This is a genomic window from Marinilactibacillus psychrotolerans, assembly GCF_900101525.1.
GTDB classification, from domain to species: Bacteria; Bacillota; Bacilli; order Lactobacillales; family Carnobacteriaceae_A; genus Marinilactibacillus; species Marinilactibacillus psychrotolerans.
Map to the genome: position 1 here is coordinate 1 of NZ_FMZD01000005.1, position 115343 is coordinate 115343.

Here is a 115343-nt window from a genome sequence, read left to right on the forward strand (position 1 = left end):
TCTACGTGAAAATTCAACGGTCCCAAAGGTAAATTGCATCGTACGCTTTCTTACACTATCTATCTCGTACCCTTGATCTTTGTATGATTGAATACACTTTTTATCTAAACGCTCCATGCATTCTTGAAAGCATTCCTCCGCTTTTTGTCTGAAAAGCTCCTCAAATAAGATTTCTGCCTCTAAAAGTGTATTCGACTCTTCTAATATTCCCATCATTTGTGCTATAATTTCCATCGTAAAGAAGACCTCTTTCTCTCTAGTTTCCGCAAATTCTAGATTAAGGGTCTTCTTTCTTTTTGTCTACCCTATTTTTTTCCATTTCCTACATAAACTTTACACATAGATAGAGCAACTAGTTTTAAAAATATACTTTAGTATAGGGAAGGCATTTATATTTATGAAAGATGGACTAATTTATGGTTTTTTCATGTTACTTAGTATTTTAATTATGTTGTGGAAAGTATCGACTGAAGCTTCTCTTAAAGCTAGACCCACAACTAAGTTAATACTTATGGTCTTTCTAACTATTATGATATTTATTGCAGTATTTTCTACTCTGATGTTGGTCATTTAGTTATAGTAAAATTAATGAATGATATTCCTTCAAAATAAGATTGTCTAATAGCATTATGAAACAACTTCCCACATGAATTATTACAGTACAAGTATAAATTTGTATATTCTATCTATTCATACTTCTTCTGATGTTCCTTCTTCAGCTTCAGATAGTCTTCATCTTCTCGTACAATTTTCCATTTTTCTTCAAAGATCTCAGCTGATTCTGCTTTTTCTTTATTGATGTCTCTTTCTTTTACTTCTCCATTATGGTTATATTTCTTTCCGCCTTTATAGTTCGCATACCGGCGAGCTCTGGTATAACCCATCTGCAGAAACTTTCTTGCCATATCCATCCCTACAAAGTCATTATTTTCTTTATAGTCCAGATACATCTGATAGATTTTATCTGATGATTTTTTTGCGATCTCAGGCGTTTTAAAGCGCCAATACTGGAGAATTTCACTCTTGTAGGGTTCAACCAACAACACGCCCTGCTCACCTCTGCCGACTCTGTAAAGTTCTGGGTTTTCACGAAAGTTTATATTGTCAAAGTCTAAATCATAATCGAAAGCCATTAGTATCACCTCTCTTATTCCTATGCTGAGTTACCATTATTCTTGTACATCCATCTTTTTCCAAATTTGACTTCCTTTTATCGAATCAATCTAAAATTACCCTTAAAATAGTCATTAAGCATATCTTCGTGCTGCTTATTTACGATTGGTATTTTCTTCAGTTCTTGGAAGCTAAAAAACTTCAGCTCTAGCGTTTCATCATTCGTATATTCAAGATTGATGCCTTCTGAGGAAAGTTCAACTAAATAGAGAATTGTAATCGTCTGTGCTATATCTCCATTTGGATATGAATCTATATAATTTGTATAAACACCTAATAGTTCTTTAGGATTTATATCAATATTGGCTTCTTCTTTAAATTCTCTTATCAGACTTTCAGAAGCAGATTCTCCTAACTCCATCGCTCCACCAAGTAGTCCCCATGTTTTTTTATCTCCTCTTTTTTGTAAGAGGATTTCCTGTTGCTTATTCACAAGAATCCCACCGACAAAGTTCAACAATATTTTCTCATGTCCCACCTTTGTTCTTAATCATTTTATATAGTCCTTCATACTTAATTCTCCCTATAATAATTTTTCATTCCTTAAAAGACTGATAGGACTAATTCTTTACAAGGGAGGATTCAAGTCTTCCATCTTTTCAGTTTGCAAATCATACCTTTTCAGTTTTAAAGTTCCATAATCAGAGACTTGGAAAATAATTGAATCGCCAACTTTTGCATATCCGCTTATAGCGTCACCAGAAAGTAATTTTTCACTTTCCTTTCCTTCAAGATTTGCTTTGTACAATCTATCTGAAGGATCAGCTGTTGGATTATCATATTCAAACAGACCGTAGAAAATGCCTTGATCTGTGATGGTATACTGTGTTACTTCTTCCTTAATCAAAAGCTCTGGTATGGAAGGTTCTTCAGCTTTCATTCTATATAGATACTGGTTCTCACCAATATAGTAATAGTCGTCTTTCCACTTCATTATATTAGAAGCTTCTATATCGAATTCCTGATGAGTTTCGCTGCTATCTAAGTTCATTTGATCTACACTGTCTTTTCCGCTTTCTGTATAACTGATCAGTAAATCACTGTCATATAGGGCAATATCATTTACTTCTTTATCTAGTACTCTTTGTAGCTTTCCTCCATTTAGATTCATTTTATATAAATTATCGTTATCTTCAAAGTTTATAAAATAAATCCAGTCCTTTGTAATATGAACTTTCCCCATATAGCCTAGTTCATAAATGGTCTCCTGATTTGTACCATCTTGTTTTACACGGTTTAAGCTTTCTTCTTCTGTGTAGTATAACCAGTCACCGACAATATTTAAGTCTTCAATTATGTCCAGCGAATCACTTTCAATCACATTGGTTTTATTTTCAAATTTTTTATCTGTTTTAACGATATTTTCGTTGTCGTCTATGTAAAATATATTTTTATCATTTTCGACTGCATAGCCAAGGTTATGAATGTTTTCAATAGAATTCCCTAATACACGCCCGTTCATTGGAGTGACAACTTCGTTTGAGTCAGGAAAAGCATTATGATAGATTACTTTCATTTCCCAATATGCTCCACTTTCTAGCAAGAATGGTAGTAAGATAAAGAAGAGATAAGCAACTATACGGAATTTATTTTTCAGGATTATTTTTCTATCTGTTTCATCGCTGAATTCGCTCTGAATTTCTTCAACGAATTCATTAATATAATGTCCAGGTCCAGAAATTTCAGCTTTGTTGTTTCCATAATGAATCTCGACTTTATCGCTCAATATAATATTGAAAGGAAAATCAAATTTTGGTCTAACGATTATTTTATTTCGTTCGTGTAGGAGAATTTCCCATCTTCTTTGACTAATTTCCCTTTCAAATTCGTTCAGTCCTTCTACTTTCACTTCAGTGGTTTTATGTTCATATCTTTTGATCATCCAATGCAAAAAAGGAAACAAGAAAACAAGAAGAGGTTCCCAGTGCAAATTCATTTCAACCTTAAAAATTGCTTCGTAAAAATTATTAAATATTAAGAGGCCTGGTAAAAATAGTAAGATTATTGCCCTTAAGCTAATACTTAGCCAATTCCAATATCTCTTCATTTCTTACTCCTATCTTCCCAATCATTTTTTTAGTTTTTATTATTTTATCAGAAATACTTATGATATAGTAACCGCTTATTATAAAGTTTATCTATAAGTCGAATAGGATATATAATGTTGTTTTCTTAAGGTCTCTTGCTTTGTTTTATTTTGGACTCTATACTTTTGGATAAGGACTAAAATTATTGAACGATTCATAAAAGTCTACTACCAATTTCAAGGAGGTGAGCGATTTACAAATGACTTTAATCAAAAAATACGATTTGCTCGGTAATAAGCTGCTATTATTTAGTTTAAATCTCATTAGCCTGCTACTTTTTATTCTTTTTTTGTTTTTATTTACCCTTCTGGCTACTCGTATTTCAGAAATCAATGCATTCAGTTTTTCTTTAAGTGCTAATGACCTAATTTATCTTATTCCTTTTCTGTTAACATTTTTTGTTATTCTTTCTATTCACGAACTCATTCATGGACTTTTCAGTAAACTATTTAATAAAGAGGCAATCATAAAATACGGGTTCAAAAAAGGATGTCTATATGCGACGGCTCCTGGTGCTCGTTACTCTAGATCCAAGTTTACCTGGATCTGTCTTGCTCCATTTATATTGATTACTTTGTTATTAACGCTTTTATTTTCTTTTAATTTGATTAATCTTTTTTCTTTTATTTTACTAGCTTCAATGCACGCAGCCGGATGTACTGGAGATTTTTTCTTTGTATTAATCCCTTTTAAGCATCCTGGTAAGATCTTAATAGAAGACTCCCATAATATTCTAATGATTTATTCTAACAACTAATTCATCGCCTATTTCTTACGGTATTTAAAAAGAGGGAAAAGTTAAGTTGACTGCAAGGGCAGATTTCCCAGTACAACTAGTCCGTATTCGTTTTATTCTTTCCACACTCATTACTTTATATTCATATCTTCTGTGTCTTTAGATTTTGTAACGGTATATATTCAGTTACTAAGGCTTTTTAATTGGTACAATTTATGTTGGGGATTTTTGTTGAGTATGTTTACTTTTCAGAATGTCTGAAAAGTTTCTAGCAGAAGATACGATGATGGTAATGACCGTATACTTGAATAATTACTGAATGCCTTGATCAATCCGTTTAAGAATTAAAATGATCCCTTAAAAGACATCAAGGATATTAAACTAGCGCAACGCAAGCAATGAGAACTCAAAAAGCTGACTTCGGTATGGTACCGAGGTCAGCTTTTTTACGAACCGTTTACAGAAAGTAGGCTTTTTCCTATACTTTAAATAAAAGGTTCTGTTGAGTAGAAGCTTTCTTAATAGAAAAGATAAATTTATGAGATACTTTTTCTTTTATTTTATTCCTTTCACAGATTTGCTACTTTGTATCCTGTAATTTAGAGAGGCTAATTTCTCTACAAAAGTAAGTTCTTATATTTTCCTTCTATTCTCTATTTCTTTTGCTCCTTCTGATTTTTGCCTCTTTCTCTAACTCTTTTCTCGCCTTTTTAGATCCTCGCTCAAGATCTCTTGCTCTTTTTCTTGTTTGAAAATCGATAAACAAACTATCTAAGTCATATCCTTCTGGATAAAGCAAACCTGCAGAAGCTTGTAATCGAGTTCTTTTCCTTAATATTTCTTTTATCTCTTCGTTTACAAATACTTGAATTGTATCCATCCCTTCGTCAGTAAATACTAAGCCCACTTCTTTTGTTTCAGTTAATGAAATTCTATCTCCCTTTTTATATCGATCCTCTTTCGCTACTATTGATGATCTGTTTTTTTGCCTTTCTAGATGCACAAATTCTTTTTTCACTGTCGGATAGGTCTTTTCTCTAATAAAAACCGCCGCTTGTTTGATTAAGGATTGAGACATATTCATTTTTTTTGCAATATACAAAGCTTGACTATCTCCCGTTTTCCCAACTTGTAGAAGATACTGCGGCGCTAGCGTATCTTCATCAAAAGCCATCGCAGCTGGAGTAAAATCCTCATGCTCTTCCGAAAATCTTTTTATTTCGCCGTAGTGTGTGGTCGCTACTACTAACGAACCGTTTTGGTAGAGGGTTTCTAATATAGCGATGGCTAAACCTGCCCCCTCATTCGGTTCCGTTCCACTTCCAATTTCGTCTAAGCATACTAACGTGTGCCGACCAACTTTATTTAAAATTTCTGCAATATTTTTCATATGACCAGAAAACGTACTCAAGGCATTTTCAATATTTTGCTGATCTCCGATATCTACGTAGAATTGATCAAGCACTGCAATTTCTGTTCCTTCTTCAGCTGGTATCTGTAAACCAAACATTGTCATTAATGTAAGCAATCCAATCGTTTTCAAAACGACTGTTTTTCCACCAGCATTTGCTCCAGTAATCACTAGCCCTCTATAATTCATACCCAATGAAAAATCAAGTGGCACAGCCTCTTCAAAGAGTAAGGGATGCTTTCCTTGAACAACTTTTATTCGCTCTTCTTTATTTACCAATGGCGTAATACCATTTATTGCTTTACTATATTTCGCTCGTGCAAAAATCACATCAAAGAAAGTAACCATTTCAATAGCCTGATTGATGCTTTCTTCTTTCTCATTAATATATCCTGTTAGTTCAGCCAATATCTGATATTCTTCTGCTTGTTCCTCAGCTTTTAGCATCATTAACTGTTCATTTAACTTTGTTACGGCAGATGGTTCAACATACACCGTTGTTCCTTTATTTGATTGTTCTACAATATTTCCTTGGATCGTATTTTTATAAGAAGACTTAACTGGAATAGTGTAACGCTCTTCCTTTTTAATAACTAGAGACTCTTGAATTTTCTTTTTATTTTGCGGGTGTCTAATAAACTTCCACAGCTTGGCCTCTATCTCTTGCTCCTTCTCTTTCAATTGCTTCCTCACTTTACGCAAAATATTAGAAGCATCATCTATAATTTTCGAATGCCTGATTTTACTATAAATGGATTCCTCAATGTCAGAAAAATCAGATAAATTTTTGCTATATCCATAAAGTAAAAGTGTTTGATGCCGATTTTTTTCAAAAAACTTTTTTATCATTCGATTACTTCGTAAAAAGTCTGCAACCTCTACTAGTTCATTCGGTTGCAATAGTAATCCTTTTTCAACTTGCTGCATTAAAGAATGAATATGAGGCAAGCCCATAAAAGGAACGTATTGCCCACTGTCCACAATGATACGCGCTTCTGCCGTTTCTTGTTGTTTCGTTTCTACAGCCATAAGGTTTGATTCAAGTTCTGCTTTTTTGATTATTTCTTTGCTATATTCACCAATCGCATACGATTGAACTTCTTTTATAATGACGTCAAATTGCACTTTCCCTATTGATTCTTGGGTAATCATTTTTCTCTTTCCCTTCTTTGAAAAGAGATACCTGTGCTAAATAAACCTTGCACCTAATAATAATATGCACAAAAAAAGACGATAGTCATACATACTATCGTCTAAGAATACAAAAATTGTATATGTTCGACAGGTATCACTTATAAGCATGCTAAATAAACCCCAAAAAGGCCTACTAGCTATTCAACTTATGATTTAGATACCTATTACACTCACAAATTCGTCCCCCAAAAATTAGGTGCTTGATTTATTTCACTTGTAATATAACAGCTTCGCTGCAGCATGTCAATTTAAATCCTGCTGAATGATCATACGAAATGCTATTGTCTTGATTCTATCTCTTCTATTTTTATATTCATATTAATATCTATCTTTTCTGTTCTCTGTATTAACCAGTAAAATAAGGTCTTAAAGAAATTTATCCAAAGCTTCTATCCGATACTCAACATCTTTCAAAACATTTTCCAAATCGTTATCTGTCAAATAGGGCACACGTCCATAAAAGATATGGTCTATAACTTCTGTATCGTTCGCATTGAATATCCAGCCGGAAGTAGTCGTCTTAATCGCTTGCGTCAATACTGTATCCGGTTCATTTTTCGGTGTTTGCGGTTGACCGGTTGTACTGAAAAATAAGGCTTTTTTCCCAGAAAACTGTTTGCTGACCGTTGCATCTTCAAAACTATAAGCAAATCCATAAGCAAAGACTCGATCGATATATCCTTTCAAAATGGCTGGGAAACTATTCCACCAAATAGGAAAAATATAGATCAAAAAGTCATTTTCCAAAATATACTGTTGCTCTATTTCCACATCTTTTGGATAAGTCTCTTTCTCTCTGACGAAATGACCTTCTTCAATATGAATCGTATCCTCACCTGACAAAACAGGATCAAAGTTCATTCTATATAAATCACGAACCGTTACTTCATGGCCCTGTTTTTCCAATGTTTTCACCACAGTTTCCAATATCCCTTTATTCAGTCCCTCTTCTCTTGGATGAGCATAAACAATTAATGCTTTCATTAAAAAAACTCCTTTACAGTTTATTTTATTACACTATACAGCGGAGGTTAGAATAACTATTTTAAATTCTAACCATCATAAGTCTTACATTCTATAACGTTTAATAATTATTTGTTTTGTTTCTTCTTTTTAAATATAAATATAATCCAAATAATCATTCCGATTACAAATATAAATGGTAAAACATAAACAATCCAAACTACCATATTTTGCAGGAAGTAGAAGAATGTATAAGCTGAATTAATAAAGGCTTCTTTTATTCTTTCAAGGAAAGGTCTGTCTTCTCCTCGATTATTTGCAATAGTAGAGCGCTCTGTCAAAGTAATATTAACCATAGTATAATCGATTAAACTGTCATAATTTTCTATAATAGATTGAAGAGATTCACGTTCAGCGATTGTCTCACTTAAGCTATCTTCAATTTGAATAATTACTTCTACAGATTCTGCTTCTTCCAGCAAAGCATTCAACCGCTCTTCTTTATTGCTCAATACTTTTATCCTAGCTTCTGTGTCGCGGTACGACTGAGTGACATCTTCACTGCTAATCATTTCGTTTTCCTTATATGCGTCCATTCCTTCTAGTTCATCGAGGAATGCGTCCATTGATTCTGTAGGGACACGCAGCGTATAGTCCTTACTTCGAGACTGCTGATCAGCTGAATCGTTCCATTCATTTGAATATTCAATATAAGCGCCATGATTTTCGATAGTTTTTTCAATATAGTCAATGCTCTCTTGGAAATCCGTCGTCTCATATCCTACATCAACTGACTTGATAACCTTTTCGCCAATCAATGGTTCGTTTTGCTCTACACTAGCAGCACCTTCTTCTGTCTCGATGTCGATGTCCATATCCTCACTTAATTGCTCATCAGAAACTTCCATTGAATCATCTGACGATTCGTTCCCCTGATTTGAACACGCTACCATTAACAAACTCAAAGATAACCCTAGACTTAACCAGTACTTCTTTGACATAGTTTACCTCCCTACTTATTTGACTAAGCTTTATTTACCCCTATCTTATCAAATTACAAAGTTGATAAGTAGTACAAGTTTAATTTTCATTTATTTATAGAAATTTCACTGTACAAAATGATTCAAATTTCACTTTTATTAGTCTTGCTTAGCTATAGGCTCTTTTGTACAATGAGGGTACAACTATCATACATAAAAAGGAGCTGTAGCTATGAATACACATAATATTGAATTACAGAATAGTCATTTAGATTTAGAAGATGAAACAGTTCAGAAAGTTTTGTCTCTATATGATCAGCATGATGAAGCTCCTTATATTTCACCAGACCGAGATCTAGAAGAATGGCTGAAAGCTGTTAAGATCGGATCAGAATCTCTCGTTCCTAAACGTAATATGAAACGTCTAGAAGAAGGTATTCTTCCGGGACATTTAATCCTGCTTTGGCGAATCAGTTTTTCGACATTTACCAATGAAACAGTGTTTCCTAAATATTTTGAATATACTTATGGCATTAATGCTGAACAAGCTTTACAAGAAGTGCAGGAAAAGCATTATGCAATAGAATTATCAGCTTTTGCCTCCCTCACACATTTGAATGCTGCTCATTTGAGGGCTCTGTTAAAAGATAAGAATGTTAAAGGGTATACTCAATTAACTAAAGGTCAGTTAATGAAAAGAGTACAAGGCGTTTATTTAGAAGACGAATTGGCAAAAATGTTTAATATCAGAGGATACAAATTAACCCCGATAGGACTTGAATTATTGGAAAAATATTCTGATATTATTGATAGACATCCCCAGAAGAAGTTTTAATCCTTAAAAGACACTTTTCAAATGAAAAGTGTCTTTTATAATATTGACTGTTATTAAACATATGCTATTGTTAAACTGAATACTATATAAACACAAATACACCATATAGGAGTTATTATAATGGATATTATCAATGTTTTGATTGCAGATGACGACCAGGGAATAGCCGATTTACTTGCAATTCATTTAAAAAAAGAAGGATATACTATATATAAAGCTGCAAACGGAAAAGAAGCTCTGCATCTAATTAAAACAAACTCGATTGACCTGCTGATTCTTGATATTATGATGCCAGAAATGGATGGATATGAAGCAATCAATCGAATACGAAAAAATTATAATATGCCAATTATTTTCTTAAGTGCAAAAACATCCGATTTTGATAAAGTGCACGGACTTGCAATCGGTGCGGACGATTATATGACGAAGCCTTTTACACCAATTGAACTAGTGGCCCGTGTGAATGCACAGTTGCGCCGATACACAAAGCTGAATTATCCAATAGAAAATGCTTCTACTGAAATCGAACATAGAGGCTTGATTATTTCTCAAGACTACAGAACAGTCACTTTGTATGATACATCTATCAACCTTACTCCGAAAGAATTTGATATTTTGTATTTACTTGCCAGCCATCCTAAAAAAGTATTTAGTGTTGAGAACATCTTTAAGCATGTATGGAAAGAAGCGTACTTTGACGATGCGAACACAGTAATGGTGCACATTAGAACGCTTAGAAAAAAACTTAAAGAAGATCAACAGAAAGATAAATGGATCAAAACAGTCTGGGGTGTGGGCTATGCCTTCAATGGATGAAAAACTACTCAGCTTTCGGGTAAAATTAATACTAACTTTTTTATTAAGTATGACCCTTTCTAGTATCGTTACGTATTTAGCTTATTTTTTACTGAAATTATACTATCAAAATAATGCTCTATATGGAAGTTTCTCAAGTTATTTTCGTCAAATTCTACGAAATATAGGAGACTTCAATGTCTTTTTCATTTTTTTTATCACCCTTTCTTTTATATTTTTCTATATTTTGACTAAACCGTACTCTCGTTATTTCTCTGAGATCTCAAGTGGCCTACACTCTCTTGCCCGCGGTGAATTCACACATGAGGTTCAGATTAATTCGAATGATGAGTTTAAAAGCATCGCTACAGACATTAATTCAGCGAGTAAGAAATTAGAAAAAGCAATTGAACAAAGCAAAGTTTCCGAAAACAGTCGAAACCAACTCATTGTGAACTTAGCGCATGATTTGCGTACTCCTCTTACCTCTGTTATAGGGTACTTGGATTTGATTATAAAAGACGAAGATCTAACAGACGAAGAGGTACAACATTATCTATCAATTGCCCATAATAAATCTAAGCGCTTAGAAAGACTTATCGATGAACTATTTGAAGTGACACGTATGAATTACGGTATGTTCGAAGTCAAAAAAACGGCGCTAGACTTATCAGATCTGCTCAATCAACTCAAAGAAGAACTTTATCCTTTGTTTGAGGAAAGTGAATTAACTGCCAGAATTACTGGGCAAAGCCCGATAAAGATTTTAGGAGAAGGTGATTTACTTGCTCGCGTATTTGAAAATCTATTAACCAATGCAATTCGTTACGGTGCAGATGGGCAATATGTCGATATTCATCATTTCATTGATCAGGATGAAGCTGTCGTTCGTATCACTAACTATGGTGCGACTATACCAGATGATTATCTACCTTATTTATTTGATATGTTTTCTAAAGGGGACCATTCTAGAACACAGCAAGAAAATAGTACTGGGTTGGGGCTTTTCATTGCTAAAAATATCGTCAAGCAGCACGAAGGGCAAATTTCGGCTGAAAGTGATGTAATCAAAACAGTTTTCGAAGTCCGCTTACCCTTAAATCTTGATCAGAAAGAACCGATTTAAGAGTTATTTAAGGTTTATACTAAGTTTTTTTTAAGCATCTTTATCTACGATAATATTTAAGACGATTATTCTTAAATTGAAAGGTAGAGATGTATGAAAAAGATCAAAAGATTTATACAGGCTTGTTTATTAGGCGCTATAATTGTTGTGCCCATTATTTTTATGATCGGTGACAAACATGATACAAAAATACATGAAGGGGAATATGTCAGCCCACACATCTATATGATGAATAGAAAAACGAATACTATAATGTATAAAAAAGCAGCCGATACTTTGGCATACCCCGCTTCTCTTACTAAAATCATGACAGCCATTATAGCTATTGAGCAAATTGATTCACTTTCTGACTTAACAAAAATTGACGAAAATACTTATTCTGCAATGATTGAAGCCAACTCGTCTATGGCAGGGTTCTCACCAAGTGAAGAAGTGACTTATGCAGACCTTCTTTATGGGACCATTTTAAGTTCAGGTGGTGAAGCAGCTAAATCTTTAGCTGTTAGTATAAGTGGTAATGTTGATCACTTTGTACAACTGATGAATATAAAAGCAGCTGAATTAAAGCTGAAAAATACTCATTTTATGAATCCTGAAGGTCTTCATCACGAAAATCAGTATACAACTGCTTCAGATATGGCTAAGCTTTTGGATTATGCACTAGACAATGAGCAGTTCAAAAAAATCTTTACAACCGAAACATATATAACCACTTCTACCTCATCACATCCTAACGGCATTTACTTAAGTTCAACGGTTCTCGAACAGGTTAAAGAGGCTTTTCTGGGTAACTTCAGTATCATTGGTGGGAAGTCTGGTACTACTTATCAGGCCGGCCAGAACTGGGCTACTCTTGGGGTAATAGACGGAGAAGAATATATCTCCATCGTAATGGGCGCACCGCTTAACGATCTCAGTCATCCAGATCGCGCACAAATAGAAGATACAGTGAAATTATATGAAAATACTTGGTCTTCTTTAGAATAGTTAACTTATTCTAAATTAAATAAAGTAGTTTGCTGTGTGAACCTTTGACAAATTCCTCATAGAAGAATTGGAGTAGATTTTATAGTTCTCACTACTTCTTAACATATTTCATTTTATCTTATAATTCTCTTAAATTGTTTTCTCTATCATATGCATATAGCACTTCATTGTAAAAAAGAAAGGTAGAGATGCATGACAAAATTTCGGAGCTTTATTGAGGGTTTATTAGTTGGGATAATTGTATTGATTCCCGCTGTTATAATTGTTGGGAACAGAATTGATATTCAACTGTATGCGCACGATTACACTAGCCCACATATTTATATAATGAATAGAGAAAAACAGAGTACTACTTACCAGAAATCAATGGACAGCAAAATCTCTCCTGGATCTTTAACGCAGATTATGACAGCAATTGTTGCCCTTGAAGAGAGTGATGATTTAACCGAACCTGTTTCTATCGATAATAAAACCTATAATGCAATGGCGGCAGCTGATTTCCCTATGGCAGGATTCACTCCAGATGAAGTGGTTACTTATGAAGATCTTTTATACGGAATGATGTTCAGTTCAGGTGGAGAAACAGCTAATTCTATAGCTATTCATACAAGTGGTGATGTAAATAGCTTTGTTCAATTGATGAATCAAAAAGCGACCGAACTTCATTTAAAGGATACACATTTTACAAATCCAGAAGGTCGGCATCATCAAGAACAGTATACAACAGCTTCAGACGTAGCAGCACTTTTAGATTATGCTTTAGAAAATCCGCAGTTCAAAACGATTTTCACAGCCGAAACATACAAAAGTTCTTCAACTGTAGAACATCCAAATGGTATTGAGCTCTACTCACCAGTTTTTAAACAACTAGAAAGTGAAGTTCAAGAAGGATTCAAGATAATCGGAGGGAAGTCAAGCATTACTGGTAAAGCAGGGCAAAGTTGGGTAACAGTTGGACTGATAAAAAATCAAGAATATCTAACTATCACAATGGGTGCACCTATAAAGGAACATGAAGACCTTAATAAAGGTCAGCTAAATGATACCTTACACCTTTATAAAGTCACTCAGAGTATTACAGAAGAATGATATAGATAGATTTAATAAAAAGATTTTTTTGAAAAGAATTACCTGATAATTTTGAATGATCTAAAGTAGAGCTTATCTACTCTTATTATCCCCGGTACATATAACATCCTTCGTAAATTTTAAGTATTTGATTTGCAGGCATAAAAAAAAGTTATCTCATTAAATATTTTGAGATAACTTTATGATTTTCTAATGGTTTCTACAGATTTACAAATTCTTTAGTTGAATTCAAGCACCTTTAACAGCTTGATTGCTTTGATAACTCGTTATTTATTAAATCAATCTCTATATCTTAGTGCCAATCCTTTTAGAAAGTTTCTGGCATATCTGTCGCCACATTCTTTATAGTTTCGTTGGCCTTCTTTGCGCAGTACGGCACTTAATTCACTATTTGAAATAAATACGCCGGCCTCATCCAATATATCCAACATGTCTTCGCTGGTCAGTGATAGCGCGATTTTTACTTTTTTGAGTAAAACATTATTAATACTTCTATCATTTTTTATCATACTTTTATGTTTTTTAGTTTCCCCTGGCTTAGCTTCTTGTCTGCCTCGTTTATAGATAATCAGTCCATTCAAAAAAGCTTCCAGTGTAGCATTATCACATTTTTTCATATACTCATTTTCTTTATAAGCCTCTTCATCTGTCTCCGACTGACTATAGTTACTTTTCGCGAGCATCTGCTGAACCTCTTCGATAGTTACTTTCTTATCGCCTAATGTAAGGATCTCCACCATATCTGCATCTTTAATATCCAGGGCATACCTTAATCTAACTAACCGGTCATTATTATTCATTATTTTCCTCCAGTAATTCTTTTCTTCCTTATTATCTATCTCAAGTTTAAAATAAGTTTCTTATTAATCAGTATAACCTGTTTTAATAGAGTAAGAAAGACGTATAAAATGTTGTTAAAAATTATAACTCTATTTAGTCAAATGTTTCATATAAAAAGGATCAATCAATAACCAACTAAAAGACTTTATTCAGTGGGTATTAATGGATCTTCTTTGATGAGTGTATTGAAATATTAAATAATTATATCTTAATAACGCGCTCGCTGATCACAGCAGAAACACTGGTGAAAACCGCCACGATAACCACACTGACGCCTGCTAATTGAATAGCAGACATAGTTGAGATGGTATCTAAAAACCCATTACTAGTAAGCCAACTGATGAATCCTGTCTTCTGAGCTAAAAATCCTCCTCCAAATATAGTCCCCATCAGGATAAGAACAACCAGACGCGCTTGTTCACTTCCGAATTTCAAATACAATGGCGTTAATATACTTCCCGTCAAACAGCCAAACAACAAAGCCACAGACGAGAGCAAAATAAGCTTTTCACCACTTATGGTAAAGTTATCTTGAGATAGAACCATAACCCCCACAAAAAACAGGGACATAATAATAGATGTTAAGATCAAAAAGATAATCAGTAATTCCTTTTGAATGACATATTTCATTTTTTTGATTGGTAGAGTAAACAAATAGGTAAATCCCTGATTTTCTTGATCATAAAGAATGGTTGTGGTTGCTACCGTGACAAAGAAGAAACTCATTAGCATAAATACGATATCAACTGATTGATTGGCATATCCATTAAACACTGTAATCAGCATGAATAAAGCAAATAATTTCCACTGTTTTTTAAGCATTAATAGATCTTTAATCCATAATCCTTTCATATCTCTTCTCCTCCCATGACCATCAATAGAATTTGATCAATTGATGGTTTCTCGATAATTAAATTCGGGTAATTTTCTTTGTAAAAGGACATTTGGTTTGTTAAGTAATCATAACCATAAGTCGTTCGTTTACGGTATAACAGAAAACTCTGATCGATTTTATCCGTCATTGTTTCTTCTACTTTCAAAATTCCATACGTATCCAACAAGACGTCTGTATCTTCATGTAAAAGTACTTTCCCCTGTTTCAAGTAATAGATATCATCGCAGATTCTTTCCAAATCAGTGGATATATGAGAACTAATCAGTACACAGCTTTCTGGATATTTATCTAGGTATTCTTGCAATATGTCTAAAATCTCATATCGAGCACTCACATCGAGTCCACTTGTCGGTTCATCCAATATTAAGATCTGTGCTTTATGTGACAATGCGGTTAAAGTTTTTAATTTCCCTTGCATACCTGTTGAAAATTCTTTAATTTTTTGGTTCAAAGGTAAGTTAAATTCCTGACATTTAGTTAGAAAATAACTTTCATCATACTCTTGATAAAAATTTTTCAATAATCTATTTATATCCTTGATTGTAAAAGCTGGGCTAAAGAAGGAATCGGAGAGAACTGTTCCAATCTTTTCTTTATTTTCTGATGTTAGCTGATCTACAGAAATGCCATCTATCTTTGTTGTACCAGAATCAACTGGGATCAAACCAAGCAAGGCTTTAAAAGCAGTCGTTTTCCCTGCCCCATTTTCCCCAACCAGTCCTGTAATCATTCCTTTATTGACCTGTAAAGAGCAATTCAATTTGAATTTAGTATAGTCTACAACTACATTTTCCATGACGATCATTAGCTATTCATCCTCCAATATCATTAATACTAGTTTCTGAAACTCTTCTTTAGAAATACCCGAGTGTTTGGCTTTTTGTATGACTTGTTCTAACTCTTCTTGTATCGTCACTAGCATCTCTTCTTTTTTAACATTTTTATTGACGGGCAAAACAAAGCTACCTTTTCCATGAATAGTTGTAATAAACCCTTCTTTTTCAAGTTGATCATAAGCTTTTTTCACCGTCAACGCACTGATTTTCAAGTCTTTTGCTAGCATACGAACAGACGGGAGTGATTCTTGCTCTTTCATTTCATTTTCTATAATCATTGTCTTTATTTTATTTGCTAGCTGTTCATAAATTGGAATCATTGAGTTATGCTGGATAATAACTTTCATGTTGCCTTATACACCCTCTCTATTCATAAACAGTATATAACAGTAGTTAACAGTTGTAAATAGTTTATAAAAAAAATCATACACTAGTTAAGATAGATGAATAAATTCACCTATCTTAACTAGTGTATGAGTGATTATTAACGATTCGCTACTTAAAATGAGATAATGCCCAAATAAGCAAGTAAGTTTGTAATAGCTAAAAGTATGGGAATGGAAATAATAGTTCTGAAAAGAAAAACTTTCAATACATCCCAGAAATTCAACCCTATTTTTGTCTTAACGAGTATCATACCCGTTTCAGACATGAAAACAAGTTGAGTAAATGCCAGTACGCCAATAAAGAATCTTGAAGCTTCTGAAGCTGATTCTGTAATGAACAATGCCGGCAGATACATATCCGCAAATCCCGCTACAGATGCTGGCGCCATTTGTCTGGCTACCTCAGTGCTAAACCCGATAAAGTCATAAACATAGACAAGGGGGGCACTAATAAAAGCAAAGAACGGCGTATATTCTGCAATAATCAGTGAAATGGTTCCAATCGCCATAATGACAGGTAAAAAACTAACGTAGATATTGACGATGTTTTTGAAGGCTTCCTTGAATGCTTCTCCAACTGAAGTTGAATCTGCTTGTTCAATCGCTGAATCATACGCATGTTTCCAGATAGATTTCCCTTCTGGTATTTCTGTTTCTTTAGGCGTTTTTCCTTCATAATATGTCTGTGGAAATTTCTTAAGCGGTAATCGCGCTGTTATGAAAGCCAGTAGCAAAGTAACTACAATGATAGAACCATAAAAGATAGGGAAAATCGAACTGAATCCTAACTCTTGTGCTACCGCAGCTGCGAAAGCAATCCCTACTACTGAAAAACTTGTTGCAATGACATAAGCCTCTCTTTTACTATAGTAACCTCTTTGATATTGCGTATCTGTTACCACGATACCAATCGTTCCGTCTCCTACAAACGAAGCAATCGCATCAATTGTAGAGTAACCGGGTACCTTAAATACCTTTACCACAACTGGACCAAGCAATACTCCAAGAAACTCTACAACACCAAAGTGAGTGAGCAGCGGCAATGCAAGAATTCCAACGAAGAAGGTAATGTATAAGGTGGTAAGTAGACCGCCTTCTCCAGCCATCAAGCCACCCGTATCGCCATCCAATATCACTTGAGCGATTCCTGCTTGTTCAAACCAGCCATTAACAACCATCAAATATAAAAATGAACCCGCTACTCTTAGAAATATATTGAATGGAGAAGTTTTGAATACAGAATTAAGATATTTGTTCTGCGATGTATAGAAAGTGAAGATGACCGTTCCAATCATAACGATCCATGCACAAAGACGAGTGAAAAGAATGAATAAATCAAAAAAATTCCCCGTAACAAAATTAACAGTATGAGAAATCATAATACTACTCTCTCCCGCAATTTCAAACGGAACTAGAAAAAATACGAATCCTAAAAAAGATAAAAAGATGAATTTAAACTTATTTACCATGTAGACTATCCTCCAATTTTAACGGTTATCAGAGTAACATGTATTTAAAAAGAATACAATTATTTACCATTACCAGATACGTAGTAAAAATACTAAATTCAACTTTTACTACGTATCTTTTCTAATAGGATTCATTAATCACAAGGAAGAAAGTTTATTCATTATTTTTACGAAACTCATCTAAATCTTATTTATTTAAAATTTCTTTTCCAACATTATGACTAACCGTATCTTTTATTGATTTGCAGGGTGATATTGACAGCTCACTATATGATCATTGATCATACCAACTGCTTGCATATACGAATACATGGTTACCGGTCCTACAAAGCTAAAACCTCTCTTTTTGAGATCCTTACTTAATTTAACGGATAGTTCATTTTGAGCAGGAATGCTAGAAATAGATTCCCATTGATTCACGATAGGTTCATTATCTACATAACTCCATAAATAAGTAGCAAAACTACCATATTCTTGCTGGATTTTTTGAATGGCTTGAGCATTTTTACGAACTGATTGAATTTTATTCATATGTTTGATGACTTGTGCATTTTCTTTAATTTCTAACAGTTCTTCATCCGAAAGCTGGGCACACTTATCAATATCGAATTGGTGAAACGCTTTTTGATACCCTTCACGCTTATTCAATACAATACTCCATGACAATCCAGATTGCGCTCCTTCTAAAGTAATCAATTCAAATAAATATGAATCATCTTTGGTTGGAACACCCCACTCTTCATCATGATAAGCAATCATACGTGGATCCTGACCAGGCCAGGAACAATTTTCTGTCATCTAACTTACCTCCTTTATTCTTCTACATAAAATATACCATGCAAAACCTAATTATGTTTTCATATTATAAAAGATTCTATAGTATCTTTTTACTTCAAATATTGTTAAATTAATAGTGTTAAGTACTAAACATAAATATAGGAGGAAAAATATGTCTGAATCCATATTAGCAATCACGGGACCAACTTCTGGAATCGGCCGTGAAACAGTAAAAGTCTTGGCAACTCAATTCAGCAGTATTTTGTTACTATGTCGAAATTTGGTAAAAGCAACTAAATTAAAACAAGAATTACTAGAATCAAATATAAAATTAAATATAACCATTATAGAATGTGACTTAAGTGATTTATCTTCTGTCAGAAAAGCTGCGAAGACAATTCAAAATGAATTTGATCATATTGATTGCTTGATCAACAATGCCGGTATGGTTGCAACTTCTAGACAAGATAGTACTGATGGTTATGAGTTAATGATGGCAACAAATTACATTGGTCCATTTTTATTAACTCATGAATTACTGCCATTAGTAATGAATAGTGAACAAAAACAGATCGTTGTTGTTTCCTCTGGAGCATATAAATTCGCCCCAATGAAACGGCCGTTTTTCAATCCCAAACATTTTAATCCGATCACTGGCTATGGTCGTTCCAAATTAGGTACGCTTTACTTAGCTCAAGAGCTTCATGAAATGTACTCTGATAAAGGACTAAAAACAACAGCTGTCCATCCAGGAATGGTTTCAACCAACATTGGGAAAAATAACGTCAGCAAAAAAATAGGAAATCTCGTTTTCAAGTTGCTGGATCCGTTATTTGTAACAGCTGAGGAAGGTGCTCAACCAGTCATTTCAGCTGTAGAACATCCAGAAATCTATGGAGGGTTTTACTCCCACGAAGGAAAAATTATCGCCGTTAAAAAGCACGGTAGTGATTTCTTCATGCGTAGAGAATTCATCGACGCCACACTAAAAGAATTGAATTTAGAATCCTTATAATTCTTTCTCTACTAGTTTCCTTAACTCTGGTACTACCTCTTTTTCAAACCACGGATTTCGTTTTAACCACCCGTAATTTAGTGGCGAAGGATGAACCAGTGGTAAATATTCTGGTGCATATTGTTGATAATTACGAACAGTTTCGGTCAGATTTTTCTCTCGACGTTTACCCAGATAATATTTTTGAGCATAGCTTCCAATCAGGATGATGGTTTTAAGATTAGGCATTTCTTTTAACAATTGAGGATGCCATTTCTCTGCAAATCCTTTGCGAGGAGGAATGTCTCCAGATTTTGCTTTGCCTGGATAATAGAAATCCATCGGGAGATGCGCAATTTGATCGATACTGTAAAACTGCTCTCGAGAGACACCCATCCATTCCCGTAAGCGGTCACCGCTAGCATCATTCCAGAACATATTAGTCTCTTCAGCTTTACGTCCAGGTGCTTGTCCGACTATAGCAATTCGTGCTTCTTTGGATGCTTTAAATAGTGGCGGCACTCCTCTATTCGTATAGAGTTCGTTCATCGGATCTGACATAATTTCTTGAGTTATTTCTTCAAATATCGTCATACTCTATAAATAGCTCCTTATATTGTGATTTAGTTATAGTAGATTTCACTATCAATTAATTTATTCTCATTGTAACAAATTTTCAATCTATACACTAAACGGTTAACATTAAGCTATTTTACATAATTCTTTCTAAAATTGTGATTCTTTCTTAGTTCCTGATTCCTTTAATTTTAGAATATTTAAAATTATCTTATTTTTTATAATTGAAATAGAAACTATGATACACTTAAGGCACTTAGATACACTACATAGTTCAACAATGATTTAGATCATACTTATCATAAGGAGACATAAACATGCAGCAAGTAAAAAGATTTAGTATCATGCTTATTTCTATGGTCTTTGTGGCATTTGCAGCTTCTTTAACCATTAAAGCAGCTATTGGCTTAGCTGCATGGGATGCTATAGCACAGTCAATTTCTCATATTTCTACAATTCAAGTGGGTACGATAGGAATGATACTGAATATATCCTGTGTAATTGGCCAGATGATTCTTTTAAAAAGAGCTTTCCCTCCTAGGCAGTTATTGCAGATTCCTATTAGTATCCTATTGGGTACACTGATTAATTACTTTTACTACACTTTTTTTGCTTCTTTGAATTTAAACAACTATTTTTTTACGTTAGTGATATTTTTAATCGGTACCGTATTAGCCTCTTTTGCAGTTAGTACAGTTATGGTCCTCAATATCATTACATTTCCTTTGGAAGGGTTCTGTATGGCTTTAGCCAAAAGAACAAACTATCGATTTGCCGTTATTCGTCAAATGGTCGATATTCTGGCTGTCCTCTTTACTTTGCTTTTAACCTTTTCTTTAGACGTACCAATGACAGCGAGAGAAGGAACGGTAATTGGTATGCTCATATTCGCCCCCTTGATGGGATTCTTCATCAAAAGACTTCAACCAATAATCAACCTTAAAACAGAAAAAAACTAAATGATACAATTACACCAGAATCATTCTATCCCTGTTTTATAGAATATTCTGGTATTTTTACTATCTATTCTCTTACAATCCTCTAGTGATTCTTGCTTCTTTTATCCATTTCCTCAAATTAAAACAGAGTTTCTGTCTTCTTGTTTCAGGCTGAATTTCCCTCATATAAAAAAATTAGAATAATTTTTAGGTTACCCTTATTTTTTCTTTAGATCATCCTTAATTAGGTGTATGATAAAGACAAAGATAAAAAAGGGGTGATGACCTTGAGTCATAATCACAATAACTCGGATAAACAAAAAATTTTTCAACATTCCAACGGTCTGTCATTAGAGGAAGTAAACGGGTCTGTCGCAATTCCTAAAGGTAAAGGATTTTGGAAAACTTTATTTGCATACTCCGGTCCTGGTGCTTTAGTAGCTGTTGGGTATATGGACCCGGGTAATTGGTCGACTTCCATTACTGGAGGACAAAATTTCCAGTATTTACTCATGTCCGTCATTTTAATGTCTAGTCTAATCGCTATGTTATTACAATATATGGCGGCTAAGCTAGGGATTGTTACCCAAATGGATCTCGCACAAGCTATTCGAGCCCGGACAAGTAAGAAATTGGGTATCGTATTGTGGATTTTGACAGAATTAGCCATCATGGCTACAGATATCGCAGAAGTTATTGGTGCAGCTATAGCATTGTACTTGCTGTTCAACATTCCATTGGTATTCGCTGTTTTTATTACTGTCTTTGATGTATTGCTTTTACTTTTATTGACTAAAATTGGTTTCAGAAAGATTGAAGCTCTGGTTGTTTGTTTAATTCTTGTTATTCTTTTTGTATTCATCTATCAAGTCGCTTTATCAGATCCTTCTTGGGCCGAAGCCTTCAAAGGATTGATTCCTACTTCAAAAACATTCGCTACGGAACCAGCAATCGGTGGACAGACTCCTTTAACTGGCGCCTTAGGCATTATCGGTGCAACTGTGATGCCTCATAATCTGTACTTACACTCTGCTGTATCTCAAACTCGTAAAATAGATCATAGTGATAATGAAAATGTAGCACAGGCTGTTCGGTTTTCAACTTGGGATTCAAATATTCAATTAACGATGGCTTTCTTTGTCAATGCACTGCTTTTAGTTATGGGCGTTGCTGTTTTTAAAACCGGCGCCGTAAAAGATCCTTCATTTTTTGGACTTTATCAGGCGCTCTCTGACCCTTCTACTCTGAGCAATGGATTTTTGATTACGGTAGCTAAATCTGGACTATTATCTACTTTATTTGCGATTGCCCTTCTAGCTTCCGGACAGAATTCAACGATCACCGGGACACTTACCGGCCAAGTTATTATGGAAGGATTTATCCATATGCGTATGCCTATTTGGTTGAGAAGGTTAGTTACCCGTTTAATATCTGTCGTTCCGGTACTGATTTGCGTCTTGATAACCAGTGGTAAAGGAACACTTGAAGAACACGAAGCTTTAAATACTCTGATGAATGATTCTCAGGTATTTCTAGCTTTTGCATTACCTTTTTCTATGATTCCACTACTCATGATGACAAATAGCCAAGCAGAAATGGGGAAACAATTTAAAAACACTATACTCGTTAAATTATTTGGTTGGATTTCTGTTATTAGTTTAACAAGCTTAGATTTAATTGGGCTTCCAGGACAAATCGAAGGATTCTTTGGAGATACTGCATCTTCCTTCGATATTCTCCTAGCAGATTCCATAGCATATGTAGTTGTTTTTCTAGTCTTATTACTATTAGCCTGGACAATTTTTGACTTATATAAAGGAAACAAACGAGTTGCAGCTTTGAAAAATAAGTGAATACTGTTTTGAATCGAGTAGGAGACAAGCCATTAATTGACTTGTCGACCTCTCACACCACCGTACGTACGGTTCCGTATACGGCGGTTCAATATCTTTTGTAAGCAGACTCCCCTAGGTGGCTTAGTGAAACTAAGCCCCACTGGTGGAGTCTTTCGTTTGTAAGTGCCCAATGAACTTCAGGCGTTTTGGATAGTCGCCAGTATTTCTTTCTTGAAAATCCAATCCGTTTTGCGCTATCCTCATCTAAACCGTACTCTAATAACTTCGTTATCTTTGTTTTCGGTCGTTTCCATCTTTTTAAGATAAGCTGTCTGAGTCTGTGATGTAACCATGGTTCTATCTCGTTTGATATGAATCTTTTGATAAATCCTAATCCAAAGTAGCCAATCCAACCTCTTGTGACTTGGTTGATTTCCTTTATAACAGTAATGAAGTTTCCTGGACGTTTACGACTCGTTAGCCGTTTTAATGTACGCTTAAACTTCTTCTTGGCTTCTTTTGTAGGAATAAAACGACAGGTTCCATTTACTTTCATCATCAGACAGCTCAAGAACTTTAAACGAGTGGGAGACCCCACTTTACTCTTTTCGTCATTAACGATAAGTTTGAGGTCCTTTTCAATAAAACGAGTCACACTTTTCATGACTCGTTCCCCTGCTCGTTTCGATTTCACATAAATGACAAAGTCATCTGCGTATCGAACGAATCGGTGTCCTCGTTTTTCAATCTCTTTATCCAGTTCATGTAAGTATACATTGCTGAGAAGGGGTGACAATACACCACCTTGCGGTGCGCCTGTATGAGTTTCTACGAATTCGCCAGACAGGTCTGTTACACCACTCATCAAGAACTTACGGATAATCTTGAGTATCATCTTATCTTTGATGAACTGCTCAAGATGGTACATGAGTTTGTCGTGATTCAACGTGTCAAAGCATTGCTTTAAATCACAATCCACAACCACTTTATATCCTTCTTCATAGAACTTGGCACATTGTTTCAGCGCTGTATGTGTTCCTTTATTTGGTCGGAACCCATGACTTTGCGGAAGGAAATAGGGGTCGATATAGGGTTCAATGATTTGTTTGATTGCTTGTTGTACCACACGATCACGTGCACATGGTATGCCCAGCTTGCGCTTCGCACCGTTTGCTTTCGGGATTTCAACCCGTTTAACAGGTTGAGGTTTGTATGTCCCATCAAGCAGCTTCTGCCTTAAGGGCAGATAATACTTCTCAATATGGCCTTCAACCTCAAAAACTGTCATGCCATCTACTCCAGCAGCGCCCTTATTTCGTCTAACGACTTGGACTGCTTCGAGTAAATTTTCTTTTCTTACAACGAGCTCCATCAGTGATGGAGACTTACCATACATTTCTTTCATTTAACCTAGAAGAAAGCTCTACACATCTACATACTCTTTCGGTTCCACCTTATCCCTCCGCAGATTGCCAATGTTTCCATTGTTTTCTGTAGTCTTCGCTTCCTCTAACCTCCAGTCTTTACTTTGTATTTGATATTGTTCGGTCCTTCGGTACGTTTTCCCTACTATGACCTCTGTTCCTGCGATTACTCGTCACAAATAAATTGGCTGACTTCTGTCTATTCGTTGTTACTACGATACATCTGTATCGCTAGACAGATCTCCCCAGGTAAGGTGCGATAACCTTCCACTCATGTCACTGCCTCATTTACTGTATGGGATTCGTGCAGTATTGGACTTTGTCTTGTTAGGCAGACTCATCCGTCCCTCTTCAGCCTTCATATAAGGTTTCTGTTCGTCAGTGCGAGTGTTTGCCTCCAGCTTCCTTTAGATTCCACCTCACGATGGACACCCTTGCTTTCAGCTAACAGTTCCTACTGCAAAGTCTGTAGTGGACTTTCACCACCAAGTTATCGCCCATGCTGGGCGCACCTAAAACAAAGATACTTCCAGAATTTGGAAGTATCTTTGTTTAGTATTACCAACTTATCAAGTTATAGATTTTTTCTATCTCTTTGCCCTTTCAAGTCTGAAATTCCAATGGGTACACTATTCCTTCTATACCTCTTAAATCACCTTTAAAAATAAATTCTCTAGTATTTTTCTTTTCAACAAAATACCTAGACGAGAACACTAAACTTCCATCATTTACGAATATCTCTATAGTTGAGCCATCTAAATAGATTCGAATATTTTTAAGCTCGCCTTCATATTTTCCTATTCGTTTTTCCATTTCATTCGTCAGCCAATTTATTCTTGATATAATAATTTCATTTTCCTTATTATTATGTTCAATGAAAAATCCCCCAGAGATATCGAGAGTAAATCCATTTGTTGGATTGCAAAAGTTTAGTACTATTTCATTATAAGGGGTGTTTGTTGTAAATTTATATTCATCTTTATTTGTTATAGATATACTCAATTTTTGATAGTCTAAACGAAGCTGTTTTAATTCCTCAACAGGTTTTTGATAAACAATATGATCAATCAGTTCTATTGTTCTTGGAATTGAAAGACAATGCAACCATCCTTCACTAACTGTTGGAACAGTTTGTTCTATATCATTAGGCATAGCACCCATCCAACCATAAAGAATCGTTCGATCTCCATCTTGAAAACTTTGAGGAGCATAGAATTCGAACCCTCGATCTAATTCCGTAAACTCAAAACTATCTGCAACAAACTCTCCACTATCCAAGAACTCACCTAGTATATATCCAGTTTGATTTATATTATCAAATCGTTTTGGCTCTGCTTTAATACCTTGAGGAGATATTAATAGAACATCTCCACTTTCAAATCTCAGTAAATCTGGACATTCCCACATATATCCAAGTGAAATTTTCTTTTGCCGATTTATATTTCCCCGACTTTCCCAATGAATTAGATCCTCTGAACGGTAAACTAATACTTCACCTTTCAAATCCTCGGTTTGGGCGCCTAAAATCATCCAAAAGGTTCCCTTTTCATCCAACCATACTTTGGGATCCCTAACATGTCTTGTATATCCTTCAGGATGTTCAATAATAGGCCCTTTTTTCTCAAAATGTATACCATCTTCAGAAGTCGCTAAACATTGGTAACTTTTTTTAACATTCTGCTCAGTAATAACATTCCCAGTATAAAACAAGTATAATATGTCCTCTTTTACAATGGCGCTCCCAGAATAAATTCCATCTTTATCATATATTTCAGAAGGCGATAAAGCAGCTGGCAGTCTTTCCCAGTTAACCATATTATCTGATATAACGTGTCCCCATGTTTTGTTTTTGTGTACTGTTCCATGAGGATTCCATTGGTAAAAAACATGATATTTGCCTTTAAATTTGATTAGTCCATTAGGATCATTCAATAACCCCTTTTCTGGTGTAATATGATACATTAATCGATAATGTGAATCTTTTACTTTACCATCTAACATACTTATCCTCTCTTTGCTCTTTAATCTTCAAGTATGAAGCTTCCTTTAAAGCGTTGATCATTTGAATCTTTACCTATTATCACTTCAAATTTACCAGGTTCACTAGCCCACTCCTCATTAGAATTGTAATATTTCAGCATATCGATTGTAATTTTGAAATCAATCCTTCTTTCTTCATGAGGATTTAATGTTATTTTTTTAAAATCTTTCAATTCTTTTATTGGTCGAACAACCCGAGCTGCAACATCGTGAAGATACAGTTGCACGATTTCTTTCCCTTGCTTTTCCCCTACATTTCTAACCTTAATTGAAACTCTAATCTCATCTTGTTCTGTCATACTTTCCTTATCTATTTCAAATCCAGAATATTCAAATTCAGTGTAAGATAGACCATATCCGAAACAATAAAGGGGAGTGTTTTTCTCGTCTAAATATCTTGATGCGAAACGATGATTAGGATTATTTTCGACTATGGGTCTTCCGCTAGAATAAGTATTATAAAAAATTGGAATTTGCCCAATTGATCTAGGCATAGTCATCGCTAGCTTCCCTGAGGGATTCACTTTTCCACTTAAGAGGTTAGCTAATGCGTACCCGCCCATAGTGCCAGGGAACCAAGCATATAATACTGCGCTAACATCATCTATTACATTATCTAAAATAAGCGGCCTTCCAGCGTAGACAATTAATACAATTTGCTTACCAAGTTTTTTTATTTCTTTTAACAACTTCACTTGTTCATCTGGTAAAACTGGTGTCGTCCTCGATCCACCCTCTCCACTTTGATAAATTGATTCTCCAAGACACATCACGACAATATTCGATTCTTTTGCTATTTCTATGGCTTCTTCTAAAAGTTGTTGTTTTGGTTTTTCGTCTACAGACATAGCAGATGCATATTTTGCATAGCTTTCTATATCACTTTCTTCCAAAATATTTGATCCTTTTGCAACTTGAACTTTCCACTTCATTTCTTCTTTTATAGAATCCAGCCCAGCTTTTAATGTGATTGTATCTTTTGTTTCGCCTGTGATAGCCCAAAATCCTAAAGCAGATGGCTCATCTACATATGGTCCAACCAACGCAATTTTCTTATTTTCATCAATAGGTAAAATATCTTTATTTTTCAAAAGAACGATAGACTCTTCAGCTAATGTCTGGGAAACCTCTTTGTGCTTATCACTTAAAACAGAATGACTATTTGATAACTCACTCAATCCTCTGTATGGATCTTCAAAAAGACCTAGCGCATTTTTTAATTGAAGAACGCGCAGAACAGCTTCATCCAGTAATTTCATTATTCTGGTATCTTTTTTAGCTAAATCCGGTAGATGGTTTGCATATACCGATGTTTTCATATCAATGTCTACTGAACTTTCAAATGCTAATTGAGCAGATTCTTGATCATTCTCTGTAAATCCATGAATTTTCAACTCTTCAATAGCTGCATAATCTGATATCAATAGACCTGTAAAATTAAATGTCTCTCTTAATATATCTTTATTTAACCATTTATTTCCTGTACAAGGAATTCCATTTAAAGTATTAAATGCTGTCATTACTAATTTCACATCTGCATCTATAGCCGCTTTGTAACTAGGCAGATAATAATTTTGCAGCGAATCTGTTGATAGTTCAACTGCGCCGTATTCCAATCCTGCTTGCGGGGCTCCATAAGCTGCAAAATGTTTCACGCATGCTGCAATATGGTTTTCAGAAATTTGATCTCCCTGCATCCCTTGAATGCCTCTCACCATGCTTTTTGCATACTGTTTAGCTAATAATGGATCTTCTCCTGGAGATTCTAGTACTCTTCCCCATCGAGGATCTCTCACAAGATCTACCATCGGAGAAAAGGTAACATGAATCCCCGCATCATAACATTCCTTTGCAATTACTTTTGCACTTTTCTCAATTAATGGAAAATTCCAGCTACCACTTTGGGCTAAAGGGATAGGGAATATTGTCTTATATCCATAGATAATATCTGCCATAAAAAGTAACGGAATTTTATGTTTAGAATTCTCTAGATACTTTTTCTGGATTTTATAAATCTCTTCTGCGTCAACAACATTCAATAGTGAACCGGTATGAGCCAATTCATACTTATTCTTTTGGAATCCAATTTTTTTCATTGGTCCAGTTTCAATCACGTCATTATTTGAGTCAAAAAAATCGCCAGTCAACTGAACTAATTGCCCTACTTTTTCTTCGATAGATAATATTGCCACTAAATCTTTTAACGCTTCAATCTTCATTCTATACTTCCGCCTCATCATTCTCTTTGTAACCAAATAACCAAGTCAATACAAAAGCCACTGAAAATCCAACAAAGCACACTAAAATGTACAAAGGTAATTGGCTATTTAAATATAGTAGAATACCCGGTATAACTGTTATAGACATACCAGTAGCCTTTACAGTAAATAAACTTGCTAAAAATCCCCCGGCTCCCCCACCGATACAGCCCATAATAAATGGTTTGATAAAACGAATATTAATTCCAAAAATTGCTGGTTCTGTAATCCCTAATAATGCAGAAACTGTTGAAGGAAACGCAATCGCTTTGATTTTTTTATTTTTTGTTTTGAGCCCTACTGCAAATGCTGCTCCTGCTTGTGCTGCTATTGAAGCAGAACTAATTGGGTTGACTAAATTCCATCCATTATCTGCAAGCATTTGAATTTCAATTAAATTTAATGCATGGTGTAAACCTGTAATAACAATAATCTGATTAATAGCTCCATAGACCAATCCACCTAAACCTAGAGGAAGATTAAGTAAAACTTCAACAATAGATAGCAACCATATTTCTACTTGATGGAAGATCGGGCCTACAAAAAATAGTGCAATTAATAACATTAATAGTAGACTTAAAAAAGGTGTAACAATTAAATCTAATACTTCCGGGACTATTTTGCGAATTTTCTTTTCAATTTTTGATCCAACGAATCCCATAATAAATGCCGGTAATACTGAACCTTGATATCCCGCAACTTTAATAAATCCGAAAAACATTAGTGGCTCAACATTTCCTTGAGCTGCATCCCATGAAGTTGGCAGAGCTGGGTTTACTAACATTAGCCCTAATAGAATTCCTAATAAAGGTGACCCTCCAAAAACTTTAAAAGCTGACCAACAAACTAGTACGGGCAGAAAAGCAAATGCTGTATCCGTTAACACTTGTGTTAATGTTAAAAAGTTTGTAGATATTGATTCACTGTTCAGTCCTACCAAATTTAGGATTTGTTCCTGTGTTAACACGTTCCTTAATCCCATAAATAAACCCGTTGCAACTAGAGCTGGAATAATCGGTACAAACACATCCCCAAATACTCTGATCATTCGCTTAAATGGATTATCTTCTTCTTTAGATGCTGTTTCTTTTAGTTCAGCTTTCGATGTTCCTGAAACACCCGCAGCTTCAATGGCTTCATATACCCTATTAACTGTTCCAGTACCAAAAATAATCTGATATTGACCAGAGGTAAAAAAATGTCCTTTTGCTTTATCAATATTATTTACTTTCTCGTCATCAATGATTTTCCTATCTTTAATAACTAAGCGTAATCTTGTAGCACAATGTGCTAATGAAATAATATTTTCTTTCCCACCAACCGCATCAATAACATCTTGAGCTATTACATCATATTGCTGTGTCATTTTATTCACTCCATTCTTGTGATACTCAAACTATACAATGATGCCGCTTTCTTTAACAGTAACTATTTTATCTACTTTCGGTCATTTTTTGACATTCTATAATATTGAGGATTTATCCCCATAATTTTCTTAAAATAGATTCGCATTGACTTCTCATTAGGAAATCCAGATTTTAGTGCTATTTCTTCTAAACTTAAATTTGTTGCTTCTATCATTTTTAATGCCATCTCTAAACATAAACTTTTTTTGTATTCATAAAAAGTCATTCCTGTACTCTTATGAAACTTTCTAGATAAATAATGCATAGAATATCCGCTCAATTCGGAAAGCTTTTCTAGACTCAAATTATTTTGGAAGTTATTTTGGATGATATCTAATATTTTTCCTATTTTTTCATTTTGGATCAATTGTTTAGTGCCTTTATCTCCAATAATATTACTGAACTCTTTCAAAATGTGATATTCCAATTTTAATACTAAGCTTTTCTGTAAGTATTTTTTAAACCGCTCTTTTTTTTCACTTATACAATATATTTGTTCTACTAACTGCACAGTTTCTATATAAACTCTATATGTTTCACTGCTGTTTACAAAATTAATTAAAACATTTTCTTTTGTGAAAACATTATCTGAGAGATATAAAACAATCACTTCACTATCTCTTATACTTTGAGTAGCGTGGGGAACTGAACTATTGATAAAGAAGATTTCTCCTGCAGACAATACCAAGTTCTTTCCGTTGATCCAAATTTTCAGGTTACCTTTTATACAGTAAAGTATTTCCACTTCTTTATGTAAATGCATTGGAATAATTCTACTAGCATCTTTAGAATAGAATTTAAAAATATAGCTATCGGTTTCATTATCTAATTGGACATTTTCATATTCTTCATTCATATTTTCACTCCTCGACTAATCTCAACAAAACGCCTACACGGTTTCAAGCAAAGTAAACTCCTCTAACTTATATTATATATAAGTTCATAAGTAAAAGCCTAAATACTCTGTTAAATAGTTTGAACACAAGTCTTACTAATTTATAAACTGATCTATATAGTTAAAATCTTTGTTTCATTTTATGATAAACTCTAAATAGATCTATCATAAACAAGACTAAAAAGTGAGGCTATATAATGATTGCAAAAACTGAAGAAGATTTTAATGGGTTAGAAGAGATTGGTAAAATCTGCGGGATGATTAGAGATGAATTAGTCACGAGTACCAAAGCTGGGATTACTACTAAAGAACTAGATGATATTGCTGGAGAGCTTTTCGAAAAAAATGGTGCTCTATCCGCTCCTAAAGGCGAGTATGATTTCCCTGGGTATGCATGTATCAGTGTCAATAAAGAAGTAGCACATGGGATTCCTGGGAATCGCGTTATTCAAGAAGGAGATCTTGTTAATATTGATGTATCTGGATCAAAAAATGGTTATTTTGGTGATACAGGTGTTTCCTTTGTAGTTGGAAAAGGTCATGAAGATGCGCATAAGGTCTGCGAAGTTGTCAAAGAGGCATTTGAAGCTGGACTTGCAAAAGCAAAACCCGGTTCCAAAAAAAGTGGCTTGGGGAAAGCAGCCCATAATGTAGCAAAAAGACATGGCTTAACAGTCATTAAAAACCTGACTGGTCATGGTATCGGACGATCAATCCATGAAGCACCTGATCACATCTTCAATTACTATACACGCTGGGATGATGCTCTTTTAAAAGAAGGAATGGTCATTGCCTGGGAACCGTTTATCTCCACTTCTGAAGAAGAAGTATTTGAAGGTGATGACGGCTGGACTTTTTTAGTTAATGATAGTGCTGTTGCTCAATATGAACATACGATTATCCTCACTAAAGAGGGACCCATAATTACGACCCTATGAAAATAAAGATGTTATACATCTATAGTTGAATAGTTCCCTATTATTTACAGAAAAACACACAATCTTGACTATATCTAGTGAAATAAGATATAAGTAAGGTTGTGTGTTTTTGATTAGCTTTTTTCTATTAAGAACCTTATATATAATTGCTTCCTGAAACAATCAAATATAATATATTTCTAGTTACTTTTGATTTACGTTCGAATTTTATTTTTTTGGGTTTAACCAATATTGGCTGCCATCATTCGTTCTTTCAAAAAATCCAAATGTAATTAAGTATCTTCTCTGTTCAACATATTCTTCTACTGGGTACATTGTAAGTAATTCAAAATTAATTTCTTTATCCGTATATATTTTCCCCTCTTCAAATCTATTAACAAATTCATCTAACAAAATATATTTCTTTTTTTCTTTGGCTGGTACTTTTACCACTTTACCCTGTTCCATAAAATTAGAAATGATTTTTTCTTTTTCCTGTGATGTATATTGATACTTCATATCATTCTCCTTTTTAGTCTTCATTATTTAATTTAAAGATTACTGCTTCTTTCAGATTGTACTTGCCAAATTGAATATATAAGAAAACAACTAAATACATTGCAACACCGCTGATGGTAAATATCAGTGAATCCCATACTAACGGCACACCTATTTTATTATCAAATAGGAACACGTAAACTAGGATTCCAACGGGTTGTATACACGTACATAATACCCCTAATAAATGGAAAACTCGACCTTGAATATCTGTAGGTACATTCTTTTGTAGCCAAATCGAAAAAGGAATATTCAACAAGGAATTAGACAGTCCATTAATAACCATCAAAAGGCTAACCCAAACCATAATAACAGTATTTGAACGACTTAATGCTGATAGAGCAATACCAACGAAAATCAAAGGTAAAATTTTACTAAGGCGCAACAAATCATAAACGGGTGTTTCTGTTTCTTTTTTTCTTGTCAAACTATAGGCTCCTAAGATAATACCTAAACTAACAGCTCCTTGAGTAACGCTATACTGAAGAGAACTAAATTGTAATGTCTGAAGTAAAAATGTTGGTAATCCTACAAATGTAATAGCGTAAAAGAAATTAATAAGCATGCATGCAGCCATCGCTACCATCAAGTAAGGTTGTACTTTAAGATAATTAATCCCTTTAAGAAATAATGTCCAATTTGAGTCAATTCTATTATCAGCAAACTCCATATTATCTGATTTAATAAATTTAAAATCAAGCGATAATGTTAAACCCAATGTGATTAATTCGGTCAGTATCTCAATCCCAATAAGTATACCAAATGGAAATACTGCGTATAACAATGCACCCATCACAGATGAAAATAATCCTGACAAGTTTGAACTAAGTTCTTGATAGCCTGCCAGACTCTGTAAATCCTTTTCCAATACAATGTTTGCTTTGCTAGATTCTTGTGCAGTACTTGTAAATTCGTCACTAATTCTCAAAATTATGATAAGTATAATGGTTACAATGAAAATATGATTATCTGATAAGTAAATATAAACTGTGTATAAAATCAACGAAAAAACAACGATTGACTGGCTAAGTACGATAACAGCTTTCCGACTGTGTTTATCAACAACAGGACCAATAACTGGAGCAAAAAAAAGGCTGACTAACGCAGATACCATTATTGAAAGGGCAAAACTGATCGATAATCCAGTTCTTTCCATCAGCATCAACCCTAGCGAAAAAGAAAATATGGAACTTCCTAATGATCCGATAAGGCTTGATACTGCAGACTTTTTCATCTGTATTTTTGATTTTTGAATTTTTGCGCTTAACACGTTTCCACCTTTTTTCTTCTTGTAATCTTCTCAGCAAAACTATATCCTTTCATTTGTTTTCCCGAAAAAGATTTTTTATAATTCGAAAGATAAAGCTCATATAATTTATGTAGAAAGAAAGTATATACCTACCTGTAAGGTACACTATTTTCGGCGCTAAAACTATATCAATAGACACCATATGCCCCAACAATATTTTACCCTAGCTGAACAATAGTTACAAATACTGATTGAACCACTTTTAAAAAACGATGAAGCAAAACTATTCTTAGCAATCATTTTTTACTAAATGTTGGAATCCTAACGGACTGAATTCAAGCAAGTGATAAGGATGAAGATAAATTATTCACTTATTTATCAACATTGCGCACTGGTGGAAGCCTGTACTTGTAGCTGATGGTATTTTAATTTCTAAAAATAATAACTTAATTATTTGAGTTACCCTATAACGCCTGCTTCATTATCTGCTCATTTGTTTCTTTGGTTTGAGTCGGTACATAACCAGTTCATTTCTACCTACTCATTTTTTTCTCTGGTTTGAGTTCGTAGATAATGCTAGTTTCTCTCACTACTCATCTTCTTTTTTTGTTTGAGCCGATAGATAATACGCATTTTTCTGCTAACTCATTTCATTATTCTATCTGAGTCGATACATAATGACGATTTATCTGCTTACTTATCTTCTTCTCCAGTTTGAGTTGGTACATAACCACTATTTATCTGCTAACTCAATTTATTATTCTGTTTGAGTCAGTGAAGATTCACTTTTTCCACTAAGAAACTTCTATGTGTTTGTTAAAACGATAGCTTTCCTTCATAAGCTTAACCAAATCCGCTTATTTAATCAGCCTTTACACAATTTATCTATTCCACTTGTTGTATAATAAGATAAAGAAATTTTCATACACTAGAACAATTCAATTATTCATGTTATTTAGAAGCTTTTTTATAAAATGCTATTCATAAGGGAGATTTTTAAGATGCAACTAAATCGAGAAGAGACACTAAATACCCTTTATAATTTAACTCTCAATCCAGCGACTCGTGAATGGGAACGCGCAAAACTATTGTCCGCTAAAGAAGCTTTAGAAGACGGTAAAAAACTGGGAAAACAACTGGCAAAGCTAGAAGGCGATTTACGTCCACTAGCGATAAGAAATAATTTAACGCCGGATGTCGCAGATTTCTATAACAAAATGATTAGCAATACGGGAGCAACTGCTTCCTTTGATTTTACTAAACATAACCTTACAGATTTGCGTTACCAAGATTCCGCTATATTTGCAGGTGGCTGTTTCTGGTGTATGGTTGAACCATTTGAAACCCATGAAGGGATTATTTCAGTTTTATCAGGGTATACTGGTGGTCATATGGATCACCCCACTTATGATCAGGTCTGCGGACAATATACCGGACATGTAGAAGCTGTTGAAATCATTTTTGATAAGCGGGTTCTACAATATGCAGATTTGGTCGATCTCTACTTTCAATTAACAGACCCTACAGACGCATTTGGTCAGTTTCAAGACCGTGGGAACCAGTATCGCTCCATTATATTTGTTAAAGATAAAGAGCAAGAACAAATTGCTGAAAATGCAAAGTTTAAATTAGAAAATTCTGGAAAGTACAAGCATCCAATTATTACAGTGATTAAGCCAGTCAGTAAGTTCTGGCCGGCTGAAAACTACCATCAGCAATTCTATAAAAAGAATCATAAAAGATATAAAAGAATCAAACGCTCTCGTCAACAATTTTTGTTTTTTCAACGGCTACAAGGTAAAATCCATTCTAAAATCAGTCGTTTTAGTGGTGAAAAATGACTACAGTTTTATGGAATATTTTTAACGATAAATAGGCTTCGTTTTTAAGTAACCACGAAGTCTATTTATCCTTATTTAATTTTCTACAAATAAAGCATTTCTATTATCTTCTAAACCCTTTACCAGTGCATCTATTCGATTTATTATTTCTTATAACATTAACTATTATTAAAGCAATCATTAGTTTAGTATTGCTATATAGGCTAAACGACTAAGCTTATCAACAAATCATTTACTGATTCATATCGACTATCTTCAACTGTCTTCCTGTTGAGACTATTTTATGTTCTACATCTTTAATCTGACTATTTTTGATTTGATAAATATTGTATCCATATTTTTCTTCAAATTGGATCTGCTGCTGTCCTATATCTTCTCCTACAAAAGACATTCCTACAACCGTGTAATAAGGTATATTTTCTATTTTTGTTTTATATGCATGATGCGTATGTCCGTTTAGAATACATAATATGTTTTTGTTTTGTAACTTATCTAGTATTAATTGACTTTCTGGCAAATTCGGTATAGAGCTTTGATGCTCTATTAGGTGATGATGTGTCACTAAAATCACCGGTTTATCTTGTTTACTCTCTAGCGCTTGATCTAACCACTTTAGTTGGCTTTCGCTGACATAACCATTAGAATTTTCGTAAACTGCACTATCAAAAGAAATGATGTGAAACTCTTTGAATGTTTCAATACTATTATACGGTTTTTCAGATGGGCTCTCATTTAACCAACCCTCTCGAAAGTTATTTTTGATGTCATGATTTCCCAATGTGACAATAACCTTTATATCACCAATAATATTTTGGATCACTTGTTTCAGAAATCGATAGTCTTCTGCCTCTCCATCATCCGTTAAATCTCCACTTATGATTAGAAGATCGATTTGCTGTTTGCTTTGAATTTCTTCTAGGCACTTTTCAAGGGGCACGAGTGGACTTTGCATCTTCGCTAACATCCCTTTGTATCCTGCACTGCTTTGTTCGTAATTTTTTCTGAAGTGGATATCAGATATGTGTACTATATTCATCTATACTCATTTTCTTTCCTCAAATTACGTAGACAAAAATTATTATAAATACCGCCATGATCTCCATCAGGACGGTATTTATAATACTCTACGTTTTATAACATCTTAAAAGATTCTCTCAAAAATCTTTTAGATGCAACCTTTACCTTAGTTTTTTATATACAAATCAGACCAGCCTCTACTCTGGCTGATAATTTAAGAAGTTCCTCTCATTGACAACTTCTTCAATTTGATAATGAACGATCCTCTACTATCTTTCATTACTTTTATTCACTTGCCTTTTCAGTGTACTCCCGAACCGTATCGTAGGCTGCATCAGCTGCTTCCTCATAACCTTGGTGCCCCCATATTGCCATATCTTCAGAACCCTTTTTATCGTCTTTCATATTCAAAAAGGCTGTTTTAATTTCTTGTTTCAGATCTGAATCCATATCTGGCTGTACAGCAATAGCATCGTTTGGAATATCTCCTTCCGTTAAATAAAGGACTCTTAACTCCTCAAACAAATCATCATCCGTAAAGAATGACGCAAACACATTCCGAGCACCTTCGAAAACAAAGGCAGCATCGGCTTGTTCGCTTAGCACACCGGAAAGTTCACTCGGAATGTCACTGACTGTCGTCATAGTTACTTCATTTGTCGGATTAATTCCGGCTTCTCTCATTTCCGCAATTGGATAGATATAACCACTTGCAGAAGTCGGGCTCAATGTGATGATTTTTTTATCTTTCAGATCTTCCAGAGACTCTATATCGCTATCTGTACGAACCAAGATTTCCCCTTTGAAAGTGTTTGTTAGCTCTCCTTCTAACGGAAGACCTGTTTCTTGATCGTAATCTCCTAGTTGTGAAGTTAAAATCGCTTCAGCACCATTCGTTTCTCTTGCTTGAACATAAGCAGCTGGTGGCATGATGCCAATATCAACTTGTCCTGAATCCATTGCTTCTACAATAGAAGAATAATCAGTCGCTACAGTTACTTCAACCTCACGATCTAGTTTTTCTGAAAGATAATCTGCTAATGGTTCTGATTTTGCTTCCATCGTTCCATCGTTATTCGTTGGTACAAATTGAACCATGAGCTCCTTATCTGATTCCTCTCCTGAATTTCCACATGCCGAAAGTATCGCTAATAATAACACACCAATTAAAGCTTGTGCCATTCTCTTAAACGCCATTCTTTTCTCCTCCTGCTTGAGCTATTATCTAGTACTATTCCATCATAACAATTATCGCTTGATTCGGAAGTGACACACGTCACATTTACATTTATTTTACATACATTTAACAGATAGAACCTATATTTGTTCGTATTGTAGTGTATAACTGAATACTATATAATAAAAATAAATCATTTTTAGGAGTTCTCATCTCAATGCTTAAACTGAATCGTGATGAACAATTACTAGACTATATTAAACAGCATAACTTGCAGTCCTATATGGATACGAATCTTTTTTCTCTTTCTTCACTTTATGCCTTTGATAAAAATGAACATTTGATTCAAACAGATGGCAGTTCAGATTATCTCTATTTTCTTGTGGAAGGCACGGTAATGATTTATTCTTATTCATCCGATACACAAAATCTCTGTATCAATTATTCTAATCCAGTTACGTTGCTTGGAGAAGCGTCTTCTTTATGGGAAATGACCCCTCAAAGTAATGTAAAGGCTATGACTTCTTGTATCTGCTTAGGTATCAGTTTGAAACAGCACCGTCATCTTCTTCAAAACGATATCAAATTTCTTCAAACTATCTGTCAGATAGTTAGTTATAGATTAAATTCGGGCATTAACCTAGCCAACTCTTTAACCGAACCAGTAGAAACTCGACTCGCAAAATTTATTTTAAAACATGAAAATGATACTATCTTTTCTTATCAACTAACGACTTGTGCTGTTATTTTAAATGTAAGTTACCGTCATCTACTGCGCACGATCACAAGTTTTCGAGAAGCAAAGATTATAGAAAAACATAAAAATCATTATAGAATTCTGGATTATAAAGCACTGCAAGAATTATCTAGCCCTGTTAGTTTTTAGTCGGTTATATCATATTTTATAAGCGAAAACGTATGTCTCATGTCCTCACTAATCTAACTTCAGGTACCGAATGGTTAGCTGTTAAGGTTCTCACTGTAAAATTTAGCTGTCTCATCTGGAGGTTATTAATTCATACCCTGGCAGAAATTTTATCTATCTTCAAACACTTTGATCAGATTACGAGTTAAGATCACTAAAAAATTAATAATCTTGATCTGGTACTCTAAGAACATTAAATTTGTTCCAAGAAAGCCTTTGAAGTAACGGGATTAATCATGGAACGGTTCCAAAACACATAAAGGAAATAGTGTGTGTCAAAAAATTTGGAAACTTAATCTTTGGATTTTTATCTTCATTATTTGCAGCGTTTAAATAGTGTAGTCAGTCCAGCATTTCAGATAAATGAGAGCGAGATGTTCTTTTTTTATACATAAAGCCTTCACCTTAGAAATATCAGACTACTTTCATCAACTGAACACAGCGTATCATTGAGCTAGTTTATTTAACACTCCTTCTCCTAGATTTTATGGAATAAAAAAATAGACCTAGCCAGTAAATTTAAGGCAAAGTCTACTTTTTTACTATTCAACAGTGACACTACTTTTTCCATCTTCTAATACATCTTGATGAGCTTCTACATAAGCATCCAATAACGCACGAACTTGATCAGTTGTGGTTGTTTCCATCAATTGAACTCTCAAGTCACTTGCACCTTTCATGCCGCGGACATAGATTTTGAAAAAGCGGCGAAGCGGCTTGAATGAACGACCATCTTCAACTGAATACTGGTCAAACAAATCAAGATGCATTCTCAAAAGATCGAGCAATTCAGTACTGCTATGTTCTCTTGGTTCTTTTTCAAAGGCATGAGGATTTGTGAAAACGCCTCTTCCAATCATGACACCATCAATCCCATATTTTTCAACAAGCTCTAATCCTGTTTTCCGATCAGGAATGTCTCCATTAATCGTTATTAGCGTATCAGGTGCAAGCTCGTCTCGTAGCTGCTTGATATCTCCAATCATTTCCCAGTGGGCATCATATTTGCTCATTTCATTTCTTGTTCGTAAATGGATAGATAAATTGGCGATATCTTGTTTCAATAGATGCGTGATCCATTCGCACCATTCATCAAGCTTCGCATACCCCAGTCTGGTTTTCACACTGACTGGCAATCCGCCCGCTTTTGCTGCTTCAATCAATTCTGCAGCAACTTCCGGACGACGGATCAAGCCGCTGCCCTTTCCTTTTTTCGCTACGTTGGGCACAGGGCAACCCATATTGATATCAATTCCTTTGAATCCTTCTTTAGCCATGTCAATACTCATTTCACGGAAGAATTCAGGTTGATCTCCCCAGATATGCGCGACAATCGGCTGTTCATCTTCTGTAAATGTCAAGCGCCCGCGGACACTGTTACGTCCTTCTGGATGACAGTAGCTGACTGTATTTGTAAACTCAGTAAAGAAGACATCAGGTCTGCCGGCTTCACTAATGACATGTCTGAAGACAACATCTGTTACATCTTCCATAGGCGCCAAGACGAAAAACGGTCGTGGCAAATCTTTCCAAAAATTATTTTCCATATTTAATAACGAATCCTTTCATTGGTCAAATCCACTATTCAGTTCATTTAAATAGGTAAGTTTTTCATACTTTTTACCTAGACTAACTCTATCTATTTTATCTTTTACAGACGTTTTGTCAAATATTTATTTACAATAGTTTATACTAAAAACATAATGAGATTCGAATAAAACTAGATAAAAAATAACCCCATAGCAAATCTAGTAAATTCCTTACTGAATTTGCTATGAGGTTATCATCCAAATCATTATTCAATTCAAACTTTTTTCAAGACTAATCAAAAACTAAACAAAATTTGAGTCCACCATTTTCCTAAAATGTGACTCTAGTTTTCTATTACCATAAGAGTCTGTAACTAAAGTTTTTGTCATCATGAAATAGAAAAAGACAAGCAAATCATATTGCTTTTTGTTAACTATCTTAATCATTGGTAAGACTATATTCATTATCCACAAAGGCACAGAAATTATTCTTGGTTTTTTCCCTAAAACATTAAAACAATGGTTTGCTATTTCTCTATAAGTATAAGTTTCTGGTCCTCCAACATTTAAAACGGTCTCTTCTCTATTAATGCTAGCTACACATACCTCTGCAAGATCAGCTCCATGAATTGGGTTCATTTGGCTATTCCCGTCCCCAAACAGAAAAACAGTTCCTTTTTTCGCCATTTTCAAAACTTCTGTTAAATCTGAATAATATCCTGTAGGATTTACTACTATATGCGATATGGGGCTGTTGCTTAAAGTGTCTACAAATTTTTGTTTCGCTTGTATCATCCCTGATGGACATTCTTTCGCACCAAACACATTAACGTACATAAATTTATTCACAAGACTTTTTTCTGCCTCACGTAAAAGATTCACATTTCCTTGATAATCAACATCCTCAAATGTTTGACGCCCTTTTTGTCGAGTAATGCCTACAGAAGAAAAAACTACGTCAATATCTTCACAAATATCTTTTAAAACATTTTTGTCTGTTACATCTCCAATTACTATTTCATCCACATACTTTTCAATACGTGGTGAACCAAATGAACCTTGATTATTAATTGAAGTCCGTGATCTTACAAGTACTTTCACAAAATATCCTTGTTCTTTGAAAGCTTTTGTCACATACCTTCCTAAGTATCCCGTTGCTCCTGCAATTAAAACACGTTTTCTCATTCAACCTGCTCCTTCAACTTTTATTCTATTAAAATCTAGTCCTAGAAAAGAAGACTTTAACTGCTAAATGATTCTATCCGAACTTTTGACTTTATAACCCTATTCTAAGTAATCATTTTGATGAAATCAATTTTGATTTTAATATTTGCTGCTGTTATTAGTTTGTTTCTAACATTAAAGTCTGTATACAATAGTCATTATTTAACTGAATGATTTCAGCGCATTTGTTACTAATTGCGCTTCTCATTTTGAATTGATAGAATTTTAACTCAAAAAAATTGGTCAGAACTTCATTGAAGTTCTGACCAAAAAATAACTAACTAGTGATTAAATTTGCTCTTCAGTATTTACACTTGATTTGTGTTGTTTAGATTTGCCTCTGCGTTTATACACTTGCGAATCCAGTCCTTCTTGTTCAAGGAACTGACTGAATGGAATAAGCTCTTGTGCTTCATAGCGTTCTTTAAATTCATTGATTTCTTCTTCTGAATACAGTTTCGGATCCAGTCTCAAGTGTTCAACTGGAATCGGACGATCGTCACTGATCTTAACGTTGATAACTACCGTACGCCCAGATTTTTCAAATTCGACAGCCTTCTGGAAAACTTCATCTAATTCACTGATCTCTCTGACTGTGAACCCGACTGCTCCTTGTGCTTCACCAATTTTAGCATAATCAACCGCCTGGAAGTCTACTCCATAATAATAATGGTTGGTATCTTCCTGTTCCGCTTTAATAAAGGCATATTCCTCATTGGAAAAGACAACGTGGATACTTGGTAGCTTATGCTGAACAGTCGTGATGATATCATGCATTACCATTGAAAAGGCACCATCGCCCGTTAGATCCCATACTTGTCTATCTGGGAAATTTTTCTTGGCGGCAATGGCACCAGGTAGCCCATTTCCCATTGTCGCGAATACGCCTGAAGTACGCCACATATTTTTCGGCGTCATTTTCAAATGACGTATGGAAGTTTGTGTGGTATTCCCAACATCCGTAGAATAGATCGCATCTTCATCTGCCACTTTATTGATTGCATTGTAAGCTTGATAGACTTGTAATTCGCCTTCTGTTTTATTCTCCAGCTTATCAATATAAGCGGCCCAATTTTTGATATTATTTAAGTTTGCACGGTACCAGCCGCTCTCTGGTTTCTCAGAGATTTTATCTGTAATAGAACGAATCGCAGCTCCGGCGTCTCCTAGAATCGATACATCAACTGGATGTCTTTTGCCTAGTTTATATGGATCAATATCAATCTGGATAAATTTTTTGACATGATCAAAAACACCTGTTACTTCAGTAAATGGATAATTGCTTCCTGCAAACAGCACAACGTCAGCTTCTTCAAACACTTCCACTGCCGGCTTTCTCGCTACCCGATTAGCAGAACCCAGTAATGCCTCAAAATCATGTGGGAATGTGTCGTAATTGATTCCTGTAACAGCTACTGGTGCTTTCAGCTTGCGAGACAGTTCCATGACGGATTCTCCGTTACCGCGTGTTCCGATCCCGGCATAAATAACAGGACGCTCAGCATTTTCTAAAATTTCAGCTGCTGCTTCGATATCTTTTTTATCTGGAACGGGATATGGTATATCACGGTGAGCATTGGCGGATGAATACCAGTCCCCCTCTTCAATTTCGACCCAACCATAATTGACCGGTACTTCTACACAGGCTACTCCATTACGCGTAATCGCTGTACGAATTGCTTCATCAATTATTTTCGGTAATTGTTCCGGATACGCTACTCGTCGATTATAAACTGCAACATCCGCAAATACCGGATTGTGATTCATTTCTTGAAAAGCATCCATATTAATCTCATTCTCAGCACGTTGTCCAATAATCGCCAGCATGGGTACCCCGTCTTCGCGTGCATCATATAGCCCGTTCATTAAATGTGTTGCACCCGGCCCACCTGATCCTAAAGCTACTCCAATTTTTCCATTAAATTTATACTGCATGGATGCGGCCAATGCTCCGACTTCTTCATGACGCACTTGGATAAAGTCCATATTCGTTTCTTCATGCTTCAAGGCATCCATCCAAGAGTTCAAAGATCCTGCCGGTATTCCATAGATCTGTTCTACTCCCCAGCTTTCTAATACCTTGATCGCAGCAACTCCTGCTTCGATTTTACCAGTTTGTTTATTCATAATTCTCCATTCCTCCTGTCATTAAAAAAATCTTTCATTATTAATATATATTTAGTAGTCTAGTTTATTAATTAAGCTAAACTGTCATCATGAGAAAATAAACTCTTCTCCTTACACCCTTTAGCATACACCTACCTATTTTTTCATTCAATTATTTTGAATTTACAGCACCCTATTACAATAAACTTAATTTTTTGAACGAAAGTAGAATTTATCTACAGTAAAAAAAGAATCTCAAAAATGAGATTCTTTAAAATTTATATATTCTCCAAACTTTCGTTATCGAGTCAATTTAATTTCATTACTAAACATAATTAATGGATAAATCAACTTTTACTTTTCGTCGTTTCCAATAAATCTATCTGCGTCTTCAATCGTCTCTAGACCTCTTACGATCAGGCCTTTCATATAATCTTCAGTAAAAAATGTTGAGATTTTGATAACTGGAAGATCTATATAAGGATAGATTACTCTTAATTCTTCTTCTATTTGTTTAAGTTGATTGCTCGAAACCATCTCAGGATTAGTATATAAAATTATTCTGTCTGGATCATACATACTAATAATCGTTTGAATAACTTCTCGTATATTTTTTTCAATATCGATCGGAATCCGTGGATAATTCTGCCATTTTGCTTCCAAGGGTAAGCTTTTAACTTCTCCCGCTAAGCCATTTTTCCCATTAAGTATTTGCCCATTTATAACTATAGCCGCTCCCGGTGGGAAATTCATAGGATAATAGAGACCAACAGCAATACTTTCCCGATTATGAAAGGAACTACTATAGCCTAACAAAGCTGCGTTTACGTCGTTTTCAATCACTATGGGAAGGTCAAATTGCTTTATCAGATTTTTTTCAAGCTCGAAGTTCAATAAGGACGGAAAATCAATCACTTTTAATTTCCCTTGAACTTCAACACCTGGAACTCCAAATGCAATTGCGGCAATAGCTTCATACCTGTCGATTAATTCTCTGATACGTGTAGAAATCCCCACCCATGATAAAGCATTCTCACTAGCAACTTCTTCATGGATACTTTTCCCCTGCATATCACAGATTGAATAAAAACCTCTCATTTGTTCTTCAGTTTCAGTTAACTGCACAACTAAAAGCAGCTTATGTCTGGGATTATATTCATAGAGACGTGCACTTCTTCCTCCAGTTATGGAACGGTTATCCGACTCTTGGACGCTACCATTTTCCAGTAATGTTTCAAGTATTTTTTTTATGGTTACAATACTTAATCCACTTAATTGTGCTAACTCTTTTTGAGAAAGTTTTGTATATTTTTTTAGAAGAAATTCAATATACTCAAGATTATTTTCTCTAATATGTTGGGGTTTATTACTTTTCATTTCTTTCTCTTTCATAAACTTACAGTCCCTTGTTAATCTATTTTCAATTAACTGTTACAAAATCATTGAACCAGCACTAATCTGTTGTGATTTCTATCAAATTTCCTTCTGGATCAGCGATAACTGCTTCATAATAACCATCTCCGGTAACTCTTGGTCCATTTAGTAATGGATATCCAGCTTTTACAATTTTTTCAGTTAATTGATCTATATCTTTTTCTGTACCTACTCCAAATGCCAAATGTGCATATCCAAGCGTCGCATCATTATTAGTATGCAACTCTGCTTTATTCATAATTTCTAAGCGTGCTCCCGTATCAAATGACAGAAAATAAGACGTAAATCCAGTTTTCTCATTATGATACAGCTCACCACTTGTTGCTCCAAAGTATGTTTCATAAAATTTCTTTATTTTATTTAAATCTTTAACCCAAACGGCAGCATGTTCAATCCTCATTAAAACATCTCCTCTAATAGTTTTTCAGATTTTTTCTGTTTCAATCACTTTTTAAACTATGTTTAATAACTAGTATACAATATACTACAACTGATTAGTAAGGTTATTTACTTATTTATTATTATAAGTTAGTTATATCGAAATCTTTCCGTATCTGTTCACGCATATTAGCGATCTTATGGAAGAAATAATAAGATCACTTAAACGCAAAAAAACCTCCTAGAGTATTATTCCAGGAGGTTTTCTTGCCTATGAGTCATCTATTTTCATTTTCAATAGTGCTATCCAATTATTCTCTGTGTATTAGATAAATTTATTCATTTCAAAAGTGGTCAATTTTATTTATGACTGACTGTTTCACTTTATCGCTGGCAAATGCATGTTGCATTGCTGTTATATTCAACTCTTTCATTTCTAGCTCCGTCAAACCAAACTGATTTGCACAAATCAGGAATTCATTTGTCAGCGTAGTATCGGAGACCGTACGGTTATCAGTATTGATGCTAACCGGTATTCCGTAATCCATAAAAGGCCTTAGTGGATAATCTTTCCACTCAGTGATAGCGCCTGTCTGCAAGTTGCTGGTGGGGCATAGTTCAAGCAAGATATTCTTTTCTTTGACGACTGCCATAGACTTTGGATTCTTTTTGATCGCTACACCATGTCCGATTCGTGTCGCCCCTAATTCTATCGCAGTTAGTACATTCTTATAACTACCTGTTTCTCCTGAATGCATTGTCAACTGCATACCCGATGCCACTCCAGTTCTGACAGCAGATTCAACACATTCATTTGGAAAATTCCCTTCATCTCCAGCTACATCAATTCCACTTATTTGTTCTATCTGCAGGTTATGCACCTCTTCGAACAGTTGAGTATTTCTCTCTTCTGAGTGATGACGCAAGCCACACGCTAGAAGAGTAACGATGATTGGAAATTCAGCCATTGCCTGCTCTATACCTTTACAGACTGCTTCTATAACCTGTCTAATCGTTAACCCTTCTCTCTGATGCAGCAACGGGCCAAATCTCATTTCCAGATAAACTACATTCTCTTCATGAGCTGCTCTCGCGACTGCATAAGCTGCTTTAGTCAGATTCTCTTCACTTTGCAACACGGGCAGCACTGCATCAAAAGTGGATAAGTAATCTTTCAAATCCAGACATACTGCTGGTGCCACAGCATGATCCATCCAATGCTCTGGTAATCCTGCCTCTTCGGCTAATTCTTTTAAAGTCTCCATCGGGATTGATCCGTCTAAATGACAGTGTAATTCTGCTTTCGGTAATGCATGTATCCATTCTCTATTCATAAAAATGCGCCTGCTTTCAGTTCATTCATCCCATAGGATATTTTATGGATTATCATAACAGAATACTTAGTTATTTAACAGATCTTTACAGATAAATTCTTTTAATCATTTACTCTTAAATATTATCCTTTCAAAAAAAATTACTATTTATAAACCAATAAACTCTACTTTAAAATATGTACATAATTCCCCTATAGTATTTATTAGATCTCTAAAAATCTATCTTGAAAGATATCTGGAATACTCAAAAGAACTATATAAATATAGAAGATACCTTTTCCAAATATATTTTCAGATTTCTCTTTCCCATTAGAATTGAGCTTAAAACTGGGCCTAAATTGTAAATAATATTAAAATAAGAATTCTTCTATTTACGAGACCTTTCAATTCTACTTATCGATCATATGTATATTTTATAGGGGCCCTAAATCGATTATCTAGGACCCCTATAATTTTTTGACTCTAACTAAGCTAAATGTCCCTGAGTATTCTATTTAAAAAATCCTGATTAAAAGAAAATATTCATTAAAATACTGTTGAGACCAAAGCTATAATCGCCAATCCACCTTGCGTCACAATGATTTTTTTATCACTTGTAATACTTCCATAAATCGCTACAATAATAATATACACAAGGAATACCCTGACCAACTCAAGAGAAGCTGTAGACAGATAAACACTGTACAACAATCCTAATCCAATCAATCCATTATAGATTCCCTGATTTTTCATTAATACTTTAAAAGATTTCTTCTTTAATTCATCTTGAGGTAGATTGAATACTCGGCTAGTTGTAGTAGAAGTCGTTGCTATAGTTTCAAGATACATTATATAAAAAAACTCTAATGCAACTAGTGTCGTTAAAACTATAGATAGAATTGACATGGTTATTCTCCCATCTCTGAAACTCGAACGATCGGTTTCTTTGAACTAAACTCAGGAATTTTATTGAATAATTCTAATAGCAATGGACTTTTATTATGTCCGTCAATAGCATTCTGATCTTCCCAAATTTCTACCATCATAAATGCATTCGCTTCTTCAACAGATTCATAAAGATTGTATTGCACACAACCTTCTTCTTCTCTAGTAGCTTGAATCAGCGGATTAACTACAGATAAAAACTCTTCACGTTTATCTTCTTTTATAAAAAATGATGCATTAATTATTTTCATTATGGACTCATTCCTTTTCTATATAATTTTTATGCAAATGTAGTAAATCTGTCTGCCTCTAAGCGAATAGAATTGTACCCTGCTTCTTCTGCTTTCCCGACTGAAACAATCATAACCGGCACATAACGGTCTTTATTAAGACCATAAGCTTCTGCCAGTTGATCAGCTTCAAATCCGCCAATTGGATTCGTATCGTATCCGTGACTGCGTGCAACCAGCATGAACTGCATCGCTACTAAGCTTGAATCAATTTTTATGACATCATTCATTTCTTGTCTTGTGAAATTTTTATAGTAAGGAATAATGGCTGCCAATTGTTCATCTCTAACTTCTGGTGACATTTTACCTTCTGCTACAGCTCTATTATAGATTTCTTCTCCATATTTATAACATTTCATGTCTCCAAAAATTAGAACCATAGCTGCAGATGTATCATTTTGTTTTTTATTAAAACGAATCAGGGGTCTAAGTTTGGCTTTCTCTTCTTCACTTTCAACCACTACAAAGCGCCAAGGCTGCATATTGACTGACGACGGTGCTGTTGTTGATTCTTGAATCATTTCAAGCATTTCTTCTCGAGATATTTTAACTTTCTGATCATAAACCCGGACGGATTTTCTGTTATAGGTGATGTCTGAAAAATCATTATTCTTGCTCATATTAATCCCTCTTTTTTTCCATTAGTTTGTCTAACAGTTCTGATAATTGTTTTTCTTCCAGTTCGCTGAGAGAACTACTCAAAGTATTTGTAGCATTATGGTCTGACTCACATTTCTCTAGGGCTTCATGAGCCTTGTTAGTTACTTCTACAAATATTTCTCTATTATTTTGCTTATTTCTTTCTCTAATAACATACCCTTTTTCTTCTAGTCTCTTCAAATGCCTAGTAACTGCGGCTCTATCAATACACAATTCTGATTGGATATTCGTCTGAGAACATTTGCCGGTTTCTTTCAAAAACATCATGAGTTCGTATCTTGTCAGACTAAAACCTGTTTCTTTTTCGAAATTTGATGTCATTACCTGATTCGTAATTTTCATCTGATAGAGCAAGCGACTAACCTCTCTAAGCCTCATTTCATTCTCCCCCTCACTTAACAATTGACTAGTCAACTGTTGATAAGTCAAATATACAGGTAAACTCCCGTTATGTAAATGCTTTTGAGTATATTCGTTCAAAAAAAGCTGATTCTGAATAGATATCTATTCAGAATCAGCTTTTTTAGATTGTTTATTTTAACTTCTTAATCCACGACCTTTTTCAATCAAGTACCAGCAAATCGCATAAAGTGCCACGATAAAAATAACTAAAATACCCATTGATACCATAACTGGTACATCAATTACACCTAGAAACCCATAACGGAATCCAGAAATCATATAAACAATTGGATTAACTTTGGAAACTGCCTGCCAGAATGGTGGTAGCATAGAGATGGAGTAAAAAACTCCCCCAAGATAGGTTAAAGGCTGTAACACAAAGGTAGGGACAATTGATACATCATCGAACGATTGAGCAAAGATCCCATTTAATAATCCTGCTAATGAGAATAAAATAGAGGTCATAAACAGTGTCAGAATAATGATTAGCCAAGAATAAACCTGCAGCGGTACAAAGAATAGAGAAATAACAGTAACTAATATGCCCACTAGAATACTCCTTCCTAGTCCTCCAAAGACGAATCCCCACATGATCACATGTGTTGGTACAGGTGCAATCAGCAGTTCTTCAATATTCTTCTGAAATTTCTGAGAGAAAAATGATGACGATACATTGGAATAAGAACTGGTAATAACGGACATCATAATCAAGCCAGGTACGATAAACTCCATATAGGAGAATCCTTCCATCTGGCCAATTCTTCCTCCGATTAGATTTCCAAAAATAACAAAGTATAATGACGTTGTTATAACAGGTGGTACGAGTGTTTGTACCCATATACGTAGGTATCGGTTCGTTTCTTTTACTGCCAGACTTTTTAAAGCTGTAAAATAAAGATTAAACATGTTTTTCCTCCACTGGTTGTTTTTCTTCTGTAATCTTCAGGAACAATTCTTCCAGTCGATTTGATTTATTCCGCATTGAAAGAACTTTAATTCCTTGTTGAGTCAACTGCTCAAACAATTGATTCACTCCTTGGTTACGTTCGATTTCCACAGCGAGTGTTTGCTCATCTTCAAAATAACTTGTGTATCCTTTGATTTCAGGCTTCTTATCAAAACGATCCAAGTCAAAAATGAATGTTTCAAACTGCAATTTTGCTAGTAAGGTTTTCATACTAGTGTTTTCAATCAGTTCACCCGACTGAATGATTCCGATATTCCGACAAAGCATTTCCGCTTCTTCCAGATAATGAGTCGTCAGGATAATCGTTGTCCCATTCTTATTCAATTCTCTAAGAAATGTCCACATCTCTCTTCTTAATTCGATATCCACACCAGCGGTTGGTTCATCAAGAATCAGCAATCGCGGCTCGTGCATTAAAGCACGGGCAATCATCAAACGACGCTTCATCCCACCTGAAAGCATACGTGCCCGAACGTTTCTTTTTTCCCATAAGTCCGACTGTTTCAAGTACTTTTCGCTACGTTCTAATGCTTCTTTACGAGAAACTCCATAATATCCAGCTTGATTGACAACGATCTGTTGAACTGTTTCAAAGGGATTGAAGTTGAACTCCTGAGGAACTAATCCAATCTGTTGTTTCAATCTTACCAAGTCAGTATCAAGATCATGTCCAAAAACTTTTACTTTTCCAGAGGTTTTATTAACCAAGGACGTAATGATACCAATTGTAGTAGACTTTCCAGCACCATTGGGACCTAATAGCGCATAGAAATCTCCTTCTTCCACGTTTAAATTGATTCCTTTTAATGCCACAACGCCTGTTCCATAGACTTTTTTCAAATCCTTTATTTCAAGTGCATACGTCATTTAATAATGATCTCCTTATAGATATGATTCCTTATTTTAACATGGATTCTTCTACAATGATGAAAAAAAGCATTTTTTCTCATTTTTTGTAAGTAAATAAGCTGTCTAATGTTTCTCTGAACGAAAAGACCTATAAGCATTAGCGTAGAATATATAAATTTATCGTTCATCCAAATTCTACTGATTATCTAAAAACAATTAATAATGGATTTTATTAAACTTTATTTTTTGAGAGTTTCAAACTATTTTAATTGCCTTACAATTAAGAAACGCTTCTCTATATAATGAATCTCTATTTTATTATAAGCGGACTCTAGTAATCTAACTGTTAAATATCGCAGTTTATACAAGTTTACTTATTTTGTTTGGAAATACATCATGAATCTGACATCTATCATTTCTATTTAGTAAGAATGTTCATTCACATAAAAAGAACCCCATATTAATGAGGGGCTTTTCATGTAAATATGCTTGTTTTAGGTTTATAGAGTCGCTATCGCTTACTTTGCATGCTACCCTAAATTCAAAATATAAGTTTCTATTTTATCAATGAATACTTTCCCTAGCATTATAGAGAGCTTTTTCAGCTAAAGCTAGTCCTCCTATAATACCAGATCGCTGTCCCAGTTTAGGGGTTACAATATAATGGTTTATTTTTGGTATTTGTACGTATTCTTTCAACATATGTTTAAATTGATTTCGAACTTTTTTTACAAGATGGTCTTGCTGCATTACACCACCACCTAAAACAATCACATCCGGAGACAACATTAAGGTTGTGTTATACATGCACTGAGCAATATAATAGGCTTCTATTTCCCAAAAAGAATCTTCCTCTGATAGGTCTTGTCCTTTTACTCCATTTCGTTTTTCAATCGCAGGGCCTGCCGCCATACCTTCCAGACAGTTCCCATGAAATGGACAGTTCCCTTTATAAGAATCTTTTGGATGAGGCACCACTTTCATATGGCCCATTTCTGGATGACTAAAGCCTTCTATCAATTCTCCATTAAGTATTCCTCCACCCCCGATGCCTGTACCAATTGTAAAATAAACAATATTGGAAATTTTTTTCTCATAGCCCTTAACATATTCCCCATATGCGGCTGCATTTACATCGGTTGTTAATGCTATTGGTACGTTAAAATAGCTTTTTAGTGTATCAAGAAAATTATAGTTTCTCCATTTTCCCTTAGGAGTTGTTGTAGGAAAGCTGACTTGTTCAATTATTTCTAAGTTTTCATTTCCAATCGCACAAACAAATTTTGTGCCTCCTGCTTCTATTGCTCCATACAAGATTGTGCCTCCTCTAATTTGTATTCTCAATCCTTACGCACCGGTTCCAGATAACGATTTATTATGATATTAAAAATTGCTTTTACTATTTTTGTTATCATAATCTAGAAAAGGATTAGTTATCCTTTTCTAGATTTAAATCAATATTTGCTGTTGAGAGTTTTTCTATTTTTATTTCTTCTAAACTTTCAAGTACAATTTCTGTAAATACTTCATCAAGATAAAAAGTATTTGTTATTGCAACTTCATCATTAATAAACAATTCAATTGAGGAAGTATCTATAAACAATTCTATATTCAAGTTTTCTCCAGAATAAGGAATGGTTTTTGAAGCTCCGACTGTTTCTTTGCTTTTCTCATCTACTATTTGAACTTTTGTGAGTTCTCTTGAAAAATAAAAAATTTTTTCTAAATGATTGTAAGATAGTACAATTTCTTCATTTGTTTTATTAGATAACTTAATTTTAAAGTCCTTTAATTGATTCCCTTCAAATTTCATATTCAAATATTGAATTGACTTTTGAGAAAGGATGAGTTGATTATTACAAGAAATATCATATTTATCAATTTGGTTATATTTGTATGATTCAATATTTTGAATTATTTTTTGCTTTAATCTTTGACCATCATATTCTAATTTTCTAGGCAGAGTCATTTGACCAGCCCAACCATGTGCTTGTTCATTAGATGGGAAGCTTTTCCCCCATGCTTGCATCCATGAAATAGCCACTGGTCCTTCCTTAGTAACAACGGTTTGTGGAGCGTAAAAATCTAATCCCTCATCTATTTTTTGAATCGTATTCATATTAAAGACATAACTATTCCAGTCTACTTCTCCTTCAATTAACCACGAAATATGATTATACAATTTGCCAGTTTTTTCATCTTCGTAATTCATTGCACTTAAAATGAAATATTCTTTCTCACCTATTTGAACAAAATCTGGACATTCTACCATAGTTCCTAAAAACTTGTTATAAGGGAAAAAGACAGATACATATTCCCAATCTAATAAATCTTTAGATTTATATAACAAGACTTGCCCCTTATTGTCATTCGTTTTTGACCCAATGACACAATAATATAAATTGTCTTTTTTAAATATTTTCGGGTCTCTGTAATCAACTATTGAAGAACCTTCAGGAATATCATTTTCTGTTAGAACAGGGTTGTTTTTATATTTCTCAAATGTAATCCCGTCATTCGAAATAGCAATATTCTGATTCTGTCTTGTTAATTTTTCGTCAGTCTCATCAGGGAGATGTCCCGTATACATCACATATAACTTCCCATCTTTTTCAATGGCACTTCCAGAGAAACACCCTCCTTGATCATATTTTTCATCTGGTGCTAACGCAACATCTAGATGTTCCCATTTGATAGCATCTTTACTTTTAGCATGTCCCCAATGCATCGGTCCCCATTGCGAATTATAAGGATAATATTGATAAAATAAATGGTACTCATCTTTATACATTGCAAACCCATTCGGGTCATTTATCCATCCAATTGGTGCTGCAAAATGATAAGCAGGATAATATTTTTTATTTACTTTTTCAGTATTTGATTCTATGAAATCATTGGCTTTTTCTATTGTAAACTTTTCAGTCATTATTTCACTCCTGTTCCTGAACTACTTAACCCTTGTACTAAATGTTTTTGGAAAAATACATATATTAATATTAAAGGAATCGTTGATATTGTTAATATTGCCATTACTTGATTCATATATACCGGTTGCGTATTATTGATGTTTGTTATCGCAACTTGAAGAGGATACATTTCTGACTTTGTCATAACCATCAAGGGCCAAATATAGTCATTCCAACTCATGATAAATGATAACGTTCCTACTGTGGCAATAGCTGGTTTTGACATCGGGAGCATAATTTTCCAGTATATTTTAAGTTTAGAAGCTCCCTCTAACATAGCCGCTTCTTGAAGTTCTGTTGAAATTGCTCTAAAGAAAATTGTAAACATGTAGATATACAATGGAGTAGCTACCAACGGTAATATAACTGCTAGTGGCGTATTCAGTATCCCTAATTTCTCAGTAATGACAAATTTCGTGATCATAATGGTTTCTCCAGGAATAACTAATGAAGCAATCATCACTGCAAACAATATTTTTTTCCCTCTAAATTTAACAGTTGCAAAAGCATAACCTGCTAATGAATTGACTATTATAGATCCTACTGTAACACTCAAAGCATAAAAGATACTATTTGCAAGATATCTTATAATGTTAAATCGACTAAAAATTTCTTTATAAGGTACAATCCAATCACCAATATTCATTGATGGCAAGAATGCTTCAAATGATCCCATATCGCTATATATTGCTGCTTCTTGTTTTGTTGATGAAACCACCATCCATACTAATGGAAAAATAAATAAAATGGCTAAAAGTATACTTAAAAAATGATATAGAATAGCTGTTGTTTTATTAGTCATTTGTATCTTCCCCCATAAATTTTCTCTGAATAACTGTAAAGATAATGATCATCCCACCATACATTACCGTTAATGCACTAGCGAATCCGATTTGTCTATCAGTAAATCCTGTTCTAAAGATATAATAGACTGGTGTTAGGGTAGAATTTAAAGGTCCACCTTGAGTCATGACCATTGGTTGAATAACTAATTTAAATGCATCAATTAACGTTGTTGTAAGAATTAAAAGTGATGTTGGTTTCAGCATTGGTAATGTAATATTTATGAGTTGTTGCCATTTATTTGCACCGTCTATTGTTGATGCTTCATATACTTCTCCAGGTATATTTTGTAAGCCCGCTAAAAAAATAAGCATTTGATACCCAGCGCCTTGCCATGCAGATACAAATATAATCACGTACATCGCTTGGTTGGGGCTACTTAGGAATGGCTGGGCAGGTATGCCAAACGTTTGTAATACTTCATTTAATAAACCTGATGAAGGATTTAATAAATATAGCCATAAAACAGATACTACGACCAGTGACATAACTACTGGAGAAAAATAAGCAACTTTATAAAATAAAGTTCCTCTACGAGATTTATTTACTAACAATGCTAGTCCTAACGCCGTTCCTACTTGAATAGGCATAATGAATATAACAAACTGAAATATATTTATTATACTCTTGCGAAATTGAACATCTGATAGTAGAGATTTGAAATTATCTAATCCAATAAATTTTGTGAGGTTAGGTGTTAGCATGTAATAATCTGTAAGTGAATAGTATAAAGACATCATTGCAGGTATAAAGAGAAATAATCCTAGGACAATTAATGATGGTAATAAAAACATATAGCCTGTCATGTTTTCTTTAAAAGAAGTATTATTCATACTATTTCTCTTTTTTAATTTCAAACCTGAATTTCCTCTAAAAATACCTTTTAAATTTTTCATTGTTCAACTCCTTATTAAAATACAGCTCCGTTATTTACTTAAATTATGTAGTAGTATTTTTTACCTAATCAGCTTAAAATACTACTACACAAATCAGCCTATATTACTTAAGATTACTTTGAATTTCTTGCGCTTTTGATTCTAACAAGCCTTTAATGTCTTGATTTTGTTCAAAATAAGTTGATTCAGTAACAGCTTCTTGGAAGCTTCTGCTTACTTGCGGATAGTTTATAAGTGTTGGGCGGGCTCTACCGGTTTTACTATTTTGTTCTATCAACACTTGCATTGGTTCTCCTACTTCTTTTATCATACGATCAGCCACTGACTGTCTTGCAGGAAGAACGGCATTCCCCATGCTCATATCATATAATTCTTGTTCAGATGTTAAGAATTCAATTAATGCCCCAGCTTCTTCTGGTTTTTCTGTAGATGAAGTCATTCCATATGCCCAACTTCCTGTTGGACTCACTAGCTCGTTCGTGTCTGGAGAAACAGGATATGGCATAATTCCGTAGTCAATATCTTTATATTCATTATCAAGTTCTTGAATTGTCCATGAACCACTCATATATAAAGGATATTCTCCTGTGTGGAATCCTTTATCCACTGGAGTAATAGTAGAATAACCTTTCTCTACAAGATTTTGTATAAAATCAAATGCTTCAACTGACTCTTCAGTATCAAAATATCCAACAGCTTCGGTTCCATCCTCATTTGTTATATCTCCACCAGCAGACCAAACAAATGGTGAAAAAGCGTATAATAACCATTCAGACTGATCATCAAATCCCATATTTAAGACTGGTTTTTCATAATAAGTATTTAATGTCTCTAATAAAGTATTAAACTCATCCCATGTCCAAGGATCATCTACAGTTGGAAGAGAATCTAATTTTATTCCAGCTTCTTCCATCATAGGTTTATTATAGAAAAATCCTACACCAGATTCTGAGTATCCAATTGAATACAGTTCGTCATTATATGTGCCTTGTTCAATAATACTTGGTAAAAAGTCTTCAGAGGCCTTAACATAATCATCTAACGGTTGAATAATTTTAGAATTAGCATATGCAGCTGTATTAGGACCATCTAATGTTATAACATCTGGTAATGAGTTAGTGGTAAGGGCTGCATTTATTTTATCCTCATACCCACCACCAGAACCACTGCGGGGGATATATTCAACAACTGCTGTGATTCCTAAGTCATTCGTGTCATTAAATTCTTTTATTGATTCAACCATTACTTGACCTTCAGCAGATTCTTCTGAGTATTGAACCCAAACAGTAACTTCATCTGAAGATTTTGAAGCGCTATTTTCTCCTCCGTTCCCACATGCTCCTAATAATATTGCTGCACCCATTAAAAAGATACTTTTTCCTCTTTTATTCATTTTGTTTCCTCCTTTTTTGTAATCGCTTTATATTTGATTAAAGTATATGTCATCCGGTTTCATATGTCAACCGGATGACATAAAAAATAAATTAATTTTTTCTCTTGTTAACCAGCAGATTTAGACCCTTTATTTACTTATGATTAGTCGTTTCAGAAAGATATAGTTCTACAGGTAAAACAGATTCTAACTTCACTTTCTTTCCTTTCAATAATTTCAATAAAATATTTACCGATTCATTAGCTAGCTTTTCTATAGGCTGTACGACTGTACTTAACTCTGGCACCAATGCTCGCATTGACTGCGTACCATCAAATCCAATGATTTTTATATCAGAAGGTATACTGAATCCCCTATCTTTTGCTACATTCATAAATAATTTTGCATTTACATCATCTGCAGCAAATACTCCATCATATGTGAAATCCTTTTCAAATATTTCTTTAATAATTCTATATTTTTTATCAAATTTCTCTTGAAAAGGAATTTCTAAAAAATTAGGTTTTAATTTGTTTTTCCTTATCTCATCGACGTACCCAATAGATCTATCATTGGCAGGCGTTTCTATAGTTTTGTCCCCAATAATACACAATATATTATGGCACCCTTGATTAATTAATTCTCTTGTTGCTAATTTTCCTCCGTTATAATCATCACTTTGTACAATAGGAATATTTTTAGTCAATTTTCTTTCAATTGATACAATTTGATTTTCATAATTTTTATATTCAAAAATATTCACATTATGTGATCCCACAATGATCCCATCCACTCTTTTTTCGTTTAAAAGTCGTAAATACTTTTTTTCATTTTCAGGGTCATTTAAACTATTGCATATAAACAAGTGATATCCGTGTTTGGCTAATGCTTTTTCAATATAAAAAGTTAACTCTCCAAAGAAAGGGTTCTCAGTCGTAGGGATAATCAAAGCAATAAATTTACTTTCATTACTAAAAAATGATCTTGCCATTTCATTAGGAATATAGTTTAATTCTTTAATCGTTTTTAGAACATTCTCTTTCATATCTTCACTAATATACCCACGATTGTTTAATACTCTAGAGACTGTAGTAACAGAAACTCCAGCTTTTTTTGCTACATCATGTATAGTTACTCTTTTCATATATAACCCTACTCTCCTCATATCCATTTAATATGGTTCATTATATTTTTAAGAAATATTTCCATATAGTGTCATCATAGATATTTATTTTATCATGTTCAATGATTAATATTACTTTATATTCTTAAATAACTTAAGTTATAATTATCTAATTTTACTTTTTGCCTTCTTTTAGCTGCTTTTAACGGTTAGTTGCTTTAAAGCATAAGTATTTTTTTAACTACTACTTTACATAAAATCAATTAAAAGTATAAAACGACACCAACTTAGTGTACTAAGATGGTGTCGTTAAGTAATCCATTAAGCTTGCAACAACTATTTATATCTTCTATTTTTATATATCTTTCTTCCAAATTTCTTTCTGATAGGCCATTTCCCAAAAGCCATATTCCATTTCACTGCTGATAACAAAAGCTTCCAGCATCTGTTGCTGTTCTAATTCAGAACTTTCATCATACAAACGGTCTAAAATCTTTCGTTCTTGTTGTATGTGTTCTAAAGCTTCCAGCCCAGCATACGTTTCAATCCAACGTTGATAAATCGGAACAGGTGACTGTTGAGCAATTAAAGTACTTCCTATTTCTTGATACAACCATGAACAAGGCAGCAAGCTAGACGCTGCAGTATTTGGTGTACCTTCAATTAATTGTCGATACATATGGGAAATATAATGGTAAGCTGTCGGAGCAATAGGTGTTTCCGCTATTTCCTCCTCCGTAATACCCAATTCTTCGAAAAAATGTTCTCGAATAGCGATTTCTCCTAAAGCTAAATTTTGGGCATTCTCTAAAAGTAAAGCTCTCAATGCTTGATCATTTGTCTGCTGCGCAATCAAGGTATAAAGCTTATTAAAATGGTGCAGATAATAATGATCCTGCACTAAGTAGTAGCGAAAAACATCCTCTTTTAATGTACCTGCTTGTAGTTCTGTAATGAACGGATGAGAAAAGCTGCCTTGCCATGAAGCGGCAGCTGATTGTCGTGCTTTTGCTGTAAATGACATTATATCCTCCTGAAAATGTGATTGTCTCATTCATTTGTCCTATCGTTCATGTATCGTTACACTATTTTGTATCTGCGCCCAATGATTGGTCGGCCCGTGACCATGACCTACGAAAATCTCTTGGCTGATTGCTGCTTGAATAAATTCTTTTCCTGTTACGATAGCTTCTTTCAACTGAGTTCCTTTGGCTAGCTCAGCTGCTATGCAAGCTGAAAAGGTATCACCCGTCCCGTGTGTATTGGCTGTTTTAATTCGTGGTGTGCTCATCCAGAAACTTTCTCCATTTTCTAGTAAAACAAAATCAGATGCTTCTTTATTTTGGCTATGCCCGCCTTTAACAACTATATTTTTAGTTCCTAAAGCTTGCAAGCTTTTTGCTGCTTCAATCATATCTCGATCTGTTGTAATTCTTTTTCCTAATAATATTTCGGCTTCTGGCAGATTTGGTGTTACAACCGCTGCTAGTGGTAAAAGTTGTTCTTTGATAGTCTGAACGGCATCGTATTCCAATAGCTGATGCCCCCCTTTTGCTACCATAACCGGATCAACGATTAGTGGGCCAAATTCTACTTTCTTTAAATTCTCAACGACAGTTAATACATGTTCCGTATCTGCCAGCATACCGGTTTTAGCTGCTTTGATCGAAAAATCTTCAGCTAATGAGTTGAATTGGCTATCAATAAAATCACTGGGAATGGGCAGACTAGACTGGACTCCATAAGTATTCTGTGCCGTTAATGCAACGATAATACTCATTCCAAATGCCTGACGCGCTTGAAAAGTTTTTAAATCCGCTTGAATCCCAGCGCCTCCACCAGAATCTGATCCTGCAATGGTTACAACTTGCGGTGTACTATTAATCATTCTCTTCCCTCCAATATTTGTTCAACAACTTTTTTTAATTTCTGAACTTTTGGAGAAACCTGTTCTGCCAGCATCACTTCACTCACAACTGCAACACCTGAAATTGCGGTGTGCTTGAAAGTCTCAATGTTACTTTCCTTAATTCCGCCGATTGCAACAATTGGAATATTCACTGCTTCTGCGATATTATTCAATGTTTCTATTGTTGTCCGGTCAGGGTCTTTTTTTGTTTCTGTGGGAAAGATTGCGCCTACTCCTAAGTAGTCTGCTCCATCTTTTTCTGCTTTTTTTCCTCGCTCAATCGATTTAGCAGAAACACCCAAAATCTTTTCGTTGCCAATTAATGAACGAACTACTTTCACGGGCATTTCATCATCCCCAATGTGTACTCCGGCCGCATCAACTGCCAGACAAATATCGACTCGATCATTAATAATCAACGGAATATCATGATAGTCCGTAATTTGTTTGACTGCTACCGCTAACTCATAAAATCGATTTGTCGTAATATCTTTTTCCCGTAGTTGCACCATAGTTATTCCATTTTGACAAGCTGTCTCAATAATATTTAAAAATTCTTCACCGCTAAAATCATATCTACCTGTGACTAAATAAAGTGCCAACTCTTTCATTTTTCCCATCCTTCCACCTGCTCATACCATGTTTCTGACATCAGTAAAGACAACTGATTTAATGTCTGCTGACGAAAATCTGCAAGCCCAAAGCTTTCCTGCTTCGCCTTTTCTCCACAAATATTGAAGTAACTGACGGCACTGACTATTGCTTCAAAAGGATCATGACCTTCACCTAATAGAGCAGCGATAATTGCACCCACAATATCTCCCGTTCCTGTAAACCGATCTAATTCATCTACCCCATTATTCAATACTATTGTCTGCTTTTGGTTAACAACTATGTCTTTCTGACCTGTAGCTAAAAATGTTGTCGCTGGATAAAGGCCTCCGATTTTCTGCAGAGCAGCAATTAATTCATTTAAATGATCTTCTCCTTGGTCCCACATACTACTATCGACTCCACGTCCTTGACTAGGCAAACCACAAAAATGGCGTAATTCAGAAATGTTCCCTTTGACTACGGTAGGATGCGTTTCTACTAAGGAAACACCTATTTGGTTGCGTATATCACTAACCCCATAACCAACTAGATCCACTACCGTAGGTTTGTTTACCCTAGTTGCGTAACTACTGGCATCTATTAGGCTTTCTTGACGTTGTTCAGATAAATGACCTAAATTCAGTAATAATGCATTGGTTTTCTCAAAAAGTTGCGAAAATTCTCTGGGATCATCTGCCATAATCGGCTTTGCACCAATATACAACAAAGCATTGGCCATTGATTCACAGGTAATTTCATTGGTAATACATTGAACTAGTGGTGACTTTTCTAAAGGGAAAAACTTTGAGAAATCAATCTTTCTTTCCATGTAGCACGCCTCCCATAAATAATTGTTGCGATTTTTTGAAAATGGATGTTTCTTTTAATTTGACTAATACTAAGAATGCAATCACTGAACCGATCAATGTTGCACCAATAAATCTCGGCGTATAGATAAACCAGTATAGCTCTTGTTGGCTGCCAGTAAACCAGACCATTACCGGATAAGACAATAAGGAACCTATTATCCCAGTCCCAATAATTTCTCCAATCATTGACCAGAAAATTTGCCCGCCCAGTCTATAAAATAATCCGGCAAAAAAGGCTCCGAAAACCGCTCCAGTTAAAGCAAGCGGAGGAATCCCCATCAGCAACATGCGAATCAGTCCACATATAAAAGCCATCAAAGTTCCATATACCGGTCCTAATAAGATACCCGCAATGATATTCATTACACTAGACATCGGTGCCATTCCTTCAATGCGCAACAGTGGTGATAAGACGACATCCAGTGCAATCATCAGAGATAACAGTGTCAATTTGTGGATCCGATTTTTTTCCACGCAAAAAAACTCCTTTCTACAAAAAGCAAAAGGAGTACAGTCTGAGACAAACAGAAAAAGACTATTCAATTAAGATTGAGTCCATCTATTTACAACTACATTTCCCTGCGCCAGTTCTAACTGTATCAGGTTCCATGGGTATAATCTCAGCATAAAGCACCCCAAATGTTTCTATTCGATTATTTTGAGTATAGCATACTTTTTTTAACAGCACTATATTATTCATTGATTTACATGAAACTCATGATATTTTCCATCTTAAATCTTCTATTCTTTCGATTTCCAAAACGCAGTATTAAAAGCTCCAGCAAAACAAAGCGCTATTCCAAATCCTATAAACATATTGTTATTAAGCATTCCAAACGGAATACCTAAGAATATAACAATAGCCAGCCAAATTATTAACTCTTTTCTTTTTTCACTCATACTATCAACCTCTAATTCTATTCTAGCACTCACTATGTAGCTGGTTTTTCTTTGAAAATAGGTCCCTTTAAATATCAGTTCCGTTAGATCTATTTCTTGAAAAAAATTTGTAAAGTAAAAGTACAACGACGACAGAAATTAAACAACCACTCGCTCTTGCTATCCAAACATTTATATTAATATTTTCCATAATATCAGTAACAAATGTACCTACGCTTACCGACACAAATAAAAGAATGAATCTTTTGAAAGTACTCATTTCAACCCTCCATAGTATTTGAGAGTTCATAATACGCTATATTTATTAATTATTTTAAAAAACAAAATTTAATTGTCATTTTATAAATTCTTTTAATCCTATATTCAAAATATAACAATATTTAACACCCATAGCAATAATAGCCTGCTACAAGAAAACTTAAAAAGCACCGACAAGATGTCGGTGCTTTAGCACATATAGCCTATTCTTTAATGTTCAATATAGATCCATACTCGTTCTTCTCCATTCCTTCAATAGTTCGGTTTCTAAACAAGACTTTTACCTTATGCAGATTTTCAGCTTGTACATCGTAATTATCATCTTTTGGAGTAATGGTTATTTTCCCAACATAATTTCCATTAATATCATAAATAGATTCACTAACTGTTTCTGTGATTTCAAATGCATGCACGATTAAGTTGCTGGAATAATCATAAGCAGCTGTAGTATTCGTAGCACCTTCAATGATTAAACTATTCGGACGCACCATTAATGGTAAATTGAAATAATCATATGTTTTTTCATACCATTTCCCTCCAGAAAGTGTAGAATTATCTATATAATTTGTCCAAGTTCCTTCTGGGAGGTAAAATTTCGCTTCTCCTTTATCATTAAAGATTGGTGCAACCATAAGATTCTTGCCGAACATATATTGTTTATCTATCGTATGAGTTGTATAATCTTCAGAAAATTCCAGTACAAGTGGTCTCATCATCGGCACACCAGTCTTTGCCGTCTCTACTGCCTCTGAATAAATATAAGGCATTAATGAATTTTTCAATTTTGAAAATTTTTGACTGACTAATGCCGCTTCTTCCCCAAAGTTCCATGGCACTCGATATTCAATATTCCCATGATAGCGACTATGAGTTGAGAGCAAGCCAAACTGTGTCCAGCGCTTATAAAGATCTTCTTCTGCTTCTTCTTCAAACCCACCAATGTCATGACTCCAAAATCCAAAACCTGATAATACAAATGAAAGTCCCCCTCTTAAAGATTCTGCCATGGAAGAATATTCCGACAGGTTATCTCCACCCCAATGTACTGGGAATTTTTGTGATCCAACTGAAGCAGAACGGGCAAATACTACCGCTTCTCCTTTCCCTTTCAGTTCCTCTAACAATTCAAAAACAACTTCATTATATAAGTAGGCATAATAGTTATGCATTTTTTCTGGATTAGACCCGTCATAATAGACAGCATCCGTTGGAATTCGTTCACCAAAATCTGTTTTAAATGAATCTACCCCTAATTCCAATAATCCTTTTAGCTGCCCTTTATACCATTCTCTTGCTTCAGGATTTGTAAAATCGATTATCCCTTGTCCAGCCTGCCATAGATCCCATTGCCATACATTCTCGTCGGTAGATTTTATAAAGTACCCTTTTTCTTTACATTCTTTATAGACTTTAGCTTTTTGTCCAATGTACGGATTGATCCACATACACACTTTCAAACCTTTTTCGTGAATTTTTTTAATCATTTTTCCTGGATCAGGGAATAGTTCCTTGTTCCATTCAAAACCACACCATTCAAACTCCTTCATCCAAAAGCAATCAAAATGGAAGACATCAAAAGGGATATCTCGGCTTTGCATTTCATCAATAAAGTGCATGACAGTCTCTTCTCTGTAATCAGTCGTAAAAGAAGTTGATAACCAAAGACCAAATGACCAGGCTGGTGGCAAGGCTGGTTTCCCTGTCAAGTCTGTATATTTCTTCAATACACTTTTCATATCCGGTCCATAAATAATAAAATACTCTAATGTTTCTCCTTCTACACTGAACTGAGTTCGCGAAACATTCTCAGATCCGATTTCAAAATCAACTTTTCCAGGATGATTGACAAAAATGCCATATCCTTTGTTTGTTAGATAAAATGGAATATTTTTATAGGATTGTTCGCTTCCTGTTCCGCCATCTTCATTCCATATTTCAATAGATTGCCCATTTTTTATAAATGGAGTAAATCTCTCTCCTGTACCATAGACATATTCGTCAGGGTCTAAAGAAAGTTGCTCTCTCATATAATGCTTGCCATCATCCGAACTAATTTCAGCTTGTGCTTTATGTTTTGATGAAGTCAGTAACTTTCCATGTCCACGAAATTCTATTTTAAAATCGCCTTCTTTGGGAACAACTGCTTCCAAAGCACCTGTTTTAAATCGATAAAAGTGCTCTGCTTCTACATCGATATCAACTTGAACCTTTGATTCAAAAAGTGAAAAGTCTGGTTTCTGCGTGTTTTTATCATGATGGGTCAGCCGAACCTTAATTATATCTTCTTGAGGAGATTCAAAACGTAGAGTCGTTAAGCCTAGATTTAAAGTATCCCCTCGTCGTTCAATTTTTTTGTATGGCAAGAATAGCTCCATTCCGTTCTCATCTATTCGGAAATCTCTTGTCTCTTGAGGATAGTTTAGTGTGTACCCTTCTTTTGTTAACCAGTATCCTTCAGTAAATTTCATTGTGTCTCCTCCTACTTAACTGCTCCATCTGATATTCCTTTTACTACATGTTTTTGAAGTACTATGAATAATATAATGATTGGTAGAATCACCATAACCAATGCTGCTAATGCTAAATGCCATTGTTTATTGAATTCTCCAAAGAAGTAAAACATTTTTAGGGGAATAGTATACATCCCTTCTTTATTTACACTCAGTGATGGTAAAAGATAATCATTCCAAAACCACAGTGAATTTAAAACGATGACTGTAACTGTAGTTGGTTTTAAAAGCGGCAGAATAACTTTCCAGTAAATATGAAATGTAGTAGCCCCATCAATTACGGCAGCTTCGTCTAATGATTTAGGAATCCCTCTTAAGGCTCCATAGTATAAAAATGTCGACATACTTGTAGCTAAACCTAAATACATGATCATCAAGCCAGGCTGATTTAACATGCTAACTTTACCAAACAGTGAGATTAAAGGAATCATGATTCCTTGAAATGGTACTAATAGTCCAATTGCAATGATAAAATAAATAATTGAACTAATTTTACTAGTATTTCGTGACAAAGCATAAGCAGCCATTGAAGAAACGAAAACGATTAATACTAATGACCCTACTGTGATCAGGACCGAATTAGCGGCACTCTTAACAAAATCCAATTTTTCAAAAGCGGTTGTATAGTTTTCACTATTCAAACCAGTAGGTAACGTCAAGGTATTTTGAAAAATTTCTGATTTTGTTTTAAAAGAGTTAATAATAATCAAAAAGAATGGGTAAAACCAAAATAAAGACGCCACTATACCGACCATAATCATACTAATTTTTTTCTTATCTTTATTTTTTTGTATAGCCGTTTTATTTCTCTTTTCTTCACTTGATTGCTCTTTATTTCTTTTCATCATGCACTGATCTCCTTTTTACGAGTTATTGAGATTTGAATGATTGAAATGATCACAATAATAACCAAGAAAATAATCGCTTTAGATTGGGCGAATCCCATATTTCTCATAGAGAAAGCTTCATTATAGATATTCATTGCTGTCATCTGCGTTGAATTATATGGCCCACCTTGGGTTAAGGCTAAATTTTGATCATATATTTTAAAGGCATTTGATAGCGTTAGAAATAAAGTTACAGTAAATGCCGGCATCAGCATCGGTAGTTTTATCTTAATGAATGTTTGGAGTGGAGATGCTCCGTCCATATCTGCTGCCTCAAGGATTTCCTCTGGTATATTATTTAAAAAAGAAATATAAATCAGCATCATGTAGCCACTCATTTGCCACACAAATAAAATAACTAATCCCCAGAATCCAGTTTCTGGAGTATCCAACCATCCTTTGAAGAATTCAATATTTGTTAAATCAGCAATACTTTCAAATGCTTTATTGAAAATGAACTGCCAGATAAACCCAAGGATAATTCCACCTATAAGATTTGGCATAAAGAAAACAGTACGGAATAAAGTCGTCCATTTTCCTAATTTCTGTGTAACTAATGTTGCCAACATTAAGGCAATAACATTAATAAGTATGACACTTACAATTGAGAATTTTGCTGTAAAAATCAGACTATCAATAAACATTTGATCTTGAAAGGCACGAATGTAATTATCAAAATTAACAAAATGACCTACCGTATTCCCATTCCAATCTGTTAATGAATAATAACTTCCTGTCATCAATGGAATAAATAAAACAACGATTAAAGCAAGTAAAGCTGGTGCTAATAGTAGCCAAAAAGATTTTGAGCGATTTGTTAACATGTATAGTCCTCCTAAAATTCAAACATCCATAGGGAGGAAGATCCTCCCTATTCATCTCTTCTATTTGCGTTCGTTATTCCATGTAGTTTTCAGAGTAGATGTAAATTCGTCCCAGGAAATTTGGTCGGCAGCATATGCTTGTAAATTAACACCAAACGTATTTTGACCATAGCCATCAGGATAAGAATTATGCACCCAAGGTACAGTGTTCCCATCACTTAAGTAGGTGTAAATTTCATTTGATAAAGGATCTGTTATATCCTCACTAGAGAAATTCGTATAGGCTGGAATAAACTCAAAATCATTTATAATAGATGCCATTGCTTCTTCATCTGTATACATCCAATTTAAAAATTCAATGGAAGCATCAATCACTTCTTGATCTTTGTCTTTATTCACACCCCAATACCATGCAGGCCCGGCAACAATTTTTCCTTTTGTTTCATCTTCAACAAACATTGGAATAATTGAAAGTTTATCTTTAGCAAATGATTCGTCTAAACTGTTCAACGTTGGGACAATCCAGTTTCCTTGATGAACGATTGCAACTTTTTCACTAGCAAATAGTTCTTCTACAGAAGTACTATAATCCATAGATTCTAATGGTCCAGCATTATAATCTATTGCAAGATCAGTGTATTGTTGCATCTGATCAGCATAAGTAAGCTCTAATTCTTTTCCTTCATATGCTTCATTCAGACTGTTATTGAATTCGGGCGCAAGGAAATTGGAACTGAATTGGCTAGAGACCCACGTTTCTCCTCCGCTAAATGCGAATACCCCATCTAATCCTAATTCTGATTTTTTTGAGTCAATTGTTTTTACTGCATTTTCAAAGTCAGCAAAAGATTGAATAGAGTCTACTTCTATTCCAGCATTTTCAAATATTTCTGTATTGACTAACCAACCATACCCTTCAATATTCATCGGCACCCCTAATACGGTATCATTTAGGGTTGCGCCTTCCAGAGTTCCTTCAATAGCATTTTTTGCTAATTCAGTCTCCCCTAAATCGACCAATTTATGTTCCCACGTTTGAGCATCCGCTAGTCCGCCGAGCATAAAGATATCAGGTTCATCTCCTGATGAAAATTTTGATTGTAACGCTGCTGTTGCGTCAGTTCCACCACCGACTGTTGTCATGTTAATTTCGATATCATCATGAGTCTCTTCAAAAGTTGCTACAAGATCATCCATTTGCTCTGCCGTTTCTGTTTTAATGTTAAAAACTTCTAAGGTTACATTTCCATCACCTGACGCATCAGGTTCTGAACTACCACATCCGACTAACCCTAATAGACTAGTTAAAGCAAGTGTAGAGAACATTATTTTTCTTTTCATTTTTCTTTTCCTCCTATTTTGTAGAACCTATATTGATTATATTGATATTTATGATAATATGTAATCGCTATCTTAATTGAAACACCCTGTAATATTGATATTTTTATGAAAGAAGGATAAATAAAATAGTTGATTATCTTTTTACACCCAATCCAAGCGAAAAAGATATTGATAGATCATTAAATGAAATTGCAGAACATGGACAAAGCTTATTTCCAGTTGCTGTACATTTTACTAATCATGATCAATATAGGAAAAACATGATTCATACTCATTGGCATAGAGAAATAGAAATTCTATATATATCTAGAGGAATGATGGAAGTCAAAATCGAAGGAAAGTCTTATATTGGCAAGGAAGGCGATATTTTATTTATCCCTCCCAACCAATTACACGGAGCCGTGTCTTATCATCATTCTCCTTGTGCCTTTTTTGCAATAGTATTTGATTCATTGTTTATTAAAAGTAACTTTTCAGACTTTATTCAACAATCCTATATAGACTCGATAATAGAATTTCCTTCGAAATATATAGTACATGCGACAAATGACTTACCAAATATTGCTGAGCTTAGAAATAATGTGGTACAAATCATTGATGAATTTGCATTAAAAGAACCTTTTTTTGAGTTGTCATTGAAAGCAAATCTATTGTTATTTTTAAAAAATATCTATCTTAATAAGGATAAATTGTTTCGTCATGAATACTACACGGATAACAAGAATGAAGTTAATTCATACAAATGTAAAAAAATTGTCCTCTACCTTGAAGAGCATTATAAGAATCGAATTACTTTAGAGGAAATTAGTACACACATTGGTTTTAGTAAGGAACACTTTTGTAGATTTTTTAAAAAGAACTTCAGAATGACTTTTGTGAATTATCTGAATCAAATGAGAATAAAAAAGGCTGAATATTTGCTGCTTAATACCAACCTAAAAGTAATTGATATTGCACTAGAAGCAGGGTTTGAGGATTCAAATTATTTTACAAGTATCTTTAAAAAGGAAACAAAAATGACTCCATCTGACTATAGAAAAAAGCCTAGTAACGTTACGTTGCTTTGAATTCAGATAACTAAAAAGAGAATCCCAGCAAGTAAGCGGGATTCTCTAAATGAATAATATTGTAATTTTAGGAATGGCATTCTTTGTTCGACTATAAGAGAAACAAAAATGAACCATTAAACGAACTAAATCTGTTAGGCCTAGATGACCTCCTCAATTTTGTCAGTATCTCCATTCCTAGACGTTTTTATTGATGTATGTTCTGGTACTCATCTGATTTGCAGAATGAATGAGTTGTTTCATCATAGACAAACACATCACCTGATTTGATATCATAATGCCAGCCTTCTACTTCAAGTTCTCCTTTTGCAATTAACTGCTGGATGTGAGGGTAACTTTTCAGGTTATTGAGTTGAGTAATCACATTCATTTGCTCCATCAGCCTAGCCTTAGATTCTTCATCTTTATGATAGTGACTATGTTCGACTTTTACTTTTACCTTTTCCAGTGGCTTTAAGTATTGTTGTGTATAAGGAAGTTGGGCCAGTTTCTCTTGTCCTTCAAGTGCCGCAGCACACCCTCCACAATTTGAATGTCCACAGATAATAACTTCTCTTACTTTAAGAACTTCTATCGCAAATTCAATAGCAGACACCGTTGTAAAGTCATTATGGCTGACTTCATATGCAGGGACCGTATTCGCAATGTTGCGAATCGTAAATATTTCTCCTGGATTACTGCCTATTAATCTCTCGGGATTGACTCGTGAGTCAGAACACGCAATAAACAGTGTGTGGGGATTTTGAACCTGTTCTAAGTCCTGATACAGTTGCTCATGTTTTTTATATGTTACTTCTTTAAAATTTTTTAATCCATTTTTCAATCGTAAAAGCATGTTTCTCCTCCATATTATCTAAATAGATTCTTACTATATCATATTTACATTGAATAATTCGAAGAGAAAAACCTGAGTTTCGAAAAATTTTATTTTATCCCTCTTGTAATTTTTCTCATTATTACTCTGCATCCATTCTTTCTTTATCATTGAATACTAAAATAGTAAGATCTAATAATTAGTGTTGAACTCCCTAGATATTTAAATATAATCAGTGAATTCTGCTGCTTAATAGAGATTTTTTAAAATATACTATTTCTTTGCAGCAGATTGATACAAAGGATCTTTCAAAAAATAGGTATCGTTCTTTTGCATGTAGTTTAAGATCAATATGATGGGTTAAAGATTATCGGATCGTTTATATGTTTTTTCAAGAATACTATTTAACTCCTGTTATTTTAGTATCTTAGCAACATCAAGATCTGGAAAAATTTCTTTAACTTTCCTAAGAGAATCCTCTAAATAAAAATCCATAAGCTCATTATTTTTTGGAAGAACATTACTAATTTTGGATAGTTGCTCATAATTTTTTCTGATCATATCCATTCTCCGTTCTTTTCCTGCAATAATAATCTTTATATACAAAATTCGACATCTTTGAGACAACCCCCATTGTAATTCTGGATATCTCTCAAAATATTTATCGATTTCACTAATATCTTTTTCCAATTCGTCATAATAACCCATATATACACTATTCATCAAATAATTAATCAAATTGTTAATATAATGTCTTTCCCAGTTTTCATAGTAATCACGTAATTCTTTAAAATTCTTCTTAAACCTCGCTAATAATAAAGGCCTATTTTCTTTATGGAAACAACTGCTTAAAAATGGAAACCAATCTAGTTCCCGAAAGCTCCAACTTTCAATTTCTAATAAGTAATTTTCAATATAACCCCATTCAAACTGAAATTCATTTAGAATCTGAGCTATAGGAATATTTTTCCCCATATTCTCTTCCTGATTAGTCAAATAATCAAAATGAGCTGCGTAAGCTAAAAATTTCTCTTCCTTCTTTTTGCTATTCTTAAATTCTTCATAAAAGCCCAGCACTTGGTCATGTTTTTTTGATTTAATATTTAGTCCTTCCTTATGCATCAATTGTGTTAAGTATTTATCCAAATCTTTACTAGGTTCATTTATCCTTTTTTGATGAAAAAATAAAAATTCATCCATAGAATATATACCTATATTATAAAGGACTTCTAATAATTTTTTTGTAGAAATACTAGTCGTTCCTCTTTCAAATCGAAAAGCTGTTGATCTTCCGACTACTCCACTGTATACTTCTTTAATTTGAAATCCACGCTTTTCTCTTAATTCTTTTATTGTAACTCCAAAATATTCCATCATTATCTTCCTTCTGCTTTTTTTAAAATTAACTGCTAATTATTCCTGATTATTATGTTTCACTTTTGAAACATTCTTCCTGTTCAATTTACTTAAATTTTATACTTAAATCAAGTAATCATTTATTAGGAGGAATTATCATGAATCAAGTTATAATTAAAAAATCCGCAAAACAGCTGCGGTTAACCGTTTTAAGTGGTCTTTTTGGAGATTTTGGGAGCAGTATTTTTTCATTTGGGCTAAGTTTTATGCTCCTAGATAGAACAGGCTCAGTATTCAGTTTTGCAATTTCTAACATTGTCTCTCCCATTATGGGATTAGCTTTACTACCCCTTATTGGTCCTATAGTTGATTCTTTTTCTAAAAAAAAGGTAATTATCGTTAGTCAATCCATTACTATTTTATCTCTAATTGTATATTGGATTCTTTTTCCTCAATTCAGTTCCCATTTATTCCTACCCACAGTGGTTTTAATAGTTGTGCTCCGAGGATCTGATCAGTTTACTTCTACTGCAAGACAAGCGGCTAGTATCCAACTAGTTTTACCTGATGATTTGCAAAAGCTTTCTGCTTATTCACAAATGTCTACTTCAACAGCAACTATTGTCTCGTCAATTTTCGGAGCTTTTCTATATACTTTATTACCTTTTCAATTATTCATCCTATTTGAATTAGTTACTGAAGTTTTTACTGCAATCACTACTAGTATTTTAGATTTCAGGTTTAATAAGCAAAATGATACGGAATTAATAAAAGATACTATTGAAGATGCTGAGAAAAGAAGTCTAGTTCTTTTTAAAGAAGGGGTTACTTATATTAGAAACCAAAAATACTTATTGTTTGGTATGATTGTTGCTGTAGGGATCAATTTTATTTCAGGAATTTTTAGTGTTGGGCTACCCATTTTAGTTTTGCAGGTTTTTAATTTGAGCAATTTACACTTTGGTTTTGCAGAAGCTATTAATGGATTTGGTTATGTATTCGGTGGTCTCCTTTTAAAACAAAAATTGAATATTAAAAATCCGATTTTATATTCTTGGAAATCTGCTTTAAAACTAGGTGTAATCTTAATTGGAATAGGTCTGTCTATATCTATTGGTGGTGTAGTTGGAGAAATGATACTCTACCTTTTATTATTTTTTACAGGAATTCTGTTTGTTACAATTAATGTGCCTATTACAGTATGGCTTCAAAAACAACTCCCCCCAATTCTTTTGGGACGAGTATTCAGTGTGCTAGGTACCATTGGCTTAGCTACTGCCCCAATTGGTGTCTTATTATTTGGATTCATTTTTAATTTAAATACAGATAATCTTAATCTTCTAACCATGTGGACATTTATTTTAACAGGTATAATGGTTATTCTTTTAAATTACTTATTGCTCAAAATAGCTAATTTACCTTTAAAAGAAGCAAAAATTTATTCAGTTGAAAAAAACTTGAAATAAATAGCAATAATAAATTCTATCTATATCAAAAGATTCTCAAACTAGTTAGTCTGTTCTATTACTTACAAAAAAAGAACCCAGAAATATTAAACTGGATCCTGTGAAGTGGATGCTACTCCATTCTTAGGATCCAGTTTAAACCTTACAAGGCTCTTATTTTTCCTATTACTTATTCTATAAATTTTCTCAAACATTTTAAAATGATTCAATATAGACTGCACAAGTGTCTGAAGTGAAATTCCACTTCAGATCTATTCTATTCAAAAAAATTCTCCACCTTACTAATCATCGATTTAATACTATCATTATTACCAAAAAAACTACATTATGTAATCTCCTTGTACTAACATATAGTGTAATCTACATGATTAAAGCAGTATCCCAAACAGTATCTATGCGAATATTTCAGTATATCTTATCGTTCACTGTTTTATAATTTATTATTTATGAATGACTGGAGCTTTTCTCATATACTTTTGGTCATTTTTAGGTGTGTTATTATATTCGGACTTTCCGCCACCTTGTTTTTTCTTAATAATTTCTAACATTTTCTCTTTCGGACTCACTTTTTCCACCGCCTTTGTTGACTATTCTATAAATGTTCTACAAAATCATTGACTGATAAAAGAAAAAAGCATCAGCAACATGCCAATGCTTTTCGCCTAATAGATTAATTAAATGGTACTCGATTTCTTTCAAAATCTTCGTCCCACATAGTTTTCGTAAGCACATAAATGTGCAAAACAAATTAATTGAATCAACGTGCCACTTCGTTCTGCCTTGTACGATGTACATAACTCCTGAAGTCGAACGTCCATCGCAATTAACGTTTTGAGAATTGTGGTGATTTACGCGCTTTTTTGCGACCTGGTTTTTTACGTTCAACCATACGAGGGTCACGAGTTAATAAACCAGCAGCTTTAAGTGGTCCGCGGAAATCTGGGTCTACTGTTAATAGTGCACGAGCAATCCCGTGACGAGCAGCACCAGCTTGTCCAGCGTATCCTCCACCTTGAACATTAATTCTAATGTCATAGCTGTCCACTGTATCTGTAATAGCAAGAGGTTGTCTTACGATTAGATGCAAGTGTTCAAAGTTTAAATATTCAGTAATGTCTTTACCGTTAAATGTGATGTTACCAGATCCTGGAGTCATGATTACTCGAGCTGAAGAGTTTTTACGACGACCAGTTCCGAAATATTGTACTTGAGCCAATGAATGTACCTCCTTAAATTAAGTTCGTGATGTCTAATGTTTCTGGTTGTTGAGCTTGGTTCTTGTGCTCAGGTCCAGCATATACGTGTAATTTTCTGAATTGAGTACTTCCTAAAGAATTATGTGGAAGCATTCCTTTGATAGATAATTCAATTAGTCTTTCAGGTTTTTCAGCACGAAGAGTACCAGCAGAAACTTGTTTCAATCCACCTGGGAATCCTGAGTGACGAGAATAGATCTTGTCACTAGCTTTGTTACCTGTTAATTTAATTTTTTCAGCATTGACTACGATTACGTTATCGCCAGTGTCGACGTGTGGTGTATACGTAGGTTTGTTTTTTCCGCGAAGAATAGATGCAACTACTGCTGAAAGACGTCCTAATGGGATATCTGTAGCATCAACTACATACCATTTGCGCTCAATGTTGCTTTCATTCGCCATAAAAGTTGTACGCACGATCTTGACCTCCATAAAATTTCATTTTCGATTTCAGTTATTGTGTTTTCATTCTTGCTCTAATGTAATAGTCTTGTGAATAGTCCAGAACTTTCTTGATCAGAGCTTCGTTTTGTTTGTGACATAACAAGTTTCCGGGGCTTATCATGGTGGCAAACAATACCATTTATCATAATAACTCGAATCGATAGATAAGTCAACTATATTTATCCATTTTCCAATATAAATTATATACCTTATAAAGTTGAAAATTGCAGAAAAACAGTCTATCAAGTCGCATAAAAGAAACTCACTTTGTATCATTCATATAAAAAAAAGAACTTACCACTATGGAAAGTTCTTTAGTCGTTACATAGTTATAACTACTCTAGTCGAATTTTTCAGCTTCCTTTCTAACATGATCTACTGCTAGTTCTTTATCTTTGGAGAGCAACTTTTCTGCAATAATCAGTAAAATTGGAACAATGACATCATCCGCATACCCTATTATCGGAATAAAGTCTGGTACCAAATCAATTGGGCTGACAATATAAAGAATGATTCCTAATACCATTAATTTCTTTCTTGTTTCTACTCCTGTATCAAATAGAGCGGTAATCAAAGATTTAATTTGTACCATAGGGGTTCTTTTTTGTTTTTTATTTACTTTCATCTATAACCATCCTTTTTAAGGTTACTGTAGAGACTGCGTCTTCAAAATTATATTTTGTACAATATTAGTATATATCACCTGCTTGTTCAGTAAATCAGTCTTAGGTATGAGTTATTAAGGTAAAATCAGTAATTCACCAATATACGTATAAACTTATAGAGACTCGTTTACGTTAAAAAAGAAGAGAGACATTTCTGCTCCTCTTCTTTCTTCGTTTAATATTTATAAATAGTCTTTACCTAGAAAACAAAAACTTTTAAATCAAAGTTTCTGTTTTCTCTCTTCTCTCGTTTCGTCACGAACGATTTCAAAGGTTTCTGATGCTAGCTCTATTTTGTCTGTATGTTGGTTAAATCTTTCTAAGATAGACATAAATATGCGATCTTTGACTGCTCGCCTTTCTCTGGTATCTACGATATATCTTAAGCTTAGTGTTATCCAATTATCATCAAACGAGATAAAAACTTGCGGTTTTAACGAAGCATTCTCTATACGATAACGGCGTTTCATATTATCCCAGTCTTCTTCAGCTTGCATGTTGTACGTACCAATTTCCTCTTCTGCAATTTCTAATACCAGCTTTCTAGCCAATTTTACATCTGTATCAAAGTGCAGCGGAATATGAATTTCATCCCACAGAAACTTAAAGTCTGCGGTATAATTATATACCGGTGAAGTAAAGATATAGCTGTTTGCCACTCGAACAATACGACCAGTATACTGGTCTCCATCTACCCATTCCCCTATTTCCATCAAGGTCGTGCGCAACAATCCAATATCAACCACATCACCCTTCGTTCCTCCCAACAACACTCGATCACCAGTCTTAAAGAAGTCTCCAAACATGATAGCGAACCAGCCGGCGAAACTAACGATAACTTCTCTTAATGCATAAGTTACACCCGCCCCTGCCAGACCTATAGCAGTGGTAAAACCACTTAAGTCGTTTCCAAATATATAAATAAAAGTAAGGGCTAAAATAAAATTAGTCATCCACTTCGCTATTTTTCGAGTAACATACCAGTTTTCTGACTCGTTGAACTGTTTATATAAATGATTTAAAGCAAACTTCCTGATCATTAACAGTAAAACGATAAAAATGATAAAAATGGATATGTTCGTAATTAATGGATAAGTTTCTGCATATTGATTAAACCACTCTCTCATACTCAAGCCTCCTTTAAAAAATACATAGTAACTTAATCATAACAGTTTATAGAGAGGACGTAGATGATTATGCATTCATTTATAGCTTCTTAAATTCTTGGTTCTCAGCTAGTAACAACCGAATATCTGGTTCACCAGAATGTTCTAACACTCTCAACACATTTCTCCGATCACTTTGTTCATAAAAAGCTTGAGCTTTCGTTGGAGAGAGTCCGCCCAATATTTTACGTTCTAACAATCTCGGTTTTAAACTTTTTTCTTTTGCTTCTATAAATACTGTTAAATCAGCTATATTCTTTAATTCCTTCCAACCGGGTTCATCCAATAATAGATAATTCCCTTCGATCAAAACGATCTCAGCATCCACTACTATAGTATCTTCGCTTACATCATGCAACTTACGATCATACATTGGCCATTTTGTTACCTCATCTTTGGCCAGCAGCCTGATTCTTTCTTTCAAAGTGACCAAGTCAAAGGATTCTGGGCTTCCTTTTACACTATTAAGTAACTTCTTTTTTCCACATACTTCAGTCCAGTTATTCATTAGATACTTACGCTTATAATGAAAGCCATCAATGGAAATTGACTGAAAAGAATAAGAAAGATCCTGTTCTTTATACAAAAACTCTAGTAACTGACTGAGTGTTGTTTTACCAGCCCCTGGTGGCGCAGCTAAATAAGCAACCACACGAGAACCTTTATCTTTTCTCAATAATGCCAATTGCTTTAATAAAGGAATGAAAATCTCATTCACTTCTTTTTTAGTATATTCTGCATCTACTATTAATCCGTTAACGTTAAAAGGAATTTTCACTGATCATCCTCCTCCGCACGTGCTTCCTCTTCTTCTTCAGCAGTGATTCGATCATCCACTTCGATAGAAATAATCTGATTATATCTTTTTTCAATCAACTCACGATCTAGTTGCTGCGGAAAGTTATCGATCACCGATTCATAAACATAACGACTATATTCCTTAACAATTCCAATTTTATCTCTATGCGCTGAATGAGCAATCAGAACTAATGCATCAAAAACAGCTTCCATAGCTGAGATATCTTCTTTCATATAATGAACTAGTTGTCGATACCCCACATGTAAGTGTCTGAAAAAATCATTGAAATCATATAATAGAACACCCGTTAATCGGGAAAAATCTGCTTCTTGTTCTATCTCTTCTTTTGATTTACCGACCACAACATATCTTCCTCTTAGTGCCGCGAATTTAGCTTCTAATAATGACTTATAGTGAACTGCATGGATAGCGGTATTGGGATCATTAATTCCTGGAGACATTGCTTTTAATGCTATCTCATTTAATTTATTTCTAGAATATCCAGAGTCAAAGGAAGTAGAACGCTCTGTTTCAAAAGAAACGGTTTTATTGAATGCTTCTTCGAGTTCATCTACTTCAACAACTTTTTTATTTGTGTATATTGTTGCAACTGGCTCTTTGCGAGAAACGAAATCTCCTACTTTGATATTAATTTTACAGATGGCCTGATAGTCTTCGCATAAATCCTTTAAGTCATTAAACTGGATAGAACCAATATAGGCCTCTGCATTTGTCTTCATATCATATTGATAGGTTGTACTAATTTCAGGTAATCTTTCAATTCTAGTATGCTTTCTAAAGTATCCAATTGTTTCATCATATTGTGTTTTTGTTTCATTATACATCCTACTAACCAGTTTATCTGCTTGGATATAATTTGATACTTGATATACAAATTTTGTGAAGTAAAGTGCACTTCCAACAGCATATCCCCAGGCAATAACAACTGAAAAAACACGATCATCAAATACACTTCCATCCATGAAAACTAGTGATGTCAATGAATAAATAAATCCTCCCAGAAAAATTCCAAGTGTCCGCATGGAGATTGTATTCAGTAAAAAATCTTCAACAGCACGTGGGCTAAAATTTGAAGTATATAATGTTACGATCGTTAATATAGCTGTAAAAACAAAAGTAGTTGCAGTAAACAGTGTGCCAGCTAAAGTGCTCAATACTTGCCTGGCTGTCGTTACATCAGTCAACATCCAATCCGGTAATTCCTCAAGCAGAGGCAGCGCACTTGTATCTAAGAAAATCATCAATACAGATAAAATTAAAGAAAGGGCCATACTTCGTCCAAAAACTCGCCAGATCCTCTTATCCTCCAACCTTAATCTCCATTTACTAAATAACATATTCCGATCCTCTTTTCTCTTTATGTATATTTTAGAACTACTGTTATACAAGTTACCTTTTATACATATTTCACCTTAAAAATAAGAACCCTAACCTTATTCGCCTCTTAATAGCAAACTCTTCGGTGGGTTCTTTAATCATACAGTGCTTCTTTTTTTCTGTCCATTTTTCCTTTTTATCTTCTCAGTCTCTATTACTCATCTAAAGTATGTTCGTCATAAAGAACTTCCATCATACACAACCCTTTAGGAGAAGCAGTCGGTCCAGCTGCCGTACGATCTTTTGCTTCAAGAATCCTTTTGATATCTTCCAATGGCCTTCTACCATCTGCGATTTGTAGGATAGTGCCCATAATAATTCTGATCATATTATACAAAAAACCATTACCTCGGAACGTAAAAATCCACTCTTCTGTTTTTTCATCAATCATAACAGAAGCTTCATAGATCGTTCTGGTTTTATCTTCTTTATCCGAATGAGCAGATGCAAAACTTGTGAAATCGTGCGTTCCTTCGAGAACAGCTAACGCTTTCTGAGTACGTTTTAAATCCATTTCAAATGGATGATGGTGTGCATACAAGCGAGTAAAAGGATCTTTTAGTTGATGATTATCTACTCGGTATTGATATATCTTTCCTGTGGCTAAATATTGAGAATGAAATGTTTGATCTACTATTTCAGAATTTAAAAATACAATATCTTCTGGTCCTAATGTATTCATTGCTCTCAGCATTCCTTCTGCCGGAATATATTTAGGATAATCAAAATGAATCATTTGACCTCGAGCATGAACCCCTGCATCTGTACGTCCGGCTCCTTTAATGCGAATAAAATCTCCTTTAGCCATTTTACTCAACGCTTTTTCGATTTCACCTTGAACAGTTCGCTTATTAGGCTGGATTTGAAAGCCAGAAAAAGCAGTTCCGTCATAAGCAAGTTTCATTTTATACCTTATTTTATCCAAAATCATTGCTTCCTTTATCGTCATTTTTTATATAGAAAAAGGATAAAGACTTGCATCCTTATCCTCTTCTTCTTAGGTTCTTAATAGTAATAATAGAGCGGTTAAGACACCAAAAGATACCATCGTTAATGTATCCCTAGTCTGCCAGCTCAATTGACGGTACTTAGTACGCCCTTCTCCACCTTTATAACCTCTAGCTTCCATAGCGGTAGCTAGCTCCTCTGCACGGTTAAATGAGCTTACAAACAGTGGAATTAGAAGTGGCACGACAGATTTCATCTGTTCATAGATATTTCCTTCTCCAAAATCGATTCCTCGAGCTCTTTGGGCGTTCATGATTTTCTCTGTCTCATCCATTAAAGTTGGTACAAATCTAAGTGCAATCGATAGCATTAAGGCAATTTCATGTACGGGAACTTTGATAACTGCCAACGGTCGCAGTAAGTACTCAATTGCATCTGAAAGAGACAAAGGCATGGTTGTTAGTGTCAACAATGTCGACATGAAAATAATCAGTACAAAGCGCATAAAAATAAAGCCACCATTAATTAATCCTTCTTGTGAAAGAATGATGGGACCCAATCTAAAGAAGATTGTTTCTCCACTTGTAAATAGTATCTGAAGAATTACTGTAAATAAAATCAGCCAGATAAGTGGCTTGATTCCGTTAATGAAAAAACGGATCGAAACTTTTGATAGAACAACTGCTAACCCGACAAAAAGAGCTAGAGAAAGATAAGTGATTATATTATTAGCAAAAAAGATAATAATAATAAAGAAAATGGCACTCATGAGTTTCGTTCTAGGGTCTAGCCTATGAATTAAAGAATTCCCAGGAATGTAGCGTCCGAAAATGAGTTTATCCATCATACTCGATCACCTGCTTCCTGATCTGTTACACCAAGTCTATCTTTAATTTGTTCCGCTAGTTCATCTGTTGTCAAAGGTAACGGATCAAAGGCCCATTCAAATTTCCTTTCTAGTTCTTGTGCAAAATGAACTGTTGAGGGTACTCCTAACTGCATACTAGTTAACCAGTCTGATTCTTTAAAAAGCTCTCTTGGAGAACCCTCTTTTACTACCGTTCCTTTTTCCAGTACTACCATATGATCAGCATAATTCGCCACATCATCCATTTGATGTGTTACTAACACTATCGTTAGTCCCTGCGTTTTGTATAAATTATAGAACATATCCATGATCTCTTTACGGCCTTGCGGATCAAGTCCTGCTGTTGGTTCATCCAATACCAGCACTTCCGGCTCTAAAGCTAGTACGCCAGCAATCGCCACTCGACGCATCTGCCCACCTGATAAATCAAAAGGAGAGCGATCTAAAAAGCTCTCATCTAAGCCAACTTGTGGTAGTAACGCTTTCGCTCGCTTCATTGCTTCTTCTTCACTTACACCAAAGTTTTTAGGTCCAAATGCAATATCTTTTCCAATTGTTTCTTCAAATAGTTGAGCTTCTGGAAATTGGAAGACAATCCCAATTTTTTTGCGCAACGACTTCAATCCTTTGTTGTCTGCAGTAGCTGTAACTACGCGGTCTCCAATGGTAATAGACCCTTCCGTTGGTTTCTTCAGGGCATTCAAATGTTGTAAGACCGTTGATTTCCCGCTTCCAGTATGGCCTACTAACGCTGTATAGCCACCATCCTTTATTGAAAGATTGATATCATATAAAGCACGGCTTTGGAATGGTGTCCCTTTTTGATACGTATACCCTACTTCTTCGAACCGTATGTCCATAACCATTCCACCATGCCTTCCTCTGTTAAATACTCACTTGGTACTCGTATTCCTAGTTCTTTCATTGATGATTTCAATTTCTCAGGAAATGGCAAGTCTAATCCCATCTCGATCAGTTGCTCTCCATAGGAAAAAATCTCTTCTGGAGTACCTTCTTTAACTACCTTTCCTGCACGCATAACAATAATTCGATTTGCAGCAGCTGCCTCATCAATATCATGTGTAATGGAGATAACGGATAAATTTTCTCGTTCTTTTACTTCCTTGACTGTACGCAATACTTCTTCTCGACCTTTAGGATCAAGCATACTTGTTGCTTCGTCTAAAATCATTATTTCTGGTTGCAACGCAACGATACCTGCAATGGCTACACGTTGCTTCTGTCCTCCAGATAGTCTAGCAGGTTCACGTTCAGCAAATTCCAGCATATTTACTTTTTCCAATGCATCATGCACACGCTCAACCATTTGATCTCTAGGAATACCAAGATTTTCTAAACCAAACGCAACATCATCCTGAACGGTTGAACCTACAAACTGATTATCTGGATTCTGAAAAACCATTCCGACCATTTCTCTAATAGACCAGATATTTTGCTCATTCAAATCAAATTCTCCAACCTTGACTTCTCCACTCTCAGGTTCAACAAGACCATTGATGGTTTTTGCCAACGTTGATTTCCCAGAACCATTAGGCCCGATTATAGCAATCCATTCACCTTTTTCAATAGAAAAGGAAATATTATCTAATGCATACTGATTTTCTTCATCCGTATATTTATATGATATATTATTTAATGTTATAATTTCATTCATTATTTTACCTCAATCTTTGAGTCATGATGCTTTCGCATCTCAAATTCATCATTTTAATCATTATCACCTTGACTATTATACCCTATTCCTAGGTGTCTTGACAGTCCTTAACAGTACAAGGTTACCAAAAATGACTGACCTAAACAATCTATATTTGCTATTCTTATGTATTAAGATTACAACTACAAATAGTTGTCTCTTTTCAATTAATAGTTGCTGAGAAATATGAGAAATAATTGTACGCATACAAAAAAAACACTTTAGATGATATATGGTTCTCCTAAAAGGCAAAATGCCTTTTAGGAGAAACTTGAGCTAGACACTTGGAAAAAATTCCATCATCATAACGCTCATCATACATCCAAAATTGAATTTGGTTAAATTCAATTTAAATGAATTTTATTAAGCTTCTTCTGTCTCTTCAGAGTCAGTATTAGTATCAGCTTTAACCACGAATTCTAAGACAGCCATTGGTGCGCCATCTCCTCTACGAGGTTCAGTTTTTAAAACACGAGTATATCCACCATTACGCTCTGCGAAACGAGGAGCTAAATCATCAAACAATTTTTGTAAAACTGTTTGTACTACGATTTCTTCTTCAGTTTCTGCAACAGTTGCTAATTCATTACGAACAAACGATGCTGCTTGACGACGCGCGTGCAAGTCACCACGTTTACCCAAAGTAACCATTTTATCAGTCATTTTAGAAACTTCTTTTGCACGAGTTTCTGTAGTAGTGATACGCTCGTTAATAATTAAGTCAGACGTAAGATCACGTAATAATGCTTTACGTTGTGAACTTGTACGTCCTAATTTACGATAGCCCATTAGTCGAAACCCTCCTTAACTACAAGATTATTCTTCTTCACGTAAGCCTAAATCAAGCTCACCTAATTTATATTTAACTTCTTCCAGTGATTTACGCCCTAAGTTACGAACTTTCATCATTTCTGGTTCAGTTTTATTTGTAAGTTCTTGAACAGTGTTGATTCCCGCACGCTTCAGACAGTTGTAAGAACGTACAGATAAGTCAAGCTCTTCGATAGTCATCTCAAGCATTTTTTCCATCTGAGTTTCTTCTTTTTCAACCATAATTTCAGCTTCTCGAGCTTCTTCTGTCAAGTTTACAAAGATGTTTAAATGTTCAGTCATTATTTTTGCCGCTAAACTCACGCCATCCTCAGGAGAAATTGATCCGTCAGTCCAAACGTCAAGTGTTAACTTGTCAAACTGATTTTTCTCTCCTACACGAGTATCTTCCACATGATAGTTTACACGGCTGATTGGGGTATAAATCGAATCAACCGGGAGCACACCAATTGGCATATCTTCGTGTTTGTTGTATTCGGCGCGAACGTACCCTCTGCCTTTTTGCGCTTCTATGCGAGCATGTAAATGCCCACCTTCAGAAACTGTACAAATATACAGATCAGGGTTCATTACCTCAACATCACTGTCATAGATAATGTCAGCAGCTGTTACAGTTGCTGGTCCTTCAACATCAATTTCAATCGTTTTTGTTTCATCAGAATACAACTTAAGTGCAAGTTTCTTTAAGTTCAAGATGATGGCAGTCACATCTTCTACTACCCCATCGATTGCTGTGAATTCATGTAAAACACTATCGATTTGAATATTTGTGACGGCAGCACCTGGTAAAGATGATAAAAGAATTCGACGTAGAGAGTTTCCCAATGTTGTACCATAGCCACGCTCAAGTGGTTCTACGACAAACTTACCGAATTTTCCATCCTCACTGATCTCAACTGTTTCTATTACCGGCTTTTCAATTTCGATCATCTAGTCCGTTTACCCCTTTCAAAACGTTCAGTTCACGCAATATTTTTAGTTCGATACTACTATTAAACGCGACGGCGTTTTGGAGGACGACATCCGTTGTGTGGTACCGGAGTTACGTCACGAATTGCAGTTACGTCTAGTCCTGTTGCTTGTAAAGAACGGATTGCAGCTTCACGACCAGAACCAGGTCCTTTAACAGTAACTTCAACTGATTTCATGCCATTTTCCATTGAGCCTTTAGCAGCTGCTTCAGCAGCCATTTGAGCAGCAAATGGAGTTGATTTCTTAGAACCTCTAAATCCTAATGATCCTGCAGAAGACCATGAAATAGCATTTCCATGAACGTCAGTGATCATAATGATTGTATTGTTAAATGTTGAACGGATGTGAGCCACTCCGTGTTCAATATTCTTTTTCGCTCTTTTTTTACGAGAACGTGTGGGTCTATTTGCTTTAGCCATACGTAGATTGACCTCCTAACTTTAGGTAATTATTTTTTCTTGCCAGCGATTGCCACTGCTTTTCCTTTACGAGTACGAGCATTATTTTTTGTGTTTTGACCACGAACTGGTAAACCACGACGGTGACGAATACCACGGTATGAACCGATTTCGATCAAACGTTTAATATTTTGGTTTACTTCACGACGAAGATCACCTTCAATTTTAAGTTTGTCTACCTCAGCACGAATTGCATCTAATTGATCATTAGTCAATTCACGTACGCGTGTTTCTTCAGATACACCTGCAGCTTCTAAAATACCTTTAGAAGTTGTTTTTCCAATACCATAAATATATGTTAATGAAATTACCACATGTTTATCACGTGGGATATCTACTCCTGCTACACGAGCCATTTATGAGCACCTCCTCTTTTATTAACCTTGACGTTGCTTATGTTTAGGATTCTCGCAGATAACCATTACACGGCCGTTACGACGAATCACTTTACATTTGTCACACATTTTTTTGACTGATGGTCTTACTTTCATGAACTTTCCCTCCTTGGTTTTACGGAGTCTTAAGTTATTTGAATCGATACGTAATGCGTCCACGAGTTAAATCATATGGAGACATTTCAACTGTTACTTTATCTCCAGGTAGAATACGGATATAGTTCATACGAATTTTACCCGAAACATGTGCTAGAATTTCGTGACCATTTTCAAGTTCAACTTTGAAGCTTGCATTTGGCAGAGTTTCTAGTACTTTTCCTTCAATCTCAATAACATCGTCTTTTGCCACGTTGAGTTTCCTCCTTCGATGACTCTCATTTGTACGCATGAAATTGTGAGGGCAGACTGCTCCCACATTTTCTCTATAAATATAATTATTATTTTAACCGTCATGTTAACACGACGCTCGAAATATTATACCACGCAAAGTTAAATGATGCAAGATCTTTTTGAACTTCGGTGACCTATTTTAAAATATTTCTTATATCTTCAAATACTGAGTCTGGATCTTGTTCTCCGTTGATTTCTTTTACGATTCCTGTTTCTTCATAATATGCAGCAAGCTCTTCTGTCTGTGCTTCATTTACGTCGATACGTTTTTCAACAGTTTCTGGTTTATCATCTTCACGCTGATAAAAATCATGACCGCCGCATACATCACAAGTTCCTTCCACTTTTGGGGGATTGAACAATTTATGATACGTTGCACCACAAGTGGCACAGATAAAACGGCCAGTTAGACGTTCCATTAAGATATCTTTGTTGACTTTAATATACAACACAGCATCTAATGAACGACCAGAACTGCTAAGTGCTTCTTTCAAAGCATTCGCTTGATTCAACGTACGAGGATATCCGTCCAATAAAAAACCGTTTTGAGCATCTGTCTCTGACAAACGTTCTCTTACGATTCCATTGGTTACTTCGTCAGGTACGAGATTTCCAGCATCCATATAGCTTTTAGCTTCCTTACCAAGAGGCGTTCCGTTCTTCATTGCTGCACGGAACATATCACCTGTTGATATATGTGGTATACCATAGGTTTCTGCAATACGTGTAGCTTGAGTTCCTTTACCGGCTCCTGGAAGTCCTAAAAGAAAAAGATTCATTCTGTTTCCTCCTTGACTGATCCTAACTTTCAATTTCTTAGGAAAAAAAGATCGATTTACCCAACAATGGATATTTATATCTCTGGGGCAAATCGTCTATTTTCGTACAAAGGATAAAATTCAATCACTTTATCTTTGGATAAATCCTTGATAGCTTTTCTTACTTAGCAGACCTTCAAGCTGTCTCATTGAATCTAGTGCTACCCCTACTACGATCAGCAGGCTTGTACCACCTAATGCTAGTGAGCTTGGAAGTTTCCAAAGTGCAGAAGCTATTATCGGTAAGATAGAAATGATTCCTAAATATATCGCTCCAACAGTACTCAATCGAATCAACATGTATCCTAAATATTCTTCGGTCGCTTTACCAGGACGAATGCTTGGAATATATCCGTTCTGTTTCTGCAAATTCTCAGCTGCTTTCTCAGGGTTAACCTGAATGAAAGCATAGAAGTAAGCAAATACTACAATTAGGAATAGATAAAATACTGCACCAGTTGGTTCCTGTAAGTTAAAAATGTTATTTAAAACTTTGTACCATCCAGCATTTTGATTATTTTGAGCAAAGTATCCAAGTATAATCTGCGGAGTCATTAAGAATGAACTCGCAAAGATAACTGGGATAACACCTGCTGAGTTTACTTTAAGTGGTAAAAATGCACCATCTTTAGATGCATTTGCGCGTTTTGAATATCGTACAGGTATATTTCGTTTAGCATTTTCCATATAAGTGACGAAAATGACCAAAATGATCATCGCAACGGCAATGCCGATAGCGAACAATACACTTGTGACAATTTCATCTCCTGCATTACGAATCTGAACATTATAGAATTCAACTATATCCTGAGGAAGACGTGCAATGATACCAGAAAAGATTATCAGTGAAATTCCGTTACCGAAACCATGCACTGTAATCATTTCCCCTAACCACATTACCAGCATCGTACCCGCTGTCAACATGACTGCAATCATCAGATAAGTTGTTGGTCCTGGGTTTCTTACAAGATCAAACTCAGATAATGCATTGAACCCATAAGATATTCCGATTGCCTGGAAAAATGCTAATACGATCGTTAGATAACGAGTTGCCTGATTAAGCTTCTTCCGTCCAACTTCTCCTTGTTCTGCCCATTCCTTAAACTTAGGAAGGACATCCATTTGTAGAAGTTGAATAACGATGGAAGCTGTGATATAGGGTGAAACACCAAGAGCAAATACAGAATATTTGTTTAATGCTCCCCCACCGAATGTATCTAACAGACTAAACAAACCTGTTGTTGATAATTCGTCAAGTGCTTGAGCGTTAACGCCAGGCACAGTTATATGCGTACCCAGACGAAAAACAATTAAAATTCCAAGAGTGAACATCACTCGTGTTCTGACGTCTTTTTCTTTAATAGCACCTTTAATCAGCTCGATCATAAATTAGATCACCTCTACTGATCCACCGGCAGCTTCGATCGCTTCTTTAGCTGCAGCAGAAATCTTATGTGCTTTAACTGTAAGCTTACGATCAACGTTTCCCTTCGCCAATACTTTCACACCGGATTTTTTGTTTTTAACAACACCTGTTTCAACTAATAATTCTGGAGTTACTTCTGTATCTGCTTCGAAACGATTTAACGCATCTAAATTCACGATTGCATATTCTTTACGTGTGTAATTAGTAAAACCACGTTTTGGTAAAGTTTGGAATAATGGAGTTTGTCCACCTTCGAAACCTAGACGAGTTCCGCCTCCTGAACGTGCTTTTTGTCCTTTTTGACCACGACCTGATGTTTTACCATTACCAGAAGACGAACCACGTCCAACACGGTTACGTGTTTTACGAGAACCTTCTGCAGGTTTTAATTCATGAAGTTTCATAAATCTTGGCACCTCCTTTAGTTAAACTCTAGACTTACTAAACTTCTTTTACGTCAATTAAATGAGCGATTTTTTTGATTGCGCCTCTGACTGCATCATTATCAGGTCTCACAACAGAAGAGTTAGTTTTTTTAAGACCTAATGATTTAACTACTAGATGTTGGTTTTGAGGACGACCAATTAAACTACGCTTTAAAGTAATTTCAAGATTTGCCATTGTGTCATCCCTCCTTATCCAAGTAATTCTTCGACAGATTTGCCGCGAAGTTTTGCAACTTCTTCAGCGCGTTTTAATTTTGTAATTCCATCAATAGTTGCACGAACCATGTTGATTGGTGAACTAGATCCAACTGATTTAGAAGAAACATCTTGTACACCAGCTAATTCTAGTACGGCACGAACCGGTCCACCGGCAGAAATTCCAGAACCTGCAACGGCTGGTTTCATAATAATGTTACCACCGCCATGGCGTCCGATAATTTCGTGAGGAATTGTTGTTCCTACCATTGGTACTTTAACAAGATTAGTTTTAGCTGCTTCAATCGCTTTACGAATTGCTTCAGGAACTTCTTGTGCTTTACCAGTACCAAATCCTACATGTCCGTTTTTGTCACCAACGACTACTAGTGCTGCGAAACGCAGACGACGTCCACCTTTAACAACTTTAGTAACACGGTTGATTTCAACTACGCGATCTTCAATGTCTAATTTTGCTGCATCAATATGAGTTGTCATGTACCTTAACTCCTCCTTTACTCTAGAATGTTAGTCCGTTTTCGCGAGCTGCGTCAGCTAATGCTTTCACACGCCCGTGATATTGATATCCACCACGATCAAATACTACTTCTGTAACATTTTTTTCGCTTGCACGTTTAGCAACTAGTTCACCAACAGCTGCAGCTTTCTCAACTTTAGAGTCACCTGAAACATCAGTATCTAAGGTAGATGCACTTGCGAGCGTTACACCCTCTACGTCATCAATTACTTGAGCGTAGATGTTTTTATTAGAACGGAATACGTTCAAACGTGGGCGCTCTGCAGTACCAGAAAGATTTCTACGGACACGTTTATGTCTTTTTTGACGTAATTTATTTTTATCTGGTTTTGTAATCACAATTGTCACCTCTTTATATTTTATTACTCATTCAAGCCTGAGTATAGCTTAACTAGGCAATCGACGCAAAATTAAGTCGAACGGTTTATTTCTGTGATCAATTGCTTGATCCAGTAATAGAGAGAAATGATCAAAATTGAATGCCCAGGTCATATATTTTACATGTTCTAAGCTCAATTTTAATAATTTCAATATCAAGTTCGACTTTGTTGCTTGATTATTTACCTGTTTTACCTTCTTTACGGCGAACATGTTCACCTTGGTAACGAATCCCTTTACCTTTGTAAGGTTCAGGAGGACGAACGCCTCTAATATTAGCTGCTAATGCGCCAACTTTTTCTTTGCTCGCACCTTTAACGATAACAGAAGTATTTGACGGTACTTCTACTGTCAATCCTTCGATTTCTTCAAATTCAACGGTGTGAGAAAGACCAACGTTTAATACTAATGTGTTACCCTGTTTTTGAGCACGGTAACCAACACCGATTAACTCAAGTGTTTTCTGGAATCCTTCAGTTACACCTTCAACCATGTTATTCACGACAGCGCGTGTAGTTCCGTGGATTGTACGGCTAGCTTTTGATTCATCTGGTCTTGTAAAAGTCATTACGTTATCTTCGATATTCACTTTAATTACTGGGCTTAATGTACGCGTTAATTCGCCATTTTTCCCTTTGACTGTGATCTCTGTTCCATTAAGGTTAACTTCAACGCCCTCTGGAATAGTGATAGGTTTATTTCCGATACGACTCAATGTACGGCACCTCCTTCATTTCTTATGTTAATTACCAAACGTACGCGAGGACTTCTCCCCCGATATTTTTAGAACGAGCGATTTTATCAGTAACAACGCCTTCTGAAGTAGAAACAAGCGCGATTCCTAAACCGTTTAATACTTTTGGCATTTCTTCTGCTTTTACATAGACACGTAATCCTGGTTTTGAAATACGCTTCAATCCAGTAATAACGCGTTCGTCATTTTGACCGTATTTCAAGAAAATGCGGACGATTCCTTGTTTGTCATCTTCCACGAATTCGATATCTTTTACGAATCCTTCATTTTTCAAGATTTGGGCCATACCTTTTTTTAAATTTGAAGCAGGAATTTCTACTTTCGTATGACGAGCGTTATTAGCGTTACGTACACGAGTCAAGAAATCTGCGATAGGATCTGTCATGACCATTCGTTGTATCCTCCTTTATGGCAAGTTTTCTTTTTTTACCAGCTTGCTTTTTTCAAGCCTGGGATTTGCCCTTTATAAGCTAGCTCACGCAAGCAAATACGGCATAATTTAAATTGTTGATATACTGAATGTGGGCGTCCACAACGTTCACAGCGAGTATACTCTTGAGTTGAAAACTTGGCCGGTTTTTTGTTTTTTTCAATCATTGATTTTTTAGCCATTTCTGAATTTTCCCTCCTAATTAAGGTGTCAAGGTTATTTTTGGAACGGCATTCCCAATTGTCCAAGTAATTCACGAGCTTCTTCGTCTGTATTTGCTGTTGTTACAATAACGATATCCATACCGCGGACTTTATCTACATCATCGTAATCAATTTCAGGGAAGATTAGTTGCTCTTTAACACCTAACGTATAGTTACCGCGTCCGTCGAAAGCATTTTTGCTAACACCACGGAAATCACGTACACGAGGTAGTGAAACAGTTACTAATTTGTCCAAGAAATCATACATACGGTCTCCACGAAGTGTTACTTTGGTACCGATTGGCATACCTTCACGTAAACGGAAGCTAGCGATAGATTTTTTAGCACGAGTGACAATTGGTTTTTGTCCCGAAATTAATGTTAATTCTTCTACTGCTTTATCTAGATTTTTAGTGTTTGATACAGCATCACCAACACCAATATTTAAGACGATTTTGTCTACTTTTGGCGCTTGCATAACTGAACTGTATTCAAATTTTTCTACTAATGATGGTTGTACATCATTTAGATATTTATCTTTAAGGCGTGTCATTTATGAATGCCCTCCTTTCCTACTATATTAAAGTGTTTCGCCAGATTTCTTAGCGTAACGAACTTTTTTACCATCTTCTACTTTATATCCTACTCTTGTAGGTTCATCTGTTTTAGGATCAATCAATTGAACATTAGATACGTGAATAGGCGCTTCAGTTTCAACTATTCCGCCTTCTTGTCCCATACCAGTAGGACGGGTATGTTTTTTCATGATATTGATTCCTTCAACGACAACTTTGTTTTGTTTTGGTAAAGCTTTTAAGACAGTTCCTTGTTTCCCTTTGTCTTTACCAGCTAAAATTTTAACTTTGTCTCCTGATTTTACAAACATTCTCTAGCGCACCTCCTTATGACATTTGTCGGAATTAAAGAACTTCCGGAGCTAACGAAACAATTCTCATAAAGTCATTCTCACGCAATTCACGAGCAACTGGTCCGAAGATACGTGTTCCACGTGGTGCTTTGTCTTCACGAATAATAACACAAGCATTTTCGTCAAATTTAATATATGAACCGTCTGGACGACGAGCTCCTGATTTAGTACGTACGATTACCGCACGAACAACTTCACCTTTTTTAACAACGCCGCCTGGTGTTGCATGTTTAACAGTAACAACTACTTCATCACCGATGTTAGCAGTCTTGGCACCTGATCCGCCTAATACTTTGATTACAAGTACTTCACGCGCACCAGAGTTGTCAGCGACTTTCATTCGACTTTCTGTTTGAATCACGTTAGGATCCTCCTTTCAAACTCACGAAGAATAGATTCTTCGTTGTTTAGCCCATTAGGCTTAAAATGCATTTTCTTATTATAAATTTACTGATTCTTCAACCACTTCAAGCAAACGGAATCGTTTGTCTTTAGATAATGGACGAGTTTCCATGATTCTAACTACGTCGCCTGCTTTAGCTACGTTATTTTCGTCATGAGCTTTAAATTTTGTTGAGTACTTCATACGTTTTTGGTATTTGCGATGCTGTTTTTGAGTAGAGATTTCTACAACAATTGTTTTGTCCATTTTGTCAGAAACAACACGTCCTTGATACACTTTACGTTCGTTACGTTCAGCCATTTTCCAGCCTCCTTTGAATACAGATCAGACACGATTACTTAACTAATTCAGCTTGACGCAAAACAGTTTTAACACGTGCAATATTTTTACGTACTTCTTTAATGCGCGCAGTATTTTCTAACTGTCCTGTAGCTAACTGAAAGCGCAAGTTAAATAGTTCTTCTTTGTATTCTGCTTCTTTTTCAATCAATTCAGTAGTGGATAAGCCTTTTAATTCATTAGCCTTCATGTGAGTCACCACTTTCTTCACGAGTTACTACCTTAGTTTTAACGGGTAGTTTGTGTGAAGCTAAACGCAATGCTTCGCGAGCTACTTCTTCAGATACGCCACCAATTTCAAACATGATTTTACCACGTTTTACAGGTGCGACCCAGCTCTCAGGAGCTCCTTTACCAGAACCCATACGTACACCAATTGCTTTAGCTGTCACCGGTTTGTGTGGGAAGATCTTAATCCATACTTTCCCACCACGTTTCATGTAACGTGTCATAGCGATACGAGCAGATTCAATTTGACGACTTGTGATCCATACTGAATCAACTGCTTGTAAGCCGTATTGACCGTAAGCAATTTCTTTTCCACCTTTCGCTTCGCCTCGCATTTTACCACGGAACTCACGACGGTGTTTTACACGTTTTGGTACTAACATTGATTATTTTCCTCCTTTCTTGTTCTCTGTAATTGCTGGAAGAACTTCTCCTTTGTAGATCCATACTTTAACGCCGATTTTACCATAAGTTGTGTTTGCTTCTTCATTAGCAAAATCGATATCAGCACGAATAGTGTGCAATGGAACTGTTCCTTCAGAAAAACTTTCGTTACGGGCCATATCTGCCCCGTTTAAACGACCTGATACCATTGTACGAATTCCTTTAGCGCCTGAACGCATTGTGCGTTGAATCGCTTGTTTTTGTGCACGACGGAATGAAATACGGTTTTCAAGTTGTTCAGCGATACTTTTAGCTACTAAAGTAGCATCAAGATCTGGTCTTTTAATTTCAACAATATTGACATGGACGCGTTTACCAGTCATGTTGTTTAATTTATTTCTCAAAGTGTCAACTTCTGATCCACCTTTACCAATAACCATTCCTGGTTTAGCAGTATGAATAGATAAGTTGATTCTATTAGCAGCACGTTCGATTTCAACACGTGAAACTGAAGCAGCGCTTAATTTTTCTGCAATGTATTCGCGAACTGCGATATCTTCAAGCAAAGTGTCTGCAAAATCTTTTTCAGCATACCATTTAGCGTCCCAATCACGGATGACACCAACACGCATACCATTAGGGTTTACTTTTTGTCCCACAGATTACCCCTCCTTCTTCTCTGATACCACTACAGTAATGTGGCTTGTACGTTTATTAATTCTTGAAGCTGCACCTTTTGCACGCGGACGGAATCTTTTTAAAGTAGCTCCTTCGTTTACATAGGCTTCGCTTACATATAATTCTTCAATATCCATATCATAGTTATGTTCAGCATTCGCAATTGCTGACATCAAAACTTTTTCTACCTCTTCAGATGCTCCTCTGTTAGTGAAGCGAAGGATAGAAATAGCTTCTGCAGCACTTTTTCCTCGGATAGTATCAACTACTAATCTAGCTTTACGAGGAGCAATACGAACTGTACGCGCAGTTGCTTTTGCTGCTGTTACTGTTTCTGCCATGGAAATTTCCTCCCTTCGCTATTAACGTTTACCGGTTGTACGGTCATCTTTACCGTGTCCACGGTATGTTCTTGTTGGTGCAAATTCACCAAGTTTGTGCCCGACCATATCTTCTTGTACATAAACTGGTACATGTTTTCTTCCATCATATACGGCAATGGTGTGACCTACAAAGTTCGGGAAAATTGTTGAGCGACGTGACCATGTTTTGATAACACGCTTGTTGTCTTCACCAAGTTCACGAACTTTTTTCATCAAATGAGCATCGACGAAAGGTCCTTTTTTCAAACTACGGCTCATGTATTGCCCTCCTTCCAGGATATCTCCTGAGTTTTTCTACGTTTAATTTTTATTATTTGCTTTTACGACGAATGATAAGTTTATCTGAACGATTTTTACCATTACGAGTTTTCTTACCAAGAGTAGGTTTACCCCATGGTGTCATTGGGCTTGGACGTCCGATTGGCGCTCTACCTTCACCACCACCGTGTGGGTGATCATTCGGGTTCATTACAGATCCACGTACTGAAGGGCGTTTGCCTTTCCAGCGGTTACGTCCTGCTTTACCAATGTTAATCAGTTCATGTTGTTCATTTCCTACAGCACCAATAGTAGCACGACAGCTTGCTAAAATCAGACGGCTTTCTCCTGATCTCAAACGTACTAATACGTACTTGCCTTCTTTACCAAGGATTTGTGCAGAAGTACCAGCAGAACGAGCTAATTGTCCACCTTTACCAGGTTTCATCTCGATGTTGTGGATAGTTGAACCAACAGGAATGTTGCTCAATGGTAATGCATTACCAATTTTGATATCTACATCTGTGCCTGACATGATGTCTTGTCCTACTTCAATCCCTTTAGGAGATAAAATGTAAGTTTTAACACCATCTTCATATTGAATCAATGAAATATTTGCTGAGCGGTTTGGATCATACTCAACTGTTTTTACAATACCGCGAACGCCATCTTTTTGACGTTTGAAATCTATAATACGGTATTTTTGCTTGTGGCCTCCGCCTTGATGACGGACTGTGATTCTACCTTTGTTGTTACGTCCAGCACGTTTTGGGCTTGGAGCTAACAAACTTTTTTCTGGTTTGTCAGTAGTGATTTCAGCGAAATCAGACCCAGTCATGTTACGACGTCCGTTTGTGGTAGGTTTGTACTTTTTAATCGCCACGCAATTTCCCTCCTTGTAATAATCAATTGACTAATTTTTAATTAGTCGGTAGTCACTTGTTTTAAAGTGATCTTTTTATTCGTCTTCTTCTCCGAATAGAGTAATATCGTTAGATTCAGGTGTTAAAGTAACGATTGCTTTACGGCGTTTTTTAGTATATCCCATGTAACGACCCATACGTTTTGGTTTACGAGCAGTGTTAAGGATATTAACTTTTTTCACTTTAACATCGAAGATTTCTTCGATTGCTTGTTTTACTGTAGTTTTTTTAGCGCGAACATCTACTTCGAATGTATATTTTTTTGCATCCATAGCATTCATAGAAGCTTCAGTGATGATCGGGCGTAAAATTACGTCACGTGCATTCATTATTGAAGTGCCTCCTCTACTTTTTCCAGAGCAGCCTTCGTTATGATGAGGTTGTCATGAGCAACTACGTCCAGTACAGATACATTGTTAGGTGCAACAATTTTCACGCCTGGAAGGTTGCGAGCTGACAGCGCTGCAAAGTCATTGTCATTTTCTAAGACAACTAAGACTTTTTTATTCACGTCTAAGTTAGTTAGAACAGCTCTGAACTCTTTAGTTTTTGGTGCGTCGAAGTTCAAACCTTCAACAACGATCAATTCTTTATCTAATACTTTAGAAGAAAGTACTGATCTGATTGCTAAACGACGAACTTTTTTGGGTAATTTATAGCTGTATGAACGTGGTGTTGGTCCGAAGACTACTCCACCTCCACGCCATTGTGGTGAACGGATTGATCCTTGACGAGCACGACCCGTACCTTTTTGACGCCACGGTTTACGTCCACCGCCTCGTACTGCACTACGGTTTTTAACCGCGTGTGTTCCTTGTCTTAAAGAAGCGCGTTGCATGGTAATTGCATCAAATACGACACTTTCGTTTGGTTCGATACCAAAGACTGCATCATTTAATGTTACTTCACCATTCTGCGTTCCATCTTGTTTATATAACGCTACAGTTGGCATTCTGCTTGTCCTCCCTTCCTAATCTATTACTTGTTACCTGCTTTTAATGCAGATTGAATTTGAATAAGTGATTTCTTAGATCCTGGTACATTTCCTTTAATCAATAATACGTTGCGATCAGTATCGACACGTACAATTTCAAGGTTTTGTACAGTTACTGTATCTCCACCCATACGACCTGCTAATTTCTTACCAGGGAATACACGTGATGGATCAGATGCGCCACCCATTGAACCAGGACGACGGTGATAACGAGATCCGTGAGTTTCTGGCCCACGAGATTGTCCATGGCGTTTAATAACACCTTGGAATCCTTTACCTTTTGAAGTCCCTGTAACATCCACAATGTCGCCTTCTGCGAATGTTGCTACTGTAATTTCGTTTCCAACTTCGACATCTCCAAGCTCAGCATCTCGTAATTCTTTAATGAAGCGCTTAGGAGTCGTGTTAGCTTTTTTAACATGACCTTGTGCCGGTTTGTTTGATAAAACTTCGCGTTTGTCATCGAATCCTAATTGAACTGCGTTGTAACCGTCAGTTTCAACAGTTTTAACTTGCAAAACTACGTTAGGAACAGCTTCGATTACTGTTACAGGAACTAATTCTCCTGATTCGCTAAAGATTTGAGTCATTCCGACTTTTTTTCCTAAGATTCCTTTGGTCATGAGTACACCTCCGTTATATGATTTTTTATAGTATTATAATTTAATTTCGATATCCACACCTGATGGTAAGTCTAGCTTAGTTAAAGCATCAACTGTTTTAGGCGTTGGATTCACAATGTCGATAAGACGTTTGTGTGTACGCATTTCAAACTGTTCACGTGAATCTTTGTATTTATGTGGTGAACGAATGATTGTGTATAGTTTACGTTCTGTAGGTAACGGGATCGGACCTGAAACTGTTGCCCCAGTTCTTTTTGCCGTTTCTACGATTTTGTCAGCTGATTGATCAAGCACACGGTGTTCATATGCTTTCAAACGAATACGAATCTTTTGTTTTGCCATGTTTTTCCCTCCTTCGCTTATTTAAGAAATAAACCTAGCTCCACGAAAATTTAACCAACTCACCCACCATGGCAATGCACCCGGGTGTGTCGCAACCTCTCGCTTCAACGCCTTGGATCTGAAGTTAATACTCCTCTTTAAGTACATTTCATTGAACGCACACAAAGAAAAAGCCCCTCGCAGACACTTGTACAAGTATACATACAATCATAATAAATTTCAAGTGTTTTTAATATTATTTTTAAAAAAAGTGATTTATTTCTGATTTCTTATTTAATCCTTTAAATACTCGCTATACCAGCTTTCCCTGACACACTTTCAGCAGGATAAGTCGTGTTTCTTCTATAATAGTACTTATTATCTAAAACCTTTCATTCAACTTATCACTGTAAAAGGTAATCGCCTTTTTAAAGTTTATGATATCAGCATCTACCGTTGTTTCAGTCAAACAGCTGAGTAGAATTTCCATAGCTGCACTATACTCCTTCAAATTATATAAAGTCATTGAGTAAAACACTTGTATTGCTTTATTTTCAGGAAATAAATCTATCCCCTTTTGAAATATTCTTTTTGAATCCTCATATTCTCCTAATGCTCTGTACGTACTCCCTAGACCTAAAAAAGCTTCCTCTAAGTTCTTTCCCGTTAGCCCTAAGCTAATTGCACGTTCATAAAAAATTACTGCTTCTTTTTCTGTGCCTAGCACATCGCAACTCCATGCATATTGATAATTAACATATGCATTATCAGGATAATTTTTGATTAATTCAGAAAACATTTTATTAGATTCTTTCAAATCTCCGTTTTCTCTTAGTTTAATTGCCTTGTTTATTTTACTATCCATTACCTTTGCCTCCATTCAGGTGGTAGTATAAATATATAACAGTGCGCCTAATAATATAATAAAAAGTCATTTCATAATATTTATTGTCAACATTCTTTATCTACATTTACACTAATTCACCTTTATTATGGGTTACTTAAACATGATACACAATATACTCTAGCCAAATAATGAAAAAAAGCACAACTATGAGATTCACTCAAAGTTGCGCTTCGATTCATTTAATTAGGCTGATCCAATTACTAGAATAAAATTATTCTATAATTTTAGTTACAACGCCCGCTCCAACAGTACGGCCACCTTCACGGATAGTGAATTTAGTTCCGTCTTCAACAGCGATTGGTGCAATAAGGCTAACAGTCATAGTAGTATTGTCACCAGGCATAACCATTTCAGTACCTTCGTTCAATTCTACGATACCTGTTACGTCCGTTGTACGGAAAAAGAATTGTGGACGGTAGTTTGAGAAGAACGGAGTATGACGTCCACCCTCTTCTTTAGAAAGAACATATACTTCTGCATCAAATTTAGTATGCGGAGTAATTGAACCTGGTTTAGCTAGAACTTGTCCACGTTCAACATCCTCACGTGACATACCACGTAAAAGTGCTCCAATGTTATCTCCCGCTTCAGCGTAATCTAACAATTTACGGAACATTTCTACACCAGTAACAGTTGTTTTAGCAGTATCTTTGATACCGATAACTTCAACTTCGTCTCCAACTGATACTTGACCAGTTTCAACACGACCAGTTGCAACAGTACCACGACCAGTGATTGAGAATACATCCTCAACTGGCATCATGAATGGTTTGTCTGAACTACGTTCTGGAGCTGGAATGTAGGTATCTACAGCTTCCATTAAATCAAGAATTTTTTGTTCGTATTCTTCGTCACCTTCTAAGGCTTTTAAAGCTGATCCAGCAACTACAGGAATATCGTCGCCTGGGAAGTCATATTCTGACAATAAGTCACGAACTTCCATTTCAACTAATTCTAGTAATTCTTCGTCATCAACCATATCAACTTTGTTTAAGAAAACAACGATGTATGGAACACCAACTTGACGAGAAAGTAAGATGTGCTCACGAGTTTGAGGCATTGGGCCATCAGCAGCAGAAACTACTAAGATAGCTCCATCCATTTGAGCAGCTCCAGTGATCATGTTTTTAACGTAGTCAGCATGTCCTGGGCAGTCAACGTGTGCATAGTGACGAGTATCAGTTTCGTACTCAACGTGAGAAGTAGAGATTGTGATTCCACGTTCTTTTTCTTCTGCAGCGCCATCGATGCTGTCATATGCTTGTGCTTCTGCATATCCTTTTTTAGATAATACAGTAGTAATTGCAGCAGTTAAAGTTGTTTTACCGTGGTCAACGTGTCCGATTGTACCAATGTTCATGTGTTGTTTTGTACGGTCAAATTTTTGTTTAGCCATTTTAAACATTTCCTCCTTAGATTGTGTTCATTTATTCAAGATGAAAACTCAGTTTTCATCCCATTATATCTCATATAATTATACCGAGTACACGGCAAATAATCAATTAATTTAAGCGAAAGGTCAGAAAGATTATTCTGAATCAGATCCGCCATTTTTCTTGATAATTTCTTCAGCAATACTCTTAGGCACTTTGTCATAATGATCAAATTGCATAGAGAATGTACCACGACCTTGAGTTGCAGAACGTAGTGTAGTTGCGTAACCAAACATCTCTGCTAAAGGAATCATACCTCTAACAATCATAGTATTCCCGCGTTGTTCAGAACCTTCGATATTTCCACGTCGAGCAGAAATATGACCCATGATATCACCCATGTAATCTTCAGGAACTGTAACATCTACAGCCATAATTGGCTCAAGAATTACTGCACCAGCTTTTTTAGCTGCATTTTTCAATGCAAGAGAAGCTGCTACTTTAAATGCCGTTTCATTTGAGTCGACATCGTGATAAGATCCATCATAAAGTTTAGCTTTAACATCTACTAAAGGATATCCAGCTAATACTCCGTTTTCTAGAGATGCTTCTAATCCAGCTTTAACTGCTGGAATATATTCGCGAGGAACAACCCCACCAACGATAGCATCTTCAAATTCAAAACCTGCTCCTTCTTCGTTTGGAGTAAATTCGACCCATACGTGACCGTATTGACCTTTACCACCAGACTGACGAACAAATTTACCTTCTGATTCAACTTGTTTAGTGAATGTTTCACGGTAAGATACTTGAGGAGCCCCTACATTCGCTTCAACTTTGAATTCGCGTTTCATACGATCAACGATGATATCCAAATGTAACTCACCCATACCAGAAATCAGTGTTTCACCAGTTTCCTGATCTGTTTCAGCACGGAAAGTAGGATCTTCTTCTGCTAATTTCTGTAACGCGATACCCATTTTATCTTGGTCTGCTTTTGATTTAGGTTCAATTGCAACTTGGATAACTGGTTCAGGGAAGTCCATTGATTCAAGAATAACTGGTTCATCAAGATCACATAGTGTATCTCCAGTAGTTGTGTCTTTCAACCCAACTGCTGCTGCGATATCTCCAGAGAATACTTCCGGAATTTCTTGACGTGAGTTTGCATGCATTTGCAAGATACGACCTACACGTTCACGTGAGTCTTTTGTTGCATTCAAGATATATGATCCAGACTCAAGAGTACCAGAATATACACGGAAGAATGTCAAACGACCTACATAAGGGTCAGTCATAACTTTAAAGGCTAATGCTGAGAAAGGTTTGTCATCGCCAGCAGTACGTTCGATGATTTCTTCTGGATCTCTTTGAGCGTGTCCTTGAATTGCAGGAACGTCAAGTGGAGATGGAAGATAGTCAACTACAGCATCTAAAAGCAATTGTACACCTTTATTTTTGAAAGCTGATCCAACTAAAACAGGGTAAAATTCAACACTAAGTGTTGCTTTACGGATTCCTTCTTTTAATTGCTCTTGAGAAATTTCTTCTCCTTCAAGATATTGCATCATTAGATCTTCATCCATTTCAGCAACAGCTTCAACGAGTTTATCATGCCACTCTTCAGCTAGTTCTTGGTGGTCAGCTGGAATTTCTTCTTCAGAAATTTCAGTTCCCAAGTCATTCCCATACATGAAAGCTTTCATTTTAACCAAATCAATGATTCCGCTAAAGTCATCTTCAGATCCAATTGGCAACTGGATCGGATGAGCATTTGCTTGAAGGCGATCGTGTAATGAATGATTAGCATCTAAAAAGTTGGCACCTAGTTTATCTTGTTTATTTACAAATACGATACGAGGAACACCATAAGTTGTAGCTTGACGCCAAACTGTTTCAGTTTGAGGTTCAACACCAGATTGTGCATCCAGTACAGCTACCGCTCCATCTAGTACACGTAATGAACGTTCTACCTCAACGGTAAAGTCTACGTGTCCAGGTGTATCGATAATGTTTACACGGTGATTATTCCACTGAGCAGTTGTTGCTGCAGAAGTAATTGTAATCCCACGTTCTTGTTCCTGTTCCATCCAGTCCATTTGAGAAGCACCTTCGTGTGTTTCACCAATCTTGTGGATACGTCCAGTATAATAAAGAATACGCTCAGTAGTAGTAGTTTTACCCGCATCGATATGCGCCATAATCCCAATATTACGTGTTTTTTCTAGAGGGAATTTTCTTTTAGCCACTTGTTCTCTACACCTCTCTTTGATTGTTTCTATCCACACCTAATGTATGGAAATTCGAACTATTCAATAATAGTACAAAAGAATGAATCAGTAAGTATCTTTTCTTTAAAAAAAGAAGCAGCCTTTTCTGATCACATTCTTTAGTTATCCTACCAACGGTAGTGAGCGAAAGCTTTGTTAGCTTCAGCCATACGGTGCATTTCTTCACGTTTACGAACAGCTGCTCCAGTGTTGTTAGCAGCATCCATAATTTCTTTAGCTAAACGATCTTCCATTGTTTTTTCTCCACGAAGACGAGAATAGCTTACTAACCAGCGTAACGCTAGTGTAGTACGACGATCCGGACGAACTTCTACCGGTACTTGGTAGTTAGAACCCCCAACACGGCGAGCTTTAACTTCAAGAACTGGCATGATGTTCTTAAGTGCTTGTTCAAACACTTCGATTGGATCATTTCCAGTTTGTTCTTTAATCGCAGCAAATGCATCATATAAAATTGTTGAAGCTTTTCCACGTTTACCATCAACCATTAAACGGTTAATCAAGCGAGATACTAATTTAGAATTATAAATTGGATCTGGTAATACGTCACGTTTTGTAACAGGACCTTTACGAGGCATGTAATTTCCTCCTTTCACTCAAATTGGTTTTAAAGTTTATTTTATTAAATTTAGCTAGGTTTTTTAGTACCGTATTTAGAACGGCCTTGTTTACGATCAGTAACTCCAGCAGTATCAAGCGCACCACGAACAATGTGGTAACGAACTCCCGGTAAATCTTTTACACGTCCACCACGAAGTAAAACAACACTATGTTCTTGTAGGTTGTGTCCTTCTCCAGGAATATACGCAGTTACTTCAATCATATTAGACAAACGAACACGAGCATATTTACGTAATGCAGAGTTTGGTTTCTTAGGAGTCATTGTTCCTACACGAGTACAAACACCACGTTTTTGTGGAGAATATACAGTTGTCTGTTTACGTTTTTGAGTGTTATATCCTCTGTTCAATGCTGGTGATTCAGATTTCTCAATTTTTGATTTACGAGGTTTACGAATCAATTGATTAATAGTTGGCATTCTTTGTTTCCTCCTTCCGAATTTACTTGTGTTATATGGTTCTTCTAGACCCACACATCCAGGTGGTTCGTCAAATGGCAAAAGAAAGAATCGCTTGTTCAAGCGACTTTATTCAATCTGCCTTCAAATGAATACACAAACCTAAGTTTGATGTGTTCATAATTGAAAAGTGCACCAAAGATCTGCGGCACAATAAGCGGCTCTTGTGTTCCAGTCAGAACGACTGTTGACTCTAATGAGCTAAAACGATCTAGAACAGGAATCTGTAAACAAAAGCACCTCTAGCATAATAGCACGTCTAGATGAGAGTGTCAACATTCCCTAGTACTTTTTTTGAAGAATGATGAATCACAGACGAATGAATAAGTTCATTCGTCTGTTTCATCAAATTACAGTTTTTCTTAAAAGCAGAAAAGAATTCTTTATTCTTCTGTAGATTGCGTTGCTTCATCATTGATGCTGTAAACATTTTCGCTTACAACACCGACACTTTTCGGTTTCATTCTGTTATATACTTTCATCCCTGTTCCAGCTGGAATAGATTTACCGATAATAACATTTTCTTTCAAACCAATCAGTTTATCATTTTTGCCTCGGATAGCAGCATCTGTTAACACTCGTGTAGTTTCCTGGAATGAAGCAGCTGACAAGAAACTATTTGTTTCAAGTGATGCTTTTGTAATTCCAAGTAATACTGGACGAGCTGTTGCTGGAAGTCCACCTGACATTAAAGTGTCTCTATTTTTCTCTTTGAAGTCATGAATATCCATCAGACTACCAGGAAGAATTGATGTGTCCCCCGGATCAAGGATACGTACTTTACGTAGCATCTGACGAACCATTACCTCAATATGTTTATCGCCAATCTCTACCCCTTGACTACGATAAGCATATTGCACTTCTTGAAGCATGTAATTCTGTAACTTAATAACATTACTTACTCCCAATAATTCTTTAGGATCAATTGAACCATCATTAAAGGCATCCCCACGTTCAATATAACTTCCTTCTTTAACTCTTAAACGAGCATTGATTGGGAGAGTATACGTACGAGTATCTGTTGCACCTTTAACCATAATGTCTTTTGTACGTTCTGACGGATTTTCATCAATCGAAATAACCTCACCAGAAACTTCGGAAATCATTGCTTGACCTTTAGGATGGCGTGCTTCAAAGATTTCTTGTACACGAGGCAACCCTTGTGTAATATCATCTCCGGCAACTCCTCCAGTATGGAATGTACGCATTGTCAATTGTGTTCCGGGTTCCCCGATTGATTGAGCAGCGATTGTCCCAACAGCTTCGCCGACTTCAACCTCACGGCCAGTTGCCAAGTTACGGCCATAACATTTCTTACATACACCGTGATTTGTATTACAGTTGAATACAGAACGAATGGTTACTTCTTCAATTCCTGCTTCAATGATCTGTTTCGCAATATCTTCTGTAATCAAGTCATTTTCTGCTACCATTACTTCATTTGTTTCTGGGTGTCTAACTGTTTTACGAGTGTAACGACCGATAATACGATCTTCTAATGGCTCAATTTCTTCATTACCATCTTTAATTGATTTAACCAAGAGTCCTCGTTTAGTTCCACAATCTTCTTCACGAATAATGACATCTTGTGCCACATCTACTAAACGACGTGTCAAGTAACCGGAATCGGCTGTTTTAAGAGCGGTATCCGTCATACCTTTACGAGCCCCGTGAGTTGAAATAAACATTTCTAAGACTGATAGTCCTTCACGGAAGTTAGAAGTGATCGGCAATTCCATGATTCGTCCACTTGGAGCGGCCATCAATCCACGCATACCTGCAAGTTGTGTAAAGTTGGAAATGTTACCACGTGCTCCAGAATCACTCATCATAAAGATGTTATTTCGAGCATCCAATGAATGCATCAAGTGTTGTTGAATCGTATCTTTTGTCTTAGTCCAGACATCAATAACCGCTGTATAGCGTTCCTCTTCAGTAATCAGACCACGTCTGTGAGAAGCATTGATACGATCTACTTGCTCATGTGCTTTACTTAAGATTTCTTCTTTTTCTTTCAAGTTAGAGATATCTGCTATCCCAACTGTAATACCAGACCTTGTTGAATATTTATATCCCAAGTTTTTCATAAGATCTAACATTTTAGAAGTTTCGGTAACATGGAATCGTTTAAAGACTTCTGCGATAACATTACCTAAGTTTTTCTTCTTGAATGGCTCGATCGTTTCGTTCTCTTTAATATGAGCTGGAATATCGGTACCGTAAGGAACAAAGTATTTATCTGGTGTTTGTTTTTCAAGATTCGCTTGAGTCGGTTCATTTAAATAAGGGAATTCAGCTGGCATGATTTCATTAAAAATCAATTTCCCAACTGTCGTCATTAGATATTTATCACTTTGCCATTCAGTGAATGGTTTGTTTGGTAAAGCCGAAACATGAATCCCTACACGTGAATGCAAATGTACATAACCGCTTTGGTATGCCTGAATTGCTTCAGATGTGCTTGAGAATATCATTCCTTCTCCTTCACGCCCAGCTTCTTCCATAGTCAAGTAATAGTTTCCTAAAACCATATCCTGAGAAGGCGTAACAACTGGTTTACCATCTTTAGGGTTCAAGATGTTTTGTGCACCAAGCATAAGAATACGTGCCTCTGCTTGAGCTTCATCACTTAGGGGAACGTGAACAGCCATTTGGTCTCCATCGAAATCGGCATTGTATGCTTCACACACTAATGGATGAAGACGGATTGCTTTACCTTCAACCAAAATCGGTTCGAAAGCTTGGATTCCCAAACGGTGTAATGTAGGTGCTCGGTTCAAGAGTACTGGATGCTCACGGATTACATCTTCAAGAACTTCCCAGATTTCTTCATCCATGCGTTCTACTTTACGTTTAGCATTTTTTATATTGTTTGCGATATCTCTTGCAACAAGTTCTCTCATCACAAATGGTTTAAATAATTCAATCGCCATTTCTTTCGGAAGACCACATTGGTACATTTTCAAAGTAGGTCCTACTACGATAACGGAACGACCAGAATAGTCTACACGTTTACCAAGTAAGTTTTGACGGAAACGTCCTTGTTTCCCTTTCAACATATGAGAAAGAGATTTCAACGGGCGATTCCCCGGACCTGTAACCGCACGCCCACGACGTCCGTTATCTACTAAAGCATCAACGGCTTCTTGCAGCATACGTTTTTCGTTTTGTACGATAATGTGTGGTGCATTCAAATCTAATAAACGTTTCAAACGATTATTACGGTTAATGACCCGTCTGTATAAATCATTCAAATCACTTGTAGCAAAACGTCCACCTTCTAATTGAACCATCGGTCTCAATTCTGGAGGAATAACTGGAACTACATCCATAACCATCCATGAAGGGTGATTTCCAGAGTTACGAAATGCCTCAAGAATGTCTAGACGGCGAACAGCTCTTGTACGTTTTTGTCCAGTAGCTGATTGTAATAATTCTTTCAACTCAGCAACTTCTTCTACTAGATCTACATCATTTAGTAAAGTTTTAATAGCTTCTGCACCAATTTCAGCACGAAACTCATTTCCATATTGTGCACGACGCTCACGGTATTCGCGCTCTGTCATTAGTTGTTTTTTCTCAAGAGGTGTGTCTCCTGCGTCAGTAACAACATATGAAGCAAAATAGATGATTTCTTCAAGTGCACGCGGGCTCATATCTAAAACAAGTCCCATACGGCTTGGAATACCTTTAAAATACCAGATATGTGTAACAGGTGCAGCTAACTCTAAATGTCCCATGCGTTCACGTCGAACTTTAGATTTAGTTACTTCTACTCCACAACGGTCACAAACGATTCCTTTATAGTGAACTCGTTTATATTTCCCACATGAACATTCATAATCTTTAGTTGGTCCAAAGATTCTTTCACAGAACAGTCCATCTTTTTCTGGTTTCAGCGTTCGGTAGTTAATTGTTTCTGGTTTCTTAACCTCTCCAAATGACCAGCTACGGATTTTATCTGGCGAAGCAAGTCCTATCTGGATACTTTCAAAATTATTTACATCGATCAAAGGGGCGACCTCCCTTTTGTTAGATTATCGAGCTGCCCTAAAGCTCCAATACAAAGCGGCGCTAAACAGTTCAGCAAAATCATTCGACAGCTTTATTAATAGGTGTCTATCATCTTGATTGAACTGTTCAGTTTACTCTGTATTTATACAGTGTTGCGGTTGAGTAAGGTAGATGATTACTCTGTTTCTTGTTCTTGGATTTCGATCATTGCTTCTTCTTCCGTACGTAATCTAGCTTCTTCAGCACGTTTGATATCTTGTTCTTTTTTCATTTCTTCTAAAGAATCTACATTACCATAGTCATCATCTTCTTCTGTATCTTGAAGATCAATTGGTAGATTTTCTATATCAAGAACTTTAAGGTCTAACCCTAGTGACTGTAATTCTTTTACCAACACTCGGAATGATTCCGGTACACCCGGACGCGGAATTGGCTCACCTTTTACGATAGCTTCATATGTTTTCACACGACCAACAACATCATCTGACTTGTATGTCAAGATCTCTTGAAGTGTATAAGCAGCACCATAAGCTTCCAGCGCCCATACTTCCATCTCTCCGAAACGTTGTCCACCAAATTGGGCTTTACCACCCAATGGTTGTTGCGTAACTAAGGAATAAGGACCAGTTGAACGAGCATGTAATTTATCGTCTACCATGTGGGCAAGTTTAATAAAGTACATAACACCTACAGAGACTTTATTATCGAATTCTTCACCTGTACGGCCGTCATATAACACAGTTTTTGCATCGTCGTCCATACCAGCTTCTTTGATTGTTTCCCAGATATCTTCCTCATGCGCTCCATCAAATACCGGAGTTGCAATGTGAATACCTAATTTACGTGCAGCCATTCCCATATGCAATTCAATTACTTGTCCAATATTCATACGAGATGGTACACCAAGTGGGTTCAACATGATATCTACTGGCGTTCCATCCGGCATAAATGGCATATCTTCTTCCGGAAGGATCAAAGATACAACCCCTTTATTTCCGTGACGTCCAGCCATCTTATCTCCAACGTTGATTTTACGTTTTTGAACAATAAATACACGTACTAAGAAGTTGACACCTGGAGATAATTCATCTCCGGCTTCACGAGTAAAGATTTTAACATCATGAACGATTCCGCCACCACCGTGTGGTACACGTAGAGATGTATCACGAACTTCACGTGCCTTTTCTCCAAAGATTGCATGCAATAATTTTTCTTCTGCAGAAAGTTCTGAAACACCTTTAGGCGTAACTTTACCAACTAGTATATCGCCATCTTGTACTTCGGCTCCGATACGGATGATTCCACGGTCGTCAAGATGTTTTAGTGCGTCTTCTCCGACGTTTGGTAATTCACGAGTAATTTCTTCAGGTCCTAACTTTGTATCACGAGCTTCTGATTCAAATTCTTCAATATGAATCGAAGTGTAGACGTCATCTTTAACTAAACGCTCACTCATGATGACTGCATCTTCAAAGTTATAGCCGTCAAATGTTGTAAAAGCAATCAGTGGGTTACGGCCTAATGCCATTTCCCCATTTTCCATAGATGGTCCATCCGCTAAGATGTCCCCTTTATCAACTTTTTCACCTTTACTTACTAATGTACGCTGATTATATGAAGTACCTGCGTTTGAACGCTTAAATTTAGCAACGTTATATCGATCTAATGATCCGTCTTCTTTACGAACACGAACTTGTTTTGCATCAACATATTCTACAATTCCATCATTCTTCGCAATAATTGCTGCTCCAGAGTCACGTGCAGCAAGATGTTCAATACCAGTACCTACAAGTGGTGCTTCTGGCTGCATCAACGGAACTGCTTGACGTTGCATGTTCGCACCCATCAAAGCACGGTTAGAGTCATCGTTTTCCAGGAACGGAATACTTGCTGTCGCTACAGAAACAACCTGTTTAGGAGAAACATCCATGTAGTCAACTTTGGCTACATCAATTTCTTCGTTATTATTTTTCGTACGCGCAAGCACGATATCATTAGTAAATGTACCATCTGGATTCAACGGGGCATTTGCTTGTGCCACAACGTACAGATCTTCTTCATCAGCAGTAAGATAACTGATTTCATCCGTTACACGTAAATTTTCGCGATCCACTTTACGGTAAGGTGTTTCAATAAATCCATATTCATTGATTTTAGCGTATGTGGATAAACTATTGATTAATCCAATGTTTGGTCCCTCAGGTGTTTCGATAGGACACATACGACCATAGTGAGAATAATGCACATCACGAACTTCATACCCAGCACGGTCACGAGTCAAACCACCCGGTCCTAATGCTGACAGACGTCTTTTATGGGTTAATTCTCCAAGCGGATTCGTTTGATCCATGAATTGAGACAGTTGAGAAGAACCAAAGAATTCTTTGATTGATGCAACAACTGGACGAATATTGACTAACTGTTGCGGAGTTGTGGTAGACGTATCTTGAATAGACATACGCTCACGTACCACACGTTCCATACGAGATAATCCGATACGGAATTGATTTTGCAGCAATTCGCCTACAGAACGAATACGTCGGTTTCCTAAGTGGTCAATATCATCTGTTTCGCCGATTCCTTCTTGTAAGTTGAAGAAGTAACTCATTGAAGCAATCATATCTGCTGGTATAACATATTTTATTTCACGATCAGGATTTGCATTACCAATTACATTAATTACGCGGTCGCTATCTTTAGGTGAATATACCTTGATAACTTGTAAATCGATCGGCTCTGGAACTACTCCTTCATCTGAAGGTTGAATTGTAACACTGCCTAACCCATTATCTAAATGAGTGCCCAATTTATCCATAACATCACGCGTGATTTCTGTGCCTTCTTTTGCAAGCAACTCGCCTGTTTCAGGGTCAACAAGATTTTCTGCTAGTGTTAAGCCCATCAAACGAATTTTAAGATCTAGTTTTTTGTTTATTTTATAGCGCCCTACTCGAGCTAAGTCATAACGCTTAGGATCAAAGAAACGAGTAGTTAGTAAACTTCTTGAAGAATCCGCTGTTTTGGGTTCTCCTGGACGTAGACGTTCATATACGTCTTTCAATGCTTCTTCTACTCGAGAATCAGCAGTGTTTTTGTGGACGTCTTTCTCTAAAGTAGCTTTCAAGCTTTCGTTCGATCCAAACAGATCCATGATTTCATCATCTGATCCAAATCCTAATGCTCGAACCAATACACTTAAAGGAATTTTTCGCGTACGGTCAATTCTTACGTTAGAAAGTCCTTTTGAGTCAGTTTCATATTCTAACCACGCTCCCCGGTTAGGAATAACCGTAGCGCCGAAACCTTCCATACCATTTTTCTCAACTTTAGGGCTGAAGTACACACCAGGTGAACGAACTAATTGCGAAACAATAACTCGTTCAGCACCATTGATAATGAAAGTTCCTTGTTCAGTCATTAATGGAAAATCGCCAAAGAACACTTCTTGTTCTTTAACTTCTCCTGTTTCTTTATTAATCAAACGTAATTTTACATATAGTGGAGCAGAGTAATTAGAGTCGTGCTGTCTTGCTTCATCGACGGAATATTTTGGTGCTTGTAACTGATAGTCAGTAAACTCCAATGAAAGATTTCCAGAAAAGTCCTCAATAGGCGAAATGTCTTTAAACATTTCTCTTAGTCCATCTTCTAAAAACCATGTGTATGAATTTGTCTGTATCTCTGTCAAATTCGGGAGTTCCAGCACTTCGTTGATTCGTGAATAGCTTCTTCTTACACGGTGTTTACCGTAGTTCACATTATGGCCTGCCAAACTTTTTCACCCCTCGTTAATATTCAATGTATGACTTCTATTTGTTTCCAAAACCTAAACATTACAAATTTGTTACAATTGTTACTTTTTGTTTAAATCGCAATGGATTTAGCTATTTTAGACCAAAAAAAATACAAAAGATGTGTGATAAATCGATCGATTCATTCTCACGTTCTTTTGTTTATCATAAAGAATTCCGTACGGACAATATTTCGCACAGTTTTCCATTACATACATTGTTTAGCGTCTACCAAGTGTACACAATATAAAGAAGATTGTCAAGAGATCTTTAAGAACTTCGGCAATCTTCCTTTCCTATCTATTTTTTTGTGATTGAAGAATCCAATATCCATTATCTAAAGAAATTCTTTCCACATTACCAAATACTGCCTCCATTTTTTTCTGCGCGCTAGGCGCCCCTTGCTTTCTCTGAATGACAATAGTCAAATAGCCCTCTTTCTTTAAATAAAAGATCGCTTCTTCAAGTATGGCATGAACAGTCTTTTTTCCAGCTCTTATAGGCGGATTAGAGAAAATCCCAGCAAATTTTTGATGTTCCACATTTGCGTATAGGGATGAAGCATAAATTGATACATTTTTAATATGATTATCTTCTGCATTTTTTTGTGCTAGAGCCAGAGCTCTTTCATTAATATCTACCATCTCAATACTTCTTGAAGGATCAAGTTTTGCCAGAGTCAATCCAAGAGGTCCATACCCACACCCCACATCTAACAACTTACCTTCTGGATAGTCAGCTAGTTCAACTGCACTCAATAGGACTTGTGTGCCATAATCTACTCGTTCTTTTGAAAAAACACCGGAATCGGTTGTAAAAGTCAATTTGTATCCTCTTAATTCAGCCTCCCACGACTGCGGTTGGCTTTTTGATTGAGGAGAATTTGTATAGTAATGATCACTCATATTTATTTATACCATCTTTCTAGGGTCTGTGTACTTGTCAAAGTCTTTTTCTGATAAAAGACCAGAACTTAAAACAATTTCTTTTAATGTCTTGCTTTCTTCGTATGCCTGTTTAGCACATTGGCTTGCTTTATCATAACCAATAACTGGCGCAAGTGCAGTAACCAGCATTAATGAGCGCTCAACATATTGTTTCATTTGTTTTTCATCAGCTCTCAATCCTGCCAGACATCGCTGATTGAAACTTTCTAGGCTATCGGCTAAGAGAGTAATGGATTGTAGAGTATTGTAGATAATCACCGGCATGTAGACATTCAATTCGAAATTCCCTTGGGATGCTGCTATTCCAACTGTAGTATCATTGCCCATAACTTGTACACAAACCATCGTTAATGCTTCAATTTGTGTAGGGTTTACTTTTCCGGGCATAATTGAACTTCCTGGTTCATTAGCCGGTATAGTAATTTCAGAAATCCCTGTACGAGGACCACTTGCCAACCACCTGATATCATTGGCCATTTTCATGACATTAGCAGATAATGCCTTTAATGCACCATGAAAGAAAACGAATTGATCTTTACTAGATAACCCATGAAATTTATTTTCTTTTTGAGAGAAAGGTTCTTTAGTCCAACGTGTCATCAATTGAATAGCTTTTTCAGAAAAAGCTGGATCGGTGTTCAACCCTGTACCTACAGCTGTTCCACCTAATGGCAATTCATACATCCACTTAAGAGCATCATTCAACATCTTCTCATTATATTCTAGCATTGTTAACCAGCCACTTATTTCCTGACCAAATGTCATAGGTGTAGCATCCTGCAAATGAGTTCGCCCAATTTTAAGCGTATCCTTGTATGCCTCTACTAAGTCTGCTAGCGTTTCTTTAACTTTTTCCAAAACCGGTAATAAGCGTTCTTTAACTTTTAAAACAACAGCTATCTGCATTGCGGTTGGAAATGTATCATTTGAACTTTGACTTTTGTTGATATCATCATTAGGATGCAGCCAATTATGTTCCTGTTTTTCTTCATTACAGACATATGCAATCACTTCGTTTAAATTCATGTTGGTCTGTGTTCCGCTACCAGTCTGCCAGACAGACAACGGAAATTCTTCATTTAGCATACCCCATATCAGTTCATCACATACATCTGATATAGATTCCGCCTTCTCTTGATTTAATAATCCTAGTTCCGCGTTCGTTAGAGCTGCTGCTTTTTTAATTAGTCCAAACGCTTGGATTAGCTCCAACGGCATCTGTTCTTTTCCAATCGGAAAATTTTCCAAACTTCTCTGCGTCTGCGCTCCCCACTTCTTTGAGGTAGCTATACGAATTTCTCCTAAAGTATCTGCTTCGATTCTATCCTTCATTATTTGCACACTTTCTAAGTCATTTTAAAGCCAATAGTTAAATTTTCTGTTTTACTATTCACAACTAAATAAGTATAAGATTCTAAAGATACTTTTCATTTTACCGCAATTAAAGAAAATATCAAAAATATTATTGTTTTTTTATCAAAAAATAAAAAAGAAGATGCCTACGCACCTTCTTTTCACAACATGATCATTAAATTTCCGCTTCAAACGGCTCTTCACGCGGAAGGATCAAATTCAAGATAACCCCTGTAATCGCACTTAAAGCCGTACCAGACAGAGTAACGATACCAGCAAAATCCAATACAGCTCCGCCTAACCCTACAACTAGCATTGAACTTGCAATTATCAGATTACGTGACTGATTAAAGTCTACTTTATCTTCAATCATAACCTTCAAACCGTTACTTGCAATAACACCATACAATAAGATTGACATCCCTCCTAAGACAGCATTAGGAATGGTTGAAATTAACGCTGTAAACTTTCCTAAAAAACTCAATCCAATGGCAATAAACGCTGCGTTTCGGATGACCGACACTGAAGCGACTCGCGTCATACCAATGACTCCCGTATTTTCTCCATAAGTAGTATTTGCCGGACCTCCAAAAAATGCTGAAACAGCTGTTGCAGCACCATCCCCAATCAAGGTTCTAGTTAATCCAGGATTTTTCAAAAACGGGCGATCAACAATTTTTCCTAATACAGTATGGTCCCCAATATGTTCAGCGATTGTTACTAAAACAATCGGTAAAATTGCCCATGTTTCTGGTCCAAAGTAGAATTGATAAGAATTAAATGTGCTATTTTCGAAAGGTAGATAAATTTCAGGCAAAGCTAACCATTTCGCTTCTAATACCGGATTAAAATCTACTATTCCCAGCACAACGGCAATAAGATATCCTGCTATAATCCCTGTTAAAAAAGGAATGATTTTGAAAAACCCTGTTGCTTTAGTATTGATAAATGCTGTAATCAAGAAAGTAGCGATTGCTACCACAATGTTTCTCCAGTCAGAGTCTTCTACAAATCCGGCATTCTGCACTGCGTTACTAGCAAGACCCAAACCAATCACCATGATCATGGGCCCGATGACAATCGGCGGAAGTAAACGATCAATCCAACTTGTTCCTATAACTTTTACTAAACCAGCAATAAGTATATAAGTCAGCCCCACTAGCACAATTCCAGTTTGAGCTGCACTAATATCTCCACCCATTTGTTCAATTGCAATCTGCATCGCTGCAATATAAGCAAAGGACGAACCTAAGTATACAGGCACTTTCGCTTTAGTGGCAATCTGATAAATAATCGTTCCTACTCCACTAGCCAAAAGCGCTACAGATACTGGTAATCCTAATAAAATCGGCACCAAAATTGTTGCTCCAAACATTGCAAAAACATGTTGTAAACTTAAAAATAATCCTGTTCCTAATGCTGGTTTATCTTCGACATCTAAAATCAATGATTGCTTGTGTACTGCCATAAAATATCTTTCCTTCCCCTTTTTAAGATTAGGTATTTCCTTATTTTTGCGTAAAAAAATACCCTTTGCTTTATGCAAAAGGACCTAGAAATTCGATGGAAATAGCCTACTTCTCACTACTGCTATCAGACATTTCATAATTGAATAATGCCTTTTTGATAACTGACAGAGAAAAGTAATGATATAAAACTTTCCATCCTTTTTTACTTCACAGAGTAAAATTTAAAGGAGTTTTGCTTTTGTTATTGTAGCAATTTTAATAGTAGGTTGCAACCTCTAATTGAATGAGCAGAGTTTGAACTCTGTTTTTTTACGACGAAGCCCCTTGATTTCTATTAGTAGAGATTACACAGTCTATGACAATAACCGCTCCCAACAGCAGCTCTCGCTGATCATTATTTTGGATATCAATCACATATGAATCTCCCCACGAGAGCCACTCTTTGCTAATTTCAGCTACAACTTTTTCACGTTCTTTAATTACGTAATTATGCGCCATAACCGATCCTTCTATGTTCCAATCCGGACCAATAATAGAATAATCATTTTTAAAAAACCTAAATTCTTTTTTAACTGTCGCAACCAGTTTTCCTTTTTGATAGATTTCGAATTCCGGAAGGAACCGCCAAACTTTCTGTTCAACATACAAAACTTCTTCATCGTCTGTGTTAAAAATATGTAATTTGCTTCCGAGCGTGAAAAGTTTCCCTTCTACATAATAGGCATCTTGTTCAGCTTCATTTTTTACTACAAACTGATCTTTAAACGAAAACACTTTTTGTTTGATATAATACTTCATCGTCACAACTCCCTTGATTTAATACGTTTATACTCATTATAAAGAAATCTACAAAAAAGACCATATCCTAAAATATGGTCTGATAACTATTTTTCCTTCATTTTTCTTTCTATATTCGCCCTAGCAGATACATTTGCTACTAACCCTACGGAGGCAGATAAAATCAACATGCTAGATCCTCCATAACTCAACAGCGGAAAAGTCATGCCCGAAATCGGCAAGAGTCCAACAACTCCACCTACGTTAATGGTAGCTTGTATCAAAAACAATGTAGCGATACCGATACACATCATAGACTCAAAACTTTTTTTAGAACGAATTCCAATTAAATAGATTCTAGAAATCATCAAAGTCGTTAATCCCAAGACAACTAGAATACCCAAAAGTCCCAATTCTTCCCCAGTGATCGACAAAATAAAGTCTGTATACGGTTCTGGAAGATACCCCGTCTTTTGAACGCTATTTCCAATTCCAACACCAAAAACCCCGCCTCTACTTAATGCATAATAAGACTGAACAAGCTGCAATCCTGCTCCTTCCGCTAAAGCAAAAGGATCCCAGAATGCTAGAAATCGTTGATATTGATAGCTCTTTAAAAAAGGTAAGCTTTCCCCAAAGTACCTGACGATTTCTAAGAATCCGACTGC

At 35.7% G+C, this 115343-nt stretch carries 118 protein-coding genes, 1 pseudogene and 1 riboswitch (1 of these 120 running past the window's edge); of the genes and pseudogenes, 14 read left to right on the forward strand and 105 right to left on the reverse strand.

The window, feature by feature from the left end; genetic code table 11:
* The 4 genes and pseudogenes from BLT22_RS03570 to BLT22_RS03585 form a co-directional block, all read right to left on the reverse strand.
* Positions 1–234: pseudogene (locus tag BLT22_RS03570) on the reverse strand (hypothetical protein); the annotation flags it as partial.
* 452 nt (positions 235–686) lie between these two features.
* Entirely contained in the window at positions 687–1133 is a 447-nt protein-coding gene (locus tag BLT22_RS03575) for a DUF4385 domain-containing protein (RefSeq protein WP_091760818.1), read from the reverse strand.
* Positions 1134–1210: 77 nt separating this feature from the next.
* Positions 1211–1651, reverse strand: coding sequence for an NUDIX hydrolase (locus BLT22_RS03580; RefSeq protein WP_236048861.1), 441 nt, complete (start codon positions 1649–1651; stop codon positions 1211–1213).
* A gap of 90 nt (positions 1652–1741) precedes the next feature.
* Positions 1742–3220, reverse strand: a complete 1479-nt coding sequence (locus BLT22_RS03585) for a DUF5050 domain-containing protein (protein ID WP_091760819.1) — start codon at positions 3218–3220, stop codon at positions 1742–1744.
* 239 nt (positions 3221–3459) lie between these two features.
* On the opposite strand from BLT22_RS03585, the gene BLT22_RS03590 reads away from it, so the two are divergent.
* Positions 3460–4017, forward strand: coding sequence for a DUF3267 domain-containing protein (locus BLT22_RS03590; protein ID WP_091760821.1), 558 nt, complete (start codon positions 3460–3462; stop codon positions 4015–4017).
* A 625-nt stretch (positions 4018–4642) separates the two neighbouring features.
* On the opposite strand, the gene BLT22_RS03595 is transcribed toward BLT22_RS03590, so the two are convergent.
* From BLT22_RS03595 to BLT22_RS03605, 3 genes are all read right to left on the reverse strand, one after another.
* Positions 4643–6556: an endonuclease MutS2 gene (locus tag BLT22_RS03595; protein ID WP_407142170.1), complete on the reverse strand. Its 1914-nt coding sequence runs from the start codon at positions 6554–6556 to the stop codon at positions 4643–4645.
* Between the two features lie 411 nt (positions 6557–6967).
* Positions 6968–7585, reverse strand: coding sequence for an NAD(P)H-dependent oxidoreductase (locus BLT22_RS03600; protein ID WP_091760824.1), 618 nt, complete (start codon positions 7583–7585; stop codon positions 6968–6970).
* 107 nt (positions 7586–7692) lie between these two features.
* Positions 7693–8565 (reverse strand): DUF4349 domain-containing protein, encoded by an 873-nt coding sequence (locus tag BLT22_RS03605; RefSeq protein ID WP_091760827.1) that lies wholly within the window; start codon positions 8563–8565, stop codon positions 7693–7695.
* A gap of 211 nt (positions 8566–8776) precedes the next feature.
* Here BLT22_RS03605 and BLT22_RS03610 point away from each other — a divergent pair, with 211 nt between their 5' ends.
* The 5 genes from BLT22_RS03610 (at position 8777) to BLT22_RS03630 (ending at position 13376) form a co-directional block, all read left to right on the forward strand.
* Positions 8777–9379 (forward strand): hypothetical protein, encoded by a 603-nt coding sequence (locus tag BLT22_RS03610; protein ID WP_091760830.1) that lies wholly within the window; start codon positions 8777–8779, stop codon positions 9377–9379.
* 120 nt (positions 9380–9499) lie between these two features.
* Positions 9500–10195 carry a response regulator transcription factor gene (locus BLT22_RS03615; RefSeq protein WP_091760833.1) on the forward strand — a complete coding sequence of 232 codons (696 nt, stop codon included), beginning with the start codon at positions 9500–9502 and terminating at the stop codon, positions 10193–10195.
* Positions 10188–11300: a sensor histidine kinase gene (locus BLT22_RS03620; protein ID WP_091761038.1), complete on the forward strand. Its 1113-nt coding sequence runs from the start codon at positions 10188–10190 to the stop codon at positions 11298–11300. The genes BLT22_RS03615 and BLT22_RS03620 overlap by 8 nt, the downstream gene beginning before the upstream one ends.
* Positions 11301–11393: 93 nt before the next feature.
* Entirely contained in the window at positions 11394–12287 is an 894-nt protein-coding gene (locus BLT22_RS03625; RefSeq protein WP_091760836.1) for a D-alanyl-D-alanine carboxypeptidase family protein, read from the forward strand.
* A gap of 192 nt (positions 12288–12479) precedes the next feature.
* Positions 12480–13376, forward strand: coding sequence for a D-alanyl-D-alanine carboxypeptidase family protein (locus BLT22_RS03630; protein ID WP_091760839.1), 897 nt, complete (start codon positions 12480–12482; stop codon positions 13374–13376).
* Positions 13377–13654: 278 nt separating this feature from the next.
* On the opposite strand, the gene BLT22_RS03635 is transcribed toward BLT22_RS03630, so the two are convergent.
* The 6 genes from BLT22_RS03635 to BLT22_RS03660 all read right to left on the reverse strand — a co-directional run bounded on the left by BLT22_RS03635 (position 13655) and on the right by BLT22_RS03660 (position 18600).
* Positions 13655–14176 (reverse strand): YehS family protein, encoded by a 522-nt coding sequence (locus BLT22_RS03635; protein WP_091760841.1) that lies wholly within the window; start codon positions 14174–14176, stop codon positions 13655–13657.
* A gap of 241 nt (positions 14177–14417) precedes the next feature.
* On the reverse strand, positions 14418–15068 hold the full coding sequence (locus BLT22_RS03640) for an ABC-2 transporter permease (protein ID WP_091760844.1): 651 nt from the start codon (positions 15066–15068) through the stop codon (positions 14418–14420).
* On the reverse strand, positions 15065–15916 hold the full coding sequence (locus BLT22_RS03645; protein ID WP_091760847.1) for an ATP-binding cassette domain-containing protein: 852 nt from the start codon (positions 15914–15916) through the stop codon (positions 15065–15067). Before BLT22_RS03645 ends, BLT22_RS03640 begins: the two co-directional genes overlap by 4 nt.
* 3 nt (positions 15917–15919) lie before the next feature.
* Positions 15920–16294 (reverse strand): GntR family transcriptional regulator, encoded by a 375-nt coding sequence (locus BLT22_RS03650; protein WP_091760850.1) that lies wholly within the window; start codon positions 16292–16294, stop codon positions 15920–15922.
* Positions 16295–16446: 152 nt separating this feature from the next.
* A complete protein-coding gene (locus tag BLT22_RS03655; RefSeq protein WP_091760853.1) occupies positions 16447–17802 on the reverse strand; it encodes a YjiH family protein in 1356 nt (451 codons plus the stop codon).
* A 234-nt stretch (positions 17803–18036) separates the two neighbouring features.
* The gene (locus BLT22_RS03660; protein WP_091760856.1) at positions 18037–18600 is read right to left on the reverse strand and encodes a DNA-3-methyladenine glycosylase I; all 564 of its coding nucleotides are present in this window, start codon (positions 18598–18600) and stop codon (positions 18037–18039) included.
* Positions 18601–18751: 151 nt separating this feature from the next.
* Between BLT22_RS03660 and BLT22_RS03665 the strand changes: the two genes are divergently transcribed.
* Positions 18752–19594 carry an SDR family NAD(P)-dependent oxidoreductase gene (locus tag BLT22_RS03665; protein WP_091760859.1) on the forward strand — a complete coding sequence of 281 codons (843 nt, stop codon included), beginning with the start codon at positions 18752–18754 and terminating at the stop codon, positions 19592–19594.
* Here BLT22_RS03665 and BLT22_RS03670 read toward each other — a convergent pair.
* Positions 19589–20167, reverse strand: a complete 579-nt coding sequence (locus BLT22_RS03670; protein ID WP_091760862.1) for a uracil-DNA glycosylase family protein — start codon at positions 20165–20167, stop codon at positions 19589–19591. The two genes, BLT22_RS03665 and BLT22_RS03670, sit on opposite strands and share 6 nt — an antisense overlap.
* 299 nt (positions 20168–20466) lie before the next feature.
* Here BLT22_RS03670 and BLT22_RS03675 point away from each other — a divergent pair, with 299 nt between their 5' ends.
* A complete protein-coding gene (locus tag BLT22_RS03675; protein ID WP_091760864.1) occupies positions 20467–21108 on the forward strand; it encodes a YczE/YyaS/YitT family protein in 642 nt (213 codons plus the stop codon).
* 260 nt (positions 21109–21368) lie between these two features.
* The gene (locus BLT22_RS03680) at positions 21369–22940 is read left to right on the forward strand and encodes an Nramp family divalent metal transporter (RefSeq protein ID WP_091760866.1); all 1572 of its coding nucleotides are present in this window, start codon (positions 21369–21371) and stop codon (positions 22938–22940) included.
* An 88-nt stretch (positions 22941–23028) separates the two neighbouring features.
* Here the strand turns inward: BLT22_RS03680 and ltrA are convergent, their stop codons facing one another.
* The 5 genes from ltrA to BLT22_RS03705 form a co-directional block, all read right to left on the reverse strand.
* Entirely contained in the window at positions 23029–24318 is a 1290-nt protein-coding gene (ltrA, locus tag BLT22_RS03685) for a group II intron reverse transcriptase/maturase (RefSeq protein WP_091761041.1), read from the reverse strand.
* 631 nt (positions 24319–24949) lie between these two features.
* Positions 24950–26347, reverse strand: a complete 1398-nt coding sequence (locus tag BLT22_RS03690; protein WP_091760867.1) for a glycoside hydrolase family 32 protein — start codon at positions 26345–26347, stop codon at positions 24950–24952.
* Between the two features lie 20 nt (positions 26348–26367).
* On the reverse strand, positions 26368–28605 hold the full coding sequence (bglX, locus tag BLT22_RS03695; protein WP_091760869.1) for a beta-glucosidase BglX: 2238 nt from the start codon (positions 28603–28605) through the stop codon (positions 26368–26370).
* A 1-nt stretch (position 28606) separates the two neighbouring features.
* Complete coding sequence (locus BLT22_RS03700) at positions 28607–30010, reverse strand: sucrose-specific PTS transporter subunit IIBC (RefSeq protein WP_091760872.1); 1404 nt, start codon at positions 30008–30010, stop codon at positions 28607–28609.
* A gap of 71 nt (positions 30011–30081) precedes the next feature.
* On the reverse strand, positions 30082–30906 hold the full coding sequence (locus tag BLT22_RS03705) for a helix-turn-helix domain-containing protein (protein WP_091760875.1): 825 nt from the start codon (positions 30904–30906) through the stop codon (positions 30082–30084).
* A gap of 236 nt (positions 30907–31142) precedes the next feature.
* Here BLT22_RS03705 and map point away from each other — a divergent pair, with 236 nt between their 5' ends.
* Positions 31143–31883, forward strand: coding sequence for a type I methionyl aminopeptidase (map, locus tag BLT22_RS03710; RefSeq protein ID WP_091760877.1), 741 nt, complete (start codon positions 31143–31145; stop codon positions 31881–31883).
* 207 nt (positions 31884–32090) lie between these two features.
* On the opposite strand, the gene BLT22_RS03715 is transcribed toward map, so the two are convergent.
* Positions 32091–32381 carry a DUF2087 domain-containing protein gene (locus BLT22_RS03715; RefSeq protein ID WP_091760880.1) on the reverse strand — a complete coding sequence of 97 codons (291 nt, stop codon included), beginning with the start codon at positions 32379–32381 and terminating at the stop codon, positions 32091–32093.
* A gap of 13 nt (positions 32382–32394) precedes the next feature.
* Positions 32395–33690 (reverse strand): MFS transporter, encoded by a 1296-nt coding sequence (locus tag BLT22_RS03720; protein ID WP_091760883.1) that lies wholly within the window; start codon positions 33688–33690, stop codon positions 32395–32397.
* 980 nt (positions 33691–34670) lie between these two features.
* Between BLT22_RS03720 and msrA the strand changes: the two genes are divergently transcribed.
* Complete coding sequence (gene msrA, locus BLT22_RS03725; RefSeq protein WP_091760886.1) at positions 34671–35510, forward strand: peptide-methionine (S)-S-oxide reductase MsrA; 840 nt, start codon at positions 34671–34673, stop codon at positions 35508–35510.
* 232 nt (positions 35511–35742) lie between these two features.
* Here msrA and BLT22_RS03730 read toward each other — a convergent pair whose 3' ends face one another.
* Positions 35743–36546: a metallophosphoesterase family protein gene (locus tag BLT22_RS03730; protein ID WP_091760889.1), complete on the reverse strand. Its 804-nt coding sequence runs from the start codon at positions 36544–36546 to the stop codon at positions 35743–35745.
* Positions 36547–36812: 266 nt separating this feature from the next.
* Positions 36813–37724: a phosphate/phosphite/phosphonate ABC transporter substrate-binding protein gene (locus BLT22_RS03735; RefSeq protein WP_091760892.1), complete on the reverse strand. Its 912-nt coding sequence runs from the start codon at positions 37722–37724 to the stop codon at positions 36813–36815.
* 197 nt (positions 37725–37921) lie between these two features.
* Between BLT22_RS03735 and BLT22_RS03740 the strand changes: the two genes are divergently transcribed.
* Complete coding sequence (locus BLT22_RS03740) at positions 37922–38590, forward strand: cyclic nucleotide-binding domain-containing protein (RefSeq protein ID WP_091760895.1); 669 nt, start codon at positions 37922–37924, stop codon at positions 38588–38590.
* 581 nt (positions 38591–39171) lie between these two features.
* Here the strand turns inward: BLT22_RS03740 and BLT22_RS03745 are convergent.
* From BLT22_RS03745 to BLT22_RS03880, 28 genes are all read right to left on the reverse strand, one after another.
* Positions 39172–40176, reverse strand: coding sequence for a tRNA dihydrouridine synthase (locus BLT22_RS03745; protein ID WP_091760898.1), 1005 nt, complete (start codon positions 40174–40176; stop codon positions 39172–39174).
* A gap of 285 nt (positions 40177–40461) precedes the next feature.
* Entirely contained in the window at positions 40462–41343 is an 882-nt protein-coding gene (locus tag BLT22_RS03750) for an SDR family oxidoreductase (protein ID WP_091760901.1), read from the reverse strand.
* Between the two features lie 327 nt (positions 41344–41670).
* On the reverse strand, positions 41671–43509 hold the full coding sequence (spxB, locus tag BLT22_RS03755) for a pyruvate oxidase (protein WP_091760903.1): 1839 nt from the start codon (positions 43507–43509) through the stop codon (positions 41671–41673).
* Between the two features lie 333 nt (positions 43510–43842).
* Positions 43843–44865 carry an ROK family protein gene (locus tag BLT22_RS03760; RefSeq protein WP_176935314.1) on the reverse strand — a complete coding sequence of 341 codons (1023 nt, stop codon included), beginning with the start codon at positions 44863–44865 and terminating at the stop codon, positions 43843–43845.
* 76 nt (positions 44866–44941) lie between these two features.
* Positions 44942–45322, reverse strand: a complete 381-nt coding sequence (locus tag BLT22_RS03765; protein ID WP_091760909.1) for a VOC family protein — start codon at positions 45320–45322, stop codon at positions 44942–44944.
* A 322-nt stretch (positions 45323–45644) separates the two neighbouring features.
* Positions 45645–46634 (reverse strand): adenosine deaminase, encoded by a 990-nt coding sequence (gene add, locus BLT22_RS03770; RefSeq protein ID WP_091760912.1) that lies wholly within the window; start codon positions 46632–46634, stop codon positions 45645–45647.
* A gap of 525 nt (positions 46635–47159) precedes the next feature.
* Complete coding sequence (locus tag BLT22_RS03775) at positions 47160–47519, reverse strand: DUF1304 domain-containing protein (RefSeq protein WP_091760915.1); 360 nt, start codon at positions 47517–47519, stop codon at positions 47160–47162.
* Positions 47520–47521: 2 nt separating this feature from the next.
* Complete coding sequence (locus BLT22_RS03780) at positions 47522–47809, reverse strand: putative quinol monooxygenase (protein ID WP_087059662.1); 288 nt, start codon at positions 47807–47809, stop codon at positions 47522–47524.
* Between the two features lie 29 nt (positions 47810–47838).
* Positions 47839–48468, reverse strand: a complete 630-nt coding sequence (locus BLT22_RS03785) for a nitroreductase family protein (protein ID WP_091760919.1) — start codon at positions 48466–48468, stop codon at positions 47839–47841.
* 1 nt (position 48469) lies between these two features.
* Positions 48470–48886: a MarR family winged helix-turn-helix transcriptional regulator gene (locus BLT22_RS03790; protein ID WP_087059667.1), complete on the reverse strand. Its 417-nt coding sequence runs from the start codon at positions 48884–48886 to the stop codon at positions 48470–48472.
* Between the two features lie 159 nt (positions 48887–49045).
* Positions 49046–49816 carry an ABC transporter permease gene (locus BLT22_RS03795; RefSeq protein WP_091760922.1) on the reverse strand — a complete coding sequence of 257 codons (771 nt, stop codon included), beginning with the start codon at positions 49814–49816 and terminating at the stop codon, positions 49046–49048.
* Complete coding sequence (locus tag BLT22_RS03800) at positions 49809–50744, reverse strand: ABC transporter ATP-binding protein (RefSeq protein ID WP_091760925.1); 936 nt, start codon at positions 50742–50744, stop codon at positions 49809–49811. Before BLT22_RS03800 ends, BLT22_RS03795 begins: the two co-directional genes overlap by 8 nt.
* A 546-nt stretch (positions 50745–51290) precedes the next feature.
* A complete protein-coding gene (locus tag BLT22_RS03805) occupies positions 51291–52043 on the reverse strand; it encodes an ROK family protein (protein ID WP_091761044.1) in 753 nt (250 codons plus the stop codon).
* Positions 52044–52155: 112 nt separating this feature from the next.
* A complete protein-coding gene (locus BLT22_RS03810) occupies positions 52156–53652 on the reverse strand; it encodes a glycoside hydrolase family 32 protein (protein ID WP_091760927.1) in 1497 nt (498 codons plus the stop codon).
* Positions 53652–54494, reverse strand: coding sequence for a carbohydrate ABC transporter permease (locus BLT22_RS03815; RefSeq protein WP_091760930.1), 843 nt, complete (start codon positions 54492–54494; stop codon positions 53652–53654). Before BLT22_RS03815 ends, BLT22_RS03810 begins: the two co-directional genes overlap by 1 nt.
* Positions 54487–55368 (reverse strand): carbohydrate ABC transporter permease, encoded by an 882-nt coding sequence (locus BLT22_RS03820; protein WP_091761047.1) that lies wholly within the window; start codon positions 55366–55368, stop codon positions 54487–54489. The genes BLT22_RS03815 and BLT22_RS03820 overlap by 8 nt, the downstream gene beginning before the upstream one ends.
* A 166-nt stretch (positions 55369–55534) precedes the next feature.
* On the reverse strand, positions 55535–56824 hold the full coding sequence (locus BLT22_RS03825; RefSeq protein WP_091760933.1) for an ABC transporter substrate-binding protein: 1290 nt from the start codon (positions 56822–56824) through the stop codon (positions 55535–55537).
* A gap of 133 nt (positions 56825–56957) precedes the next feature.
* Positions 56958–57947, reverse strand: coding sequence for a LacI family DNA-binding transcriptional regulator (locus BLT22_RS03830; protein WP_176935318.1), 990 nt, complete (start codon positions 57945–57947; stop codon positions 56958–56960).
* Between the two features lie 334 nt (positions 57948–58281).
* Positions 58282–58950, reverse strand: coding sequence for a thiaminase II (gene tenA, locus BLT22_RS03835; RefSeq protein WP_091760940.1), 669 nt, complete (start codon positions 58948–58950; stop codon positions 58282–58284).
* 39 nt (positions 58951–58989) lie between these two features.
* Positions 58990–59814, reverse strand: coding sequence for a bifunctional hydroxymethylpyrimidine kinase/phosphomethylpyrimidine kinase (gene thiD / locus BLT22_RS03840; protein ID WP_091760943.1), 825 nt, complete (start codon positions 59812–59814; stop codon positions 58990–58992).
* Positions 59811–60455 (reverse strand): thiamine phosphate synthase, encoded by a 645-nt coding sequence (thiE, locus tag BLT22_RS03845; RefSeq protein ID WP_176935320.1) that lies wholly within the window; start codon positions 60453–60455, stop codon positions 59811–59813. Before thiE ends, thiD begins: the two co-directional genes overlap by 4 nt.
* Complete coding sequence (gene thiM, locus BLT22_RS03850; RefSeq protein WP_091760945.1) at positions 60443–61258, reverse strand: hydroxyethylthiazole kinase; 816 nt, start codon at positions 61256–61258, stop codon at positions 60443–60445. Before thiM ends, thiE begins: the two co-directional genes overlap by 13 nt.
* A complete protein-coding gene (gene thiW, locus BLT22_RS03855) occupies positions 61242–61730 on the reverse strand; it encodes an energy coupling factor transporter S component ThiW (RefSeq protein WP_236048866.1) in 489 nt (162 codons plus the stop codon). Before thiW ends, thiM begins: the two co-directional genes overlap by 17 nt.
* Before the next feature lie 127 nt (positions 61731–61857).
* Positions 61858–61946, reverse strand: a riboswitch (TPP riboswitch).
* A 93-nt stretch (positions 61947–62039) separates the two neighbouring features.
* Entirely contained in the window at positions 62040–62198 is a 159-nt protein-coding gene (locus BLT22_RS12315; RefSeq protein WP_176935322.1) for a hypothetical protein, read from the reverse strand.
* 461 nt (positions 62199–62659) lie between these two features.
* Positions 62660–64924, reverse strand: a complete 2265-nt coding sequence (yicI, locus tag BLT22_RS03865; RefSeq protein ID WP_091760953.1) for an alpha-xylosidase — start codon at positions 64922–64924, stop codon at positions 62660–62662.
* Between the two features lie 11 nt (positions 64925–64935).
* On the reverse strand, positions 64936–65727 hold the full coding sequence (locus BLT22_RS03870; RefSeq protein WP_236048865.1) for a carbohydrate ABC transporter permease: 792 nt from the start codon (positions 65725–65727) through the stop codon (positions 64936–64938).
* An 83-nt stretch (positions 65728–65810) separates the two neighbouring features.
* Positions 65811–66677 carry a carbohydrate ABC transporter permease gene (locus BLT22_RS03875; protein ID WP_091760955.1) on the reverse strand — a complete coding sequence of 289 codons (867 nt, stop codon included), beginning with the start codon at positions 66675–66677 and terminating at the stop codon, positions 65811–65813.
* Between the two features lie 60 nt (positions 66678–66737).
* The gene (locus BLT22_RS03880; protein ID WP_091760959.1) at positions 66738–68018 is read right to left on the reverse strand and encodes an ABC transporter substrate-binding protein; all 1281 of its coding nucleotides are present in this window, start codon (positions 68016–68018) and stop codon (positions 66738–66740) included.
* Between the two features lie 167 nt (positions 68019–68185).
* Between BLT22_RS03880 and BLT22_RS03885 the strand changes: the two genes are divergently transcribed.
* Positions 68186–69085: an AraC family transcriptional regulator gene (locus BLT22_RS03885; protein WP_256333878.1), complete on the forward strand. Its 900-nt coding sequence runs from the start codon at positions 68186–68188 to the stop codon at positions 69083–69085.
* A 187-nt stretch (positions 69086–69272) separates the two neighbouring features.
* Here BLT22_RS03885 and BLT22_RS03890 read toward each other — a convergent pair whose 3' ends face one another.
* Together BLT22_RS03890 and BLT22_RS03895 are read right to left on the reverse strand one after the other, a co-directional pair.
* Positions 69273–69920 carry a carbonic anhydrase gene (locus tag BLT22_RS03890; RefSeq protein WP_087057423.1) on the reverse strand — a complete coding sequence of 216 codons (648 nt, stop codon included), beginning with the start codon at positions 69918–69920 and terminating at the stop codon, positions 69273–69275.
* A gap of 393 nt (positions 69921–70313) precedes the next feature.
* Complete coding sequence (locus tag BLT22_RS03895) at positions 70314–71276, reverse strand: helix-turn-helix domain-containing protein (protein ID WP_143020621.1); 963 nt, start codon at positions 71274–71276, stop codon at positions 70314–70316.
* A gap of 137 nt (positions 71277–71413) precedes the next feature.
* Here BLT22_RS03895 and BLT22_RS03900 point away from each other — a divergent pair, with 137 nt between their 5' ends.
* The gene (locus BLT22_RS03900; RefSeq protein WP_091760969.1) at positions 71414–72721 is read left to right on the forward strand and encodes an MFS transporter; all 1308 of its coding nucleotides are present in this window, start codon (positions 71414–71416) and stop codon (positions 72719–72721) included.
* A 440-nt stretch (positions 72722–73161) separates the two neighbouring features.
* Here the strand turns inward: BLT22_RS03900 and BLT22_RS12475 are convergent, their stop codons facing one another.
* From BLT22_RS12475 to BLT22_RS04155, 52 genes are all read right to left on the reverse strand, one after another.
* Positions 73162–73287, reverse strand: a complete 126-nt coding sequence (locus BLT22_RS12475; RefSeq protein ID WP_256333877.1) for a hypothetical protein — start codon at positions 73285–73287, stop codon at positions 73162–73164.
* Between the two features lie 257 nt (positions 73288–73544).
* Positions 73545–73937: a 30S ribosomal protein S9 gene (gene rpsI, locus BLT22_RS03905; RefSeq protein ID WP_087058314.1), complete on the reverse strand. Its 393-nt coding sequence runs from the start codon at positions 73935–73937 to the stop codon at positions 73545–73547.
* 13 nt (positions 73938–73950) lie between these two features.
* The gene (gene rplM, locus BLT22_RS03910; protein WP_305367258.1) at positions 73951–74394 is read right to left on the reverse strand and encodes a 50S ribosomal protein L13; all 444 of its coding nucleotides are present in this window, start codon (positions 74392–74394) and stop codon (positions 73951–73953) included.
* 367 nt (positions 74395–74761) lie between these two features.
* Positions 74762–75046 carry a YkvA family protein gene (locus BLT22_RS03915; protein ID WP_087058327.1) on the reverse strand — a complete coding sequence of 95 codons (285 nt, stop codon included), beginning with the start codon at positions 75044–75046 and terminating at the stop codon, positions 74762–74764.
* Positions 75047–75307: 261 nt separating this feature from the next.
* Complete coding sequence (locus tag BLT22_RS03920) at positions 75308–76213, reverse strand: mechanosensitive ion channel family protein (protein WP_091760972.1); 906 nt, start codon at positions 76211–76213, stop codon at positions 75308–75310.
* 79 nt (positions 76214–76292) lie between these two features.
* Positions 76293–77030, reverse strand: coding sequence for a nucleoside/nucleotide kinase family protein (locus tag BLT22_RS03925; RefSeq protein WP_091760975.1), 738 nt, complete (start codon positions 77028–77030; stop codon positions 76293–76295).
* Positions 77027–78409: a DUF2254 domain-containing protein gene (locus BLT22_RS03930; protein WP_091760978.1), complete on the reverse strand. Its 1383-nt coding sequence runs from the start codon at positions 78407–78409 to the stop codon at positions 77027–77029. Before BLT22_RS03930 ends, BLT22_RS03925 begins: the two co-directional genes overlap by 4 nt.
* A gap of 194 nt (positions 78410–78603) precedes the next feature.
* The gene (gene truA / locus BLT22_RS03935; RefSeq protein WP_226910057.1) at positions 78604–79353 is read right to left on the reverse strand and encodes a tRNA pseudouridine(38-40) synthase TruA; all 750 of its coding nucleotides are present in this window, start codon (positions 79351–79353) and stop codon (positions 78604–78606) included.
* Positions 79354–79446: 93 nt separating this feature from the next.
* Positions 79447–80244 carry an energy-coupling factor transporter transmembrane component T family protein gene (locus BLT22_RS03940; RefSeq protein WP_087058337.1) on the reverse strand — a complete coding sequence of 266 codons (798 nt, stop codon included), beginning with the start codon at positions 80242–80244 and terminating at the stop codon, positions 79447–79449.
* Entirely contained in the window at positions 80241–81125 is an 885-nt protein-coding gene (locus tag BLT22_RS03945) for an energy-coupling factor ABC transporter ATP-binding protein (RefSeq protein WP_171034367.1), read from the reverse strand. Before BLT22_RS03945 ends, BLT22_RS03940 begins: the two co-directional genes overlap by 4 nt.
* Entirely contained in the window at positions 81101–81940 is an 840-nt protein-coding gene (locus tag BLT22_RS03950) for an energy-coupling factor ABC transporter ATP-binding protein (RefSeq protein ID WP_091760981.1), read from the reverse strand. Before BLT22_RS03950 ends, BLT22_RS03945 begins: the two co-directional genes overlap by 25 nt.
* 402 nt (positions 81941–82342) lie before the next feature.
* Positions 82343–82768 carry a 50S ribosomal protein L17 gene (rplQ, locus tag BLT22_RS03955; protein ID WP_091760984.1) on the reverse strand — a complete coding sequence of 142 codons (426 nt, stop codon included), beginning with the start codon at positions 82766–82768 and terminating at the stop codon, positions 82343–82345.
* 27 nt (positions 82769–82795) lie between these two features.
* Entirely contained in the window at positions 82796–83740 is a 945-nt protein-coding gene (locus tag BLT22_RS03960) for a DNA-directed RNA polymerase subunit alpha (RefSeq protein WP_091760987.1), read from the reverse strand.
* Positions 83741–83802: 62 nt separating this feature from the next.
* Positions 83803–84201, reverse strand: a complete 399-nt coding sequence (gene rpsK / locus BLT22_RS03965) for a 30S ribosomal protein S11 (protein WP_087058347.1) — start codon at positions 84199–84201, stop codon at positions 83803–83805.
* A gap of 29 nt (positions 84202–84230) precedes the next feature.
* Positions 84231–84596: a 30S ribosomal protein S13 gene (rpsM, locus tag BLT22_RS03970; RefSeq protein WP_091760990.1), complete on the reverse strand. Its 366-nt coding sequence runs from the start codon at positions 84594–84596 to the stop codon at positions 84231–84233.
* A gap of 21 nt (positions 84597–84617) precedes the next feature.
* Complete coding sequence (rpmJ, locus tag BLT22_RS03975) at positions 84618–84731, reverse strand: 50S ribosomal protein L36 (protein ID WP_034299928.1); 114 nt, start codon at positions 84729–84731, stop codon at positions 84618–84620.
* A gap of 34 nt (positions 84732–84765) precedes the next feature.
* Positions 84766–84984, reverse strand: coding sequence for a translation initiation factor IF-1 (gene infA / locus BLT22_RS03980; protein ID WP_072693455.1), 219 nt, complete (start codon positions 84982–84984; stop codon positions 84766–84768).
* 175 nt (positions 84985–85159) lie between these two features.
* Positions 85160–85804: an adenylate kinase gene (locus BLT22_RS03985; protein WP_091760993.1), complete on the reverse strand. Its 645-nt coding sequence runs from the start codon at positions 85802–85804 to the stop codon at positions 85160–85162.
* Positions 85805–85933: 129 nt separating this feature from the next.
* The gene (gene secY / locus BLT22_RS03990; protein ID WP_091760996.1) at positions 85934–87229 is read right to left on the reverse strand and encodes a preprotein translocase subunit SecY; all 1296 of its coding nucleotides are present in this window, start codon (positions 87227–87229) and stop codon (positions 85934–85936) included.
* Between the two features lie 3 nt (positions 87230–87232).
* A complete protein-coding gene (gene rplO, locus BLT22_RS03995) occupies positions 87233–87673 on the reverse strand; it encodes a 50S ribosomal protein L15 (protein ID WP_091760998.1) in 441 nt (146 codons plus the stop codon).
* Positions 87674–87710: 37 nt separating this feature from the next.
* Entirely contained in the window at positions 87711–87890 is a 180-nt protein-coding gene (gene rpmD, locus BLT22_RS04000; RefSeq protein WP_087058359.1) for a 50S ribosomal protein L30, read from the reverse strand.
* A 14-nt stretch (positions 87891–87904) separates the two neighbouring features.
* Positions 87905–88408 (reverse strand): 30S ribosomal protein S5, encoded by a 504-nt coding sequence (rpsE, locus tag BLT22_RS04005; protein ID WP_072693460.1) that lies wholly within the window; start codon positions 88406–88408, stop codon positions 87905–87907.
* A gap of 22 nt (positions 88409–88430) precedes the next feature.
* Positions 88431–88796, reverse strand: coding sequence for a 50S ribosomal protein L18 (gene rplR / locus BLT22_RS04010; protein ID WP_280525128.1), 366 nt, complete (start codon positions 88794–88796; stop codon positions 88431–88433).
* Positions 88797–89004: 208 nt separating this feature from the next.
* The gene (gene rplF, locus BLT22_RS04015) at positions 89005–89541 is read right to left on the reverse strand and encodes a 50S ribosomal protein L6 (RefSeq protein ID WP_087058364.1); all 537 of its coding nucleotides are present in this window, start codon (positions 89539–89541) and stop codon (positions 89005–89007) included.
* Positions 89542–89572: 31 nt separating this feature from the next.
* The gene (gene rpsH / locus BLT22_RS04020; protein WP_087058366.1) at positions 89573–89971 is read right to left on the reverse strand and encodes a 30S ribosomal protein S8; all 399 of its coding nucleotides are present in this window, start codon (positions 89969–89971) and stop codon (positions 89573–89575) included.
* A gap of 35 nt (positions 89972–90006) precedes the next feature.
* Positions 90007–90192 carry a type Z 30S ribosomal protein S14 gene (locus BLT22_RS04025; RefSeq protein ID WP_072693464.1) on the reverse strand — a complete coding sequence of 62 codons (186 nt, stop codon included), beginning with the start codon at positions 90190–90192 and terminating at the stop codon, positions 90007–90009.
* 34 nt (positions 90193–90226) lie between these two features.
* Positions 90227–90766: a 50S ribosomal protein L5 gene (gene rplE, locus BLT22_RS04030; RefSeq protein ID WP_091761001.1), complete on the reverse strand. Its 540-nt coding sequence runs from the start codon at positions 90764–90766 to the stop codon at positions 90227–90229.
* Between the two features lie 27 nt (positions 90767–90793).
* On the reverse strand, positions 90794–91099 hold the full coding sequence (rplX, locus tag BLT22_RS04035) for a 50S ribosomal protein L24 (RefSeq protein WP_087058370.1): 306 nt from the start codon (positions 91097–91099) through the stop codon (positions 90794–90796).
* Positions 91100–91133: 34 nt separating this feature from the next.
* Positions 91134–91502 carry a 50S ribosomal protein L14 gene (gene rplN, locus BLT22_RS04040; RefSeq protein WP_072693467.1) on the reverse strand — a complete coding sequence of 123 codons (369 nt, stop codon included), beginning with the start codon at positions 91500–91502 and terminating at the stop codon, positions 91134–91136.
* A 78-nt stretch (positions 91503–91580) separates the two neighbouring features.
* Positions 91581–91844: a 30S ribosomal protein S17 gene (rpsQ, locus tag BLT22_RS04045; RefSeq protein WP_091761005.1), complete on the reverse strand. Its 264-nt coding sequence runs from the start codon at positions 91842–91844 to the stop codon at positions 91581–91583.
* 34 nt (positions 91845–91878) lie between these two features.
* Positions 91879–92073 (reverse strand): 50S ribosomal protein L29, encoded by a 195-nt coding sequence (rpmC, locus tag BLT22_RS04050; protein ID WP_072693469.1) that lies wholly within the window; start codon positions 92071–92073, stop codon positions 91879–91881.
* Positions 92063–92494 (reverse strand): 50S ribosomal protein L16, encoded by a 432-nt coding sequence (gene rplP, locus BLT22_RS04055; RefSeq protein WP_072693470.1) that lies wholly within the window; start codon positions 92492–92494, stop codon positions 92063–92065. Before rplP ends, rpmC begins: the two co-directional genes overlap by 11 nt.
* A 3-nt stretch (positions 92495–92497) precedes the next feature.
* The gene (gene rpsC / locus BLT22_RS04060; RefSeq protein ID WP_087058374.1) at positions 92498–93154 is read right to left on the reverse strand and encodes a 30S ribosomal protein S3; all 657 of its coding nucleotides are present in this window, start codon (positions 93152–93154) and stop codon (positions 92498–92500) included.
* 3 nt (positions 93155–93157) lie between these two features.
* Positions 93158–93514: a 50S ribosomal protein L22 gene (gene rplV / locus BLT22_RS04065; RefSeq protein WP_072693472.1), complete on the reverse strand. Its 357-nt coding sequence runs from the start codon at positions 93512–93514 to the stop codon at positions 93158–93160.
* A 21-nt stretch (positions 93515–93535) separates the two neighbouring features.
* Positions 93536–93814 carry a 30S ribosomal protein S19 gene (gene rpsS / locus BLT22_RS04070; RefSeq protein ID WP_072693473.1) on the reverse strand — a complete coding sequence of 93 codons (279 nt, stop codon included), beginning with the start codon at positions 93812–93814 and terminating at the stop codon, positions 93536–93538.
* A gap of 52 nt (positions 93815–93866) precedes the next feature.
* Complete coding sequence (gene rplB, locus BLT22_RS04075; RefSeq protein ID WP_087058377.1) at positions 93867–94697, reverse strand: 50S ribosomal protein L2; 831 nt, start codon at positions 94695–94697, stop codon at positions 93867–93869.
* A 75-nt stretch (positions 94698–94772) separates the two neighbouring features.
* Positions 94773–95066: a 50S ribosomal protein L23 gene (gene rplW / locus BLT22_RS04080; protein WP_072693475.1), complete on the reverse strand. Its 294-nt coding sequence runs from the start codon at positions 95064–95066 to the stop codon at positions 94773–94775.
* Complete coding sequence (rplD, locus tag BLT22_RS04085; RefSeq protein WP_072693476.1) at positions 95066–95689, reverse strand: 50S ribosomal protein L4; 624 nt, start codon at positions 95687–95689, stop codon at positions 95066–95068. Before rplD ends, rplW begins: the two co-directional genes overlap by 1 nt.
* 26 nt (positions 95690–95715) lie before the next feature.
* The gene (gene rplC / locus BLT22_RS04090) at positions 95716–96354 is read right to left on the reverse strand and encodes a 50S ribosomal protein L3 (protein WP_072693477.1); all 639 of its coding nucleotides are present in this window, start codon (positions 96352–96354) and stop codon (positions 95716–95718) included.
* 33 nt (positions 96355–96387) lie between these two features.
* Positions 96388–96696, reverse strand: a complete 309-nt coding sequence (gene rpsJ, locus BLT22_RS04095) for a 30S ribosomal protein S10 (RefSeq protein WP_072693478.1) — start codon at positions 96694–96696, stop codon at positions 96388–96390.
* A 361-nt stretch (positions 96697–97057) separates the two neighbouring features.
* Entirely contained in the window at positions 97058–97540 is a 483-nt protein-coding gene (locus BLT22_RS04100; RefSeq protein ID WP_091761006.1) for a tetratricopeptide repeat protein, read from the reverse strand.
* A 253-nt stretch (positions 97541–97793) separates the two neighbouring features.
* Positions 97794–98978 carry an elongation factor Tu gene (gene tuf, locus BLT22_RS04105; protein WP_091761009.1) on the reverse strand — a complete coding sequence of 395 codons (1185 nt, stop codon included), beginning with the start codon at positions 98976–98978 and terminating at the stop codon, positions 97794–97796.
* A 132-nt stretch (positions 98979–99110) separates the two neighbouring features.
* Positions 99111–101204, reverse strand: a complete 2094-nt coding sequence (fusA, locus tag BLT22_RS04110) for an elongation factor G (protein WP_091761011.1) — start codon at positions 101202–101204, stop codon at positions 99111–99113.
* A 149-nt stretch (positions 101205–101353) separates the two neighbouring features.
* The gene (rpsG, locus tag BLT22_RS04115) at positions 101354–101824 is read right to left on the reverse strand and encodes a 30S ribosomal protein S7 (RefSeq protein WP_072693481.1); all 471 of its coding nucleotides are present in this window, start codon (positions 101822–101824) and stop codon (positions 101354–101356) included.
* A 50-nt stretch (positions 101825–101874) separates the two neighbouring features.
* On the reverse strand, positions 101875–102285 hold the full coding sequence (rpsL, locus tag BLT22_RS04120) for a 30S ribosomal protein S12 (protein ID WP_072693482.1): 411 nt from the start codon (positions 102283–102285) through the stop codon (positions 101875–101877).
* A gap of 422 nt (positions 102286–102707) precedes the next feature.
* Positions 102708–106337 carry a DNA-directed RNA polymerase subunit beta' gene (gene rpoC, locus BLT22_RS04125; protein WP_091761014.1) on the reverse strand — a complete coding sequence of 1210 codons (3630 nt, stop codon included), beginning with the start codon at positions 106335–106337 and terminating at the stop codon, positions 102708–102710.
* A gap of 176 nt (positions 106338–106513) precedes the next feature.
* Positions 106514–110110 carry a DNA-directed RNA polymerase subunit beta gene (gene rpoB, locus BLT22_RS04130; protein ID WP_091761017.1) on the reverse strand — a complete coding sequence of 1199 codons (3597 nt, stop codon included), beginning with the start codon at positions 110108–110110 and terminating at the stop codon, positions 106514–106516.
* Positions 110111–110425: 315 nt separating this feature from the next.
* Complete coding sequence (locus tag BLT22_RS04135; protein WP_087058390.1) at positions 110426–111034, reverse strand: class I SAM-dependent methyltransferase; 609 nt, start codon at positions 111032–111034, stop codon at positions 110426–110428.
* A 6-nt stretch (positions 111035–111040) separates the two neighbouring features.
* The gene (gene fumC / locus BLT22_RS04140) at positions 111041–112408 is read right to left on the reverse strand and encodes a class II fumarate hydratase (RefSeq protein ID WP_091761019.1); all 1368 of its coding nucleotides are present in this window, start codon (positions 112406–112408) and stop codon (positions 111041–111043) included.
* A gap of 196 nt (positions 112409–112604) precedes the next feature.
* Entirely contained in the window at positions 112605–113897 is a 1293-nt protein-coding gene (locus tag BLT22_RS04145) for a uracil-xanthine permease family protein (protein WP_087058395.1), read from the reverse strand.
* 310 nt (positions 113898–114207) lie between these two features.
* A complete protein-coding gene (locus tag BLT22_RS04150; protein ID WP_091761022.1) occupies positions 114208–114696 on the reverse strand; it encodes an LURP-one-related/scramblase family protein in 489 nt (162 codons plus the stop codon).
* 86 nt (positions 114697–114782) lie between these two features.
* Positions 114783–115343: the final stretch of an FtsW/RodA/SpoVE family cell cycle protein gene (locus BLT22_RS04155; protein WP_236048849.1), read on the reverse strand. It continues 600 nt past the right edge of the window; only the last 561 of its 1161 coding nucleotides appear in the window; the start codon falls outside the window, past its right edge; it ends in the stop codon at positions 114783–114785.

Excerpts from the sequence above, each read along its gene's own strand:
- BLT22_RS03575 (WP_091760818.1), bottom strand. The coding sequence starts at position 1,133 with ATGGCTTTCGATTATGATTTAGACTTTGACAATATAAACTTTCGTGAA.
- BLT22_RS03585 (WP_091760819.1), bottom strand. The coding sequence starts at position 3,220 with ATGAAGAGATATTGGAATTGGCTAAGTATTAGCTTAAGGGCAATAATC.
- BLT22_RS03590 (WP_091760821.1), top strand. The coding sequence starts at position 3,460 with ATGACTTTAATCAAAAAATACGATTTGCTCGGTAATAAGCTGCTATTA.
- BLT22_RS03600 (WP_091760824.1), bottom strand. The coding sequence starts at position 7,585 with ATGAAAGCATTAATTGTTTATGCTCATCCAAGAGAAGAGGGACTGAAT.
- BLT22_RS03605 (WP_091760827.1), bottom strand. The coding sequence starts at position 8,565 with ATGTCAAAGAAGTACTGGTTAAGTCTAGGGTTATCTTTGAGTTTGTTA.
- BLT22_RS03610 (WP_091760830.1), top strand. The coding sequence starts at position 8,777 with ATGAATACACATAATATTGAATTACAGAATAGTCATTTAGATTTAGAA.
- BLT22_RS03615 (WP_091760833.1), top strand. The coding sequence starts at position 9,500 with ATGGATATTATCAATGTTTTGATTGCAGATGACGACCAGGGAATAGCC.
- BLT22_RS03620 (WP_091761038.1), top strand. The coding sequence starts at position 10,188 with ATGGATGAAAAACTACTCAGCTTTCGGGTAAAATTAATACTAACTTTT.
- BLT22_RS03625 (WP_091760836.1), top strand. The coding sequence starts at position 11,394 with ATGAAAAAGATCAAAAGATTTATACAGGCTTGTTTATTAGGCGCTATA.
- BLT22_RS03630 (WP_091760839.1), top strand. The coding sequence starts at position 12,480 with ATGACAAAATTTCGGAGCTTTATTGAGGGTTTATTAGTTGGGATAATT.
- BLT22_RS03635 (WP_091760841.1), bottom strand. The coding sequence starts at position 14,176 with ATGAATAATAATGACCGGTTAGTTAGATTAAGGTATGCCCTGGATATT.
- BLT22_RS03640 (WP_091760844.1), bottom strand. The coding sequence starts at position 15,068 with ATGAAAGGATTATGGATTAAAGATCTATTAATGCTTAAAAAACAGTGG.
- BLT22_RS03645 (WP_091760847.1), bottom strand. The coding sequence starts at position 15,916 with ATGATCGTCATGGAAAATGTAGTTGTAGACTATACTAAATTCAAATTG.
- BLT22_RS03650 (WP_091760850.1), bottom strand. The coding sequence starts at position 16,294 with ATGAAAGTTATTATCCAGCATAACTCAATGATTCCAATTTATGAACAG.
- BLT22_RS03655 (WP_091760853.1), bottom strand. The coding sequence starts at position 17,802 with ATGGTAAATAAGTTTAAATTCATCTTTTTATCTTTTTTAGGATTCGTA.
- BLT22_RS03660 (WP_091760856.1), bottom strand. The coding sequence starts at position 18,600 with ATGACAGAAAATTGTTCCTGGCCTGGTCAGGATCCACGTATGATTGCT.
- BLT22_RS03665 (WP_091760859.1), top strand. The coding sequence starts at position 18,752 with ATGTCTGAATCCATATTAGCAATCACGGGACCAACTTCTGGAATCGGC.
- BLT22_RS03670 (WP_091760862.1), bottom strand. The coding sequence starts at position 20,167 with ATGACGATATTTGAAGAAATAACTCAAGAAATTATGTCAGATCCGATG.
- BLT22_RS03675 (WP_091760864.1), top strand. The coding sequence starts at position 20,467 with ATGCAGCAAGTAAAAAGATTTAGTATCATGCTTATTTCTATGGTCTTT.
- BLT22_RS03680 (WP_091760866.1), top strand. The coding sequence starts at position 21,369 with ATGACCTTGAGTCATAATCACAATAACTCGGATAAACAAAAAATTTTT.
- ltrA (WP_091761041.1), bottom strand. The coding sequence starts at position 24,318 with ATGTATGGTAAGTCTCCATCACTGATGGAGCTCGTTGTAAGAAAAGAA.
- BLT22_RS03690 (WP_091760867.1), bottom strand. The coding sequence starts at position 26,347 with ATGTTAGATGGTAAAGTAAAAGATTCACATTATCGATTAATGTATCAT.
- bglX (WP_091760869.1), bottom strand. The coding sequence starts at position 28,605 with ATGAAGATTGAAGCGTTAAAAGATTTAGTGGCAATATTATCTATCGAA.
- BLT22_RS03700 (WP_091760872.1), bottom strand. The coding sequence starts at position 30,010 with ATGACACAGCAATATGATGTAATAGCTCAAGATGTTATTGATGCGGTT.
- BLT22_RS03705 (WP_091760875.1), bottom strand. The coding sequence starts at position 30,906 with ATGAATGAAGAATATGAAAATGTCCAATTAGATAATGAAACCGATAGC.
- map (WP_091760877.1), top strand. The coding sequence starts at position 31,143 with ATGATTGCAAAAACTGAAGAAGATTTTAATGGGTTAGAAGAGATTGGT.
- BLT22_RS03715 (WP_091760880.1), bottom strand. The coding sequence starts at position 32,381 with ATGAAGTATCAATATACATCACAGGAAAAAGAAAAAATCATTTCTAAT.
- msrA (WP_091760886.1), top strand. The coding sequence starts at position 34,671 with ATGCAACTAAATCGAGAAGAGACACTAAATACCCTTTATAATTTAACT.
- BLT22_RS03730 (WP_091760889.1), bottom strand. The coding sequence starts at position 36,546 with ATGAATATAGTACACATATCTGATATCCACTTCAGAAAAAATTACGAA.
- BLT22_RS03735 (WP_091760892.1), bottom strand. The coding sequence starts at position 37,724 with ATGGCGTTTAAGAGAATGGCACAAGCTTTAATTGGTGTGTTATTATTA.
- BLT22_RS03740 (WP_091760895.1), top strand. The coding sequence starts at position 37,922 with ATGCTTAAACTGAATCGTGATGAACAATTACTAGACTATATTAAACAG.
- BLT22_RS03745 (WP_091760898.1), bottom strand. The coding sequence starts at position 40,176 with ATGGAAAATAATTTTTGGAAAGATTTGCCACGACCGTTTTTCGTCTTG.
- BLT22_RS03750 (WP_091760901.1), bottom strand. The coding sequence starts at position 41,343 with ATGAGAAAACGTGTTTTAATTGCAGGAGCAACGGGATACTTAGGAAGG.
- spxB (WP_091760903.1), bottom strand. The coding sequence starts at position 43,509 with ATGAATAAACAAACTGGTAAAATCGAAGCAGGAGTTGCTGCGATCAAG.
- BLT22_RS03760 (WP_176935314.1), bottom strand. The coding sequence starts at position 44,865 with ATGAAAAGTAATAAACCCCAACATATTAGAGAAAATAATCTTGAGTAT.
- BLT22_RS03765 (WP_091760909.1), bottom strand. The coding sequence starts at position 45,322 with ATGAGGATTGAACATGCTGCCGTTTGGGTTAAAGATTTAAATAAAATA.
- add (WP_091760912.1), bottom strand. The coding sequence starts at position 46,634 with ATGAATAGAGAATGGATACATGCATTACCGAAAGCAGAATTACACTGT.
- BLT22_RS03775 (WP_091760915.1), bottom strand. The coding sequence starts at position 47,519 with ATGTCAATTCTATCTATAGTTTTAACGACACTAGTTGCATTAGAGTTT.
- BLT22_RS03780 (WP_087059662.1), bottom strand. The coding sequence starts at position 47,809 with ATGAAAATAATTAATGCATCATTTTTTATAAAAGAAGATAAACGTGAA.
- BLT22_RS03785 (WP_091760919.1), bottom strand. The coding sequence starts at position 48,468 with ATGAGCAAGAATAATGATTTTTCAGACATCACCTATAACAGAAAATCC.
- BLT22_RS03790 (WP_087059667.1), bottom strand. The coding sequence starts at position 48,886 with ATGAGGCTTAGAGAGGTTAGTCGCTTGCTCTATCAGATGAAAATTACG.
- BLT22_RS03795 (WP_091760922.1), bottom strand. The coding sequence starts at position 49,816 with ATGTTTAATCTTTATTTTACAGCTTTAAAAAGTCTGGCAGTAAAAGAA.
- BLT22_RS03800 (WP_091760925.1), bottom strand. The coding sequence starts at position 50,744 with ATGACGTATGCACTTGAAATAAAGGATTTGAAAAAAGTCTATGGAACA.
- BLT22_RS03810 (WP_091760927.1), bottom strand. The coding sequence starts at position 53,652 with ATGACTGAAAAGTTTACAATAGAAAAAGCCAATGATTTCATAGAATCA.
- BLT22_RS03815 (WP_091760930.1), bottom strand. The coding sequence starts at position 54,494 with ATGACTAATAAAACAACAGCTATTCTATATCATTTTTTAAGTATACTT.
- BLT22_RS03820 (WP_091761047.1), bottom strand. The coding sequence starts at position 55,368 with ATGAATAATACTTCTTTTAAAGAAAACATGACAGGCTATATGTTTTTA.
- BLT22_RS03825 (WP_091760933.1), bottom strand. The coding sequence starts at position 56,824 with ATGAATAAAAGAGGAAAAAGTATCTTTTTAATGGGTGCAGCAATATTA.
- BLT22_RS03830 (WP_176935318.1), bottom strand. The coding sequence starts at position 57,947 with ATGAAAAGAGTAACTATACATGATGTAGCAAAAAAAGCTGGAGTTTCT.
- tenA (WP_091760940.1), bottom strand. The coding sequence starts at position 58,950 with ATGTCATTTACAGCAAAAGCACGACAATCAGCTGCCGCTTCATGGCAA.
- thiD (WP_091760943.1), bottom strand. The coding sequence starts at position 59,814 with ATGATTAATAGTACACCGCAAGTTGTAACCATTGCAGGATCAGATTCT.
- thiE (WP_176935320.1), bottom strand. The coding sequence starts at position 60,455 with ATGGGAAAAATGAAAGAGTTGGCACTTTATTTAGTCACAGGTAGATAT.
- thiM (WP_091760945.1), bottom strand. The coding sequence starts at position 61,258 with ATGGAAAGAAAGATTGATTTCTCAAAGTTTTTCCCTTTAGAAAAGTCA.
- thiW (WP_236048866.1), bottom strand. The coding sequence starts at position 61,730 with ATGATTGCACTGGATGTCGTCTTATCACCACTGTTGCGCATTGAAGGA.
- BLT22_RS12315 (WP_176935322.1), bottom strand. The coding sequence starts at position 62,198 with ATGAGTGAAAAAAGAAAAGAGTTAATAATTTGGCTGGCTATTGTTATA.
- yicI (WP_091760953.1), bottom strand. The coding sequence starts at position 64,924 with ATGAAATTTACTGAAGGATACTGGTTAACAAAAGAAGGGTACACACTA.
- BLT22_RS03870 (WP_236048865.1), bottom strand. The coding sequence starts at position 65,727 with ATGATTATGGTCGGTATAGTGGCGTCTTTATTTTGGTTTTACCCATTC.
- BLT22_RS03875 (WP_091760955.1), bottom strand. The coding sequence starts at position 66,677 with ATGTTAACAAATCGCTCAAAATCTTTTTGGCTACTATTAGCACCAGCT.
- BLT22_RS03880 (WP_091760959.1), bottom strand. The coding sequence starts at position 68,018 with ATGAAAAGAAAAATAATGTTCTCTACACTTGCTTTAACTAGTCTATTA.
- BLT22_RS03890 (WP_087057423.1), bottom strand. The coding sequence starts at position 69,920 with ATGCTTTTACGATTGAAAAATGGATTAAAAAATTTTAAAGAAGTAACA.
- BLT22_RS03895 (WP_143020621.1), bottom strand. The coding sequence starts at position 71,276 with ATGATGGAATATTTTGGAGTTACAATAAAAGAATTAAGAGAAAAGCGT.
- BLT22_RS03900 (WP_091760969.1), top strand. The coding sequence starts at position 71,414 with ATGAATCAAGTTATAATTAAAAAATCCGCAAAACAGCTGCGGTTAACC.
- BLT22_RS03915 (WP_087058327.1), bottom strand. The coding sequence starts at position 75,046 with ATGAAAGTAAATAAAAAACAAAAAAGAACCCCTATGGTACAAATTAAA.
- BLT22_RS03920 (WP_091760972.1), bottom strand. The coding sequence starts at position 76,213 with ATGAGAGAGTGGTTTAATCAATATGCAGAAACTTATCCATTAATTACG.
- BLT22_RS03930 (WP_091760978.1), bottom strand. The coding sequence starts at position 78,409 with ATGTTATTTAGTAAATGGAGATTAAGGTTGGAGGATAAGAGGATCTGG.
- truA (WP_226910057.1), bottom strand. The coding sequence starts at position 79,353 with ATGAAACTTGCTTATGACGGAACTGCTTTTTCTGGCTTTCAAATCCAG.
- BLT22_RS03940 (WP_087058337.1), bottom strand. The coding sequence starts at position 80,244 with ATGATGGATAAACTCATTTTCGGACGCTACATTCCTGGGAATTCTTTA.
- BLT22_RS03945 (WP_171034367.1), bottom strand. The coding sequence starts at position 81,125 with ATGGACATACGGTTCGAAGAAGTAGGGTATACGTATCAAAAAGGGACA.
- BLT22_RS03950 (WP_091760981.1), bottom strand. The coding sequence starts at position 81,940 with ATGAATGAAATTATAACATTAAATAATATATCATATAAATATACGGAT.
- rplQ (WP_091760984.1), bottom strand. The coding sequence starts at position 82,768 with ATGGGCTATCGTAAATTAGGACGTACAAGTTCACAACGTAAAGCATTA.
- BLT22_RS03960 (WP_091760987.1), bottom strand. The coding sequence starts at position 83,740 with ATGATCGAAATTGAAAAGCCGGTAATAGAAACAGTTGAGATCAGTGAG.
- rpsK (WP_087058347.1), bottom strand. The coding sequence starts at position 84,201 with ATGGCTAAAGCAAATAGACCCACACGTTCTCGTAAAAAAAGAGCGAAA.
- rpsM (WP_091760990.1), bottom strand. The coding sequence starts at position 84,596 with ATGGCTCGTGTAGCAGGAGTAGATATCCCACGTGATAAACATGTGGTA.
- rpmJ (WP_034299928.1), bottom strand. The coding sequence starts at position 84,731 with ATGAAAGTAAGACCATCAGTCAAAAAAATGTGTGACAAATGTAAAGTG.
- BLT22_RS03985 (WP_091760993.1), bottom strand. The coding sequence starts at position 85,804 with ATGAATCTTTTTCTTTTAGGACTTCCAGGAGCCGGTAAAGGAACTCAA.
- secY (WP_091760996.1), bottom strand. The coding sequence starts at position 87,229 with ATGATCGAGCTGATTAAAGGTGCTATTAAAGAAAAAGACGTCAGAACA.
- rplO (WP_091760998.1), bottom strand. The coding sequence starts at position 87,673 with ATGAAACTTCATGAATTAAAACCTGCAGAAGGTTCTCGTAAAACACGT.
- rpmD (WP_087058359.1), bottom strand. The coding sequence starts at position 87,890 with ATGGCAAATCTTGAAATTACTTTAAAGCGTAGTTTAATTGGTCGTCCT.
- rpsE (WP_072693460.1), bottom strand. The coding sequence starts at position 88,408 with ATGACAACTCATATTGATGCAGCAAAATTAGACATTGAAGATCGCGTA.
- rpsH (WP_087058366.1), bottom strand. The coding sequence starts at position 89,971 with ATGGTCATGACAGATCCTATCGCAGATTTCTTGACTCGTGTACGTAAC.
- BLT22_RS04025 (WP_072693464.1), bottom strand. The coding sequence starts at position 90,192 with ATGGCTAAAAAATCAATGATTGAAAAAAACAAAAAACCGGCCAAGTTT.
- rplE (WP_091761001.1), bottom strand. The coding sequence starts at position 90,766 with ATGACACGCCTTAAAGATAAATATCTAAATGATGTACAACCATCATTA.
- rplX (WP_087058370.1), bottom strand. The coding sequence starts at position 91,099 with ATGTTTGTAAAATCAGGAGACAAAGTTAAAATTTTAGCTGGTAAAGAC.
- rpsQ (WP_091761005.1), bottom strand. The coding sequence starts at position 91,844 with ATGGCTGAACGTAACGAACGTAAAGTGTATCAAGGACGTGTTGTTTCT.
- rpmC (WP_072693469.1), bottom strand. The coding sequence starts at position 92,073 with ATGAAGGCTAATGAATTAAAAGGCTTATCCACTACTGAATTGATTGAA.
- rplP (WP_072693470.1), bottom strand. The coding sequence starts at position 92,494 with ATGTTAGTACCAAAACGTGTAAAACACCGTCGTGAGTTCCGTGGTAAA.
- rplV (WP_072693472.1), bottom strand. The coding sequence starts at position 93,514 with ATGGCAGAAACAGTAACAGCAGCAAAAGCAACTGCGCGTACAGTTCGT.
- rpsS (WP_072693473.1), bottom strand. The coding sequence starts at position 93,814 with ATGAGCCGTAGTTTGAAAAAAGGACCTTTCGTCGATGCTCATTTGATG.
- rplW (WP_072693475.1), bottom strand. The coding sequence starts at position 95,066 with ATGAATGCACGTGACGTAATTTTACGCCCGATCATCACTGAAGCTTCT.
- rplD (WP_072693476.1), bottom strand. The coding sequence starts at position 95,689 with ATGCCAACTGTAGCGTTATATAAACAAGATGGAACGCAGAATGGTGAA.
- rplC (WP_072693477.1), bottom strand. The coding sequence starts at position 96,354 with ATGACCAAAGGAATCTTAGGAAAAAAAGTCGGAATGACTCAAATCTTT.
- rpsJ (WP_072693478.1), bottom strand. The coding sequence starts at position 96,696 with ATGGCAAAACAAAAGATTCGTATTCGTTTGAAAGCATATGAACACCGT.
- BLT22_RS04100 (WP_091761006.1), bottom strand. The coding sequence starts at position 97,540 with ATGGATAGTAAAATAAACAAGGCAATTAAACTAAGAGAAAACGGAGAT.
- tuf (WP_091761009.1), bottom strand. The coding sequence starts at position 98,978 with ATGGCTAAACAAAAATTTGACCGTACAAAACAACACATGAACATTGGT.
- rpsG (WP_072693481.1), bottom strand. The coding sequence starts at position 101,824 with ATGCCTCGTAAAGGTCCTGTTACAAAACGTGACGTATTACCAGATCCA.
- rpsL (WP_072693482.1), bottom strand. The coding sequence starts at position 102,285 with ATGCCAACTATTAATCAATTGATTCGTAAACCTCGTAAATCAAAAATT.
- BLT22_RS04135 (WP_087058390.1), bottom strand. The coding sequence starts at position 111,034 with ATGAGTGATCATTACTATACAAATTCTCCTCAATCAAAAAGCCAACCG.
- fumC (WP_091761019.1), bottom strand. The coding sequence starts at position 112,408 with ATGAAGGATAGAATCGAAGCAGATACTTTAGGAGAAATTCGTATAGCT.
- BLT22_RS04145 (WP_087058395.1), bottom strand. The coding sequence starts at position 113,897 with ATGGCAGTACACAAGCAATCATTGATTTTAGATGTCGAAGATAAACCA.
- BLT22_RS04150 (WP_091761022.1), bottom strand. The coding sequence starts at position 114,696 with ATGAAGTATTATATCAAACAAAAAGTGTTTTCGTTTAAAGATCAGTTT.